The sequence below is a fragment of the Pseudomonas sp. LBUM1646 genome (assembly GCF_059716165.1).
The window spans coordinates 644,045-759,387 of sequence record NZ_CP166810.1; the positions used below are offsets into that span (position 1 = coordinate 644,045).

General features: G+C 60.0%; 89 protein-coding genes, 2 tRNA genes and 1 pseudogene (2 of these 92 running past the window's edge). 47 read left to right on the top strand and 45 right to left on the bottom strand.

Going from position 1 to position 115,343, the window contains the following annotated elements; genetic code table 11:
* The 3 genes from ACA071_RS02805 to ACA071_RS02815 form a co-directional block, all read left to right on the top strand.
* A protein-coding gene (locus ACA071_RS02805; RefSeq protein ID WP_497643037.1) for an ATP phosphoribosyltransferase regulatory subunit crosses the window boundary here: on the top strand, window positions 1-968 show its 3' portion. Its footprint begins 220 nt before the window's first position; the window shows 968 of its 1,188 coding nt (coding positions 221-1,188); the start codon falls outside the window, past its left edge; its stop codon occupies window positions 966-968.
* Window positions 969-1,022: 54 nt separating this feature from the next.
* On the top strand, window positions 1,023-2,315 hold the full coding sequence (locus ACA071_RS02810; RefSeq protein ID WP_010464193.1) for an adenylosuccinate synthase: 1,293 nt from the start codon (window positions 1,023-1,025) through the stop codon (window positions 2,313-2,315).
* A 149-nt stretch (window positions 2,316-2,464) separates the two neighbouring features.
* Window positions 2,465-4,399 carry a methyl-accepting chemotaxis protein gene (locus ACA071_RS02815; protein ID WP_497643038.1) on the top strand — a complete coding sequence of 645 codons (1,935 nt, stop codon included), beginning with the start codon at window positions 2,465-2,467 and terminating at the stop codon, window positions 4,397-4,399.
* An 88-nt stretch (window positions 4,400-4,487) separates the two neighbouring features.
* Here ACA071_RS02815 and ACA071_RS02820 read toward each other — a convergent pair whose 3' ends face one another.
* The 4 genes from ACA071_RS02820 to ACA071_RS02835 all read right to left on the bottom strand — a co-directional run bounded on the left by ACA071_RS02820 (window position 4,488) and on the right by ACA071_RS02835 (window position 7,744).
* Entirely contained in the window at window positions 4,488-6,053 is a 1,566-nt protein-coding gene (locus ACA071_RS02820; protein WP_497643039.1) for an ABC transporter permease, read from the bottom strand.
* A complete protein-coding gene (locus ACA071_RS02825; RefSeq protein ID WP_497643040.1) occupies window positions 6,053-7,063 on the bottom strand; it encodes an extracellular solute-binding protein in 1,011 nt (336 codons plus the stop codon). The genes ACA071_RS02820 and ACA071_RS02825 overlap by 1 nt, the downstream gene beginning before the upstream one ends.
* 341 nt (window positions 7,064-7,404) lie before the next feature.
* A tRNA-Leu gene (locus ACA071_RS02830) sits at window positions 7,405-7,491 on the bottom strand.
* A gap of 166 nt (window positions 7,492-7,657) precedes the next feature.
* Window positions 7,658-7,744: transfer RNA gene (locus tag ACA071_RS02835), tRNA-Leu, on the bottom strand.
* A 226-nt stretch (window positions 7,745-7,970) separates the two neighbouring features.
* On the opposite strand from ACA071_RS02835, the gene rnr reads away from it, so the two are divergent.
* The 7 genes from rnr (at window position 7,971) to dnaB (ending at window position 15,270) form a co-directional block, all read left to right on the top strand.
* Complete coding sequence (gene rnr / locus ACA071_RS02840; protein ID WP_497643041.1) at window positions 7,971-10,601, top strand: ribonuclease R; 2,631 nt, start codon at window positions 7,971-7,973, stop codon at window positions 10,599-10,601.
* Window positions 10,598-11,365, top strand: coding sequence for a 23S rRNA (guanosine(2251)-2'-O)-methyltransferase RlmB (gene rlmB / locus ACA071_RS02845; RefSeq protein ID WP_201200145.1), 768 nt, complete (start codon window positions 10,598-10,600; stop codon window positions 11,363-11,365). The genes rnr and rlmB overlap by 4 nt, the downstream gene beginning before the upstream one ends.
* Before the next feature lie 314 nt (window positions 11,366-11,679).
* Window positions 11,680-12,102, top strand: coding sequence for a 30S ribosomal protein S6 (gene rpsF / locus ACA071_RS02850; protein WP_003217491.1), 423 nt, complete (start codon window positions 11,680-11,682; stop codon window positions 12,100-12,102).
* A 28-nt stretch (window positions 12,103-12,130) separates the two neighbouring features.
* Entirely contained in the window at window positions 12,131-12,361 is a 231-nt protein-coding gene (gene rpsR / locus ACA071_RS02855; RefSeq protein ID WP_002551829.1) for a 30S ribosomal protein S18, read from the top strand.
* Window positions 12,362-12,395: 34 nt separating this feature from the next.
* Entirely contained in the window at window positions 12,396-13,289 is an 894-nt protein-coding gene (locus ACA071_RS02860; protein WP_497643042.1) for a hypothetical protein, read from the top strand.
* Window positions 13,290-13,308: 19 nt separating this feature from the next.
* The gene (gene rplI / locus ACA071_RS02865; RefSeq protein ID WP_054044100.1) at window positions 13,309-13,755 is read left to right on the top strand and encodes a 50S ribosomal protein L9; all 447 of its coding nucleotides are present in this window, start codon (window positions 13,309-13,311) and stop codon (window positions 13,753-13,755) included.
* 120 nt (window positions 13,756-13,875) lie between these two features.
* Complete coding sequence (dnaB, locus tag ACA071_RS02870) at window positions 13,876-15,270, top strand: replicative DNA helicase (protein WP_497643043.1); 1,395 nt, start codon at window positions 13,876-13,878, stop codon at window positions 15,268-15,270.
* A 29-nt stretch (window positions 15,271-15,299) separates the two neighbouring features.
* On the opposite strand, the gene ACA071_RS02875 is transcribed toward dnaB, so the two are convergent.
* Complete coding sequence (locus ACA071_RS02875; RefSeq protein ID WP_497643044.1) at window positions 15,300-19,172, bottom strand: dermonecrotic toxin domain-containing protein; 3,873 nt, start codon at window positions 19,170-19,172, stop codon at window positions 15,300-15,302.
* A 29-nt stretch (window positions 19,173-19,201) separates the two neighbouring features.
* On the opposite strand from ACA071_RS02875, the gene ACA071_RS02880 reads away from it, so the two are divergent.
* From ACA071_RS02880 to ACA071_RS02910, 7 genes are all read left to right on the top strand, one after another.
* The gene (locus ACA071_RS02880; protein WP_497643045.1) at window positions 19,202-19,348 is read left to right on the top strand and encodes a hypothetical protein; all 147 of its coding nucleotides are present in this window, start codon (window positions 19,202-19,204) and stop codon (window positions 19,346-19,348) included.
* A 253-nt stretch (window positions 19,349-19,601) separates the two neighbouring features.
* On the top strand, window positions 19,602-21,905 hold the full coding sequence (locus ACA071_RS02885) for a YgiQ family radical SAM protein (protein ID WP_497645261.1): 2,304 nt from the start codon (window positions 19,602-19,604) through the stop codon (window positions 21,903-21,905).
* Window positions 21,906-22,132: 227 nt separating this feature from the next.
* Window positions 22,133-22,651 carry a hypothetical protein gene (locus tag ACA071_RS02890; RefSeq protein ID WP_497643046.1) on the top strand — a complete coding sequence of 173 codons (519 nt, stop codon included), beginning with the start codon at window positions 22,133-22,135 and terminating at the stop codon, window positions 22,649-22,651.
* Between the two features lie 175 nt (window positions 22,652-22,826).
* Complete coding sequence (locus ACA071_RS02895) at window positions 22,827-26,102, top strand: transglutaminase family protein (protein ID WP_497643047.1); 3,276 nt, start codon at window positions 22,827-22,829, stop codon at window positions 26,100-26,102.
* Between the two features lie 88 nt (window positions 26,103-26,190).
* Window positions 26,191-28,677, top strand: coding sequence for a circularly permuted type 2 ATP-grasp protein (locus ACA071_RS02900; protein ID WP_497643048.1), 2,487 nt, complete (start codon window positions 26,191-26,193; stop codon window positions 28,675-28,677).
* Window positions 28,677-29,567 (top strand): transglutaminase family protein, encoded by an 891-nt coding sequence (locus tag ACA071_RS02905; protein WP_497643049.1) that lies wholly within the window; start codon window positions 28,677-28,679, stop codon window positions 29,565-29,567. Before ACA071_RS02900 ends, ACA071_RS02905 begins: the two co-directional genes overlap by 1 nt.
* Before the next feature lie 128 nt (window positions 29,568-29,695).
* Window positions 29,696-30,073, top strand: coding sequence for an NUDIX hydrolase (locus ACA071_RS02910; RefSeq protein ID WP_497643050.1), 378 nt, complete (start codon window positions 29,696-29,698; stop codon window positions 30,071-30,073).
* 73 nt (window positions 30,074-30,146) lie between these two features.
* On the opposite strand, the gene ACA071_RS02915 is transcribed toward ACA071_RS02910, so the two are convergent.
* Together ACA071_RS02915 and ACA071_RS02920 are read right to left on the bottom strand one after the other, a co-directional pair.
* Complete coding sequence (locus ACA071_RS02915) at window positions 30,147-30,338, bottom strand: hypothetical protein (protein WP_497643051.1); 192 nt, start codon at window positions 30,336-30,338, stop codon at window positions 30,147-30,149.
* Window positions 30,339-30,406: 68 nt separating this feature from the next.
* Window positions 30,407-30,994 carry a cytokinin riboside 5'-monophosphate phosphoribohydrolase gene (locus ACA071_RS02920; protein ID WP_497643052.1) on the bottom strand — a complete coding sequence of 196 codons (588 nt, stop codon included), beginning with the start codon at window positions 30,992-30,994 and terminating at the stop codon, window positions 30,407-30,409.
* 343 nt (window positions 30,995-31,337) lie between these two features.
* On the opposite strand from ACA071_RS02920, the gene azu reads away from it, so the two are divergent.
* Complete coding sequence (azu, locus tag ACA071_RS02925; protein ID WP_213940968.1) at window positions 31,338-31,784, top strand: azurin; 447 nt, start codon at window positions 31,338-31,340, stop codon at window positions 31,782-31,784.
* A gap of 201 nt (window positions 31,785-31,985) precedes the next feature.
* On the opposite strand, the gene nadE is transcribed toward azu, so the two are convergent.
* The 3 genes from nadE to ACA071_RS02940 all read right to left on the bottom strand — a co-directional run bounded on the left by nadE (window position 31,986) and on the right by ACA071_RS02940 (window position 35,188).
* Entirely contained in the window at window positions 31,986-32,813 is an 828-nt protein-coding gene (gene nadE, locus ACA071_RS02930) for an NAD(+) synthase (RefSeq protein WP_497643053.1), read from the bottom strand.
* 4 nt (window positions 32,814-32,817) lie between these two features.
* On the bottom strand, window positions 32,818-34,041 hold the full coding sequence (gene pncB, locus ACA071_RS02935) for a nicotinate phosphoribosyltransferase (protein ID WP_497643054.1): 1,224 nt from the start codon (window positions 34,039-34,041) through the stop codon (window positions 32,818-32,820).
* Between the two features lie 238 nt (window positions 34,042-34,279).
* Window positions 34,280-35,188, bottom strand: a complete 909-nt coding sequence (locus ACA071_RS02940; protein WP_497643055.1) for a LysR family transcriptional regulator — start codon at window positions 35,186-35,188, stop codon at window positions 34,280-34,282.
* A 185-nt stretch (window positions 35,189-35,373) separates the two neighbouring features.
* Here ACA071_RS02940 and amaB point away from each other — a divergent pair, with 185 nt between their 5' ends.
* The 9 genes from amaB (at window position 35,374) to ACA071_RS02985 (ending at window position 46,648) form a co-directional block, all read left to right on the top strand.
* Window positions 35,374-36,864: an L-piperidine-6-carboxylate dehydrogenase gene (gene amaB, locus ACA071_RS02945; protein WP_133839412.1), complete on the top strand. Its 1,491-nt coding sequence runs from the start codon at window positions 35,374-35,376 to the stop codon at window positions 36,862-36,864.
* Window positions 36,865-37,027: 163 nt separating this feature from the next.
* Window positions 37,028-38,311, top strand: a complete 1,284-nt coding sequence (gene amaA, locus ACA071_RS02950) for an L-pipecolate oxidase (protein ID WP_497643056.1) — start codon at window positions 37,028-37,030, stop codon at window positions 38,309-38,311.
* A 363-nt stretch (window positions 38,312-38,674) separates the two neighbouring features.
* Entirely contained in the window at window positions 38,675-39,808 is a 1,134-nt protein-coding gene (locus ACA071_RS02955) for an ABC transporter substrate-binding protein (RefSeq protein ID WP_497643057.1), read from the top strand.
* A gap of 170 nt (window positions 39,809-39,978) precedes the next feature.
* Window positions 39,979-40,893 (top strand): ABC transporter permease subunit, encoded by a 915-nt coding sequence (locus tag ACA071_RS02960; RefSeq protein WP_497643058.1) that lies wholly within the window; start codon window positions 39,979-39,981, stop codon window positions 40,891-40,893.
* A gap of 3 nt (window positions 40,894-40,896) precedes the next feature.
* On the top strand, window positions 40,897-42,180 hold the full coding sequence (livM, locus tag ACA071_RS02965) for a high-affinity branched-chain amino acid ABC transporter permease LivM (RefSeq protein WP_497643059.1): 1,284 nt from the start codon (window positions 40,897-40,899) through the stop codon (window positions 42,178-42,180).
* Window positions 42,177-43,052, top strand: coding sequence for an ATP-binding cassette domain-containing protein (locus tag ACA071_RS02970; RefSeq protein ID WP_133839408.1), 876 nt, complete (start codon window positions 42,177-42,179; stop codon window positions 43,050-43,052). Before livM ends, ACA071_RS02970 begins: the two co-directional genes overlap by 4 nt.
* Window positions 43,049-43,765, top strand: a complete 717-nt coding sequence (locus ACA071_RS02975; protein WP_017336283.1) for an ABC transporter ATP-binding protein — start codon at window positions 43,049-43,051, stop codon at window positions 43,763-43,765. Before ACA071_RS02970 ends, ACA071_RS02975 begins: the two co-directional genes overlap by 4 nt.
* A gap of 1,012 nt (window positions 43,766-44,777) precedes the next feature.
* Window positions 44,778-45,548, top strand: coding sequence for an SDR family oxidoreductase (locus ACA071_RS02980; RefSeq protein WP_497643060.1), 771 nt, complete (start codon window positions 44,778-44,780; stop codon window positions 45,546-45,548).
* A gap of 194 nt (window positions 45,549-45,742) precedes the next feature.
* Window positions 45,743-46,648 carry a cation diffusion facilitator family transporter gene (locus ACA071_RS02985; protein ID WP_497643061.1) on the top strand — a complete coding sequence of 302 codons (906 nt, stop codon included), beginning with the start codon at window positions 45,743-45,745 and terminating at the stop codon, window positions 46,646-46,648.
* A 112-nt stretch (window positions 46,649-46,760) separates the two neighbouring features.
* Here the strand turns inward: ACA071_RS02985 and ACA071_RS02990 are convergent, their stop codons facing one another.
* The 7 genes from ACA071_RS02990 to ACA071_RS03020 form a co-directional block, all read right to left on the bottom strand.
* Entirely contained in the window at window positions 46,761-47,894 is a 1,134-nt protein-coding gene (locus ACA071_RS02990; RefSeq protein WP_497643062.1) for an AGE family epimerase/isomerase, read from the bottom strand.
* A gap of 178 nt (window positions 47,895-48,072) precedes the next feature.
* Window positions 48,073-48,645 (bottom strand): HupE/UreJ family protein, encoded by a 573-nt coding sequence (locus tag ACA071_RS02995; protein WP_497643063.1) that lies wholly within the window; start codon window positions 48,643-48,645, stop codon window positions 48,073-48,075.
* A gap of 29 nt (window positions 48,646-48,674) precedes the next feature.
* Window positions 48,675-49,289, bottom strand: coding sequence for an urease accessory protein UreG (gene ureG, locus ACA071_RS03000; protein WP_213940980.1), 615 nt, complete (start codon window positions 49,287-49,289; stop codon window positions 48,675-48,677).
* Between the two features lie 38 nt (window positions 49,290-49,327).
* Window positions 49,328-50,002: an urease accessory protein UreF gene (locus ACA071_RS03005; RefSeq protein ID WP_497643064.1), complete on the bottom strand. Its 675-nt coding sequence runs from the start codon at window positions 50,000-50,002 to the stop codon at window positions 49,328-49,330.
* Window positions 49,999-50,499, bottom strand: a complete 501-nt coding sequence (gene ureE / locus ACA071_RS03010; protein ID WP_427633319.1) for an urease accessory protein UreE — start codon at window positions 50,497-50,499, stop codon at window positions 49,999-50,001. The genes ACA071_RS03005 and ureE overlap by 4 nt, the downstream gene beginning before the upstream one ends.
* Window positions 50,500-50,751: 252 nt before the next feature.
* Window positions 50,752-51,384: a TetR family transcriptional regulator gene (locus ACA071_RS03015; protein WP_497643065.1), complete on the bottom strand. Its 633-nt coding sequence runs from the start codon at window positions 51,382-51,384 to the stop codon at window positions 50,752-50,754.
* A gap of 158 nt (window positions 51,385-51,542) precedes the next feature.
* A complete protein-coding gene (locus ACA071_RS03020) occupies window positions 51,543-51,962 on the bottom strand; it encodes a hypothetical protein (RefSeq protein WP_497643066.1) in 420 nt (139 codons plus the stop codon).
* 387 nt (window positions 51,963-52,349) lie between these two features.
* Between ACA071_RS03020 and ACA071_RS03025 the strand changes: the two genes are divergently transcribed.
* On the top strand, window positions 52,350-54,425 hold the full coding sequence (locus ACA071_RS03025; protein ID WP_497643067.1) for an AsmA family protein: 2,076 nt from the start codon (window positions 52,350-52,352) through the stop codon (window positions 54,423-54,425).
* Between the two features lie 138 nt (window positions 54,426-54,563).
* Here the strand turns inward: ACA071_RS03025 and ACA071_RS03030 are convergent, their stop codons facing one another.
* Both ACA071_RS03030 and ACA071_RS03035 read right to left on the bottom strand, forming a co-directional pair.
* Window positions 54,564-55,094 carry a ferritin-like domain-containing protein gene (locus ACA071_RS03030; RefSeq protein WP_497643068.1) on the bottom strand — a complete coding sequence of 177 codons (531 nt, stop codon included), beginning with the start codon at window positions 55,092-55,094 and terminating at the stop codon, window positions 54,564-54,566.
* A 91-nt stretch (window positions 55,095-55,185) separates the two neighbouring features.
* A complete protein-coding gene (locus ACA071_RS03035) occupies window positions 55,186-56,127 on the bottom strand; it encodes a LysR substrate-binding domain-containing protein (protein WP_497643069.1) in 942 nt (313 codons plus the stop codon).
* A gap of 120 nt (window positions 56,128-56,247) precedes the next feature.
* Between ACA071_RS03035 and ACA071_RS03040 the strand changes: the two genes are divergently transcribed.
* The 3 genes from ACA071_RS03040 to ACA071_RS03050 all read left to right on the top strand — a co-directional run bounded on the left by ACA071_RS03040 (window position 56,248) and on the right by ACA071_RS03050 (window position 58,179).
* Entirely contained in the window at window positions 56,248-56,886 is a 639-nt protein-coding gene (locus ACA071_RS03040) for an FMN-dependent NADH-azoreductase (RefSeq protein WP_497643070.1), read from the top strand.
* A complete protein-coding gene (locus tag ACA071_RS03045) occupies window positions 56,887-57,192 on the top strand; it encodes a DMT family transporter (RefSeq protein ID WP_149660613.1) in 306 nt (101 codons plus the stop codon).
* Window positions 57,193-57,288: 96 nt separating this feature from the next.
* Window positions 57,289-58,179: an alpha/beta fold hydrolase gene (locus tag ACA071_RS03050; protein ID WP_497643071.1), complete on the top strand. Its 891-nt coding sequence runs from the start codon at window positions 57,289-57,291 to the stop codon at window positions 58,177-58,179.
* A gap of 90 nt (window positions 58,180-58,269) precedes the next feature.
* Here the strand turns inward: ACA071_RS03050 and ACA071_RS03055 are convergent, their stop codons facing one another.
* Window positions 58,270-59,157 (bottom strand): DMT family transporter, encoded by an 888-nt coding sequence (locus ACA071_RS03055; RefSeq protein WP_497643072.1) that lies wholly within the window; start codon window positions 59,155-59,157, stop codon window positions 58,270-58,272.
* Window positions 59,158-59,255: 98 nt separating this feature from the next.
* Between ACA071_RS03055 and ACA071_RS03060 the strand changes: the two genes are divergently transcribed.
* The 3 genes from ACA071_RS03060 to ACA071_RS03070 all read left to right on the top strand — a co-directional run bounded on the left by ACA071_RS03060 (window position 59,256) and on the right by ACA071_RS03070 (window position 61,673).
* The gene (locus ACA071_RS03060; RefSeq protein WP_497643073.1) at window positions 59,256-59,993 is read left to right on the top strand and encodes an AraC family transcriptional regulator; all 738 of its coding nucleotides are present in this window, start codon (window positions 59,256-59,258) and stop codon (window positions 59,991-59,993) included.
* Window positions 59,994-60,116: 123 nt separating this feature from the next.
* Window positions 60,117-60,422, top strand: coding sequence for a PsiF family protein (locus ACA071_RS03065; protein WP_427630885.1), 306 nt, complete (start codon window positions 60,117-60,119; stop codon window positions 60,420-60,422).
* A 237-nt stretch (window positions 60,423-60,659) separates the two neighbouring features.
* Complete coding sequence (locus ACA071_RS03070; protein ID WP_497643074.1) at window positions 60,660-61,673, top strand: AI-2E family transporter; 1,014 nt, start codon at window positions 60,660-60,662, stop codon at window positions 61,671-61,673.
* A gap of 134 nt (window positions 61,674-61,807) precedes the next feature.
* On the opposite strand, the gene ACA071_RS03075 is transcribed toward ACA071_RS03070, so the two are convergent.
* Window positions 61,808-63,082: an Hsp70 family protein gene (locus tag ACA071_RS03075; RefSeq protein ID WP_497643075.1), complete on the bottom strand. Its 1,275-nt coding sequence runs from the start codon at window positions 63,080-63,082 to the stop codon at window positions 61,808-61,810.
* Between the two features lie 297 nt (window positions 63,083-63,379).
* Here ACA071_RS03075 and ACA071_RS03080 point away from each other — a divergent pair, with 297 nt between their 5' ends.
* On the top strand, window positions 63,380-64,330 hold the full coding sequence (locus ACA071_RS03080; RefSeq protein ID WP_497643076.1) for a DnaJ C-terminal domain-containing protein: 951 nt from the start codon (window positions 63,380-63,382) through the stop codon (window positions 64,328-64,330).
* Between the two features lie 27 nt (window positions 64,331-64,357).
* A complete protein-coding gene (locus ACA071_RS03085; RefSeq protein WP_497643077.1) occupies window positions 64,358-64,663 on the top strand; it encodes a chaperone modulator CbpM in 306 nt (101 codons plus the stop codon).
* Between the two features lie 156 nt (window positions 64,664-64,819).
* Here ACA071_RS03085 and ACA071_RS03090 read toward each other — a convergent pair whose 3' ends face one another.
* Window positions 64,820-65,944 carry a sensor histidine kinase gene (locus ACA071_RS03090; RefSeq protein WP_497643078.1) on the bottom strand — a complete coding sequence of 375 codons (1,125 nt, stop codon included), beginning with the start codon at window positions 65,942-65,944 and terminating at the stop codon, window positions 64,820-64,822.
* 251 nt (window positions 65,945-66,195) lie between these two features.
* On the opposite strand from ACA071_RS03090, the gene ACA071_RS03095 reads away from it, so the two are divergent.
* Complete coding sequence (locus ACA071_RS03095; RefSeq protein WP_497643079.1) at window positions 66,196-71,517, top strand: NEL-type E3 ubiquitin ligase domain-containing protein; 5,322 nt, start codon at window positions 66,196-66,198, stop codon at window positions 71,515-71,517.
* 53 nt (window positions 71,518-71,570) lie between these two features.
* Here ACA071_RS03095 and ureC read toward each other — a convergent pair whose 3' ends face one another.
* From ureC to urtA, 11 genes are all read right to left on the bottom strand, one after another.
* Window positions 71,571-73,271: an urease subunit alpha gene (ureC, locus tag ACA071_RS03100; protein ID WP_497643080.1), complete on the bottom strand. Its 1,701-nt coding sequence runs from the start codon at window positions 73,269-73,271 to the stop codon at window positions 71,571-71,573.
* Between the two features lie 205 nt (window positions 73,272-73,476).
* Complete coding sequence (locus tag ACA071_RS03105; protein ID WP_497643081.1) at window positions 73,477-73,785, bottom strand: urease subunit beta; 309 nt, start codon at window positions 73,783-73,785, stop codon at window positions 73,477-73,479.
* The gene (locus tag ACA071_RS03110) at window positions 73,782-74,318 is read right to left on the bottom strand and encodes a GNAT family N-acetyltransferase (protein ID WP_123514007.1); all 537 of its coding nucleotides are present in this window, start codon (window positions 74,316-74,318) and stop codon (window positions 73,782-73,784) included. Before ACA071_RS03110 ends, ACA071_RS03105 begins: the two co-directional genes overlap by 4 nt.
* A gap of 6 nt (window positions 74,319-74,324) precedes the next feature.
* A complete protein-coding gene (locus ACA071_RS03115) occupies window positions 74,325-74,858 on the bottom strand; it encodes a GNAT family N-acetyltransferase (RefSeq protein WP_497643082.1) in 534 nt (177 codons plus the stop codon).
* A 9-nt stretch (window positions 74,859-74,867) separates the two neighbouring features.
* The gene (gene ureA, locus ACA071_RS03120) at window positions 74,868-75,170 is read right to left on the bottom strand and encodes an urease subunit gamma (RefSeq protein ID WP_033055605.1); all 303 of its coding nucleotides are present in this window, start codon (window positions 75,168-75,170) and stop codon (window positions 74,868-74,870) included.
* Between the two features lie 127 nt (window positions 75,171-75,297).
* On the bottom strand, window positions 75,298-76,137 hold the full coding sequence (locus tag ACA071_RS03125) for an urease accessory protein UreD (protein ID WP_497643083.1): 840 nt from the start codon (window positions 76,135-76,137) through the stop codon (window positions 75,298-75,300).
* Window positions 76,138-76,167: 30 nt separating this feature from the next.
* A complete protein-coding gene (gene urtE, locus ACA071_RS03130; RefSeq protein WP_169371835.1) occupies window positions 76,168-76,866 on the bottom strand; it encodes an urea ABC transporter ATP-binding subunit UrtE in 699 nt (232 codons plus the stop codon).
* A 132-nt stretch (window positions 76,867-76,998) separates the two neighbouring features.
* Window positions 76,999-77,868: an urea ABC transporter ATP-binding protein UrtD gene (gene urtD, locus ACA071_RS03135; protein WP_497643084.1), complete on the bottom strand. Its 870-nt coding sequence runs from the start codon at window positions 77,866-77,868 to the stop codon at window positions 76,999-77,001.
* Complete coding sequence (gene urtC / locus ACA071_RS03140) at window positions 77,865-78,944, bottom strand: urea ABC transporter permease subunit UrtC (protein ID WP_497643085.1); 1,080 nt, start codon at window positions 78,942-78,944, stop codon at window positions 77,865-77,867. The genes urtD and urtC overlap by 4 nt, the downstream gene beginning before the upstream one ends.
* Window positions 78,944-80,446 (bottom strand): urea ABC transporter permease subunit UrtB, encoded by a 1,503-nt coding sequence (gene urtB, locus ACA071_RS03145; RefSeq protein WP_497643086.1) that lies wholly within the window; start codon window positions 80,444-80,446, stop codon window positions 78,944-78,946. Before urtB ends, urtC begins: the two co-directional genes overlap by 1 nt.
* Window positions 80,447-80,589: 143 nt before the next feature.
* Complete coding sequence (gene urtA / locus ACA071_RS03150; protein WP_123402373.1) at window positions 80,590-81,855, bottom strand: urea ABC transporter substrate-binding protein; 1,266 nt, start codon at window positions 81,853-81,855, stop codon at window positions 80,590-80,592.
* A gap of 12 nt (window positions 81,856-81,867) precedes the next feature.
* Here urtA and ACA071_RS03155 point away from each other — a divergent pair, with 12 nt between their 5' ends.
* Together ACA071_RS03155 and ACA071_RS03160 are read left to right on the top strand one after the other, a co-directional pair.
* The gene (locus tag ACA071_RS03155) at window positions 81,868-82,080 is read left to right on the top strand and encodes a hypothetical protein (RefSeq protein ID WP_497643087.1); all 213 of its coding nucleotides are present in this window, start codon (window positions 81,868-81,870) and stop codon (window positions 82,078-82,080) included.
* 64 nt (window positions 82,081-82,144) lie between these two features.
* Entirely contained in the window at window positions 82,145-86,641 is a 4,497-nt protein-coding gene (locus ACA071_RS03160) for a hypothetical protein (protein WP_497643088.1), read from the top strand.
* A 41-nt stretch (window positions 86,642-86,682) separates the two neighbouring features.
* Here the strand turns inward: ACA071_RS03160 and ACA071_RS03165 are convergent, their stop codons facing one another.
* The 4 genes from ACA071_RS03165 to ACA071_RS03180 form a co-directional block, all read right to left on the bottom strand.
* Window positions 86,683-87,693, bottom strand: a complete 1,011-nt coding sequence (locus tag ACA071_RS03165) for a FecCD family ABC transporter permease (protein WP_497643089.1) — start codon at window positions 87,691-87,693, stop codon at window positions 86,683-86,685.
* On the bottom strand, window positions 87,690-88,637 hold the full coding sequence (locus tag ACA071_RS03170) for an ABC transporter substrate-binding protein (RefSeq protein WP_497643090.1): 948 nt from the start codon (window positions 88,635-88,637) through the stop codon (window positions 87,690-87,692). The genes ACA071_RS03165 and ACA071_RS03170 overlap by 4 nt, the downstream gene beginning before the upstream one ends.
* Entirely contained in the window at window positions 88,634-89,422 is a 789-nt protein-coding gene (locus ACA071_RS03175; protein WP_497643091.1) for an ABC transporter ATP-binding protein, read from the bottom strand. The genes ACA071_RS03170 and ACA071_RS03175 overlap by 4 nt, the downstream gene beginning before the upstream one ends.
* Window positions 89,423-89,547: 125 nt before the next feature.
* Entirely contained in the window at window positions 89,548-91,668 is a 2,121-nt protein-coding gene (locus tag ACA071_RS03180; RefSeq protein WP_497643092.1) for a TonB-dependent receptor, read from the bottom strand.
* Between the two features lie 299 nt (window positions 91,669-91,967).
* Between ACA071_RS03180 and ACA071_RS03185 the strand changes: the two genes are divergently transcribed.
* Window positions 91,968-92,297, top strand: coding sequence for a hypothetical protein (locus tag ACA071_RS03185; RefSeq protein ID WP_497643093.1), 330 nt, complete (start codon window positions 91,968-91,970; stop codon window positions 92,295-92,297).
* A 60-nt stretch (window positions 92,298-92,357) separates the two neighbouring features.
* Here ACA071_RS03185 and ACA071_RS03190 read toward each other — a convergent pair whose 3' ends face one another.
* From ACA071_RS03190 to cbiE, 8 genes are all read right to left on the bottom strand, one after another.
* Window positions 92,358-93,734: a PepSY-associated TM helix domain-containing protein gene (locus ACA071_RS03190; protein ID WP_497643094.1), complete on the bottom strand. Its 1,377-nt coding sequence runs from the start codon at window positions 93,732-93,734 to the stop codon at window positions 92,358-92,360.
* A 111-nt stretch (window positions 93,735-93,845) separates the two neighbouring features.
* Entirely contained in the window at window positions 93,846-95,963 is a 2,118-nt protein-coding gene (locus ACA071_RS03195) for a TonB-dependent copper receptor (protein WP_497643095.1), read from the bottom strand.
* A gap of 189 nt (window positions 95,964-96,152) precedes the next feature.
* Window positions 96,153-96,575 carry a DUF2946 domain-containing protein gene (locus ACA071_RS03200; protein WP_497643096.1) on the bottom strand — a complete coding sequence of 141 codons (423 nt, stop codon included), beginning with the start codon at window positions 96,573-96,575 and terminating at the stop codon, window positions 96,153-96,155.
* Window positions 96,576-96,595: 20 nt separating this feature from the next.
* Window positions 96,596-97,075: a copper chaperone PCu(A)C gene (locus ACA071_RS03205; protein WP_497643097.1), complete on the bottom strand. Its 480-nt coding sequence runs from the start codon at window positions 97,073-97,075 to the stop codon at window positions 96,596-96,598.
* 48 nt (window positions 97,076-97,123) lie between these two features.
* Complete coding sequence (locus tag ACA071_RS03210; RefSeq protein WP_497643098.1) at window positions 97,124-97,522, bottom strand: DUF2946 domain-containing protein; 399 nt, start codon at window positions 97,520-97,522, stop codon at window positions 97,124-97,126.
* Between the two features lie 298 nt (window positions 97,523-97,820).
* Window positions 97,821-98,555, bottom strand: coding sequence for a cobalt-precorrin-6A reductase (locus ACA071_RS03215; RefSeq protein WP_497643099.1), 735 nt, complete (start codon window positions 98,553-98,555; stop codon window positions 97,821-97,823).
* Window positions 98,552-99,649: a cobalt-precorrin-5B (C(1))-methyltransferase gene (locus ACA071_RS03220; RefSeq protein ID WP_497643100.1), complete on the bottom strand. Its 1,098-nt coding sequence runs from the start codon at window positions 99,647-99,649 to the stop codon at window positions 98,552-98,554. The genes ACA071_RS03215 and ACA071_RS03220 overlap by 4 nt, the downstream gene beginning before the upstream one ends.
* On the bottom strand, window positions 99,642-100,853 hold the full coding sequence (cbiE, locus tag ACA071_RS03225) for a precorrin-6y C5,15-methyltransferase (decarboxylating) subunit CbiE (RefSeq protein WP_497643101.1): 1,212 nt from the start codon (window positions 100,851-100,853) through the stop codon (window positions 99,642-99,644). Before cbiE ends, ACA071_RS03220 begins: the two co-directional genes overlap by 8 nt.
* Window positions 100,854-100,997: 144 nt before the next feature.
* Between cbiE and cobG the strand changes: the two genes are divergently transcribed.
* From cobG to ACA071_RS03260, 7 genes and pseudogenes are all read left to right on the top strand, one after another.
* Complete coding sequence (gene cobG / locus ACA071_RS03230) at window positions 100,998-102,299, top strand: precorrin-3B synthase (protein ID WP_497643102.1); 1,302 nt, start codon at window positions 100,998-101,000, stop codon at window positions 102,297-102,299.
* Window positions 102,292-102,918: a precorrin-8X methylmutase gene (locus tag ACA071_RS03235; RefSeq protein ID WP_497643103.1), complete on the top strand. Its 627-nt coding sequence runs from the start codon at window positions 102,292-102,294 to the stop codon at window positions 102,916-102,918. Before cobG ends, ACA071_RS03235 begins: the two co-directional genes overlap by 8 nt.
* Complete coding sequence (locus ACA071_RS03240; RefSeq protein WP_497645262.1) at window positions 102,918-103,649, top strand: precorrin-2 C(20)-methyltransferase; 732 nt, start codon at window positions 102,918-102,920, stop codon at window positions 103,647-103,649. Before ACA071_RS03235 ends, ACA071_RS03240 begins: the two co-directional genes overlap by 1 nt.
* Window positions 103,649-105,346 (top strand): precorrin-3B C(17)-methyltransferase, encoded by a 1,698-nt coding sequence (cobJ, locus tag ACA071_RS03245; protein ID WP_497643104.1) that lies wholly within the window; start codon window positions 103,649-103,651, stop codon window positions 105,344-105,346. The genes ACA071_RS03240 and cobJ overlap by 1 nt, the downstream gene beginning before the upstream one ends.
* A gap of 338 nt (window positions 105,347-105,684) precedes the next feature.
* Window positions 105,685-112,791, top strand: coding sequence for a TcdA/TcdB pore-forming domain-containing protein (locus tag ACA071_RS03250; RefSeq protein ID WP_497643105.1), 7,107 nt, complete (start codon window positions 105,685-105,687; stop codon window positions 112,789-112,791).
* Window positions 112,792-112,998: 207 nt separating this feature from the next.
* Window positions 112,999-114,357: pseudogene (locus ACA071_RS03255) on the top strand (TcdA/TcdB catalytic glycosyltransferase domain-containing protein); the annotation flags it as partial.
* A gap of 585 nt (window positions 114,358-114,942) precedes the next feature.
* Window positions 114,943-115,343, top strand: partial view of a TcdA/TcdB pore-forming domain-containing protein gene (locus tag ACA071_RS03260; RefSeq protein WP_497645263.1) — the start only. Its footprint extends 4,573 nt past the window's final position; the window shows 401 of its 4,974 coding nt (coding positions 1-401); it begins with the start codon at window positions 114,943-114,945; its stop codon lies off the right edge, out of view.

Genomic DNA, 115,343 nt, shown 5'->3' on the forward strand with positions numbered 1-115,343 from the left:
CGGGCCGGCAGATGGGTTTCCGTGCCGACATCACGCCGCAAGTGGCGCGCATCGATGCGCACACCCTGCGCCGCGAAGGTCCGAGCCGCCTGTGCTACGCCGGCAGCGTGCTGCATGCGCAGCCGCGGGCCTTGTCGTCGTCGCGTAGCCCGATCCAGTTGGGCGCCGAGTTGTACGGCGATGCCAGCCCGAGCAGCGACGTGGAAGTCATCAGCCTGATGCTGGCCATGCTGCAACTGGCCGATGTGCCGGACGTGCACATGGACCTCGGTCATGTCGGTATCTACCGCGGCCTGGCCCGTGCCGCCGGTTTGTCCGGTGAAACCGAGCAACAATTGTTCGACGCATTGCAACGCAAGGCCATCGACGAGGTCATTACCTTGACCGAAGGCCTGCCCGCCGATCTGTCGGGCATGCTGCGCGCGTTGGTCGACCTGTGTGGCGGACCTGAAGTGTTGAGCGCTGCCCGTGAGCGTCTGGCCAATGCGCCGGCGCCGGTATTGGCGGCGCTGGAAGACTTGCTGGCCATCGCCGATCGTCTGTCCACGCGTTTCCCGGAATTACCGCTTTACTTCGATCTGGGCGAGTTGCGCGGCTACCACTACCACACCGGTGTGGTATTCGCGGTGTTCGTACCGGGTGTTGGCCAGTCCATTGCCCAGGGCGGTCGTTACGACGACATCGGCGCCGACTTCGGTCGTGCCCGTCCGGCAACCGGCTTCTCCACCGATTTGAAAACCCTGGTGACCCTGGGGCGTGCTGAGATCGAGCTACCGTCTGGCGGTATCTGGATGCCTGACAGTACGGATGCGGCACTCTGGCAGCAGGTTTGCCAGTTGCGCAGTGAGGGTCAGCGTGTCGTTCAGGCTTTGCCTGGGCAACCATTGGCCGCCGCCCGTGAAGCGGACTGCGACCGGCAATTGATTCAGCAGAACGGGCTTTGGCAAGTATTGCCGCTGGCTTCTTGAGTTTTCCTGCCGGCGGCTGCCGGCACCAAGTTTGCGCGAATGAGGACAAGTGTTATGGGTAAGAATGTCGTAGTCCTGGGCACCCAATGGGGTGATGAGGGCAAAGGCAAGATCGTTGATCTGCTGACCGAACATGCTGCCGCCGTAGTGCGCTACCAAGGTGGCCACAACGCGGGTCACACCCTGGTGATCGACGGCGAGAAAACCGTCTTGCACCTGATCCCGTCGGGCGTGCTGCGCGAAGGCGTGCAGTGCCTGATCGGCAACGGCGTGGTGGTTGCACCGGACGCTCTGCTGCGCGAGATCATCAAGCTGGAAGAGAAAGGTGTGCCGGTGCGCGAGCGCCTGCGTATCAGCCCGTCCTGCCCGCTGATCCTGTCCTATCACGTCGCGCTGGACCAGGCGCGTGAAAAGGCCCGTGGCGAGCTGAAGATCGGTACGACCGGTCGCGGCATCGGCCCGGCTTACGAAGACAAAGTTGCCCGTCGCGGCTTGCGCATCGGTGACCTGTTCCATCGTGAGCGCTTCGCCGCCAAGCTGGGCGAGTTGCTGGATTACCACAACTTCGTCCTGGTCAATTACTACAAAGAGCCGGCCATCGACTTCCAGAAGACACTCGACGAGTGCATGGAATACGCCGAGCTGCTCAAGCCGATGATGCTCGACGTCACCGCTGAGCTGCACGAGCTGCGTCGCGCTGGCAAAGACATCATGTTCGAAGGCGCCCAAGGCTCCCTGCTGGACATCGACCACGGTACTTACCCGTACGTCACCAGCTCCAACACCACCGCGGGCGGCATCGCCACCGGTTCGGGTTTCGGTCCGATGTACCTGGATTACATCCTCGGCATCACCAAGGCCTACACCACTCGCGTCGGTTCGGGTCCATTCCCGACTGAGCTGTTCGACGACGTTGGTGCGTTCCTGGCCAAGCGTGGCCACGAGTTCGGCGCTACCACCGGCCGTGCCCGTCGTTGCGGCTGGTTCGATGCCGTCATCCTGCGTCGCGCTATCGACGTCAACAGCATTTCGGGCCTGTGCCTGACCAAGCTGGACGTGTTGGACGGCCTGGAAACCATCAACATCTGTGTTGGCTACAAGAACCAGGATGGTGCAGTGATCGACGCGCCGACTGACGCCGACAGCTACATCGGCCTGGAGCCAGTGTACGAAGAGATGCCAGGCTGGACCGAATCTACTGTCGGTGCCAAGACCCTGGAAGAGCTGCCGCAAGCCGCTCGCAACTACATCAAACGCGTTGAAGAGTTGGTCGGTGCGCCGATTGACATTATTTCGACGGGCCCGGACCGCAACGAAACCATCGTTTTGCGTCACCCGTTCGCTTAATAAGTCGTTGATGTAAAACACAAAGGCCCCTCATTTGGGGCCTTTGTCGTATCTGTCTACCGGACGGCACGACCTTTGCTGTGATGTTGATTAAAAGCATCGCTTCCAGTGCGCCATCAATTTAATGGCGCCAAGCAGAGGGATTTTAAGTGTCAGCCATTCTCTCACTGTTACAAAGCCGTCTTCTGCGGCCCGTGTTCGTTACCCTTGGTATCGCCCTTTTGGTGCAAGTGCTGGTAGCCGTCGCCCTGACCCGGAGCACGGTGACTGCACTGGAAGCTGATCTCGGCGTGCGCCTGGGCGCTGACAGTCAAAAACTCTCCGGTGAACTGGAGCAGGCGGGGCGTGAAGTCACGTCGAGCCTGGATAGCCTGTCCACCAACACCCGTCAGCGACTCACCGCCGGCCTCTCGTCACGTCTGAAAGACGAGCAGGCACAACTGCGTGGGACATTGGAAAAAGACCTGAAGGACTCCGCCAATGACATGGCGCAGCTTCTGGCCTCGGTCGCACCCCGCGCCATGTGGGACAGCGACGTTCCTACCCTGTCCGAATTCGCCCGCCGGGCCCAGCGCAATCCGAACGTCTTGTTCGTGATCTACGACGACGCCACCGGCCAACACCTGACGCGTTATCTAAACCGCGAGAACCCGATCAACAAAGCGCTGTTGGAAAAAGGCCAGGGCGAGCGCGCATTGGACAAAGTGCTGGATGCGGCGAAGAACGATCCATCGGTCTACTACCTCGAAGCCTCAATCAGCCCCAATGGTGTGGAAATCGGCAAGGTTTTGATGGGCGTCTCCACCGCTTCCGTGGAAGTCGATCTCGCTGCCCTCGACAAACGCTTCTCGGCGCTGATAGCGAGCAGTGATCAACTGGTTGGCGATAGCCTTAAAGGCGCGGCGGCGGACAGTGCAGCAGCGATGGGTGCGCGTCTGAAGTCGGCGCAGTCCACGGCTTCTGAAATGCAGGCCAACACCACCAGCACCGTGCAGGAAGCGGCGGGCACTTTGCGCTGGCGCATCGGCATGGGCCTGGCGCTGGTGGGTTTCGGCGTGTTGCTGCTGCTGGCCGTGGTACTGGGTCGTCGCGTGGTCAATCGCTTGAAGCTGCTAATTGCGGCCATGGATGATCTGGCGGCGGGCGAGGGTGATCTGACCAAGCGTGTGCAGATCAACAGCAAGGATGAAATCGGCGACATGGCTTCGGCGGTCAATCGCTTTGTGGATAAGTTGCAGCCGATCGTGCGCGAGGCGGGCGACGTGGCCCAGCGTACCGGCGTGGAAATCGGTGCTATGACCTTGCGCAATGCCGGCGCCGACGCGGCTGCGGGCATGCAACGTGATGAAGTGGCCGAGAGCCTGCGCGCGTTGTCGCAAATGGCCGATGAAGCACAGTCGGAAAGTCATGCGATGCAAGCGGCCTTGCAACAGGTTGTGGATATCCGTTCGGCCACCGATGAGAACACTCGGACCTCGGCGAAGGTCGGCAGCCTGATCGAGGCGTTGGCCGGCCAGGTCGATACCGGCGCGAAAGTTATCGAGCGCCTGGCGCAGCAAAGTGAACAGATTGAAGTGGTATTGACGGTGATTCACGGGATTGCCGAGCAAACCAACCTGCTGGCGCTGAACGCAGCCATCGAAGCGGCACGCGCTGGCGAGACTGGTCGCGGGTTTGCCGTCGTGGCGGATGAAGTGCGGGCGCTGGCGAGCAAGACGCAAAGTTCTACCGGCGATATCCAGGCGCATATCGTCGCCTTGCAGCAAGGCGCGCGTGAGGCGGTCGCGGCGATTGGTCAGGCCGGGCGTCAGGCCAGCGAAGGTTTGCTGGTATTGCGCGACAGTGCGCGGTTGCAGCAGTCGGTGCAGGCCTCGGTCGAGCAAGTGCATGCGGCGATCGGTCTGGCAACGCAGGCAGCGGCGCATCAGGCGCAAGGTGCACAAGCGGTGCGGGGGCGGGTTGAAACCATTCATGCGCAGGCTGAGAAAGCGGCTCGAGCGGTGGTGGAAACCACGGCCAGCGGCAAGGTGCTGGATGGGTTGGCGGCGCAGTTGAAGGCGAGCCTGGGGCAGTTCAGGGCTTAAGATCAAAAGATCGCAGCCTTCGGCAACTCCTACACGGGAATAAGCGTTTCCCTGTAGGCGCTGCCCAAGGCTGCGATCTTTTTGCTTTTCAGCGGCTCAAGTACATCCGCGTAGTCAGCAGATAAACCGGTAACCCCGACACTAATATCAACAACGCCGCATAAGGCGCCGCCGCCGCAAACTCCACGTTCGCGGTATGCGCCCACACCTCTGTCGCCAGTGTATTCAGCCCGGTCGGGCTCAGCAGCAGCGTCGCTGTCAGTTCCTTCATCGCATCCAGAAACACCAGCGCAAACGCCGCGCCCAATGCGGGGAAGATAATCGGTAGGGTCACCCGGCAAAACGCGCTGAACGACGACGCGCCCAGCGTGCGTGCCGCCTCTTCCAGTTGCGGTGCCGCTTTATTCAGTGCCGTGCGAATCGGTGCCTGAGCCAGCGGCAGAAACAGCAGCGCATAAGCGATCAGCAACAACGTCGAGGTCTGATACAGCATCGGCACATAGTGCAGGGCGAAATACACCAGGGTCAGCGCAATCACCAGGCCTGGGAGCGCGTGCAGCAGATACGGCAAGCGCTCGGCCCAGATTGCCAGTTGGCCTTTGTAACGCACTACCAGCAAGCCCACAGGCACCGCCAGTATCAGGCACAGCGCCGCGCCACCCAGCGATAGCGCGAGCGATGACAGCAATGCCTCGCTGATCGCCGCCACCGGGAATGCCGCTGACGAGCCCACCGCCAGCCAGTAAGCCAGCATCCCCAGCGGAATGCCGCTGCCGATGATCGCCAGCGCCAGGCAGTAAACCTGTCCGGCGGCGGCCCACGGCCCGAGACGAACTTGTTCTGCGCGCCGCGCCGCGCCTTGACCGGTGCGAACGTGTCGGCCTTTACCGCGCACTCGCAGCTCAAGCCACAGCAATACTAGACAAAGCGCCAGAAGCACTGCCGAGAGCATTGCCGCGTTGGCATTGCTGAATTCCAGTTCGAATTGCTGATAAATCGCCGTGGTGAAAGTTTGCAGGCCGATGATCGACAGCGCGCCGAACTCCACCAGCATGTGCAAGGCAATCAGCAGTGAGCCGGCCAGCAGCGACGGCCAGAGCAGTGGCAGGGTGATCCTGAAAAACACGCCCCAGCGATTCTGCCCCAGAGTGCGGGCGGACTCTTCCAGCGAGGGATCTAGATTGCGCAAGGTCGCCGCCACCGGCAGAAACACCAGCGGATACTTGGACAGGGTCATCACCAGAATCGCCCCGCCCAAACCCTCGAAGTGCGCACTGAGGGAGACCCAGGTAAAACTGCTGACGAACGCCGGCACGGCGAACGGCAAGCACAGGATCACGCCCCACAGACGCCGTCCCTTGAGATTGCTGCGCTCCAGCAGCCAGGCCAGCGACAGGCCGATCACACCGCAGGCCAGCGTCACACCGATCATCAGCGACAGGGTGTTGCGCAGCAGGCCGAACACATACGGCCGCCACAGCAAGTGCAGCGCCTCGGCCCAGCCCGCCTGCCAGGTCTTGAGTCCGACATACGCCAGCGGCAACAGGCTGAGCACCACCAGCAGCAACACCGGCAGCAGCAACCAGATTGACGGCCGCTTGCGCCGTGGCACGTAACCCCCGCGCGCGGCGGGGGCGGATAGCGATGCGCTCATCAGTTCAAGCCAACGTCACGTTCCAGGTCCAAGGCTTCTTCGGCATTGCCGAGATCGGCCGGGGTGACTTTCGGCGCTTCGAGTTCGCTGAACGGCTTGAGCCCGCGATCCGATTCCATGCCTTTGTGCAGCGGGTATTCGGCAGTGGTCTGGGTGATCACGCGCTGACCTTCTTCGCTGGCCATGTAGGCAAGGAATTGCTGGGCTTCTTTTGGATGTTTACTGGACTTCAGCACAGCTGCGCTGGACACCGTGATCAGCCCGCCGACGTCGCCGCCGGTGAAGTAATGCAGTTTCGAGTCGAGCAGGCCTTTTTCACGCTGCAGGGCGAACCAGTAGTAGTTGTTCACCAGCACAGTGGCGACTTCGCCGTTTTCCACGGCTTTTAGCGCAACCATGTTGTTGCTGTACACCTTGCCAAAGGCACGCAGGCCGGTCAGCCATTCTTCGGCAGCGTCCATGCCGTGGGTCTTGATGATCGCCACGGCCTGTTCCTGGAAGGCGCCGCTGGTCGGCACGAAACCGACCTTGCCTTGCCATTTCGGATCGGAAAATTCCATCACTGACTTGGGCAGGTCTTTTTCGTCGACCAGTTTCGGGTTGAAGGCGACCACGCGCACTCGTGCAGTGATACCGATCCAGGTGCCGTTGCCGGCGACGTAGTCTTTCGGCAGGACGGCGAGGGTGGCGGCGTCGGTCTGGGCCAGCAAGCCTTGTTCGCCGAGTTTGTTCAGCGGTGGCGATTCTTCGGTGTAGATCACGTCGGCGGGGGAGCGATCGCCTTCTTCGACGACTTGGCTGGCGAGCTGGTTGCTGCTGCCCTTGCGTACGTTGACGTGAATCCCGGTCTTGGCTTCGAAGGCTTTGGCAACAGCATCGCCGACTTCCTTGTGTTGGCCGTTATAGAGCGTCAGGGAAACCGGGTCGGCGGCTTGGGTGAGGGGGGTGGCGAGTGCCAGGCCGAGCAGGGTAAAGGTCAGGCTACGGCGCAGGGTATTTCGAAACATCATTCGCAGGGTTCCTCACTGTCGCATTGCAAAAACTTGCAACAATGATAAACGATATTGTTTCTCAAGTGCGCTTTGAGGGGTAGGAAGGGCCATGCTAGAGCGTCTGGCGCGGACACTTGTAGCCGCAGGCGAAGCCTGCGTTCGACCGCGCAGCAGTCGTAAAATCAGGCAGCGCGGTGTGTCAGGACGACCTTGCACTCAGGATTTACGACTGCTGCGCAGTCGAACGCAGGCTTCGCCAGCTGCTACAGGAGTAATGTGTTGATTTTTGAACGTCAGAAACGCAAAAACCCGCTTTCGCGGGTTTTTGTGAAATTCCAGATCGACTCTGAAATTTGAATTGGTGCCCAGAAGAAGACTCGAACTTCCACGACCTTGCGGTCACCAGCACCTGAAGCTGGCGTGTCTACCAATTTCACCATCTGGGCAGTATCAGCAACGTTGCCGCTGTTGATGTGGCGCACTATACGGAGCGCTTTTTAATCTGTAAACCCCTGATTTGGTTTTAATAAATCAGAAGCGCTGAATGCAAAAAACCCGCTTTCGCGGGTTTTTGTGCGAGCCTTGAAATTGATCTAATCTCAAGCTCGAAATTGGTGCCCAGAAGAAGACTCGAACTTCCACGACCTTGCGGTCACCAGCACCTGAAGCTGGCGTGTCTACCAATTTCACCATCTGGGCAGTATCGGCAACGCTAGTGCGTCGTCGATGGCGCGCACTATACGGAGCGTCTTTTTAACTGTAAACCCCTGTCATCAAAAAAACCTGGAATATTTCACCAGTGGCATTTAAATCAGCTTCGCGGTGTCGATAAAGGGCTTTAGATGGGCTGTCACAGCCTGAAATTTCCCGTTTCATTACGCCTATGCCAAACTAACCCGCATATAGACAAGGTGAAAACTCTCTAATGGCCGATTGGCAGTCCCTCGATCCCGAGGCCGCTCGTGAAGCGGAAAAATATGAAAACCCTATTCCTAGCCGCGAACTGATCCTTCAGCACCTTGCTGATCGAGGTTCGCCTGCTAACCGCGAGCAGCTGGTCGAGGAGTTTGGTCTGACCACAGAAGACCAGATCGAAGCCCTGCGTCGCCGCCTGCGCGCCATGGAGCGCGACGCTCAACTCATCTATACCCGTCGCGGCACCTACGCGCCTGTGGATAAGCTTGACCTGATCCTGGGCCGCATCAGCGGTCACCGTGACGGCTTCGGCTTCCTGGTTCCGGACGACGGCAGTGACGACCTGTTCATGAGCCCGGCGCAAATGCGCCTGGTGTTCGACGGCGACCGTGCGCTGGCCCGTGTTTCCGGCCTCGACCGTCGCGGTCGCCGCGAAGGCATGATCGTCGAAGTGGTATCCCGTGCTCACGAGACCATCGTCGGCCGCTACTTCGAAGAAGGCGGTATCGGTTTTGTTGTCGCGGATAACCCGAAGATCCAGCAGGAAGTGCTGGTCACTCCGGGCCGCAACGCCAACGCCCAGATCGGTCAATTCGTCGAAGTGAAGATCACTCACTGGCCGACGCCACGCTTCCAGCCGCAAGGCGACGTGGTTGAAGTCGTGGGTAACTACATGGCGCCGGGCATGGAAATCGACGTTGCCCTGCGCGCGTACGATATCCCGCACGTATGGCCTGAGGCTGTGCTCAAAGAAGCCGCCAAGCTCAAGCCGGAAGTCGAAGAGAAAGACAAAGAGAAGCGCATCGACCTGCGCCATCTGCCGTTCGTGACCATCGACGGTGAAGATGCACGCGACTTCGATGACGCGGTTTACTGCGAATCCAAGCCAGGCAAGCTGCGCCTGTTCTCCGGTGGCTGGAAGTTGTACGTGGCGATTGCCGACGTCTCCAGCTACGTGAAGATCGGTTCGGCGCTGGACAACGAATCCCAGGTTCGCGGCAACTCGGTGTACTTCCCCGAGCGCGTCGTGCCGATGCTGCCTGAGCAACTGTCCAACGGCCTGTGCTCGCTGAATCCGCACGTCGATCGTTTGGCCATGGTTTGCGAGATGACTATCTCCAAATCCGGCGAGATGACCGACTACTGCTTCTACGAAGCGGTGATCCACTCCCACGCTCGTCTGACCTACAACAAAGTCAGCGCGATGCTCGAAACGCCGAAACTCACCGAAGCACGTCAGCTTCGCGGCGAGTACACCGACGTTCTGCCACACCTCAAGCAGCTTTACGCACTGTACAAAGTGCTGCTGGGCGCTCGTCACGTGCGCGGCGCGATCGATTTCGAAACCCAGGAAACCCGGATCATCTTCGGCACTGAGCGCAAGATTGCTGAAATCCGTCCGACCGTGCGTAACGATGCGCACAAACTGATCGAGGAATGCATGCTGGCGGCCAACGTGGCCACTGCTGAATTCCTGAAGAAACACGAAATTCCTGCGCTGTATCGCGTGCACAACGGTCCGCCACCGGAGCGTCTGGAAAAACTGCGCGCCTTCCTTGGCGAGCTCGGCCTGTCCCTGCACAAAGGCAAGGACGGCCCGTCGCCGAAGGATTACCAGGCATTGCTGGCGAGCATCAAGGACCGTCCGGATTTCCATCTGATCCAGACCGTCATGCTGCGTTCGTTGAGCCAGGCGGTGTATAGCGCCGATAACCAAGGCCACTTCGGCCTGAATTACGAAGCCTATACCCACTTCACCTCGCCGATCCGCCGCTACCCGGACTTGCTCACGCACCGGGCGATCCGCAGCGTTATCCATTCCAAGCAAGACACGCCGCACGTTCGCCGTGCTGGTGCGATGACCATTCCGAAAGCGCGGATCTATCCGTACGACGAAGCGGCCCTGGAGCAACTCGGCGAGCAATGCTCGATGAGCGAGCGCCGTGCCGACGAAGCGACCCGCGACGTCGTGAACTGGCTCAAGTGCGAGTTCATGAAAGATCGCGTGGGCGAATCGTTCCCGGGTGTGATCACCGCCGTGACCGGATTCGGCCTGTTCGTCGAGCTGACCGATATCTACGTCGAAGGCCTGGTGCACGTCACCGCGCTGCCGGGCGATTACTACCACTTCGATCCTGTGCACCACCGCCTCGCCGGTGAGCGTACTGGTCGCAGCTTCCGCCTGGGCGACACCGTTGAAGTGCGCGTGATGCGCGTCGATCTCGACGAACGCAAGATCGACTTCGAGATGGCTGAAAAGACCATCAGCGCGCCGATCGGTCGCAAGAAACGCGGCACCGAAACCTCGGCGCCAGCGGCTAAAACCGCCGCTGCAGCAGAGCCGGCCCCGGCAAAAACCGGTCGTCGTCCTGCCAAGGAAAAAGCCCCCGAAGCCTATCGCCCAAGCGATGCGGCGGCGAAAAACGCCGAGCTGCGCAAAAGCCGTGAAATGAAGCAGGCGTTGCTGTCTGAAGCGAAGAGCGGCGGTAAAGCGGCGTCTGGGGGAAAGACCGGACGGTCGGCGCCTGACAAGGCTCCCGGCGGCAAGCCAGCCAGTAAACACCGTAAAGGTCCGCCAAAAGCGGGCTCGGCTCCAGCTGCCAAAAGCGGCGGGGCGCGTAAACCTAAGGCCAAGTCATGAGTCAGTTGGAAAAAATCTACGGCGTACACGCGGTAGAAGCATTGCTGCGTCACCACCCGAAACGCGTCAAGCAGATCTGGCTGGCTGAAGGTCGCAGCGAACCGCGTGTACAGGCGCTGATCGCGCTGGCGAATGAAAATCGCGTGCCCGTCGGCAACGCCGAGCGTCGTGAACTCGATGCCTGGGTTGATGGCGTGCACCAAGGCGTGGTGGCGGACGTGAGTCCGAGCCAGGTCTGGGGCGAGGCGATGCTCGACGAGTTGCTTGATCGCTCCGAAGGAGCACCGTTGCTGCTGGTGCTCGACGGCGTGACCGACCCGCACAACCTCGGCGCTTGCCTGCGTTCGGCCGATGCGGCCGGTGCGCTGGCGGTGATCGTGCCGAAGGACAAGTCAGCCACGCTGACCCCGACGGTGCGTAAAGTGGCCTGCGGCGCGGCGGAAGTGATTCCGTTGGTCGCCGTGACCAACTTGGCGCGCACCCTGGAAAAACTCAAGCAGCGCGGCTTGTGGGTCGTCGGTACGGCCGGCGAGGCTGAGCAGAGTCTGTATCAGCAAGACATGACCGGCCCGACCATCCTGATCATGGGCGCGGAAGGCAGCGGCATGCGTCGCCTGACCCGCGATCTGTGCGACTACCTGGTGCACTTGCCGATGACCGGCAGCGTTAGCAGCCTCAACGTTTCCGTGGCGACCGGCGTCTGCCTGTTCGAAGCCCAGCGCCAGCGTAGCGTCAAGGCTGCCGGAACTGGCAAAAAGTCTTAAGCCAGTTGTAATCCCTGTGGGAGCGAGCTTGCTCGCGATAGCGGAGTAACATTCAGCATCAATGTTGAATGTTATGCCCTCATCGCGAGCAAGCTCGCTCCCACAGTGGTTTGTGGTGTAGCAAAAAAGCGTGGCCGAACGAACTGTTCAAATAATCACCAATTGCCTTGCACCTCTTCTATCCCTTCTCTACAATTGCGCCCCTTGCTGTGACGGCAGGCACGCATGTGTCTATCGCAAGCAAGTCCATAAGTGTCATTCACTCCTTGTCTGACCGTTTTTGAACGGCAGGCTACAACCCGTAAGGAGCATTCATGCGTCATTACGAAATCATCTTTTTGGTCCACCCGGATCAAAGCGAGCAAGTCGGCGGCATGGTAGAGCGTTACACCAAGCTGATCGAAGAAGACGGCGGCAAAATCCACCGTCTGGAAGATTGGGGCCGTCGTCAACTGGCCTACGCAATCAACAATGTTCACAAGGCTCACTACGTGATGCTGAACGTTGAATGCACTGGCAAGGCCCTGGCCGAGCTGGAAGACAACTTCCGCTACAACGATGCAGTGATCCGTAACCTGGTCATCCGTCGCGAAGAAGCCGTTACCGGCCAATCCGAGATGCTCAAGGCTGAAGAAAACCGCAGTGAGCGCCGTGAGCGTCGCGACCGTCCTGAGCACGAAGGCGCTGAAAGCGCTGATAGTGATGACAGCGACAACAGCGATAACGCTGACGAGTAATCCACGGACCTTTTGAGGAGCCTATTACATGGCACGTTTCTTCCGTCGTCGTAAATTCTGCCGCTTCACCGCTGAAGACGTGAAAGAGATCGATTACAAAGATCTCAACACCCTGAAAGCATACGTATCCGAGACCGGCAAAATCGTTCCAAGCCGTATCACCGGTACCAAAGCTCGTTATCAGCGTCAGCTGGCCACCGCTATCAAGCGCGCCCGCTTCCTGGCCCTGCTGGCCTACACCGACAGCCACGGCCGCTGAGACCGGGCAGTCGACGTAGCAAAGGATTGAAAGCATGCGCGCCATAGCTGAGTTCATCATGCGCGGCCGTGTGCAGGCCACTCTTGTAGTGGCTGGATGCGCCACATTGCCGTTGTTGTATTGGTTGGGTGCTGCCGCAGGTTGCCTTGTGCTCCTGCGGCGCGGATTGAAGGACGCCCTGGGCGTTCTTGCTCTGGGACTGCTGCCGGCCTTGGCCTGGTGGCTTTACTCCGATGACCCTCGGGCACTTCTGGTGTTGCTGGGGTCTTGGAGCCTTGCGTTGGTTTTGCGCGCAAGCGAGTCCTGGAACCGCGTGCTGCTGGTCAGCATAGCGATGGGAGTGGTGTTTGCAGTGGTGCTGGGGACAGCTTTTGCTCCCCAAATCGAGATGCTGGCGCAGGCCTTGATAAAGGTCATGCCGTCGCTACTCGGTGATGTCTACCAGAAGTTGTCGGTAGACGAGCAAGCGCGTTTCGCGTCCCTGATTGCACCAGTCCTGACCGGCCTGATTGCGGCCTTGTTGCAAATCGTCAGTGTGCTGAGCCTGCTTGTCGGGCGCTACTGGCAGGCGTTGTTGTACAACCCGGGTGGTTTTGGTCGCGAGTTTCGCGCCATCCGATTCCCGCTGGGGCTGGCGATGTTACTGCTGGCGTTCATGCTGCTGGGGCCGAACTTCGGTTCTCAGTTAGCGATGTTGACGCCGTTGTGCAGTGTACCGCTGGTGTTCGCCGGACTGGCCCTGATTCACGGGCTGGTGGCGCAAAAGCGACTGGGCAGATTCTGGCTGGTGGGGTTGTACGTAACGCTGTTGCTGTTCATGCAACTGATCTATCCGTTGCTGGTGGTCTTGGCCATCGTCGACAGCCTGATTGATTTTCGCGGTCGTCTGGCGCCGAAAGACGCCGATAACGCGAACGGTGAAGGTTAAAAGTTAAGAGGATTTTCACATGCAACTGATCCTTCTGGAAAAAGTCACCAACCTGGGCAACCTGGGTGACAAAGTGAACGTTAAGGCTGGTTACGGTCGTAACTACCTGCTGCCTTACGGCAAAGCTACCGCTGCGACCGCTGCCAACGTGGCTGCGTTCGAAGAGCGTCGCGCTGAGCTGGAAAAAGCCGCAGCAGACCGTAAAACTTCGGCTGAAAACCGCGCCGCCCAACTGGCTGAGCTGGAAGTGACTATCACTGCCACCGCTGGTGACGAAGGCAAGCTGTTCGGTTCGATCGGTACTCACGACATCGCTGATGCACTGACCGCCTCTGGCGTTGAAGTGGCAAAAAGCGAAGTTCGTCTGCCGAACGGCACTATCCGCAACGTAGGCGAATTCGACGTAGCCGTGCACCTGCACGCCGAAGTTGAAGCCACCGTACGCGTTGTCGTGGTAGCAGCTTAAGCAGCACTTGATCGGCTGGCGGCTTGTCCGTCAGACGGTTAACATCGGGCACGATCCTGTTTACAGGTCGTGCCCTTTGTCTTTCTGCAGTTCCTGATTTTCACAACTATTCAAGTGGCCATGAACGATATCTCCGCTCCCGAGCAATATGATCTGCAAACCGCGTCCCTAAAGGTGCCGCCGCACTCCATCGAGGCCGAACAGGCTGTGCTCGGTGGTTTGATGCTGGACAACAACGCTTGGGAACGCGTGCTCGATCAAGTGTCGGATGGCGATTTCTATCGACATGACCACCGCCTGATCTTCCGTGCGATCGCCAAACTGGCGGACATGAACTCGCCAATCGACGTCGTGACCCTGGCCGAGCAATTGGACAAGGAAGGGCAAACTTCGCAAGTCGGCGGCCTCGGTTACCTCGGCGAACTGGCGAAAAACACGCCGTCCGTCGCCAACATCAAGGCCTATGCCCAGATCGTTCGTGCGCGAGCGACCTTGCGCCAACTGATCGGCATTGCCTCCGAAATTGCCGACAGCGCCTTCAACCCGGAAGGCCGCACCGCTGAAGAGATTCTCGACGAAGCCGAACGGCAGATCTTCCAGATCGCCGAGGCCCGGCCAAAAACCGGCGGCCCGGTGAGCGTGAATGACCTGCTGACCAAGGCCATCGATCGCATTGACACCCTGTTCAACACTGACAATGCCATTACCGGCCTGTCCACCGGTTACACCGACCTCGACGGGATGACCAGCGGCCTGCAGCCGTCCGACCTGATCATCGTCGCCGGCCGTCCTTCCATGGGTAAAACCACCTTTGCGATGAACCTGGTGGAAAACGCCGTGTTGCGCAGCGACAAGTGCGTTCTGGTTTACTCGCTGGAGATGCCAGGCGAATCGCTGATCATGCGTATGTTGTCGTCCCTCGGGCGGATCGACCAGACCAAGGTCCGTGCCGGTCGCCTGGATGACGACGATTGGCCGCGCCTGACCTCGGCGGTCAACTTGCTCAATGATCGCAAGCTGTTCATCGACGATACGGCCGGTATCAGCCCCTCGGAAATGCGTGCGCGGACCCGACGCCTGGTGCGCGAGCACGGCGATGTCGCCCTGATCATGATCGACTACCTGCAATTGATGCAGATTCCAGGTTCCGGCGGCGACAACCGGACCAACGAGATTTCCGAAATCTCCCGTTCCTTGAAAGCCCTGGCCAAGGAATTCAACTGCCCGGTGGTGGCGCTGTCCCAGCTCAACCGCTCCCTGGAACAACGCCCGAACAAACGCCCGATCAACTCCGACCTCCGGGAATCCGGAGCGATCGAGCAGGATGCCGACGTCATCATGTTCGTGTACCGGGATGAGGTTTATCACCCGGAAACCGAGCACAAAGGCATTGCCGAGATCATCATCGGTAAACAGCGGAACGGCCCGATCGGCACGTCGCGACTGGCGTTCATCGGTAAGTACACCCGCTTCGAGAACCTTGCGCCGGGCAGCTATAACTTCGACGACGATTAACCCTCTGGCGGCGTCGATGGATACTTGCTTCAGGGGAACAAGGCTTTGATCGCTTCCTCGGTATAGCCATAGTCCCAGCGTAGTTCGTTGTCGACGGCAATGTCGTCGATGGCAAAGAACCCATATAGCAGGTAGTTTTGCTTGCGTCCGTCCGACGTTTGAACCTCCACATCGAACGACACGGCTTCCACGTTGTAACCCGTTTTAGCCTGCCTGGCCGGTTTGCCCTGTTCATACTCGAAGACCGTGTTGATTCGAGACAGAACATTGTCGCCGGACAGGAGAACGCCATGGCGTTTGACGCTGAGGAAATGGCTTTTGGGTTCTACGTCAATGAGAAACGGGTCTTTTCTGACGGCGCCGACATAAGCCGGAATCAGCCCTCCGCCATACACGCCAAGAATCTCTCCTTTGGTCAGCGGCTTTTTGCAGGTCACCATGTCTTGCCCGATCAACGCCTTTTCTTCCGGCACCTTGCAGTCGGCGGCAGTGAACTTGCGGATCTCCAGTTTCTCTTCGTACAGGTTGGCGACGCCTTCGAAATTCTCCCATTGGATGTAAGGCTTGATGACTGCACCCTCATAGCGCCTGTCGCTGTGCCTGGATTTAGCTTGAGACTGGATTTTTTTGATGCGCAGCGGTTTCCCTTGCAGGTCCCTCAGGGGATAACGGCCGTTGTTGGCACGATCAAAACCGATCAGCCTGTTAAGGCCATGTTGGTAAGATTTGATGCCGGACATGCGATCACGCTCGACCGCAGTGAACGGCTCGGAAACGTTGTATTCCGTGGCGCTTAAATAGCTGCTGCTGGTTTCCTGCGGCACTGCAAGGTGTTTTGACGGTGTGTTACCGCCCGGTGTGCCGCCCGGCAGCCCACTGTCGGTATCGATTTCCCAGCCACCTCCGGTCTTTTGCCGCACGAAGGGTTTGTACGCGCGGTAGGGGCTGCGCGCATCGATCACTCGCCAGCCCGGCCTGGCGTTCTCGACCTGGTAGTACCGATTGTTTTCCAGAATGTAGTAGGTGAACAGGCCGCTTTTGGAGGGGCTTTGCTCATGAATTCCGTCAGGGCGCAGCGACAGGCCCTTCGGTGTTTCTGGTCGGGCGAAATTCACGTCAAGGGCAAAGCCCGGGTTCGTGGCTTCTGTTGGCGATGTCGCTGTGCCCCGGCGAATGGCCAAGGGTTGCCCAAGCAGGCGCTCAATGCCGTTGTGGATCGCGTTTTTTATGCGGACCGGCCAAGTTCCTTCATCGCTGGCCAAGGCGCGGCGTTCGGTGGCAGGCAGGGCCTTCTGGATCGAAGTATAGAGGTCGCTCCGGCCGTTTAGCAGGCTGCCCGCTGCATCGTAGGCCGTGTACTTCGTACCCGTCCGCACCAGGACGCGGCGATTGACCGCAGTGTCGCTACCGGCGCTGGCCAGCAATGTCCCGTTCAGGGTCGTGTCGTGCATTTCGATTCGCACCGAAGGTGACCAGCCCGGCAGTTGTTCAAGGCAGGCCAGGGCCAGTGGGTCGCTGCTCGGGGCGTCTACGCAATCGAGGTACAAGCCCTCGCATGTCCGGGCTACGGCTGTTTCTTCGAGATACTGGGCCGCTTCGTTGTGCATGAGTGACAACAGGCTTTTTTCGCGCAGTATCCTCGTGTGTTCCTGGGCGTCGACGCTAGTGGCTAACTGCTGCAGGTAGCTTTTCGGCAGGGAAGGAATCACTTGCTGAATGTGTTGTTGTAACGGCGTTTCCGGGCGTTCGGTGAAGGTGTATAGCTTGGAAAGCAGCTCACTTTTCCGGGCCGGGGCTTGCTCGGCAAGTCGCAGGGCCAGGCGTCTGGTATTGCTGAGCAAGGAGGGTTCGGCGTCTTTCAACAGCCCGTTGAACTCGTCAGGCGCCAACGTACTTAAAACAGTGTTCAGCAGCTCACCATTTCTGAGTCGGGTTTCGGTTATTTTGAGTTCCGGTAACGTTGCCTTCGCGAGCTCGCCATAGCTGAGGAGCGCTTTCCCTTGATCATCGACGACCTTGAGCATCCGAGTCTTTGGCCACTCGGGCAGTGTGGCGAGCAGGTGCATTTGGATGAGCGGTGAGTGCGGGGTTGGCGTCTTGCCTTCGGCGCGCTCCAGGTTGAAGTCTCTGAGTTCCTGCTCCAGGCCAAAGCGTTTGACCGTATCGATCAGAGAGGCGGGTGGCTGCTGAGCCTTCAGGTGGAGTTCGCGTAGCGCCGTTTTTCCCAACCCGCTGACCAGCAGAATCGACTCAACGGCTTCTTCACGAATGCTTGAGGCGACAGGCCCCAGTCGCTTGATCAGCTTCAGCCCATCCCAGGTTTGCGGGTCCTCGTGCATCAGGCGCCAGGCACCTGCGCCGTTGTGCTGCAAGTTTGGGGTGTGGGCCTCGGGATCCGAAGGATGTTGCAGTTGCCATGGGTCGCCGGAGGTGACGTTTTTAACCTCGTAGAAATGCTCGTCCAGTGCCAGCCAGGTTTTTTCGTTGTGCTCATATAGCCCTTGGGCGTTGGGGCGCAGGGTGGTGGGCAGGTCGGGTGCCTGACGATAAGCGCTCAGGTCGCTGTTCCATAATCGCAGACGACCATCGCGTAACTTGACGTTGACTAGCCCGGCCGTGAAACCCACGGTTTTCACCGCGCCGGCCGTGACGCCCGCCAGGATTGCGTTGTCGGCAACGTCCAGCAAATCGTTCAAGGCTTCATCACTGTCGCCGCGGCTCCAGGCGGCCAGGCCGTGATAGACCGTACCGATCAACTGGCCGGCAGTCATCACCAACAAAACCTCGCCCACCACGGGTAAAAAGGAGACAGCAAGCATTAGCAGCGTCAGCCCTGCCTCTTCGTAACGCTGGTGCCTCTTCATTCTGCTGGTGGCGTCGGCGTCCGCCGTGGAGACGACCAGGGCGCCCGCATCATTTTTGATCTTGGCGATACGTTGGTCGACGATGGCGTCGAAGACATCGCCAGCAATCCGGGCGCGAACCACCGGCTCGACGATGTAGGGCTTGCCTGGAGGGGAGGAGCCCGCCCCGTCGGCGCCTAGGGTGAACGTTTCCCCTTCGTGCCGAGAGGGCACGAAGCGTTGAAAGAATTTCAGATACGGCGGGGAAACCAGTTTCTCCGCCAGCTTCACCTTGAGGTCGTCGAATGAGGGGTATCGTTGGATAGGGCTGATCGGGTCTTCTGGAATGTAGAGCACTTGATAGCGGTCGAAACGTTTGTCGCCGATGACCAGAATGCCGGGCAACACCACCGCGTTGATTTTCAGGTGTGAGCAGCTCAAATCATCGTGCTGTCCTTTGCGAAGCAGTTCGAGCAACAGATTGTAGAGGTCTTGAGAGATCACCTTCTGCATCCGCGCCGTGTGAATGGCCACCTCAAAGGTGTTTTGTTCATGCGGCTTGAGCAGGGTTTCCGGGTGTTTTGCGGTGTCGTCCTTGGTGGCGGGTGGTTTGAGCACCTCGCTGATGTGTTGGCGATAGAGCTGGCCGATGTCCATGTCGCGACAGAGTTTGGCGAAGCGTTCCGGGCCGACGCTGCTCATGTTGCCGTTGGCGAGCCCGGACACGTAGAGTCCGGAGCCTGCTTCAAAACCATCGTCCAGGGATTCGGCTTCTTCGAAGTTCTGCAGGGCGGCTTCCAGAAGCGTATGTTCGGTGGTTTTCTGATGGGTTTTTATCAGCCCGAACAAATGGTGGTTTTTCCACTCGTGCACCAATGTAGATTTATCCGGGTCCAGCAACGCCAGATCACCTGTCAATTTTGCTTTCAGCAGGGGCCGCGCGAAGTCGAGCGGGCTTTTTAGCGCCTTGAAGAGTGCGGCGAGCTCATGCCTGGATTGATTGCTTGCCAGCAGACTGGTGCGAAAGGCACTGCGCAGCTCAGGTGAAGCCTGCTTCAACCAGAGGGGCAGTTGGTCCTTGATGAAGCGTGCGTGAGCGGGGGACGGTGTTGGTGTTGGTGTTGGTGTTGGTGTTGGTGTTGGTGTTGGTGTTGGTGTTGGTGTTGGTGTTGGTGTTGGTGTTGGTGTTGGTGTTGGTGTTGCTGTTGCTGTTGCGATGGGGGCCGGTTGAATAGGTGTCGAGTCTTTCAATGATTGCTCCGTGGCTCAATTGAGCGGGCCTGATGGTCGAAGCACCAGACTACCCACGGGATTTTTTTTCGAGGAATCACTATGTAGTGCCATGTGGTCGGCAAAAAATGCCGTGCAGGCCACTGGGTAAATCAGGTTGAAGGTAAAAGCCGACCATTGTCGTCGGAATTGGTTATTTTTTGTGCTATATTCCGCGCCCGCGAAATTCAATGAAAGCCAACGCCGGTTATCGACATGATGCAAGCAGCCAAGCCGTTATTTGACTATCCCAAGTACTGGGCCGAATGTTTCGGGCCAGCGCCATTCCTGCCCATGAGCAGGGAGGAGATGGATCAGCTCGGCTGGGATTCCTGCGACATCATCATCGTCACCGGTGATGCGTACGTTGACCATCCGTCGTTCGGCATGGCGATCATCGGCCGGCTGCTGGAGTCCCAGGGCTTCCGCGTCGGGATCATTGCCCAGCCGAACTGGCAGTCCAAAGACGACTTCATGAAGCTCGGCGAGCCGAATCTGTTCTTCGGTGTCGCGGCCGGCAACATGGACTCGATGATCAACCGCTACACCGCCGACAAGAAAATCCGTTCCGACGACGCCTACACCCCCGGTGGCTTGGCGGGCAAACGTCCGGATCGCGCGAGCCTGGTCTACAGCCAGCGCTGCAAGGAAGCCTACAAAAACGTGCCGATCGTCCTCGGTGGCATCGAAGCTTCCCTGCGCCGCATCGCCCACTACGATTACTGGCAGGACCGGGTGCGCAACTCGATCCTGATCGATGCCAGCGCCGACATCCTGCTGTACGGCAACGCCGAACGTGCGATTGTCGAAGTTGCCCAGCGTCTGTCCTACGGTCACAAGATCGAAGACATCACCGACGTGCGCGGCACCGCGTTCATCCGTCGTGATACGCCGAAAGACTGGTACGAAGTCGATTCCACGCGCATCGATCGTCCGGGTAAGGTCGACAAGATCATCAACCCGTACGTAAACACCCAGGACACCCAGGCCTGCGCCATCGAGCAGGAAAAGGGTCCGCTTGAAGATCCGGAAGAAGCCAAAGTCGTTCAGATTCTGGCCAGCCCGAAGATGACCCGCGACAAGACCGTGATTCGCCTGCCATCGGTTGAGAAAGTCCGTGGCGACGCCGTTCTTTATGCTCACGCCAACCGCGTGCTTCACCTGGAAACCAACCCGGGCAACGCCCGTGCGCTGGTGCAGAAGCACGGCGAAGTCGACGTCTGGTTCAACCCGCCGCCGATTCCGATGACCACCGAAGAAATGGACTACGTGTTCGGCATGCCTTACGCACGGATTCCGCACCCGGCATACGGCAAGGAAAAGATTCCTGCCTACGACATGATCCGCTTCTCGGTGAACATCATGCGTGGCTGCTTCGGCGGCTGCACTTTCTGCTCGATCACCGAGCACGAAGGCCGGATCATTCAGAACCGTTCCGAAGAGTCGATCATTCGCGAAATCGAAGAGATCCGCGACAAGGTCCCAGGCTTCACCGGCGTCATTTCCGACCTCGGTGGCCCGACCGCGAACATGTACCGCATCGCCTGCAAGAGCCCGGAAATCGAATCTGCGTGCCGCAAGCCATCGTGCGTGTTCCCAGGCATCTGCCCGAACCTGAACACCGACCACTCGTCGTTGATTCAGCTGTATCGCAGCGCTCGTGCCTTGCCGGGAGTGAAGAAGATCCTGATCGCTTCCGGCCTGCGCTACGACCTCGCGGTCGAGTCGCCGGAATACGTCAAAGAGCTGGTGACCCACCACGTCGGTGGTTACCTGAAGATCGCCCCGGAACACACCGAGGAAGGTCCGCTCAACCAGATGATGAAACCGGGCATCGGCAGCTATGACAAGTTCAAGCGCATGTTCGAGAAGTACTCCAAGGAAGCCGGGAAAGAGCAGTACCTGATTCCGTACTTCATTGCCGCTCACCCGGGCACCACCGACGAAGACATGATGAACCTGGCCCTGTGGCTCAAGGGCAACGGCTTCAGGGCCGACCAGGTGCAGGCGTTCTACCCGTCGCCGATGGCCACCGCCACCGCGATGTACCACTCGGGCAAGAACCCGCTGCGTAAGGTCACTTACAAGAGCGACGCGGTCACCATCGTCAAGAGCGAAGAGCAGCGTCGTCTGCACAAAGCGTTCTTGCGTTATCACGACCCGAAAGGCTGGCCGATGCTGCGTGAAGCGCTGACCCGCATGGGCCGTGCCGACCTGATCGGGCCGGGCAAAACCCAGTTGATCCCGTTGCATCAGCCGGCCACCGACAGCTACCAGAGCGCCCGTCGCAAGAACTCGACGCCGGCTGGCAGCCATAAAGTGGCGGGGGAGAAGACCACCAAGATCCTGACCCAGCACACCGGCCTGCCGCCGCGTGCCAGCGATGGTGGCAACCCGTGGGACAAGCGTGAACAGGCCAAGGCTGCGGCGTTCGCCCGCAACCAGCAGGCTGCGAAGGATCGCAAGGACGCGGCCAAAGGCAAGGGGCCAAAGCCTGCGCGTAAGCCGGTTGTACCGCGCTAAGCGCTGACCGCTGATAACAAAACGCCAACCTTCGGGTTGGCGTTTTGCTGATTGTTGCTGATCTACTGATCGTTCCCACGCTCTGCGTGGGAACGCCTCTAGGGACGCTCCGCGTCCAGTGACGCGGAGCGTCACGGGCTGCATTCCCACGCAGAGCGTGGGAACGATCAGACGCAGGAGCGTGGGAACGATCAGGTTGCAGCTTTTCAACTTCAAGGAAGAACACCGTGTCCCGCCGCAAGAAATCCCCCGCGCCACACACCGCCGCCGACAAACTCATGCAACTGAAGTTCGCCCACTGGCTGGCCTGGCAACCGTATGTGCGGCGCTACGGATGGATTCATGTGGCGGTCATGATGATGACGATTTTTGCCATGTCATTGACCGGCTCGGTGTTCGGAACGGCATTTTTTCCACATGACTACCCGATGATGGAGTACGTCCTCTTCGCCATGTTCGGCGGGTGTCTGGTGATGTGCCTGTGTTTCATCGCGCTGATTCGCGGTTACCCCAAGGCGGTCTGGGGGTTGTTCACGATGCTGGTGTGCTGTCTGTCGATCACGTTGCTGGTGATGGTCGAGGCGAATCATATGGGGTTTGTCTGGATAGCGGCTGTGCCGTCGCTGATCGGTCTGTACTTGATGAGCACGCGTCGTTACCAGCGTGGGATCAAGGTGCTGCAGGTGGGCGCTCGCATCCGTCAGCGGATCAAGCGGCTGGAAGCGAGCCTGAAGCACACCCTTTGAGGCTCACGCGGTAGCGGCTTGCTACATTTGCGTGCACCTGGCCCAAACCAAATTCCCGCATCGCCCGATTTTGGTGCTGTACTGCCCTTAGCAAATCTGTGAAAGCGCCAGCGCTGCTGGGTGGCATAAGTCTTGCGCGCTTTCAAATACGCTTAAGGCTCGCAGGAGGCACGCCGTGTCGATTCATGTCGCATTGCATCACGTCACGCATTACCGCTACGACCGCGCTGTCGAGCTCGGTCCGCAGATCGTTCGCCTGCGCCCGGCAGCCCACAGTCGCACGCGGATTTTGTCCTATGCGCTGAAAGTCTCGCCCGAGCAGCACTTCATCAACTGGCAACAGGACCCTCAGGGCAATTACCTGGCGCGGTTGGTGTTCCCGGAAAAAACCGATGAGCTGCGGATCGAAGTCGACCTGCTGGCAGAAATGGCGGTGTTCAATCCCTTCGATTTCTTCCTTGAGCCCTACGCGGAAAAGATCCCGTTCACCTATGCCGCCGACGAGCGCAAGGAGCTGGCGCCGTACCTGGAAACCTTGCCCCTGACGCCAAAGTTCAAGGCCTATCTGGACGGCATCGACCGCACGCCGCTGCCCAGCGTGGATTTCCTCGTCGCCCTCAACCAGCGCCTGAGTGAAGACATCGGCTACCTGATCCGCATGGAGCCCGGCGTCCAGACCCCCGAACACACCCTGGAACACGCCTCCGGTTCCTGCCGCGACTCGGCGTGGCTGCTGGTGCAATTGCTGCGCAACCTCGGGCTGGCGGCGCGTTTCGTCTCCGGTTACCTGATCCAGCTGACCGCCGACGTCAAAAGCCTCGATGGCCCTTCGGGCACAGAGGTGGACTTCACCGATTTGCACGCCTGGTGCGAGGTCTACTTGCCCGGTGCCGGCTGGATCGGCCTGGACGCGACCTCAGGGCTGTTTGCCGGTGAAGGACACATTCCGTTGGCGTGCAGTCCCGATCCGGGCTCTGCGGCACCGATCAGTGGCTTGGTAGAGCCGTGCGAGTGCGAATTCACCCACGAAATGTCCGTGGAGCGGATTTGGGAAGCACCACGGGTCACAAAGCCCTACACCGAAGACCAGTGGCTGGCGATCCAGGCGCTGGGCCGGCAAATCGATGCCGACCTGCTGGAAGGCGACGTACGCCTGACCATGGGCGGCGAGCCGACCTTCGTTTCCATCGATGACCCCGACGGCGCCGAGTGGAACACCGCGGCCCTCGGCCCGGACAAGCGTCGCCTGTCCGCCGAACTGTTCCAGCGCATGCGTAAGCATTACGCGCCCAAAGGCCTGGTGCATTTCGGCCAGGGCAAGTGGTATCCGGGCGAGCAATTGCCGCGTTGGTCGCTGAATTGCTATTGGCGTCGTGACGGCGTGCCGATCTGGCACAACAGCGCGCTGATCGCCGACGAGCAGGAAGACTACGGCGCCGATGGCGAACTGGCCGGGCGTTTTCTGGCGAGTGTTGCCGAGCGCTTGAAAATTCCGACACGCTTTGTGTTCCCGGCCTACGAAGATAATTTCTATTACCTCTGGCGCGAAGGCGCTTTGCCGCAGAACGTCAGCGCCGAAGACTCACGCCTGGAAGAACCGTTAGAGCGGGCGCGACTGCGCAAAGTCTTCAGCCAAGGGCTGGACAAGGTCATTGGCCAGGTCCTGCCGCTGGCGCGCACCGCCAAGGGTGATCAATGGCAGAGCGGTCGCTGGTACCTGCGCGATGAACACTGCCGGTTGGTGCCGGGGGATTCGCCGCTGGGTTATCGTTTGCCGCTGGGGTCGCAGCCTTGGGTGAAGGCGGCGGAGTATCCATTCATCTACCCTAACGATCCGAACCAGGAATTCCCGGCGCTTCCAGATACTCAGCAGTTGAACAGTCCAGGCACGCCGGCTGAAGCGGTTGAACGGGAAATTGAGGTCGACGAATCCGCCGACTGGCTGACCCGCACCGCATTCTGCGCCGAAGCGCGGGACGGCCGGTTGTACCTGTTCATGCCGCCGCTGGAGCGGGTCGAGGATTACCTGGAACTGGTCACTGCCATCGAGGCCACCGCTGAGGAATTGCATTGCCCGGTGTTGCTGGAAGGCTATGAACCGCCGAGCGATCCGCGCCTGAGTAACTTCCGCATCACCCCGGATCCGGGCGTGATCGAGGTTAACGTGCAGCCATCCGCCACTTGGGATGAGCTGGTTGAACGCACCGAATTTCTTTACGAAGAAGCGCGCCAGACTCGGCTGACCACCGAGAAATTCATGATTGACGGCCGCCACACTGGCACCGGTGGCGGCAACCATTTCGTACTGGGTGGCGCGACACCGGCTGACTCACCGTTCCTGCGCCGTCCGGACTTGCTGCGCAGCCTGATCAGTTACTGGCATAACCACCCGTCCTTGTCCTACCTGTTTTCCGGACTGTTCATCGGCCCGACGTCCCAGGCACCACGGGTGGACGAGGCGCGTAATGACTCGTTGTATGAGCTGGAAATCGCCTTCGCCCAGATGCCGAAACCGGGGGAGGAGTGCGCGCCGTGGCTGGTGGATCGACTGCTGCGCAACCTGCTGATCGACGTGACGGGCAACACCCACCGCGCCGAGTTTTGCATCGACAAACTCTATTCGCCGGATGGCGCCACCGGGCGACTCGGCTTGCTGGAGTTGCGAGCATTTGAAATGCCGCCCCATGCGCGCATGAGCCTGGCCCAGCAGTTGTTGCTGCGGGCGCTGGTGGCGCGGTTCTGGCGTGAACCTTATGCGCCGCCGAAACTGGCGCGCTGGGGTACCGAGTTGCACGATCGTTTCCTGTTACCGCACTTTATCGAGCAGGATTTCGCCGACGTCATCGTCGATCTGAATGCTGCCGGTTATCCGGTGCGGGCGGAGTGGTTTGCCGCGCATCTGGAGTTTCGTTTCCCCAAGGTCGGCGACTACGCTGTCAGTGGTATCGAGCTGGAAGTGCGTCAGGCCCTGGAGCCTTGGCATGTGCTGGGCGAGGAGGGCGCGGTCGGCGGCACGGTGCGTTATGTGGATTCGTCCCTGGAGCGTTTGCAGGTCAAAGTCACGGGACTGGCGCCGCAACGCTATCTGCTGACCTGCAACGGCATCCCGGTGCCGTTGCAACCGACCGGCCGGGTTGGCGAATTTGTCGCGGGCGTGCGGTTCCGCGCCTGGCAACCGTCCAACTGCCTGCAACCGACCATCCCGGTCCACGCGCCGCTGGTGTTCGACTTGCTCGACACCTGGATGGAACGCTCTCTGGGTGGCTGTCAGTACCATGTCGCCCATCCGGGTGGGCGCAACTATGACAGCTTGCCGGTGAACGCCAATGAAGCAGAGAGCCGGCGCATGGCGCGATTCTTCCGAATCGGACACACCCCTGGGAAACTTCCTATACCGAACGTGACGATTAACGACGAACTGCCGATGACACTCGATTTGCGACGTTTCTAAGCCCTACGCGACGCTCGGATTTTTCGTATATCCGAGCGTCATGAGCCTGCGTTAGTCTGACCGTTCTTTGCTGTCTGCCGAGCTTTCCATGCCTGACCTGCTTGACCGCTACCCGCTGACGGCGGGCACTTACCATGAACTGCTCGATGACAGCGGCGCGGTGCGCCCGCACTGGCGTCGGCTGTTCGACCAATTGCAACGCAGCACCCCGGCGCAACTGGTGCAGCGCCAGGCTTTGCTGACTCGGCAGATCCAGGAAAACGGCGTGACTTACAACGTCTATGCCGATCCCAAGGGTGCCGATCGTCCGTGGGAACTGGACCTGTTGCCCCATGTGATTGCTGCCGATGAGTGGCAGCAATTGTCCGCCGGGATTGCCCAGCGGGCGCGCTTGCTCAACGCGGTGCTGGCGGATCTTTATGGTCCGCAGCGTTTGATCGCTGAAGGCCTGCTGCCGGCCGAGCTGGTGTTCGGGCACAACAACTTCCTCTGGCCTTGCCAGGGGATAGCTCCGCCTGACGGGGCTTTTCTGCATCTATACGCCGTGGATCTGGCACGCACCCCTGACGGTCGTTGGTGGGTCACCGCTGACCGGACCCAGGCGCCGTCCGGTGCCGGCTATGCGTTGGAAAACCGTACCATCGTGTCCCGGGCCTTCCCCGAGTTGTACCGGGATTTGAAGGTGCAGCACCTGGCCGGGTTTTTCCGCACCTTGCAGGAAACGTTGGCCCGCCAGGCACCGTGTGACGATGAAGCGCCGCTGGTGGTGCTGTTGACGCCGGGACGATTCAACGAAAGCTATTTCGAACATTTGTACCTGGCGCGCCAGCTCGGTTATCCACTGGTGGAGGGCGGCGACCTGACGGTTCGCGACGCCACCGTCTACCTGAAAACCCTGAGCGGTCTGCGCCGGGTCCACGCGATCATGCGTCGGCTCGACGATGATTTCTGCGATCCGCTGGAGCTGCGTACCGACTCGGCCCTCGGTGTGCCTGGGTTGCTGGAAGCCGTGCGCCAAGGTCGGGTGCTGGTGGCGAATGCCTTGGGCAGCGGCGTACTGGAGTCGCCGGGCCTGCTGGGCTTCCTGCCAAGGATCAATCAATTCCTGTTTGGTGAAGAACTGATCCTGCCGTCCATCGCCACCTGGTGGTGCGGTGAAGCGCCGGTGCTCGCGCAAGCCCTGGAAAAATTGCCTGAATTGCTGATCAAACCAGCATTTCCGTCCCAGAGCTTTGCACCGGTGTTTGGCCGGGATTTGAGTGAAAAACAGCGTAAAGCGCTGGCGGAACGCATGCAGGCGCGTCCTTATGCTTATGTCGCGCAAGAACTGGCGCAACTGTCCCAGGCACCAATCTGGCAAGCCGAAGATGGCCATCTGCAACCTCGGGCCATCGGCATGCGTGTATATGCGGTGGCGAGTCGCGATGGCTATCGGGTGTTGCCCGGCGGCTTGACCCGGGTGGCGGCCGAGGCCGACGCCGAAGTGGTGTCGATGCAGCGCGGTGGCGCGAGCAAGGACACGTGGGTACTCGGCGAGCGAGCCCCCAGCGGTGAACAATGGAAAACCCAGCGCGCCATCGGCGTCCACGATCTGGTGCGGCGCGATCCGTATCTGCCGTCGCGGGTGGTCGAGAACCTTTTCTGGTTCGGGCGTTACTGTGAACGCTGCGATGACAGCGCGCGGCTGCTGCGGATCATGCTGGCGCGCTATGTCGATGGCGACGACCCGCAAGCGCTGGAAGCGGCGGTCGATCTCGGTGAGCGGCTGAACCTGTTGCCCGACGAAGGCGAGTTGCCGGAACGCTTGCTGGCGGCGTTGCTCGGTGATGACTGGCCGTTCAGCCTGCGTTCCAACCTGCAACGTTTGCAGTGGGCGGCCTCGCAAGTGCGCGGCAAGCTCTCGCGGGAAAACTGGCAGGCGCTGGTGGAGTTGCAGCGCGAAGCCATCGAGCTTGAGACCGAAGAACCGGATTTCGGCGAGTTGCTGGATTTCCTCAACCGCTTGGTGATGTCGTTGGCGGCGCTGTCCGGTTTTGCCCTGGACGACATGACCCGGGACGAAGGCTGGCGCTTCCTGATGATCGGCCGGCGGATCGAGCGACTGCAGTTTCTCAGCGGCAGCCTCGCGGCGTTTCTGCGTGGTGCTGGCGCCTTCGATCAAGCCGGGCTGGAATGGTTGCTGGAATTGGGCAACAGCAGCATCACCTACCGCTCGCGCTACCTGGCGGTTGCGCAGTTAATACCGGTGCTCGACCTGTTGCTCCTGGATGAACAGAACCCGCATGCGGTGCTGTTCCAGTTGAAACTGGTCACCCGGACCTTGAAGCGCTTGAACGACGATTTCGGTGCTCCGCGAGAGGCTGGGCTGCCGCAACTGGTGGAGCGTTTGATGCATTTCGATTTGGGTTGTCTGGAGAACTCGTTGTTTGGTGAGGCCAGCGTCCATGCGGCTATCGAGGGCTTGGCCGATCTGCTGCAAGAGATCGCCGATGCCAGTGGCCAGGTCTCGGATCGTTTGGCCTTGCGTCATTTCGCCCATGTCGATGATGTCAGCCAGCGCACGGTGTCCGTCTGATGAATGCCCGTTACCAGATTTTCCACGACACCCATTATCACTACGACAGCCCGGTGTCCCTGGCTCAGCAACTGGCGCACCTGTGGCCGCGCGCCTGTACCTGGCAGCGCTGCACCGCGCAGGCGTTGTTGATCAGCCCGGACCCGACGACCCGTCGGGACGAACTGGACGTATTCGGTAATCCGCTGACCCGCTTGGCGTTCGAGCGGCCTCACGATGAATTGCTGGTGAATGCCGAACTTACTGTCGAAGTACTGGCCCGGCCAATTCTGGATTTCACTCAATCGCCGGCCTGGGAAGAAACTCGCAATGCGTTGACCTACAGCAGCCAGCCGCTTTCACCGGAGCTGCTGGAAGCCTGTCGTTATCGTTTCGAATCGCCGTACGTGCATTTGAAGCGCAACTTTGTCGAGTTCTCGGAAAGCTGCTTTCCACCGGGCCGGCCGTTGTTACTGGGTGTCCAGGCGTTGATGGAGAAGATTTTCAGCGAGTTCACCTTCGACGCCGAGGCGACCCAGGTGGCTACGCCCTTGGTGGAAGTGCTGGAGCGTCGGCGCGGGGTCTGTCAGGACTTTGCGCACTTGATGCTCGCGTGTGTGCGCTCGCGCGGTTTGGCGGCGCGGTATATCAGCGGTTACCTGCTGACTCAGCCTCCACCGGGGCAACCACGGATGATCGGCGCCGATGCGTCCCATGCCTGGGTCTCGGTGTTTTGCCCGGTGCTGGGCTGGGTGGATTTTGACCCGACCAACAATGTGCAACCGGCGCTGGAACACATCACGCTGGCATGGGGCCGGGATTTTTCCGATGTGTCGCCGCTGCGTGGGGTGATTCTTGGCGGTGGCAACCATGACCCGGAGGTTCGGGTGACGGTGATGCCGCTGGACTAGGTAGATCGTTCCCACGCTCTGCGTGGGAATGCCTCACTGGACGCTCTGCGTCCGCTTTGGGACGCGGAGCGTCCCGGGCTGCATTCCCACGCAGAGCGTGGGAACGATCATATTGAAGGAGAATTCCGATGTTCCCGGTTTCAATCAAAGGCGTCCTGCAATCCCCCGAAGGCCTGGTCGTGCTGATGCTTAACGAGCGCGACGAATGGGAATTGCCCGGCGGGCGGATTGAACTCGGCGAGACAGCGCCAGACTGCCTGGCACGAGAAATTGCCGAGGAACTGGACGTTGCAGTGGAGGTGGGAGTACCGCTGGATTCGTATCTGTTCGAGGTGATCCCCGGCAAACACGTGTTCATCTCAACTTACCGCTGCCAGTTGCTGGGCGGTTTTGTGCCGAAAGTAAGTCATGAACACAAGGAGATCGGGCTGTTTGATCCGGCGCATTTGCCGGCCAACTTGCCCAAGGGCTATCGCGAATCGATTAACAAAGCGTTGGGCCTGTGAGGGTCAGCAGCAAGGCTGCTGACCCTGGACACAGATCCGGTGAGCCTGATCAGATCATCGGGCCCTGAGGGTCTCAGGCGTCGGGCGCCTGATCTTTCGGTGCTTCAATAGCATCTTCTGCCGCCACTTCACCTTCTGCATCCGGGTTCAGTGCTGCTGCTTCTTCTTCAGCTGTAGCTTTCTTGCGCTGAAGCTTTTCCTCTTTCTTCTGCTCCTTGGCCAAGTCTCTCTGACGTTTGGCGAAGGAATAATTAGGTTTAGCCATGGGCGATCCTCTGGGGTCGAAGGTGAGGTTGAGCGGCGCATATTCTGCCTTGTATCGGTGCCTAGCCGTTAGCTGGGTTTTTGCTCGGCCCATTTTGGCAGGATCGAGGGTTGCCAGGCGTCCAGAGCATCGATCAGGGTTTGCGGCGATTCGCTCACTTGCAGCATGTCACGGTGTGGTTCGCGAACGAAGCCTTCGCCGACGATATGATCAAGAAAAGCGGTCAATTGGCCATAGAAACCGTTTACTTCGAGCAAACCGAGCGGTTTGCCGTGGTAGCCGAGCTGGCCCCAGGTCCAGACTTCGAACAGTTCTTCCAGTGTGCCGAGGCCGCCGGGCAACGCGATAAACGCATCGCTGAGTTCAGCCATCCGCGCCTTGCGCGCATGCATGCCGTCGACCACTTCCAGACGCGTCAGGCCGCTGTGGCCGATTTCCTTATCTTTGAGGCTTTGCGGGATGATCCCGATCACTTCACCGCCCGCGGCCAGTGCGGCATCGGCGACGATTCCCATCAGCCCGACGGCGCCGCCGCCATAGACCAGGGTCAGCTTGCGCTCGGCCAGTGCTCGCCCCAAGGCGACAGCCGCTTCACGATAAGCCGGGTTGGTGCCAGTACTGGCACCGCAAAATACACAAACGGACGCGATAGACATGCCTTACTCCAGGGTCAGGATGGCCACAGAGTAAAGGCAGGCAAGCGTCGCTCCAAGGATTAAACCTCGCGTTTGGGTGTCTCGTAGGTACCGCTGGCGCCACAGGCATAGGCGGCGAGCAAACTGCACAAAAAGCTGTTGATGGACATGACAGGCGCTCCAGATAAGGGATGACGACCTGAGGATAGGGCCGGACCAGACGCCTGGCTGTTAGATTGTTTCGATGAGTGTCATAGCCCGAAAGTTGTATACAATTTTTGATTCAGGTCATAGGAACTTGCGAAGTTTTCAGGCAGTCTTCTGTCCATTCGCGTTTTCGTTAACCCTGCCTTGGAGATTCACCATGTTTGCCAAACTTGTTGCGGTATCCCTGCTGACGCTGGCCAGCAGCCAATTGATGGCTGCCGAGTGCAAGACCACCATCGACTCCACAGACCAAATGTCCTTCAACAGCAAGGCCATTGAAATCGACAAGAGCTGCAAAACCTTCACCGTCGAGCTGACCCACTCCGGCAGCCTGCCGAAAAACGTCATGGGCCATAACTGGGTGCTGAGCAAAGAGGCTGACATGCAGCCAATCGCCACCGCTGGCCTGGCCGCGGGCATCGACAAGAACTACCTGCCGGAAGGCGACGCACGCATCATCGCCCACACCAAAATCATTGGTGCCAAGGAGACCGACTCGGTGACTTTCGATGTGTCGAAACTCGACGCTGCCGAGAAGTACGGCTTCTTCTGCTCGTTCCCGGGCCACATCTCGATGATGAAAGGCACGGTTACCCTGAAGTAATCGAATTGCACGCATAAAAAAAGCGTCCACTTGGGACGCTTTTTTTGGCTGATTCATGAGTCAACGCAAATCCCTGTAGGAGCTGTCGAGTGAAACGAGGCTGCGATCTTTTGATTCTGTTTTTAAAAAGCAAGATCAAAAGATCGCAGCCTCGTTTCACTCGACAGCTCCTACAGTCCTACAAGCTCCTCCGGGAAGGACTCAAGGCGCAAACGGCATCATCCGCTTGTGATGTGTCTTCTTGTACGTATCACAAATGATCTTGAACGCTTCCTCCCGCACCGGCTCGCCGTGCAGGAACGCATCAATCTCGGTATACGTCACGCCATGAGACGCTTCGTCCGGTTTACCCGGCGACAGGTCTTCGAGATCGGCAGTCGGGATTTTCTCCACCAGCGATTCCGGCGCACCGAAGCTACGAGCAATCGCCCGGACCTGATTTTTCACCAGACCGCTCAACGGTGCCAGGTCGCAGGCGCCATCACCGAACTTGGTGAAGAAACCCATCACCGCTTCCGCTGCGTGGTCAGTACCGATCACCAGGCCATGGGCCGCGCCGGCGATGGTGTACTGGGCGACCATGCGCATCCGCGCCTTGGTGTTGCCCAACACGAAATCCACCGAAACGGCGTGCTTGCCTTCGAAGGCCGCGACTTCACTGGCCAGGGATTTGACCGCGGGGCCGATGTTTACGGTGTGGCGCTCGTCCGGGGCGATGAAGTCCACCGAGGCCTGGGCGTCGTGTTCATCGAACTGCGTTTCGTACGGCAGGCGCACGGCGATGAACTTGTAGGCGGCCTCGCCGGTACGCTCGCGTAATTCGCGCATGGCGCGCTGGGCCAGCAGGCCGGCCGTCAGGGAATCGACGCCGCCACTGATGCCCAGCACCAGGGTCTTGAGCCCGGAATTGAGCAGGCAATCCTGGATAAAGGTAATCCGCCGGGCGACTTCAGCCTCGAGGGCGGCCTGGTCGGCGAACGGCGGCTGGACCTTGAGCTGTTCAGCAATCTCACGCTGTTCGGCTTGCATGAATTCACTCCTTGCTGGAAATGCTGGATAGGGCAGGGACTTTGAAAACGTGTCGCAAATAGGCGACGAAATTCGGGTCTTTGCAGTGAGTCTTGCCAGGCTCGTCGGAGATCTTCGCCACCGGTTGGCCGTTGCAGGCGGTCATTTTAAGCACGATGCTCATCGGTTCAACACCCGGAATGTCACAGGTCAGGTTGGTGCCGATGCCGAAACTGACATTGATCCGACCGCGCAACGCACGGAATATTTCCAGGGACTTGGGCAGCGTCAGGCTGTCGGAGAACACCAGTGTCTTGCTCATCGGGTCGATGCCGAGCTTGTGGTAGTGGGCGATGGATTTTTCCGCCCAGAGCACCGGATCCCCGGAGTCGTGGCGCAAGCCGTCGAAGAGCTTGGCGAAATACAGGTCGAAATCACCGAGGAAGGCATCGGTGGTGATGCAGTCGGTCAGGGCGATCCCCAACAAACCGCGATATTCGCGGACCCAGCAATCGAGGGCGGCAATCTGGCTGTCGATCAACCGTGGGCCGAGTTGCTGATGGGCCATGATCCACTCATGGGCCATGGTGCCCAGGGGCTTCATATCCAGTTCGCGGGACAGGTGCACGTTGCTGGTGCCGACGAAACGTCCGGGGAAATCGTGCTTGAGCACGTTCACCACTTCTTCCTGCACCCGGTAGGAAAAACGCCGGCGTGTGCCGAAATCAGCGACCTGCAACTCCGACAATTCGTCGCTGCTGGCGTTGGCGGTCAGCCAGTCGAACTTGCGATAGAGCTGCTCACGTGCCTGCTCCAGCACGACCTCGCGGTAGCGATAGCGGTTACGCACTTCGCTGACAATCGCCAGCATCGGCACTTCGAACAGAATCACATGCAGCCACGGCCCGCGCAGACGGATGAACAGTTCACCGTTTTCGATGCCGGTATGGACATAACGCAGATTGAAGCGGAACAACCCGAGAAAGCGCAGGAAGTCCGGCTTCATGAAGCTAATGCGCTCCAGGAAACTCAACTGATCGGCACTCAGGCTCAACTCGGCCAGGCGCTCGATCTGGTAACGGATCTCCGCCAGGTACGGGCGCAAATCCTCACTGTTACGGCAACGAAACTCCCATTCGACTTCGACGTTAGGGTAGTTGTGCAGCACCGCCTGCATCATCGTCAGTTTGTAGAAGTCGGTGTCGAGCAGGTTCTGCACGATGCGATCGCCGAATACGCTCTCGCTCATAAGGGAATCTCCAGGCTGGCCGCGGCCCGTGGTCGCGACGTTTCAGCTGTTTCAATGAATGGGGGTAGTGGCGCATATCCGTGGCCGTGATTGCCAGCGATTTTTACTTTAGAGCGAATTGCTTTTGTAGGAGCTGTCGAGTGAAACGAGGCTGCGATCTTTTGATTTTGCTTTTTTAAAGGTCAAAGATCGCAGCCTCGTTTCACTCGACAGCTCCTACCAGCTCCTACAGGGGCGGCTATTCGATCAGCGTGGGATTGTCGATCTGCTCCAACATCCACTTCACAAAATCCCGCACCTTAGGCACTTCCGCCGAATGCTCCGGATACGCCAGGTAATACGCGTCGCTGCTGGGCATCGCATGTTTCCACGGAATAACCAGTTTTCCGTCGGCCAACTCCTCTTCCACCAGAAACCGCGGCAGCAAGGCCACGCCGCAGCCAACTTGTGCTGCGCGGATGCACATATAAAAGGTTTCGAAGCGCGGGCCGTGATAGCTGTGTTCGGTGTGGTAGCCCTGGCTGTCGAACCAGTCGTGCCAGGCTTGGGGCCGGGAGGCGTTTTGCAGCAGGACCAGGTCGGCGAGTTGCGTCGGGTCGGTGAATGGCGTGTCCGGCAGGCTGCCCGGTGCGCAGACCGGCACGAGTTCTTCGCCAAACAGCTTCAGGCTTTCGGTGCCGGGCCGCGAGCCTTGGCCGAAGTAGAACGCCAGGTCGCTGCGGCCCTGCAGCAGGTCGTCGGCTTCTTGTTCACTGCACAGATCGAGGTGAATCGACGGATGGCGCAGGCGCCAGCCTTTCAGGCGTGGCACCAGCCAGCGTGCGCCGAAGGTGGGCGGCGTGGAGACGCGCAAGACTTCGGTGTCACCGCCGTAGGAACGCAGGTAATGGGTCGACATCTCCACCTGGGTGAGGATTTTTCGCACTTCCACCAAGTACAAATCGCCAGCCGGGGTCATTTGCAGGCGTCGGCGCACCCGCCGGAACAGCAGGTGCTGCAGCAATTCTTCGAGTTGCGCGACCTGTTTGCTGACGGCGCTCTGGGTCAGGTTCAGCTCTTCGGCGGCCCGGGTGAAACTCAAATGCCGGGTCACGGCCTCGAAACACTGCAGGGCGGTGATCGACGGCAAGTAGCGTTTATTCAGCATGGGTGGTCCTTTTTCTTGTTGCTCTATGCTTTTCTTTTACCGGCTGATGCGAAGCATGAATAAACGGAATGATATCTCGCTTAATGGTCGTTTGTTGGCTCGTCTCAGTGGCGCTACAACTACAGGCCTGATCAGCCGTGATTTTCCGGCTGCACGATTTCTGTTTTCTGCTTGAGGAGTGACCCATGGTTGCCGCATTGCTTGATCGTCTTGGTGTGAACCCGGCCCTGTACCAGAACGGCAAAGTGCCGGTGCATTCGCCGATCGATGGCAGCCAGATTGCTGCCGTGAACTGGGAAGGCGCTGCCGAAGTCGAGCAACACATCAGTCGCGCAGATCATGCGTTCGAGTTGTGGCGCAAGGTCCCGGCACCGCGCCGTGGCGAACTGGTGCGCCAACTGGGCGACATCCTGCGTGAATATAAAGCTGATCTTGGTGAGCTGGTTTCCTGGGAAGCCGGCAAGATCACCCAGGAAGGCCTGGGCGAAGTTCAGGAAATGATCGACATCTGCGACTTCGCCGTCGGTCTGTCCCGCCAACTGTACGGTTTGACCATCGCTTCCGAGCGTCCTGGCCACCATATGCGCGAAACCTGGCACCCGCTGGGCGTTGTCGGCGTGATCAGCGCGTTCAACTTCCCGGTCGCCGTTTGGGCCTGGAACACCGCGCTGGCGCTGGTCTGCGGCAACCCGGTGATCTGGAAACCGTCGGAAAAAACCCCGCTGACCGCGCTGGCCTGCCAGGCGCTGTTCGACCGCGTCCTGAAGAACTTCAGCGACGCACCTCCGCACCTGAGCCAAGTGATCATCGGCGGCCGCGATGCCGGCGAAGCGCTGGTCGATGACCCGCGTGTTGCGCTGATCAGCGCTACCGGCAGCACCCGCATGGGCCGCGAAGTGGCGCCGAAAATCGCCGCACGCTTCGCCCGCAGCATTCTGGAACTGGGCGGCAACAACGCGATGATCCTCGGCCCAAGTGCCGACCTGGACATGGCCGTTCGCGCGATCCTGTTCAGCGCCGTCGGCACTGCCGGTCAGCGTTGTACCACTCTGCGTCGCTTGATTGCCCACGAATCGGTGAAAGAAGAAATCGTCACCCGCCTGAAGGCGGCGTACGCCAAGGTCCGTATCGGCAACCCGCTGGAAGGCAACCTGATCGGCCCGCTGATCGACAAAAACAGCTTCGAAAACATGCAGGAAGCGCTGGAACAAGCCTTGAGCGAAGGCGGCCGGGTGTTTGGCGGCAAGCGTCAGCTGGAAGATAAATTCCCCAATGCCTACTACGTTTCGCCGGCCATCGTTGAGATGCCGGAGCAAAGCGACGTGGTGTGCAGCGAAACCTTCGCGCCGATCCTCTACGTGGTCGGTTACACCGATTTCAACGAAGCGATGCGCCTGAACAACGCCGTGCCACAAGGCCTGTCTTCGTGCATCTTCACCACCGACGTGCGTGAAGCCGAGCAGTTTATGTCGGACGTGGGCAGCGACTGCGGCATCGCCAACGTCAACATCGGCCCGAGCGGCGCGGAAATCGGCGGGGCGTTTGGTGGCGAAAAGGAAACCGGCGGTGGTCGTGAGTCGGGCTCCGATGCATGGCGCGCCTACATGCGTCGCCAGACCAACACCGTGAACTATTCGCTGGAGTTGCCGTTGGCTCAGGGTATTACGTTCGACTGATGGGCTACGGAGCTTTTTGTTGATCGTTCCCACGCGCAGCAAAGGAATGCCTCAATGGACGCTCCGCGTCCGCTTTTGGGACGCAGAGCGTCCCGGGCTGCATTCCCACGCAGAGCGTGGGAACGATCAGGTGTGTGGTTAGGTTTCTGATTGGAGTCTGGCAATGCCGTTACGCGAAGAGTGTCTGTGGGAAAAACTGACGCCGCAACGACCTGATAACGCGGCGCTCAAGGGCGAAGTAACGGTCGATGTCTGTGTCATCGGCGCCGGTTTTACCGGGCTGTCGGCGGCGGTGCATTTGTTGGAAGCAGGTAAAAGCGTCTGCGTGCTGGAAGCGCATCGTGCCGGTCACGGCGGGTCCGGGCGCAACGTCGGGCTGGTCAACGCCGGGATGTGGATTCCGCCGGACGAGATCGAAGCCGGGTTTGGCGAAGCGGTGGGCAGTCAGCTCAATCGCATGCTTGGCGCGGCACCGTCCCTGGTGTTCAGCCTTGTGGATAAGTACAGCATCGATTGCCAGTTGCGCCGCGAAGGCACGTTGCACATGGCGCACAACGCCCGTGGCGAAGCCGATTTGCGCAGTCGTGAAGAACAATGGAAGCGCCGCGGGGCGCCGGTCGAGCTGTTGACCGGCCAGGCCTGCGAACAAGCGACCGGCACCAAAAAAATCGCCGCCGCGCTGCTTGATCGACGTGCAGGCACGATCAACCCGATGGCTTATACCACCGGGCTGGCCAAAGCGGCCATCAACCTCGGCGGTCAGCTGTTCGATCATTCGCCTGTTACTCGACTCGAACGTCAAGGCCAGCGCTGGTCGGTACAAACCGCCCAAGGTTCGGTACTTGCCGATCAGGTAGTGATCGCCTCCAACGCCTACACCGAAGGCGACTGGACAGAACTGCGGCGTAATTTCTTCCCCGGCTATTACTATCAAGTGGCTTCCGTGCCGCTGACCGAAGACGCTGCGCAACAGATTCTGCCCGGCGGCCAGGGTTCCTGGGATACCCGGCAAGTATTGAGCAGCATCCGTCGCGACAAGGACGGGCGCTTGTTGCTCGGCAGCCTCGGCAACGGCAATCAAAAACCGACCTGGTTCTTGAAAGCCTGGGCCGATCGCGTTCAGCAGCATTACTTTCCGTACCTCAAACCGGTTGAATGGGAATGCACCTGGACCGGTTGCATCGCCTTTACCCCTGATCACCTGATGCGCCTGTTCGAACCGGCGCCCGGAATAGTGGCAGTCACTGGTTACAACGGCCGGGGCGTCACCACTGGCACAGTCGTCGGCAAAGCCTTTGCCGACTATTTGTGTAACGGAAATCCTCAAGCGCTACCGATTCCGTTCGCACCGATGCAGCCCTTGGCGGGTGTCGGCTTGCGCAGCTGCCTATATGAGGCTGGTTTTTCGCTGTATCACGCAGGCCAGTGCTTGCGGATCGTCATTTGATTGTTGAATTTTGTTGCTGGAAGCGGCGCTTTTTCGCGCAGCGACTAGCCTGTAGTGGTGCGGGTTGTAGCAGTTGCGCACCACGAGTGTGCACTTCGGTGACGCAGGCTGTTACAGGCTGGTTGCACGTCGTTTGGCGCCGCGGTTGCAATGATGGCGCGTGCGGGTTGCGCCTTTTAAAATAAATGGTTTCACCTCCCGCGGTTTAGACGGTTGCACGCCCAATGAAAATGGGATCGAAACAGTCGAAATAACAATAAAGCAGCGACTTTTTTCAGAATAAAAAACCGATGGCACGGCCCTTGCTCTGAGCAATCAGAGAAGTCGCAGTGCCAACTAAAAAAAACCTTGGAGCACCACCTCATGTCCCAGACGTTTTACAAGAAAGGCTTTCTGGCCCTCGCAGTGGCAACTGCGTTGGGTGTTTCTGCGTTTGCACAGGCTGATGTGAAAATCGGTGTGGCAGGTCCAATGACTGGCGCCAACGCGGCATTTGGCGAGCAGTACATGAAGGGTGCACAGGCAGCAGCCGATGCCATCAACGCATCGGGCGGCGTCAACGGGGAAAAAATCGTACTGGTCAAGGGCGATGACGCCTGCGAACCGAAGCAGGCTGTGACGGTCGCCAAGGACCTGACCAACCAGAAAGTCGCTGGCGTCGTCGGCCACTTCTGCTCCTCGTCGACCATCCCGGCCTCCGAGATCTACGACGAAGCGGGCATCATCGCGATCACTCCAGGTTCCACCAACCCACAAGTCACCGAACGCGGCCTGAGCGCCATGTTCCGTATGTGCGGGCGTGACGACCAGCAAGGCATCGTGGCCGGCGACTACATCGTCGACGTGCTCAAAGGCAAAAAAGTTGCCGTGCTGCACGACAAAGACACCTACGGCCAAGGCCTGGCAGATGCCACCAAGGCTCAGTTGGTCAAGCGCGGCGTAACGCCAGTGCTGTACGAAGGCCTGACCCGCGGCGAGAAAGACTTCAGCGCCGTGGTCACCAAGATCCGCGCGGCCGGTGCCGACGTGGTCTACTTCGGTGGCCTGCACCCGGAAGCCGGTCCACTGGTTAAACAACTGCGTACCGAAGGCCTGAAAGACGTGAAATTCATGTCCGATGACGGCATCGTGACCGACGAACTGGTGACCACCGCTGGTGGCCCGCAATACGTCGACGGCGTGCTGATGACCTTCGGCGCCGACCCGCGCCTGCTGCCAGACAGTAAGACTGTGGTAGACGCTTTCCGCAAAGCCGGCACCGAGCCTGAAGGCTACACCCTGTACGCCTACGCTTCGGTCCAGACCCTGGCTGCTGCCTTCAACGGCTCCAAGTCCAACAGTGGCGAAAAAGCTGCCGAGTGGCTGAAGAAAAACACGGTCAAGACCGTTATGGGCGAGAAGACCTGGGACGCCAAGGGCGACCTGAAAGTCTCCGACTACGTGGTTTACCAGTGGGACAAGGACGGCAAATACCACCAGCTGGAAAAACAGAAGTGATATGAACGACTGATTGCCCGGCGCCTTGTGCGCCGGGCAATCTTAGAACATGTCCGTGCAGTACCTGTCTTTTCTCGTAGAGCTGCACACAACCGTGTTGCACTGGCGGCTGAACCCCGGTCCGTTGCAACCCGCTTCTGTGCAGTCTCTCAAGTGCGTGAGATTGCGTTATGGATGGTATTTTCCTGCAGCAACTGGTCAACGGCCTGACCCTCGGGTCGGTCTATGGCCTGATCGCCATCGGCTACACAATGGTCTATGGCATCATCGGCATGATCAACTTCGCCCACGGCGAGGTTTACATGATTTCCGCTTACCTCGCGGCAATCAGTCTGGCTCTGCTGGCTTACTTCGGTATTGAATCCTTCCCGCTGCTGATGCTCGGCACACTGGTCTTCACCATCATCGTCACGGCGGTGTATGGCTGGGTCATCGAGCGTGTCGCCTACAAACCGCTGCGTAACTCCACACGACTGGCACCGCTGATCAGCGCCATCGGTATTTCCCTGATCCTGCAAAACTATGCACAGATCGCCCAAGGTGCTCGGCAACAGGGTGTGCCAACACTCTTGACCGGTGCATGGCGCGTGGATGTCGGCACTGGCTTCGTCCAGCTGACCTACACCAAAATCTTCATTCTGGTCGCAGCGTTCGCCGGGATGGCCCTGCTGACCTATGTCATCAAGTACACCAAGCTCGGCCGCATGTGCCGCGCCACCCAGCAAGACCGCAAGATGGCCTCGATCCTGGGGATCAACACCGACCGCGTGATCTCCTACGTGTTCATCATCGGTGCAGCGATGGCGGCCCTCGCCGGCGTGCTGATCACCATGAACTACGGCACGTTCGACTTCTACGCAGGCTTCGTCATCGGCATCAAGGCGTTCACCGCCGCGGTACTCGGCGGGATCGGCTCGCTGCCTGGCGCGATGCTCGGCGGGATCATCCTCGGGATCTCCGAGTCGCTGTTCTCGGGTCTGGTGAATTCGGACTACAAAGACGTATTCAGCTTCTCGCTGCTCGTTCTCGTTCTGGTCTTTCGGCCCCAAGGCCTGCTCGGCCGTCCTCTTGTGTCGAAGGTGTAAGCGATGTCTTCAACCACTAAAAAAACCATTGATCTCAAAAGAAGCCTGGTTGACGCGATTCTTGCCGGCCTCGTTGCCCTGATTGTGTTCGGCCCGATTGTCGGCGTGGTCCTCGACGGCTACGGCTTCAACCTGCAACCGACCCGTGTGGCGTGGATTGTCGCCATCGTCATGGCTGGCCGCTTTGCCCTGAGCCTGTTCCTGCAAACCCCCAAGGGCCTGAAAATCCTCGAAGGTTTTGAAAGCACCGGTTCCGGGGTTCATGTACTGCCGCCCGATTACAAAACCCGTTTGCGCTGGATCGTCCCGCTGGTGATTGTTATCGCCGTGGTGTTTCCGTTCTTCTCCAACTCCTACCTGCTGGGCGTGGTCATCCTTGGGTTGATCTACGTGTTGCTGGGTCTGGGCTTGAACATCGTGGTCGGCCTGGCTGGCCTGCTCGACTTGGGTTACGTGGCGTTCTACGCCATCGGTGCCTACGGTTTGGCACTCGGTTATCAATACCTGGGGCTGGGTTTCTGGACGGTGCTGCCGCTGGCGGCGATCACGGCTGGCCTGGCCGGGTGCATCCTCGGTTTCCCGGTATTGCGTTTGCACGGTGACTACCTGGCGATCGTGACCCTGGGCTTCGGTGAAATCATCCGTTTGATCCTCAACAACTGGCTGTCCCTGACCGGTGGCCCGAATGGCATGGCGGCACCGCTGCCAACCTTCTTTGGCCTGGAGTTCGGCAAACGAGCGAAGGACGGCGGGGTGCCGTTCCATGAGTTCTTCGGCATCGCCTACAACCCGGACGTGAAGTATTACTTCATCTATGCGGTGTTGTTCCTGGTGGTACTGGCCGTGCTGTACATCAAGCACCGTCTGGTCAAAATGCCGGTCGGCCGCGCCTGGGAAGCCTTGCGTGAAGACGAAATCGCCTGCCGCTCGATGGGCCTGAACCACGTACTGGTCAAGCTCTCGGCGTTCACCATCGGTGCATCGACCGCCGGTTTGGCCGGGGTGTTCTTTGCTACCTATCAAGGCTTCGTCAACCCGACCTCGTTTACCTTCTTTGAATCGGCATTGATCCTCGCCATCGTCGTGCTCGGCGGCATGGGCTCGACCATCGGCGTGGTCATCGCAGCCTTCGTGCTGACCGTCGCCCCGGAACTGCTGCGTGGCTTCGCGGAATACCGCGTGCTGCTGTTCGGCATCCTGATGGTGTTGATGATGATCTGGCGACCGCGCGGCCTGATTCGGATCAGCCGTACCGGTGTGACCCCTCGTAAAGGAGTAGCGCCATGAGCGAAGTCGTACTCTCGGTCGAGAAGCTGATGATGCACTTCGGCGGCATCAAGGCGTTGAGCGATGTCAGCCTCAAGGTGCACCGCAACTCGATCTTCGCCCTGATCGGCCCCAACGGTGCCGGCAAGACCACCGTGTTCAACTGCCTGACCGGGTTCTACAAGGCCTCCGGCGGCAAGATCGAACTCAGTGTGCGGGGCGAGCAGACCAACGTTATCCAGTTGTTGGGCGAGTCCTTCAAACCGGTGGATTTCGTTTCGCCGAAATCCTTCCTCAGTCGGCTGTACTACAAGATGTTTGGCGGCACCCACTTGGTGAACCGTGCCGGTCTGGCGCGGACCTTCCAGAACATTCGCTTGTTCAAGGAAATGTCGGTGCTGGAAAACCTGCTGGTGGCCCAGCACATGTGGGTCAACCGCAACATGCTGGCCGGCATCCTCAACACCAAGGGTTACCGCAAGGCTGAGAGCGATGCGCTGGACCATGCGTTCTACTGGCTGGAAGTGGTGGACTTGGTGGACTGCGCCAACCGTCTGGCCGGCGAGCTGTCCTACGGGCAGCAACGCCGTCTGGAAATCGCCCGGGCCATGTGTACGCGGCCGCAGATCATCTGCCTCGACGAACCAGCCGCCGGCCTCAACCCTCAGGAAACCGAAGCGCTGAGCGCAATGATCCGGCTGCTGCGTGACGAGCACGATCTGACCGTGGTGCTGATCGAACACGACATGGGCATGGTCATGAGCATTTCCGACCACATTGTGGTGCTGGACCACGGCATCGTCATCGCCGAGGGCGGACCGGATGCCATTCGCAACGACCCGAAAGTGATTGCGGCCTACCTGGGCGCTGATGAAGAGGAAGTGGTGCTATGAGCCAACCCATCCTCGAATTGAAGGATCTGGATGTGTTCTACGGGCCGATTCAGGCCCTTAAGAAAGTCTCGCTGCACATCAATGAAGGTGAAACCGTCAGCCTGATCGGCTCCAACGGCGCCGGCAAGTCGACCCTGCTGATGTCGATCTTCGGCCAGCCACGGGCCGCTGACGGGCAGATCATCTATCAGGGTGTGGACATCACCCACAAATCGTCGCACTACATCGCGTCCCACGGCATCGCGCAATCGCCGGAAGGGCGGCGGGTGTTCCCTGACATGACAGTCGAGGAAAACCTGCTGATGGGCACCATCCCGATTGGCGACAAGTACGCCAAGGAAGACATGCAGCGCATGTTCGAGCTGTTTCCGCGGCTTGAAGAGCGGCGGACCCAGCGGGCCATGACCATGTCCGGCGGCGAGCAGCAGATGCTCGCTATCGCTCGCGCGCTGATGAGCCGGCCGAAACTGCTGCTGCTCGATGAGCCAAGCCTGGGGCTGGCGCCGATCGTGGTGAAACAGATCTTCGCGACCCTGCGAGAACTGGCGAAAACCGGTATGACGATCTTCCTGGTCGAGCAGAACGCCAACCACGCGCTCAAACTGTCGGACCGGGCGTATGTGATGGTCAACGGCGAGATTCGCATCACAGGCACCGGCAAGGAGCTGCTGGTGAACGAGGAGGTGCGTAACGCTTATCTCGGTGGGCACTAAGCCTACGAGCCCATAAAAAACGCCCTGACGAACTCCACGTCAGGGCGTTTTTTTATGCCTGCAAAAAATCCCGTAGAAGCTGCGTAGGAGCTGTCGAGTGAAACGAGGCTGCGATCTTTTGATCTTGCTTTTAAAACGCAAAATCAAAAGATCGCAGCCTTCGGCAGCTCCTACACAGGGCCAGTTCATGAGGCAAATGGAAATTGTGGAAAACAATATTCACAAGCTCTCAAACCGCGACATAAAGCCGCTGCAAATAGTTGTTTTGTCACGGTTTTGACTTGTCCCCGTTTACTGTGGAGCTGGCTGTGAATAACGTGGGAGTAGCTGGCTGAGAACCTTTAAAACCGTGGCTTGCAGGCTTGTGGTTGTTTTTTGATCAGACGTTTTTTCCGAACCATGAGCCGTCGTTGTCAACCTTTTTGTTGTGGGTCAAAAGCGCCGAATTCAAGGTGCGCCTGCCTGTGGATAAGTCTGTGGTTAAACTCTGGAAAGACTCGGCTGAGGGCCGTAGTTACTGGCTTGGCGCCATCGCCGTCTTGCACGGTCAATCGTGCAAAATGCCATGGGCTACACGGCGAGCCCCCAAGGGTCAAGCAAAAAACTTTCTGTTCTGCTCGCAAAGCCATATACACAGCGGCTTCCAGCTTTTGCACTTGCCCCCAAAGACTGTGGACCGGCCTGTGGATAACGTGCGTGCACATGGCTGCAAGCCACGGCGGACAAGGCGTCGCATCGGTTGATCATTTTTCATCCACATGCACGGTCTTTGTAGCAGCTGGCGAAGCCTGCGTTCGGCTGCGCAGCAGTCGTAATCCATACGACGCCACTTTCACTGTTTGCCCCCCGATGGGCGACTGCTGCGCAGCCGAACGCAGGCTTCGCCAGCTGCTACAAGGATCGGTTGTGTTCGGTTGGGGAGTGCTAGTTGCCGGTAAGCGCCGGGGCGGGCATGCTGGCTGCTGATTTTCTATTCCCATGGCTGTCGTTCAGCCGAAGCAAGGAGAACACGATGTCCAACACCCTGTTTATCACCGGCGCGACTTCCGGTTTTGGCGAAGCCTGTGCCCGTCGTTTTGCCGAGGCTGGCTGGAAACTGGTGCTGACGGGCCGTCGTGAAGAGCGCCTCAACGCCCTGTGCACCGAGTTGTCGAAGCAGACTGAGGTCCATGGCCTGGTGCTCGACGTGCGGGATCGCAAGGCCATGGAGGAGGCGATTGCCAACCTGCCGCCATCCTTCGCCAAGCTGCGCGGGCTGATCAACAACGCTGGCCTGGCCCTGGGCGTGGACCCGGCGCCCAAGTGTGACCTGGACGACTGGGACACCATGGTCGATACCAACATCAAAGGCCTGATGTACAGCACTCGCCTGTTGCTGCCGCGCCTGATCGCCCACGGCCGTGGCGCCGGTATCGTCAACCTCGGCTCCATCGCCGGCAACTACCCGTACCCGGGCAGCCACGTGTATGGCGCGAGCAAGGCGTTCGTCAAACAGTTCTCCCTGAACCTGCGCTGCGACCTGCAAGGCACTGGCGTGCGTGTCAGCAACATCGAGCCAGGCCTGTGCGAAAGCGAGTTTTCCCTGGTGCGATTTGCTGGGGATCAGGAGCGCTACAACGCCACCTACGCCGGTGCCGAGCCGATTCAGCCGCAGGACATCGCCGACACCATTTTCTGGGTGCTGAATGCGCCTGCGCACATCAACATCAATAGTCTGGAATTGATGCCGGTGAGCCAGACTTGGGCTGGATTTTCCATTGAACGCAATGGTGGCAAGGCGTAAGACCGGGCGAACGGCTGTTCGCGGGCAAGCCTCGCTCCTTCAAGTCATGCGTCGTTAGAAACGCGACCTGAATCCTGTAGGAGCGAGGCTTGCCCGCGAAGAGGCCAGAACAGCCAAAACAACGCATAAGGTAGACTCCTCCCCCAACAACCCCACCGCACCCCGCGGTTTCCAGGGTTTTCAGAGGAGGCTACGTGAGTAACCGAGGTGAGCAGTCGCTGCTCAAACAATCGACCATCCTGATGTTCGCCGTGGCGATCGCCGGGATCGTTACCGGTTTTGTTTCTGGTGCCCAATCCATCCTGTTCGATGGTTTTTTCTCGTTGATCGCGACCTTCATCAAGGTCCTGATGCTGATCACCGCCAAGTTGATCGCCAAAGAAAGCAATCACCGCTTCCAGTTCGGCTTCTGGCACCTGGAACCCATGGTATTGCTGATCGAAGGCAGCTTCCTGTTCCTGATCGCGATCTACGCCTTTCTCAACGGCGTGTTCGGCATCATCAATGGTGGCCGCGAGATCGAGCTGGGGCTGGTGATCATCTACGCGGCGGTGTTTACCGTCGTCGAGTTCGCCTATTTCTTCTACGTTCGCCATCGCAATCGAAAGCTCAAATCCACGTTGATCCAGTTCGACAACATCAGTTGGCTGGTGGACGCGATGCTCTCGGTGGGCCTGTTGGTGAGTTTTCTCACTGCGCTGTTGCTCAAGTCCCAGGGTTACGGCGAGTGGGCGGTGTATGTCGACCCGCTGATCCTGATTCTGCTGGCCCTGAGCATGCTGCCGCCGGCCTTTAAAATCCTGCGTCCGGCCCTGCGCGATGTATTGGGAATTGCACCCGATCAACTGGACGACAAAGTGCGTCAGGTGATGGACGCGGCCAAGGTCGAGCATGGTTTCGACGACTACATTTCCTACGTGCAGAAGCACGGGCGGGCGCGGTTTATCGAGATTCATGTGGTGTTGCCGGCGGATTATCCGCTGCAAGGCGTAGGGCAGCTGGATGTGTTGCGCGAGGAGATTTCCGCGAAGTTGGGTCAGGCGGATGCGGCGCGATGGTTGACCATCAGTTTTACCGGGGATCGGAAATGGATTGCGTAAATCTGTGATTTTATCTGTGGATGATTAATCGCCAAGATCGCAGCCTTCGGCAACTCCTACGCCGAGCGCATTCCCCTGTAGGAGCTGCCGCAGGCTGCGATCTTTTAAGGCGTCAACCGAGATATTCAACCAACCCACGATAACAAGTCGCCAAGTGATAAGGCGTAGTCGAAGGCATGTCCTTGCGACTGACTTCTCCCTCCTCATCACGACACTCATACCAACCCCCCACATGCAGAAACCGCTGCCGCAACGCCTGCAATTGGCGCAGCACCGCCGTCTCACTGTCCGGTCGCAAAGTCAGTGCCCGCAGGTATTCAGCCTGGGCCCAGATGCGTTGGGTCGAATCCTTGGAACGTCCCTCTGGTTCCAGATCAAGCATCGCCTTTACGGCGCCGGTCTGCTGATCAACGCCCAATTGCTCGGTGAAGGCAAAGGCGCGATCCAGCGAGGCATGCAGCTTCGATCCGCGCAGCAACGGCGAGGATTCGAGCAGGAAATACCATTCGAATTGATGCCCAGGCTCGAACCAGTTATCCACAGCCCCCAGCGGTTTTTCCATCAACACACCGGTCTGTGGGTCGATGAACTGCTTGTGCATGGCTGTGCATAACTTGAGTAGCGCGGCTTGGGCGCCAGCGTCTTCGTGCACGGACAAGGTAGCGAGGAAAGCTTCGGCCAGGTGCATCAGCGGGTTTTGCAGTGGCCCGGTGTCGAGCGATGACCAGTCGCGGTCCAGGCAAGCTTCGTACAGACCGTCGTCCGTGGCGAAGCGCTGGGCCACGACTTCCAGCGCGGCGTTGAGCACCGACTCCACCAGCGGCTCGCGAACCTTGTCCCAGTAATGGGCGCAGGCGAACAGGATGAAGGCATGGGTGTAGAGGTCTTTGCGTTGATCCAGCAGCGCACCTTGCGGGTCGATGCTGTAGAACCAGCCGCCGTGCTCGGCATCGTGGAAATGCTGCTGCAAGGAACGGAACAACGCCGCCGCGCGCTCTTCGGCAGCCGACACCTGGCCGATCAGGCTCGAAAACAGGTACAGCTGACGGGCGCAGGCCATGGCTCGATAGCGTTGCGCGGGCAGCGGTTGATGCTCGGCGTCCAGCGCTTCATACGGCAGCGCCATGTCGGCATTCCAGCCGGGGCCTTGCCAGAGCGGCACGATCACATCCAGAAAGTGCTGTTGCACCGAGGTGAACAGGGCGGTCAATTCAGGCTGGGAGGCAGAGCGGGAAACATGCGGCATTGGCTGGCGTCGTCACGGCAGGGGCGATTGCGCGACATGGTAGCAGAGTGAGCGGGTTGATCGTTCCCATGCTCCGCGTGGGAATGCCTCGACGGACGCTCCGCGTTCGGCTTTGGAGGGGACGCGGAGCGTCCCGGGCTGCATTCCCACGCAGAGCGTGGGAACGATCTCTGGGGGCTTAGCCCGCCAACAACCAGACTCCAGTCGCTGCGGAAGCTGCACCCGCGACGCGAATCAACGGCGCAGCCGCTTGAGGCAGCACTCGCACCACCGCATAACCCACCGCATGCAACGCCGCCGTCGCCGCGACAAAACCTGCGGCATAGGCCCAAGGACTCGACATGTCCGGCAATTCCAGCCCATGCGCCACGCCATGGAACAGCGCAAACAACGCCGTCGCACCGACGGCCACGGCCAACGGCGGACGCACCGCCAGTGCCACGGCCAGGCCCAGCGCCAGAACGGAAGCGGCAATCCCGCTTTCCAGTGCCGGCAGGTTCAGCCCTTCAAAACCCAACAAGCCGCCGATCAGCAGGGTGCCGACAAAGGCGCAGGGCAGCGCCCAGCGCGCCGCGCCTTTTTGCTGCGCGGCCCACAGTCCCACCGCGACCATTGCCAGCAAGTGATCGATGCCGCCAAGCGGGTGGCTGATGCCGGCGATCAAGCCGTTGTCGCCATGGCCCGGGTGGGCGAAGGCAATGGCCGGGGTCAGCAGCAGGGCGATGGCGCCGAGGATGCGTTTGAGTGTCATGGATAAGCTTCCTTGTTGATAAGTCGTGATCAGGCTGCGGTGAGCAGGCCTTGGCGTTCGATGAAAGCGATGATGGCTTCCAGGCCGAGGCCGGTCTTCTGATTGCTGAAGACGAATGGCTTGCCGTTGCGCATGCGTTTGGTGTCGCTGTCCATCAGCTCCAGCGAGGCGCCGACCAGCGGCGCGAGGTCGACCTTGTTGATCACCAGCAGATCGGATTTGCAGATCCCCGGCCCGCCCTTGCGCGGCAGCTTGTCGCCGGCCGAAACGTCGATCACATAGATGGTCAGGTCCGACAGTTCAGGGCTGAAGGTCGCCGAGAGGTTGTCGCCGCCGGACTCGACGATAATCAGGTCCAGCCCCGGAAAGCGCCGGTTCAACTGGTCCACGGCTTCGAGGTTGATCGAGGCGTCTTCGCGGATCGCCGTGTGCGGGCATCCGCCGGTTTCCACGCCGATAATGCGTTCCGGTGCCAAAGCTTCGTTTCGCACCAGAAAATCAGCATCTTCGCGGGTGTAGATGTCGTTGGTCACCACCGCCAGGTTGTAGCGATCGCGCAGGGCCAGGCACAGGGCCAGGGTCAGGGCGGTTTTACCGGAACCGACCGGGCCGCCGATGCCGACGCGCAGAGGTTGTGTGTTCATGCTGCTACTCCAAAATAACAGGCCCAAAATAACAGGCCCTAGGAACGAAACAGACGGCTGTACTGGCGCTCATGGGCCATGCACGCCAGGGACAGGCCGAAAGCGGCGCTGCCATAGTGTTCGGGGTTGATTTGGCTGGCGTTCTGCTGGGCTTCTTGCAGCAAGGGCAGCAATTGACTGGTCAGGCGCTGGGCCGCTTGCTGGCCCATGGGCAAGGTTTTCATCAACACCGCCAATTGGTTTTCCAGCCAGCTCCAGAGCCACGCGGCCAAGGCATCCTGCGGGCTGATTCCCCAAGCGCGAGCGGCCAAGGCCCAACCGAGGGCCAAGTGTGGTTCGGGACGTTGTTCGAGAAAGGCCCGGGCCGGCGCATCGAGTTCGGGCAAACCGTTGAGCAATTGCTGCAACGAATAACCCATCTGCCGGCTTTCCTGATGCAGTTCGCGGGTTTCCCGGCTGGCGCGATGCTCTTCACAGCGTTGCAGCAGCTCGGCCCAGTTTTCTTCAGCGGCGGCCACGCAATGAGCGAGCAGCAACGGCGCTTCGAAACGTGCGAGGTTCAGCAGCAATTGATCGCTGATCCAGCGTCGCGCGCTTTCGGCATCCGTCACCCGGCCGTTATCCACCGCCATTTCCAGGCCTTGGGAATAGCTGTAGCCGCCAATCGGCAATTGCGGACTGGCCAGGCGCAACAGCGCCCAGGCTGGGTTCATAGACGTACGCCGAACTGGTGCAGTTTCGGCGGATAGTTGAAATCTTCGTCGCCGTGTCGCGAGTGATGATGGCCGCCGCCATAGGCGCCGTGTTCCGGCTGGAACGGCGCTTCGATGTTGTCGACCTTGGCATCCAGCTGTTCGAGCATGGCCTTGAGCACGTAATCGTCGAGCAGGCGCAGCCAGCCGTCGCCGACTTGCAGGGCGACGTGGCGGTTGCCCAGGTGATAGGCGGCGCGAGTCAGTTCGAAGGCGTTGGCGCAGGTGACGTGCAACAGTTGTTCAGGACGGGCGCAGACGCGAACGATGCGCCCGTCTTCGGCCTGTAGGCATTCGCCGTCATACAACGGCGGCTGACCGCGCTCCAGAAATAACCCGACGTCTTCCTGTTCGGCACTGAAACAGCGCAAACGGCTTTTGCTCCGGGCTTCGAAGGTCAGGTGCAACTCGGCGGCCCAGACGGGTTGAGGGTCGATTCTGCGATGAATCACCAGCATCGGAAAGCTTCCAGCAAAGGACAATGCTCTGGTTAGAGCAAGGGGCTTGCCAATCGGGCGATACGTAGGAAAACCCCGTCGGAGAGTAGTAGTTGTTGCAGGATGTTGCAGCGTTTTGAGTCATGTTGGTGCGTGAAGGATTTTTCATGCACTGATTTGCGGCGCACAAAAAAAGATCGCAGTCTTCGGCAGCGCCTACGTTGGAATACGATCCCGTAGGAGCTGCCGAAGGCTGCGATCTTTTAAGAAGAGTCACTCGGTACTGCCGAGTCCCTGCCAATGCTTGAGGCCAATAAAGATAAAGCGCAGTTGCTGGGTAATCTTCGCCTGAGGCGTCAAATGCTCCGGCAACGCTGCAACCGGCGGATCGATGATGTCCGGCAACGTGGCGAACACACTTTTAACGATCAGATCCGCCATGACACTCAGCCCTGCAATGTCCAGGTGTTGGAGCTTCGGCATCAGGGACAAATCGGACGCCAGGTCGGAACTGATGTCTTCACGCAAACGGCCAATGGCCTGACGCACCGGCAGCGAACCACCGTACTGCTCGCGAGCCAGAAACAGGAATTGCGAGCGATTGGCGCTGACCACATCGAGAAAGATCCGCACCGAGGCATCGATGATGCCGCCCATGACGAATTCGTTGTGACGTACCAGGCGGATGGTTTCGCGGAAGGTCTGACCGACTTCGCTGACGAGCACCAGGCCCAGTTCGTCCATATCGGCAAAATGCCGGTAGAAACCGGTGGGCACGATCCCGGCGGTTTTCGCCACTTCGCGCAGGCTCAGGCTGCCGAATCCTCGGCCGCATTCCATCAAATGGCGGGCGGCGTCCATCAGGGCGTTGCGGGTCTGTTGTTTCTGTTCGGCGCGGGGCAGCATCGCAAGGGTGTTTTCTGGACAGGACAGCGGCGCACTCTAGCAAATCGGCTTTGCCGGCGTCGAACGGGGATCGGGATTCAAGCGAGGAACAAGCGTGCTGCTATAAAAGTTAAAAGCCCAATCCGGTGATTGGGCTTTTTTTCAGGGCCGCCATGGGCTTAGCTCACAGCGCTGTTGCGTTCGATAACGCGGTCACCACCACCTTCGGCAACGGCTTGACCTTGTGGGGTTCTGTCGTAGCCATCTTCAACCAAGCCTTTTTCTTCGAGGCGGTTGCGGCCGTTTTCAGCGATTTGGCCTTGTGGGGTTTTATCGTAACCGTCTTCGGCTACAGCCTGGCCTTGTGGAGTTCTGTCGTAGCCATCTTCAACCAGGCCTTTTTCTTCGAGGCGGTTGCGACCGTTCTCGGCAAGGGTCTGGCCTTGTGGCGTGCGATCCGAACCATCGGCTGCAACGGTTTGGCTGAATACCGAGTGGCTGTCTTTGACTTGTGGAGTGGCCTGATCAGCGGCTGGCAGAGCAAAAGCGGTGCTGGCTAGCATCGAGAGGGTCAGGCTAAGCAATAATTGGCGTTTCATGATGGGTTGCTCCTTGGGGGGGCGATAAAGTGGGTACGAGGGCAATGCTACTCTCGATAAGTCGATATAAAAGTTCATAAACGCAATGGTAATAATCAACAGAATTGATTGTTCTGCGCGGAGGCTCTAGATCGGGCGTTTCCGGGCGGTGGTTTTGCACCGAGGTGGGTATTTTCGACCCATTCGTGCCGCACAAAAGTGCGGGGCCGGTAACGCCAGTAGCGAGCGCACTGTGTTGTCGGCCGATTATTTGAGCGTTAAGGACACATTCAGTTAAACCTGCGAGCCGTTTTCCAGTCGTAGATTCCATGGCGGGCCGCTTCTGGCCCGCCGTTTCAAACGTGCGTCGCAGTCAGGGCGCTCAGTCGTATTCAGGAGCCCTGTGCAATGACGCGCACTTCAAAAATAATCACTTGGACCTTCGCCAGCCTGGTTGTCCTGCTGGCGGTACTGGTTCTGATCATCGTGTTCTTCGATTGGAACCGGATCAAACCACCCCTTAATGCCAAAGTCTCCGAAGAGCTGCACCGTCCGTTCGCCATTAATGGCAACCTGGCGGTGGTCTGGCAGCGCGAACCCGACGAGGGCGGCTGGCGGGCCTGGGTGCCGTGGCCGCATGTGGTGGCTGAGGACTTGAGCCTGGGCAATCCGGACTGGTCGAAGAAACCGCAGATGGTCACCCTCAAGCGCGTCGAGCTGCGGATTTCGCCGCTGGCCTTGTTGGCGCAGCGCGTGGTCATCCCGCGCATCGACCTCACCGAACCGAACGCCGACCTCCAGCGTCTGGCCGACGGTCGCGCCAACTGGACCTTCAAGTTCGACCCGAAAGACCCGAACGCCGAACCCTCGAACTGGGTGGTGGACATCGGCGCCATCGGCTTCGACAAGGGCCATGTGACCCTCGATGATCAGAGCCTGAAAACCCAGCTCGACCTGTTGATCGACCCGCTGGGCAAACCGATTCCATTCAGCGACATCGTTGGCGACAAAGCGGCGAAAACCGCGGTCGAGAAGGGCGGTGCGCCCCAGGACTATGCCTTCGCTATTAAAGTGAAAGGCCAATACCACGATCAGAAACTCGCCGGCGAAGGCAAGATCGGCGGCCTGCTGGCCTTGCAGGACGCGGCCAAGCCGTTCCCGCTGCAAGCCCAGGTCAAGATCGCCGACACCAGCGTCGAACTCGCCGGCACCCTGACAGACCCGCTGAACCTCGGTGCGTTGGACTTGCGCCTGAAACTGGCTGGTAGCAGCCTGGCCAACCTGTATCCACTGACCGGCGTCACTCTGCCGGACTCGCCGCCCTACGCCACCGACGGTCACTTGATCGCCAAGCTGCATGACGCGGCCGGTGCGCAATTCCGCTACGAAGGCTTCAACGGCAAGATCGGCGACAGTGATATTCACGGCGACCTGGCCTACGTCGCCAGTCAGCCACGGCCGAAACTCAGCGGTGCGCTGGTCTCCAATCAATTGCTGTTTGCCGACCTGGCGCCGTTGATTGGCGCCGACTCCAACGCCAAGCAAAAGGCGCGGGGCGGTGAAAGCAAGCAGCCGACGGACAAGGTGCTGCCGGTCGAGGAATTCAAGACCGAGCGCTGGCGCGATATGGACGCCGATGTCGAATTCACCGGCAAACGCATCGTCCACAGCGAGAAGTTGCCGTTCACCGACCTGTATACCCACCTGGTGCTGACTGACGGCGTGCTCAGCCTCGAACCCCTGCGTTTCGGCGTGGCCGGCGGCAAGCTCGATGCGCAGATTCGCCTCAATGGCCGCACCGAGCCGCTGGAAGGCCAGGCAAAACTCACCGCTCGCGGTTTCAAGCTCAAGCAGTTGTTCCCGACCTTTGAACCGATGAAAACCAGTTTCGGCGAGTTGAACGGCGACGCTGATATCGCCGGTCGCGGCAACTCGGTGGCCAAGCTGCTGGGCAGTGCCAACGGCAAGCTGAAAATGTTGATCAATGACGGCGCCATCAGTCGCGAGTTGATGGAGTTGGCCGGGCTTAATGTCGGCAACTATGTAGTCGGCAAGATCTTTGGCGACAAGGAAGTGAAGATCAATTGCGCGGCGGCTGACTTCGATATCAAGACTGGCCTGGCGACCACTCAGCTGTTTGTGTTCGATACCGAGAACGCGATTATCTATATCGATGGCACGGCGAACATGGCGACTGAGCAACTGGACTTGACCATCACCCCGGAATCCAAGGGCTGGCGCTTGATTTCCCTGCGTTCGCCGCTGTATGTGCAGGGCAAGTTCATCAAGCCAAGTGCGGGCGTGAAAGCGGTGCCGCTGTTGTTGCGCGGGGCGGGGATGGTGGCGCTGGGCGTGATTGCCGCGCCAGCGGCGGGGTTGCTGGCGTTGGTGGCGCCGAGTGGTGGCGAGCCGAACCAGTGTGCGCCGTTGCTTGAGCAGATGAAGGCGGGCAAGGCCCCCGTCACCGTTAAACCCACCAAGTAATGGTTGCGACTGAGATCGTTCCCACGCTCTGCGTGGGAATGCCTCAACGGACGCTCCGCGTTCAGCTCTTGATGGGACGCGGAGCGTCAAGGGCTGCATTCCCACGCAGAGCGTGGGAACGATCAGTCGGAGGAGGGGTTAGAGGTCTTTCAGAATGTCTGCCATATCATCCGCATGCTCTTCTTCCTGGGCCAGGATGTCTTCGAAGATGCGTCGGGTGGTCGGGTCTTTCTCGCCGATGTACTGAATGATCTCGCGGTAGCTGTCGATGGCGATTCGCTCGGCGACCAAGTCTTCGTAGACCATCTCCTTGAGGTCTTTACCGGCCACGTATTGAGCGTGGGAGTTTTTCGACAGCAGGTCGGGGTTGAACTCAGGCTCACCACCCAGTTGCACGATACGTTCGGCCAGGCGGTCAGCGTGTTCGGCTTCCTGGGTCGCGTGTTCAAGGAACTCGTCGGCGGCGACCTGGGCCTTGAGGCCGTTGGCCATGAAATAGTGGCGCTTGTAGCGCAACACGCAGACTAATTCAGTGGCCAGCGATTCGTTGAGCAGGCGCAGCACTACTTCCCGGTCGGCGCTGTAGCTTTCGGTCACGGCGCCGTTCTCGACATTTTTGCGGGCCCGTTCACGCAGGGTGGTTACATCAGACAAATGCATGTCGCTCATCTCGATCTCCTGGAGGCTAATCCGGTTTGCGTCACGCCTCTGGGGACGTGATCGCTACTTAAGATGTGAGTGATGAGCGATGCAGAAAGTTTTATGTAATTGAGCCAGCGGTCAGCATTTGTTGATCTGGATCACGCAAGGCATGCCCTGACAGCCGCGCCTCCTCACGCAACCATTCGAAAAACGCCCGCACCGGCGGATGCCGTTCGCGCCCCGGCACGCACAGTGCGCTGTAACCGGCGCCATCGACCTGAACCTCGCCCTTGTAAGCCACCAGCAACCCACTGGCGACGCTTTCGGACACCAGAATGTTGCTCGCCAGCACCAGCCCTTGCCCGGCAATCGCCGCTTGCAGGGCGTAATGTTCTTCGTCGTATTCACGCACCGCCGGTTTCCCGGCCAACCAGGTTTCACCCGACCGTGCGCACCAAGCCTCCCAGCCGTGGGCGTAAAGCTTCGAATTGTGCCAGCGCACGCTGATCAGCGTTGGCACTCGATTGGTCGCTAGCGCTACCTGCTCCGGCGAGCCATAAACGCCGAAGGATTCATCGAACAGGCACAGCCCATACAGGTTCGGATAGTCATCAAGGCTATAGCGCAGCACCAGATCGACGCTGGCGTCCTGATGCAAATCGATGACTTCGCAATGAGTATCGAGCCGCAGGCTGATGGTCGGATGCCGGGCATAAAAGCGTCCGAGTCGCGGCACCAGCCACAAGGCGGCGAAAGCGGCGGTGGTGGAGAGCGTCAGGCTCGCGCCGCTGCGTTGCGGGCGCAGGGTATCGACGCTTTGCGCCACTTCCAGCAAAGCGCCGTGGAGGCTTTGGAACAAACGTTCACCGCCGTCGGTGAGGCGCACCTGACGCGGCAATCGCTCGAACAGCGCAATGCCAAGCCAGCTCTCCAGCGAACGAATCTGATGGGAAATCGCCGTGGGCGTGACCGAGAGTTCTTCGGCGGCGGCCTTGAAACTCAGCAGGCGTGAGGCGGATTCGAAGGCGCGCAGGGCGGTTAGCGGCAGCGAGGCAAACATGGAAACTCCATGGATGAAATGGATTCATCCTGACTGACTTTTGCTCATTTGAGAGGAGCAGCTATGAGTCGCAAGCTACAAGCCACAAGTGGTTTGAGTGTAGTCCTTCAGGAGATTCAGATGAGCACAGTTCTTGCGATTCACGCCAGCCCCCGTGGCGAACGTTCCCACTCCCGGCGCTTGGCTGAGGTGTTTTTGTCGGCCTGGCAGGCTCGTCATCCACTGTCGCGGCTGACCCGCCGAGAAGTCGGTCGGGCATTGATTCCGCCGGTCAACGAAGCCTTTGTCGCAGCGGCGTTTTACCCCGAGCCCGATGCCCGGCCGTTGTCGATGCAGGCCGATCTGGCGTTCAGCGATGAACTGGTGGGCGAATTGCTCGGTCATGATTTGCTGGTGATTTCCACACCAATGCACAACTTCAGTGTGCCCAGTGGCCTTAAGGCCTGGATCGATCAGATTGTGCGGCTCGGATTGACCTTCAATCACACCCTGGACAATGGCCTGGCGCAGTACGAGCCGCTTGTGCGGGGCAAAAAAGCCCTGATCGTCACCAGCCGCGGCGGTTTTGGCTTCGGCCCGGGCGGTGAACTGGAAGCCATGAACCACGCCGATCCGTTGTTGCGCACTGCGTTGGGGTTTATCGGCATCACCGACATCACGGTGGTCGCCGCCGAGGGTGAAGAGTCCGCCGAGCGCACCTTCCAGATCTCCGTCGCCGAGGCCGAACAGCGTCTGTTGGCGCTGGCCAGGGAGTTCTAGATGGCCTGGGTGTTTTTACTGATCGCGGCTGGTTTCGAAGTGACCTTCGCCATGGGCATGAAGTACGCCGAAGGCTTCACCCGGCTCTGGCCGTCGCTGATTACGGTGGCGGCGGCGGTCGGCGGGATTTATTTCCTGACCCTGGCCATGCGCGAGTTGCCGGTGAGCATCGCCTACCCGATCTGGACCGCCATCGGTTCGCTGGGCACGGTGTTTCTCGGGTTCGCGTTGTTGGGCGAGAGCCTGACGGCGCTCAAACTGGTCTCGGTCGGGTTGATCGTGGCGGGGGTGGTGGGCTTGAAGTAACGCGGATGTCATAGACTGGTCATGTTCGCTGGCGATGCTTGGCTGATGTCTTGCATCCCGCCTTGCGTCACTCACCGATCACAAGGATGTCCGCCCATGTCGCAAGGTTCCGCCACGCGTTACCCGCTGGTGCTGGTCCCCGGAATGCTCGGGTTTATCCGTTTGCTGCTGTATCCGTACTGGTACGGGATCGTCTCGGTATTGCGCCGCGGTGGTGCGGTGGTGTTTGCGGTGAAGGTGTCGCCGCTTAACTCCACCGAAGTGCGCGGCGAGCAGTTGCTGGCGCGGATCGAGGAGATTCTGCGCGAAACCGGGGCCGAGAAGGTCAACCTGATCGGCCACAGCCAGGGCTCGCTGACCGCGCGTTATGCCGCCGCCAAACGCCCGGATCGGGTGGCCTCGGTCACGTCGGTGGCCGGGCCGAATCACGGTTCGGAATTGGCGGATTACCTGCACAAACACTATCCATCGGACAGCGCCAAGGGACGTCTGCTCGCCGTTTTGCTGCGCATGGTCGGCGGGTTGATGAGTCTGCTGGAGACCGGTTATCGCGGGCCGAAACTGCCGGTGGATATTCACGCCTCCCACGAATCCCTGACCACTGCAGGCGTGGCGCTGTTCAATCAGCGTTATCCGCAGGGCTTGCCTGAAACCTGGGGCGGGCACGGGCCGGAGGAGGTCAACGGCGTGCGTTATTACTCCTGGTCCGGGACCTTGCAGCCGGGCAAGACCGATCGCGGCGGCAATCTGTTCGACGGGACCAACCGTTTTTGCCGGTTATTCGCCAGCACTTTCGTGCGCGAAGCCGGGCATTGCGACGGGATGGTCGGGCGTTACAGCTCGCACCTGGGGACGGTGATCGGCGATGAATACCCGATGGACCACTTCGACATCGTCAATCAGTCGCTGGGGCTGGTGGGGAAGGGCGCGGAGCCGTTGCGGTTGTTTGTCGAGCATGCGGCGCGGTTGAAAGCGGCGGGTTTGTAAGATCAAGATCAAAAGATCGCAGCCTTCGGCAGCGCCTACATGGGGTGGCGTACACCTGTAGGCGCTGCCGAAGGCTGCGATCTTTTTCTATCAGGCGACGCGAATCTTACGGCCCAAAACGGTGGTCCAGCGCTCCGAAAGAATCACCCCACCCAAGGTCAACATCCCGCCGACCAAGTGATACATCGCCAACTGTTCGTGCAACACCACCGCTGCAATCAGCGCCGTAATCAACGGCAGCAGATTGAAAAACTGCGTGGTCCGGCTCGGCCCCAGGCGCACCACGGCTTGCATCCACGCCAAGGGCGCAATCATCGAGGCCAGCAGGCAGGCGTAGAGCACCAGCGGGATGTTCTGCAGGGTCGGGCCGATTTTCGGCGAGGCGACGAACAGCGGAAACAGCACCACCACCGCCACCAGCACCTGCAAATACAGCAACACCAGCGGCGGCAGGCGCAGCTGCCATTTTTTCAGCAGCGTGCTGTAGATCGCGTAGGCCAGGGTCGCGATCAGCATCATCGCATCGCCCAGGTTCACCCCGTGCTCCAGCAACGTGCTCAGGCTGCCGGACGACACCACCACCAAAACACCGGCAAAGGACAGCACCGCACCCGCCAGCGCACCGGCGGTCAGGCGTTGGCCGAGGCTGATAATTGCCATCGTCAGGGACATCAGCGGCATCAACGACAGGATGATGCCCATGTTGGTGGCGGTGGTCAGGCTTGCGGCGAAGTAGGCCAGGCTCTGATAAACCGCCATGCCAAGCACGCCGAGGATGAAGATCTTGCCCAGGTTCGGGCGGATCTTCGGCCAGTGGGCGATCACCGGTTTGAGCATGAACGGCGTGAACAAAATCCCGGCCAGCAGCCAGCGATAGAACCCGATCTCGGCGGGGAAGATCGCGCCGGCCGACATCTTGGTGATCACGGTATTGCCGGCCCAAATGAAAATGGCCAGCAGGGGAAACGCATATTGCATGGGAGAGAAACCAGAACATTGATGAGGGGCAATTATCCGCTTGTCTGGATGCAAGCCTATACTCCGATCCAGACAATCGGCCCTTGATGACGGACAGCATGAGCAGTAAACACATCGATCTGCTGGATTTCAGCGAACTGCCGGCCCCGGTGTACTTCCGCTACGCCGATTTCGACACCCACGAATACGCTTCGGCCCACCGCCACCCGTGGGGCACGCTGGAATATTCGGCCAATGGGGTGCTGCACATGGAAATCGGCAGCAGCCGCTTCATGTCACCGCCGCAGTACGCCGTGTGGGTGCCGCCGCAGACCGAGCACAGTTTCTACAGCAACCAGCCGATCAACTACCGCGCGGTGTGTCTGGCGCCGTCGCTGTGCCGTGATCTGCCGCAACAGGCGTGCACTTTGGCTATCAGCGACATCCTCAAGGCGATCCTCAAGGACTTTGCCACCCGCGACGTGAAGATTCCCGAGCAGGAAACCGACGTGCGCCTGGCCCAGGTTTTGGTGGATCAATTGCAACAGGCGCCCGAGCACGCCTGTTATTTGCCCTACGCCAGCAGTCCGGGGCTGCTCGGGATACTCGAAGCCTTGCAGGCTGAGCCTGGGGATAACCGGCCGTTAGCTGAATGGGCGGCGCAGATTCACGTCAGCGAACGCACCCTGGCCCGGCAGTTCGTTCGCGAATTGGGCATGAGTTTCGGCGAATGGCGCCTGCGCCTGCGGTTTTTGGCGGCAATTGAGGCGCTGGACAGTCAGCGCAGCATTCAGGACATCGCCTTCGACATGGGCTACAGCACCGGTTCGGCATTTATCGCCATGTTTCAGCGTTAGGCCGGTTGCACGCCGGAGCAATATCGTCGCAGCCATCTCGAGAGCAGGTGAAGGTGTTACAGGGTTTGTCTACACTTCAGGGCGAGGCCGCATCCATCGGTGCGGCAACAAGGAGAAAACTCCATGAAGATGTTGCGTGTCCCTTTGTTGATGATCGGTTTGCTGCTCTGCTCCCAGGGCTTCGCCGCCACGGCCCAACAGAACAAAATGACCACCTGCAATGCCGATGCTACGGCGAAAAGCCTCAAGGGCGATGAGCGCAAGACCTTCATGAGCACCTGCCTCAAAGCCGCCCCGGCCGCCAATGACGCGAAAGTGCTGACCCCGCAGCAGGAAAAAATGAAAACCTGCAACGCCACTGCTGCCACCCAGGCGCTCAAGGGCGATGCACGCAAAACCTTCATGAGCGATTGCCTGAAGAAAAAATAAGCTTTCGGACCGAGAAATGTGGGGGCTGTGATTGCCCCATCGCGAGCAAGCTCGCTCCCACATTTGTCTTGCGAACATCGATCCATTGTGGGAACGAGCTTGCTCGCGATGGGGCCCTTAAGCTCACAGAAAAAAGCCGTCAGTCCCCCGACCAAGGTCGACCTACACAATCCCTAGTGCTGACCCCGGATCGCTGGCAGACTGCCCATCCTTTTACGCCGTTCGTTTTGAGGCTGTATGCCAACGTTTTCTCAACGTCACGTCTTACTGTTCATCAGCTGGGTCATCATCTTCGGCGGGCTGCTGCTGGTGATCCCACTGCGCCTGCTGCCCAGCCTGCTGGCCGGGTTGTTGGTGTTCGAACTGGTCAACATGCTCACGCCGCAATTGCAGCGGCTGATCGAAGGTCGCCGCGCCCGCTGGCTGGCGGTCGCGTTGCTGGGCACTTTGGTCGTCAGTGTGCTGGCGTTGATCTTTGCCGGTGCGATCAGTTTTCTATTGCACGAAGCGGAAAACCCCGGGGCTTCCCTCGACAAATTCATGCACGTGGTCGATCGCGCCCGCGGGCAACTGCCGCCGTTCATCGATGTTTACCTGCCGGCCAGCGCTGCGGAATTCCGCGTGGCCATCGGCGAATGGATGAGCAAGCACCTCAGCGACTTGCAACTGGTGGGCAAGGACGCGGCACACATGTTCGTGACGCTGCTGATCGGCATGGTGCTGGGCGCGATCATCGCCTTGCAGCGTGTGCCGGACGTGACCAAACGCAAGCCTCTGGCCGCCGCGCTGTTCGATCGTTTGCACCTGCTGGTGCAGGCGTTTCGCAACATCGTGTTCGCGCAGATCAAGATTTCCCTGCTCAACACCTTCTTCACCGGGATTTTCCTGGCGGTGATCCTGCCGATGTTCGGCATCAAGCTGCCGCTGACCAAAACCCTGATCGTCCTGACCTTCCTGCTCGGCCTGCTGCCGGTGATCGGCAATCTGATGTCGAACACCCTGATCACCATCGTCGGCTTGTCGCTGTCGATCTGGGTCGCAGTGGCGGCGTTGGGTTATCTGATCTTTATCCACAAGCTCGAATACTTCCTCAACGCGCGCATCGTCGGCGGGCAGATCAGTGCCAAGTCGTGGGAGTTGCTGCTGGCAATGCTGGTGTTCGAGGCTGCGTTCGGCCTGCCGGGGGTGGTGGCGGGGCCGATTTATTACGCGTATTTGAAAAGCGAGTTGAAGCAGGTGGGGATGGTTTGATTCGCTGTTGATGCTCGTTCCCACGCTCTGCGTGGGAATGCCTCAAGGGACGGTCCGCGTTCCAGCTCTCGAATGGGACGCGGAGCGTCCCGGGCTGTATTCCCACGCGGAGCGTGGGAACGATCAGTGGGCTGTCAGTCCATCGCGCCGTAGCGCTTCATGGCTTCAATCGCCAACCCGCTGCCGATACTGCCAAAGATGTTCCCTTCTACATGCCGCGCGTTCGGCAGCATCGCCGAGACGCTGTTGCGCAGCGCCGGAATCCCGCTCGAACCACCGGTGAAAAACACCGTATCGACCTGATCAACCCGCACGTTGGCATCGTTCAACAGTTGCGTAACGCTGTTGCGCACGCGCTCCAGCAGGTTGTCGATGGCCGACTCGAACAGCGCCCGGGTCAGTTCGACGCTCAGGCCCGGTTCGATGCGGTCCAGCGGCACGTGACGGGTGTCGGCGTGGGTCAGCTGGATCTTGGTTTCTTCCACTTCCATGGCCAGCCAGTGGCCGGCGCGCTGGTCGATCAGCTTGAACAGGCGATCAATACCGCCGGTGTCTTCGATGTCGTAGCGCATGCTGCCCAGGGCCAGAGTCGACTTCTGCGAGTACACCGAGTTGATGGTGTGCCAGGTCGCCAGGTTCATGTGGTGACTGGTGGGCATGTAGGCGCCGCTCTTCATGCGGCTGCCGTAGCCGAACAGCGGCATCAGGCCTTGCAGGCTCAACTGCTTGTCGAAGTCGGTCCCGCCGATGTGCACGCCGCCGGTGGCGAGGATGTCATCGTGACGGTTGTCGTGCATGCGGCGCTCAGGCGACAGGCGCACCAGCGAGAAGTCGGACGTACCACCGCCGATGTCGACGATCAGTACCAGCTCTTCTTTTTCGATGGTCGACTCGTAGTCGAATGCCGCCGCAATCGGTTCGTACTGGAACGACACGTCCTTGAAGCCAATGGCCCGGGCCACGTCCACCAAGGTGTTTTCCGCTTCCTGGTCGGCCAGTTCATCGTCGTCGACGAAGAACACCGGACGACCCAGCACCACTTCATCAAACTCCCGACCGGCAGCCGCTTCAGCGCGTTTCTTCAACTGGCCGATGAACAAGCCGAGCAGGTCCTTGAACGGCATCGCCGTGCCCAGAACGCTGGTGTCGTGCTTGATCAGCTTGGAACCCAGCAGGCTCTTGAGCGAGCGCATCAGCCGGCCTTCGTAGCCTTCCAGGTACTCGTGCAGCGCCAGCCGGCCGTACACCGGGCGGCGTTCTTCGATGTTGAAGAAGACCACCGAGGGCAGGGTGATCTTGTCGTCCTCCAGCGCGATCAGCGTTTCCATGCCGGGGCGTAGCCAGCCGACGGTGGAGTTGGACGTGCCGAAGTCGATACCACAGGCACGGGCTGGGGATGCGTTTTTCATGTCTTTCGAGTTCCGGTTAAAAAACGGCCGCGCAGTGTATGCCAGTGCGGCGAAGATTCGAAGGCCGACTATCCGCTAAATCACCGCTAATAGCGCCTTGATAAGCTGGCCCGATGCCCCAAACTTGTCTGCATTGGCCCTGGCAGCCACAGGACGGTCGCAAGAACCGCCCGCCGCTGCCGATAAACTTCTGATGCGCTAGCCGGTCACAAACTTGAGATCGGTCAACCTGGCGGCTGTTAATACGCGCATGCTGCCGGTGACGGCGCGATTTTGATAACGGATGGTGATCCTTAGATGGACTTCAAAGACTATTACAAGATTCTCGGTGTGGAACCGACCGCGGACGATAAGACGATTAAAGCCGCCTATCGCAAGCTGGCCCGCAAATACCACCCCGACGTCAGCAAGGAAAAGGACGCCGAGGCCAAGTTCAAGGACGCTTCGGAAGCCTATGAAGCGCTGAAAAGTGCCGACAAGCGCGCCGAATACGACGACTTGCGCAAATACGGCCAGCACGGCCAGCCGTTCCAGGGCCCGCCAGGCTGGCAGGGTCGTGGTGGCGGCGGTGGTTTCGGTGGTGGTCAGGACACGGGCGATTTCTCGGACTTCTTCAGTTCGATCTTCGGCAACCGTGGCCCTGGTTTTGGTGGTGGAGAGTCGCGTCGCAGTGCCGGACGTCGAGGGCAAGACGTGGAAATGGAACTTGGGATTTTTCTGGAAGAAACCCTCTCGAACGAATCGAAGAAGGTCACCTTCCAGGTGCCGCAGTACAACGCGGCCGGCCAGCATGTCAGTAACACCCCTAAAAGCCTGAACGTGAAGATCCCGGCCGGTGTGGCCGATGGCGAGCGTATTCGCCTCAAGGGCCAGGGCGCTCCGGGCACCGGTGGCGGCGCCAATGGCGACCTGTTCCTGATCATCCGTTTTGCCCCGCACCCAAAATTCGATGTGGAAGGCGAGAACCTGATCATCACCTTGCCGCTGGCTCCGTGGGAGTTGGCGTTGGGCACTGAAGTGGCCGTGCCGACCCTGACCGGCAAGATCAACCTCAAGGTCCCGGCCGGCAGCCAGAACGGCCAGCGCATGCGCGCCAAGGGCCACGGTTTGCTGAACAAGAAGGGCGAACGCGGCTTCCTGTTCGTGCAGCTCAAGGCGGTCATGCCCAAGGTTTCGGACGATGAAACCAAGGCGTTGTGGCAGGAGCTGGCGAAGAAAGCCGCTTTCGACCCGCGGGAAAATTTTTGATCCGCTAGAACCCTGGAGCTACTGACTATGAGCAGTCCCCTGATCGTTCAACTGGACATGGCAGAATTCTGTGAGGCGACCGACCTGTCGGACGTCTACGTGATCGAAATCGTCGAACACGGCATCCTCGAACCTCAGGGCTCAGCGCCCAAGGATTGGCTTTTCAACGATTACGAATTGGCGCTGGCCAAGCGCGCCGTCAAGCTGCGGCGCGACCTGGAACTGGAATGGGAAGGTGTCGCTCTGGCGCTGGACCTGCTTGAGGAAGTGCAGCAATTGCGGGCCGAGAACCGCATGCTCAAGCAGCGACTTGGGCGGTTGGTCGTCGAATAGCACCGAAATAACGGCTGTAAACGGCCCTGTAGGAGCTGCCGCAGGCTGCGATCTTTTGATCTTGATTTCCATTGGCCCCGTAAGGCGCCAAACATCAAAGGCAGGATCAAAAGATCGCAGCCTGCGGCAGCTCCTGCAGGGATTGTTGCGACAGCTTCAAACCTTGCGCGGCAACACCACGGTAAACAACGTCCCATCCACCTCATTGGAACTGACCTCGATCGTTCCCTGATGGGCATCCACCACTTCCTTGACGATAAACAAGCCCAGGCCAAGGCTGGTCGACGGTTGCCCGAGTTGTTCGTCGGCGCTGCGTACCAGTGGGTCGAATATCGTGCTGATCGCGTCTTCCGGAATCGGCACGCCATGGTTATGCACCGTCAGGCGCACCGTGTCGGGTTCGCCGCTGAGGGTAACGGTGACATCACGTTTGTTCGAACCATGCTGCAACGCGTTACCGATCAGGTTCTGCAACAGCTGAGCGACTCGCCCGCCGTCCCAGACGCCTTGGGTGTCACCACTGACGCTAAGTGTTGGATCGCACTCGGGGTTGCCGGCACAGGCCTGGGCAATCGCCTCATGCGCCGCCTCGGCCATGTCCATTGGAACCGGTTCGATCGGCAGTCTTTTGCCCAGCCGACTGCGCACCAGTTCCAGCAGATCGCTGACCATCACCGCCATGTGCCGGGTGCCACGCTTGATGTGGTGCACACAGGTCAGGGCGTCAGCTTCGAGCGGTGCCTTTCGCAGCAACAACTCGGTGGACATGCTCACCGCCTGCAACGGCGCCCGCAGGTCATGGCCGAGGATCGCCAGAAACATGTCCCGCGAATGGTTGACCTGCTCGGCATAGGCGGCGGTGGACTCGGCCAGGGCTTCATCGATGGCTTCGTTGAAGCGGACCATGTCCTGGAAATACGCCAGGTCCGGGGTTTTCAGGCTGTTGACCCACAGGCGGATGACACAAGCACGCAAGTGCCGGAACTCGGAGGTCATCTGCACCAGATCAAACCCCACGTTGTGCCGCAGCTCGCCATGGCTGGCAGCGGCCCGATCCAGGCTGGGGGTTTTCTCCGGCCCGTTGCCCTTGGCCTTGGCGGCCTGTTCATGGGCGGTCTGGGCGGTGGCCATGTCCCGCGCGGCGGCCAGCAGAATGGCGCTGGCGTGATCGCGCAAGGTGGTGCGATCCAGGTTGTCGTCGGGCGTGATCGCACGGGCGAACTGCTCCCATTCATCGACGATACGATCAACCTCTATCACGATGAATTCGCTTAAGCGCATGGACGGTGTTCCCGAGCAGAAATGGGCGGTAATGGAGCTGCATATTAGCGCCTTCACGTCCGGGTAAACACCGCTGAATTTGAGGGGTCAAGGTGAACTGTCGAGTGGGTGGTATTTATATATATTCTTTGATTTTAATAGTTGAAGTGTTTTTGAAGTTTCAGGCGGGCTAGTCGCAGTTTTTTGAATTTTTGTTTCCGTCGGGTGTTGGCTAGTCTGATCAGTCAAAAATAATCATGGAAGATGGTGGCATGACTGATGTGCAAGAAGTTGAAGGACATGAAGCGTCATCTGTCTCCGGCATTAAAAAGTCGGGTATTCATTTTGAACGCATCAAACAGGCAATATTGAAGTCGAAAGAAATGGCTCCAGCCGCCGGGCTGCTGGCTTTTCAGGGGGCGATGGGTGCCTTTCCGGACTGGTACTTGAAGGCCCGAAAGATTGATCGCGATGAATTGAAAGATCTGTTTGGTCGGCGATGGTTGCTTCAAGGAAAATCTGACGCACTCATTAATAAACTGCAGCAGGATATTCGGCTCTTCGCCGAGCCATTGTTGTTAAACGCCTTGAAAGACCAGTTTAAAGTTGAACTCGATGTTCGTGTGGCGGAACTTCGCTTGTACGTGCCCGATCATCTTGTCTTTGGCATAAGCACCGGCGCGAATGATTTCAAACAACTGACATTGCTTGACGCCGCCCTGCATAACTTCGAGGCCCGCGAGGCCGAGGCGGGCGCGTTCAGTGAGGGGTCCGGCGTGTTTACCCGGGATGCCGAGGGCGCACCTCTGCGCCATATCCTGACCGTCGAGCAATTTGTCGCGCTGTGCCGTTCTCTGGATATCGGGGCGCAGTACCAAACTCATCTCAAGGAGATTCTGACGCCGACCCAGGCCACGGCCCGAGTTGCGCTGCAACAACACTTGGTGACCAGCGACAAGGCAGCCTTCAAACTCGCGGCGTTGGCAGCATTACTCAAGGGGGATATTACTTCGCACGGGTTCAGCAAGATGCTGGAGGTTCACGACGGTGCGCCGAACCGTGAGCTATATGGTGCGCCGATGCACTGTCATCGTTTGTCATTGATGGGTTTCAGGCTCACCGGGATCATGCTGTTCAGCGCAGTGGGCGATCCGAAGCTGCTCAAAAAGACCATTGATTCGCTGACACCGCCGCTGCTGAAGTCCTGGCTCGACTGGTCCCAGCGATTGCCATTTCTGCCTCATCAGGACTATGAGCGGTTTCAACTGCTCAAGGCGTTTTTCGCCAACGGTCCCAAAGGACTGTCTGAGGAATTGCTACGCAAGGAAGATATTTATCAACAGAGCCGCCTGAACGGAAAGCTGATCGCCTACATCCCGGACGACCCTGAGCATCCGGTCAAGGAGTACGACTCTTTCAGCGACTTCATGAAAACCCTGATCGGGCAGTTGCTCAGTCCTGACTATCAGCGATTTTTCAGCCGGTTTGTCGCACAGCGCGACAAGGGTGTGTTTTTCAGCCGGGTCAACGAGCGCCTCAAGACCTTCACCTGGAAGCAGCGTGAACCCCTGGACATGGGGCCGTGGTGGCGAGAGACCGCCGTCGAAAACCCGAATCCGGAACCGATCACCAACCTCGTTACCGGCAATCTGTGGAGTGCGCTGTTCACCGCGCGACGGGATAAAGCGCTGGCAGATGCCCGCCGCATCGCCGTACCCACCGGCGACGAAGACGCGCGGAGTCGCTGGAAGCGTCTGAGCAGTTACCTCGACATCGGTTGGAACGTGTTCAACTTCGCCGCAATGCTGGTGCCAGGCCTGGGCGAAGCGATGCTCGGGATCATGGTTGCCCAACTGCTTGAAGAGCTGGCCGAAGGCCTCGAAGACTGGAGCAAGGGCGATCGTGAAGAAGCCTCGACGCATCTCACCTCAGTGCTGATCAACGGTGCTCAACTGGCGATGATGGGCGCCGGGCATATCTTGCCGTCGGGAATGCCTGCACCGATAAAAGCTTCGCCGTTTGTCGACAAACTCAGGGCCGTCGAACTGCCTGATGGCAAGGCCAGTCTGTGGAAGCCCGATCTTTCGCCGTATGAACGCCAACTGGCATTGCCCCCGGCATCTCGCCCCGATGAGTTGGGGTTGTACCAGCACGAAGGCCAGACGGTGTTGCCGCTGGATAACAAACACTACGGATTGAAAGAAGACCCGAACACCGGACGGCACCGCATCGAACATCCGACGCGCCCCAACGCCTACCAGCCGGAACTGGCGCATAACGGCGCGGGAGCCTGGAGTACCGAGCTGGAAGATCCGCTGCAATGGGACGCCACCAACGTCTGGCAACGTCTGGGGCATTTCATGGACGCGTTACCGGCGTCCACGCAGGCGCACATTCGTACCGTCAGTGGCATCGATGACAATGTGTTGCGCAGGTTGCATGTCGAGCACGAACGTCCGCCGACCCTGCTCACCGATACGGTCAAACGCTTCAAGACTTATGCCGAGGCCGAGGACCTCGGTCGACAGATTCTGGATAACCGTGTTTCCGAGTCGCTGGAAGGTTTTTTGCCGACCTTTATGACTGAGTTACCGGGGTGGCCTGAATCCAGGGCAGTAGCGCTTTTTGATGACAAGTCTTACTCAGGCTCCTCGATTAAATACGGCAACGCCGATGCTAAGCCTGGGCAGACGATCAGGATCACCCGCACCCAACTGCGCAACGCAGAATTGGCCGGGCGAGTGCTGGACGCTCTGGATGACAGCGAGATTCTCGCCATGTTGGGCAAGCGAGTGTCCTCTGACCGGGCAGAGCGCCTGGAGACGTTACGCATTCGCCTGGCGATGCATGCCGGGCGACAGACCCGCCGGCTTTTCGACTCGCTGTCCAAGGCCGCGGACGTGACCGCCGATCCGCGGCAGTTGCTGCTTCTACGTGATTACCCGCAACTGTCGGGTAACGTCGCGCAGGACCTGCTGAAACTAGCTACGCCGGAAGACCTGCGTTTTATCGAGCAAAAAAACCGTCTGCCGCTGCGGCTCAAACAGCAGGCACGAGATGCCATGGCCCAGTTGCGTGTGGCCCGTGCCTACGAAGGCCTGTACCTGAAAGCATTGGAAAGCACCGACACCGAACGCCTGGCATTGCACAGCATTGCCGCGCTGCCAGGCTGGTCGGCTGCGCTGCGCATCGAAGTCCGCGAGTTGTCCTTCAGCGGCTCGCTGCGCGACAGCGTTGGACTGCCAGATGCGCCAAACCGCAAAGTCCTGGTGGTCAACGGGGAGGGGTTGTATGAAGCCCGGGATGCACTCGATCAACACCTGCACGGCGCTGACAATCTGTATGGCGCGGTGCTGCACGCCTTGCCGGATGCAGAGCGCGAGGCGCTGGGGTACGAGATCAACCAGGGGGCGCAGCTTAAAGCGACGGTAGTCAAGCAACCGCTGTCTCATGACAGGCTGGAATCGATCCTGGCGCCAACACCCGCTAGAAAACCGGCTTACGATCCACAGAGGATGCGCTTGAAGGGCGGGATGCAGGGTTATCCACAACGGGTGGAGAGCGCCATCAGACGCAATCGGCTCAAGGCGCGGGTGAGCAGGCTCTACCCCACGCTGATCGAATCCGGTGTCGAGCAACTGCTCGATTCCTATGTGCAGATCGGCGGTTCGGCGGAGGTCTGCTTGAGCCACCTCGAACGGGAGTTTGAGACCTTCAATGGTAATTTCCGCCGCTGGGTCGCGTCACCCACCGAACAATGGCGGTTATTGCCCGAAGGCGCGCAGGAAGTCCTTGAACGCGACCAGATCTATCAGGCCCTGAAGGAATGCTGGCAGCGCACCGGCCCCGCTCATTACGACGGTGCCGGTAATTATCTGGGGCAAAGCCTGAGCCTCAGGGGCATTTCATTGCCACGTCACCTGCGGACCATGCCGCTTCTGGAGGCCAACTTCGACCACGTGACCCAGTTGATTTTGCGTGACACGGGGCTGACCAATGCCGAGGAATTTATCCTGAAACCGTTTCGTCGGTTGCGCTTGCTGAATCTGGAAGCAAACCGCCTGACGCGCTTGCCTACAGGGATCGGAAAACTGCATCAGCTATTCGAGCTGTCCGTCACGCGCAACCAGATAGTCTTGACCGCAGACGACGTCGGCCGGCTCAGAAAACTGACCCGCCTGCAAACGTTGGGTATGGGATCGAATCCGTTGGGGCGGTTGCCCGATATCAGCCGTATGCCTTTTCTGCACACGCTGGTCCTGGCTGACACCGGTGCCACCACCTGGCCGCCGGGGCTTTTTGAGCAGCGGCGTTATCGGCATTTCTACCTGGAGTTGCACCTGAACAAGCTGACTCAGATCCCGGTGGTCGAGCCCGGTTCAGCGTCTGCCGAGTTGATCGCCCGGTCGGTGATCAGTCGTGGGCCTGACTGGATCTCGGCGGCGGATCTGGAGACGGTCAAAGGCTACATTCGCTCCATGGGCATGGACCCTGACCGTCCGTTTCCGCCTCGGGGCGTACGCGACAGCCTCGACTGGGAGCAAGGCATGACCCGTCAGGAATGGGCCAGGAAGCAGCCCACCTGGAACGCCGTCGAGGACGCGTTTCACTCACTGCGCTTTTTCGAGGAATTGAAGAAGCTGACCGGTTCGGCGGACTACACCTCCAACCTGGAATACCGCGCCAACCTGACCGCCAAGGTCTGGCGAATGCTCGACGCCATGGCCGAGAACTCGGCACTGCGCGAGCGGCTGTTTGCGATGGCGACCTTGCCGACCGCCTGTGTGGATGGTGGTACGGCGCTGTTCAACTCAATGGGCGTCGCGGTGCTGATTCACGAAGCCTACACGCTGGCCAACGACGGCTTGATCGAAGCTGAATTGGTGCAGTTGGCTCGGGGCAAGTCGCGGCTGGACGAGTTACGGGCCATTGCCAGTCATTCGATCAATGAGCGGGTGCAGGCGGGAGAGGCCTTCAGACAGGTGGGGGCTGACGGCGAAGTCACGGGTACGATTGATGAGGTCGAGGTGCATCTGGCGTACATGACCGACCTCGCCATACGTCTGGAGTTGCCCTGGCAGGCCCGCGGCATGCAGTTTCGGCGCATGGCCGGGGTGACTCGCGCGATGATCGACGACGCTTATCAGCGCATCCAGGCCTTGGAAAAAGGCGAATTGCTGGTGGACTGGATTCTTGTGCAGGACTTCTGGAAAACCTGGCTGGAGCAAGTGAACGCCGGCGCGTTCGATGGCCTCAAGCGTAAGATCGAGGCGATCACCGAGTTGTGGACGGCCCTCGATGAACGAGCACACCTAACAGACCTGACCGGTCCGCAGGCCATCAGCCTGGAGCAGCAACTCAAGGCGCTCGCCACGGAACTGGGCAAGCCCGCCGAAGACATCGCCCCTGGTCGTGTCATGAGTGAGAGCGAATACAGCGCTGACCTGGCTAACGTCGACAGTGAACAGCAAGCGCTGTTCAAGCGCCTGACTCAAGAGGCGATTGACCGGGCCAAACTGCAGCGGGTCGAGATAGCGTTTACGGTTGAACCCGCAGCCGTTCCTGATGAGCCGGACCTCAATACACGGCTTTAAACCGTCGACCCGCGGCGAGGCATTGCGCCTTGCCGCGGGTTTTGAGCATCACTTCAGAACAGGAAATACCGTTGGGCCATTGGCAGGGTTTCTGCCGGCTCGCACCACAGCAATACGCCGTCGGCCTTGACCTGGTAAGTCTGCGGGTCGACGTCAATGTTCGGCAGATAGTCGTTGTGGATCAGGTCGGTTTTCTGCACTTCACGACAGCCCTTCACCACGGCGATTTTCTTCTTCAAGCCCAAGGCTTCGGGCAACCCTGCATCCTGCGCGGCCTGGCTGATAAAGGTCAGGCTGGTGGCATGCAGCGAGCCGCCGTAACTGGCGAACATCGGGCGGTAGTGCACCGGTTGTGGTGTCGGAATCGAGGCATTGGCGTCGCCCATCAGGCTCGCCGCAATGGCGCCGCCCTTGAGGATCAGCGTCGGCTTGACCCCGAAAAACGCCGGACGCCACAGCACCAGGTCGGCCCATTTACCCACTTCGATCGAGCCCACTTCATGGCTGATGCCGTGGGTGATTGCCGGGTTGATGGTGTACTTGGCGATGTAGCGTTTGGCGCGGAAGTTGTCGTTGCCTTCCCCGTCCTGGGGCAGCGGGCCGCGCTGCTTTTTCATCTTGTCGGCGGTCTGCCAGGTGCGGGTGATGACTTCGCCGACGCGGCCCATGGCCTGACTGTCGGAGCTGATCATCGAGAATGCACCGAGGTCATGCAGGATGTCTTCGGCGGCAATCGTTTCGCGGCGGATGCGGCTTTCGGCGAAGGCCACGTCTTCGGCAATGCTCGGGTCCAGGTGATGGCAGACCATCAGCATGTCCAGGTGTTCGTCGATGGTGTTACGGGTGAACGGCCGGGTCGGGTTGGTTGAACTCGGCAGCACATTCTTGAAGCCGCAGGCCTTGATGATGTCCGGGGCATGACCGCCACCCGCGCCTTCGGTGTGGTAGGTGTGGATGGTGCGGCCCTTAAAGGCGGCGAGGGTGGTTTCAACGAAGCCGGATTCGTTAAGGGTGTCGGTGTGGATCGCCACCTGCACGTCGTACTGGTCGGCCACGCTCAGACAGTTGTCGATACTCGCCGGGGTGGTGCCCCAGTCTTCGTGCAGCTTCAGGCCGATGGCGCCGGCCTTGACCTGCTCGATCAACGGCTCCGGCAGGCTGGCGTTGCCCTTGCCGGTGAGGCCGATGTTCATCGGGAACGCATCGGCAGCCTGGAGCATGCGCGCCAGGTGCCATGGCCCGGAGGTGCAGGTCGTGGCGTTGGTGCCGGTGGCCGGGCCGGTGCCGCCGCCGATCATGGTGGTGACGCCGCTCATCAGCGCTTCTTCGATCTGCTGCGGGCAAATGAAGTGGATGTGCGTGTCGATGCCGCCGGCGGTGAGGATCATGCCTTCACCGGCGATGACTTCGGTGCTGGCGCCGATGGCGATGGTCACGTCCGGTTGCACGTCCGGGTTGCCGGCCTTGCCGATGCCGGCGATACGCCCGTCCTTGAGGCCGACGTCGGCTTTGACGATGCCCCAGTGGTCAATGATCAGGGCGTTGGTGATCACCGTGTCGACCACTTCGGCCGCCAGTAATTGGCTTTGGCCCTGGCCGTCGCGAATGACTTTGCCGCCGCCGAATTTCACTTCTTCGCCGTAGGTGGTGAAGTCTTTTTCGACTTCGATCCACAGTTCGGTGTCGGCCAGGCGCACCTTGTCACCGACGGTGGGGCCGAACATGTCGGCGTAGGCCTGTTTAGAAATTTTCATGTGCTTGCCTTGGGATTCAATTGTTTTTGAGACCGCTCGCGTAGCTCGCTATCGCAGCCTCGCTGCGCTCGACAGCTCCTACAGGCAGCGTACGACCGCGACATTTCGGGCGCCGCAGGGCGTTCACACACTTTTCCGGTTGCCCGCACCCTGTAGGAGCTGTCGAGTGAAACGAGGCTGCAATCTTTCGAAAGCACCGCAGATATCAATCGAGGTCACCCATGATCTTGCCGGCAAATCCGAACACCCGTCGATGCCCGGCCAAATCGACCAGCTCGACCTCGCGGCTCTGGCCCGGTTCGAAACGCACGGCGGTGCCGGCCGGGATGTTCAGGCGCATGCCACGGCTGGCGGCGCGGTCAAAGGTCAGGGCGTCGTTGGTTTCGAAAAAGTGGTAATGCGAGCCGACCTGGATCGGCCGGTCGCCGCTGTTGGCCACTTTCAGGCTGACGGTGCGGCGGCCAACGTTGAGTTCGATGTCGCCGGGCTGGATCTGGTATTCACCGGGAATCATCCATTCACTCCTTGCAGAATCTTGTAGTAGAGGGCGGTTGGCCGATAGTTGCCGGCCGGGTCGCAGGCGTAGTCGGGGATTTGACCGGCGCGGGTGTAGCCCAGCGCCTTGTAGAAGTCTTCGGCGGGGGAGCCGGCCTCGGTGTCGAGGTAAAGCATGCCGCGCTTGTGCTGGCGGGCGGCGAGTTCCAGGGCGCTCATCAATTGCTGTCCGAGGCCGCGACGACGGGCGTGCTCGCGCACCAGCAACTTCTGCACTTCGGCGCGGTTCAGGCCATTGGCTTTCTGGCACAGGGTCAGTTGCACGCTGGCTTGCACCTGTTCGTCCTTGACCACCACCCACAGCAGCACATTGCCCTGGTTCAGGTTGGCCTGGACATCATCGAAATAAGCCCGGGCCTGCGTTGCATCAAGGTCGGCCATGAAACCGACGCTGGCGCCATAACCCACGGCGTCCAGCAGCAAATCGATCAAACCCTGGCGATAGTGCGCAAAGCTTTCAACATTCACGCGGCGCAGTTGGGCGGCGTTCATCAGGTATCACTCCTTGTGAGCCCCGGGCGGCATGGCGCCCGGGTCGAGGGTCAGTTGCATGAAGGTCAGGTCCAGCCAGCGGCCGAACTTGGTGCCCACTTGCGGCATTTGGCCGGTGACGACAAAACCGGCGCGATCGTGCAGTCGAATCGACGCACCGTTGCCGCTTTCGATAGCGGCGACCATCACGTGTTTGTCGCGGCCCTTGGCGCGTTCGATCAGCTCGGCCATCAATTGCGGGCCGAGGCCGTTGCCGCGCTGGTCACTGCGCACGTAGACCGAGTGTTCGACGGTGTGGCGAAACCCGTCGAACGGCCGCCAGTCACCGAATGAAGCGTAGCCCAGCACGGTGTTATCACCGTCGACGATCACCAGGATCGGATAACCCTGGGATTGCCGGGCGCTGAACCAGGCCTGGCGGTTGCCCAGGTCCACGGCCTGTTCGTTCCAGATCGCGGTGGTGTTGAGCACGGCGTCGTTGTAGATGTCGCGGATCGCCGGCAGGTCGGCGTGCAGCGCATCGCGGATTTGGTAAGTCATGGCGCGGCCTCAGGCGATCGGTTGGTGGACGGTGACCAGTTTGGTGCCGTCGGGGAACGTCGCTTCGACCTGGATCTCCGGGATCATTTCCGGAATGCCTTCCATCACTTGTTCGCGGCTCAGCAGGGTGGTGCCGAAGTGCATCAGCTCAGCGACGGTGCGACCGTCACGGGCGCCTTCGAGCAGTGCTGCGGAGATGTAAGCCATGGCTTCCGGGTAATTGAGTTTCACGCCGCGAGCCAAACGCCGCTCGGCGACGAGGCCGGCGGTGAAGATCAACAGCTTGTCTTTTTCGCGTGGGGTCAGGTCCATCGTTGGAATCCATATCGGCAGATAAAAGGTCACTACAACCTGTAGGAGCGAGGCTTGCCCGCGAAGGGGACCTTGAGGCCGCCAAAAGCTTTGCGGGCAAGCCATGCTCCTACAGGGGGATTGGTGTTCAGGTGCTCCATATTCGCGGGGGGACGGCTTCGCGACCGAGCAGCGCGGGCCGCAGCAGGCGCCACAAATCGATCAGCCAACCGCGTGCCAACAACGCTTCACTGGCCAGGCATCGCGCCACCAACAACCCCGGCAACTGGGTCAAATCCCCGCGCACGTCATTGGGCAGCGAGCGACAGGTTTCCAGCAGTTCACTGTCGATCACCCCGGTCACCAGCAACGTCGCAAACACCGGCTGACCATCCAGCCCAATCGGCGAGTCGAGCAAGCCATCACCCCCGACAATGCGCTGGCGTTCGTGCCAGAGCAACTGGCCGTCGCGGCGGATATCCAGCTTTGCCTGAAAATGCCCTCGGTCAAAACGCTCGCCACTGGCCGGGCGACCCAGCGCCACCACGTCCCAGTAGAACAACCGGGCATCGCCTTCCAGGTCGATCGAGGTGCTGAGTTCAGCCTGGGCGGCGCTGAAGATGATCGTCTCCTGGGGCAGCCATTCCAGTGTCGCACCGGCCGCCACTTTCAAGTCCAGCTGCTGATAAGCGGGACCGGCGGCGCGATACCACTTGGCGGCGCCGGGGCTGGTGATCTGCGCCCAGGCATCGCTGCCGACGCTGGCCGAAATGTCCAGTCGATCACCACCCGCAATCCCACCCGGCGGGTGCACGATGATGTGCTGGCACACCTCGGGGCCTTCGGCGTACAGGTGCTTTTGCACCCGCAGCGGGCCTTTGTGTCGGCGCTGGACCGGGCGCGTGCTGTCGCCGAAACGGGCGTAGCCCAGCTCCAGCTCGGCGTGCCAGCTCGGGGTAAACAGGACAGTGGGAAGAGGTAAATTCATAGTTTTTAATTATCGTTAGGACGCTACAGACTAGATCGTAACCAATCCACGCACACCTTCGGCTTCCATATTTTCGCCGCGACCCTGTTGCACGATCTCGCCCCGGGACATCACCAGGTATTGATCGGCCAGTTCAGCGGCGAAATCGTAAAACTGCTCCACCAGCAAAATCGCCATGTCGCCCCGGGCCGCGAGCTTCTTGATCACCGCGCCGATTTCCTTGATCACCGATGGCTGGATGCCTTCGGTGGGCTCGTCGAGGATCAGCAGGCGTGGGCGGCTGGCCAATGCGCGACCGATGGCCAGTTGTTGTTGCTGACCACCGGACAAGTCACCGCCGCGACGCTGTTTCATCTGCAGCAGCACCGGGAACAGCTCGTAGATGAATGCCGGGACTTCCTTGGCCTCGCTGCCGGGGAACCGCGACAGACCCATCAGCAGGTTTTCTTCCACGGTCAGCCGGCCGAAAATTTCCCGGCCCTGGGGCACGTAGGCGATCCCGGCATGCACTCGCTGGTGCGGCTTGAACGTGGTGATTGGCTTGCCTTCCCAGTTCACCGCGCCTTCTTTGGAAGGCAACAGGCCCATCAGGCATTTGAGCAAGGTGGTTTTGCCCACGCCGTTGCGCCCGAGCAGGCACGTGACTTCGCCGACCTTCACCTCAAACGAGAGGCCGCGCAGGATGTGGCTACCGCCGTAGTACTGGTGCAGCTTGTCGACTTGCAGCATTCAAAATTCTCCCTCAGTGATCGTTCCCACGCTCTGCGTGGGAATGCATCCCGTGACGCTCCGCGTCACATAACGGCGGACGCAGAGCGTCCATGGCGGCATTCCCACGGGTCGCGTGGGGACGATCAAATCTCAGCGACCGAGGTAGACCTCGATCACTCGCTCGTTTTCCTGCACCTGCTCCAACGACCCTTCCGCCAGCACGCTGCCCTGGTGCAACACGGTGACGTGGTCGGCAATCGAGCCGACGAAGCCCATGTCGTGTTCCACCACCATCAGCGAATGCTTGCCGGCCAGGCTTTTGAACAGCTCGGCGGTGAATTCGGTTTCGGCGTCGGTCATGCCCGCTACCGGTTCATCGAGCAGCAGCAATTGCGGGTCTTGCATCAACAGCATGCCGATCTCCAGAAACTGCTTCTGCCCGTGGGACAACAAACCCGCCGGGCGATTGACCGAGGTGGTCAGGCGAATGGTTTCCAGCACTTCAGCGATGCGGTCACGCTGTTCGCCGCTTAGTCGCGCCCGCAGGCTGGCCCACACCGACTTGTCGGTTTTCTGCGCCAGTTCCAGGTTTTCGAACACGCTTAGCGCTTCAAACACCGTTGGCTTTTGAAACTTGCGGCCGATGCCGGCCTGGGCGATTTGCACTTCGCTCATCAACGTCAGGTCCATGGTTTCACCGAACCAGGCCTTGCCGTGACTCGGGCGGGTCTTGCCGGTGATCACGTCCATCAGCGTGGTCTTGCCCGCGCCGTTGGGGCCGATGATGCAGCGCAGTTCGCCGACGCCGATGTACAGGTTCAGAGTGTTCAACGCCTTGAAGCCATCGAAGCTGACGCTGATGTCTTCCAGGGTCAGAATCGTGCCGTGGCGGGTGTCCAGGCCGGGGCCGGCGCTTTGGCCGAGGCCGATGGCGTCGCGGCTGCTGCCCGCGTCCTTGTTCGGTTCCACAGGGAAAAAGGCCGGTTCGAGCATGAATTCCGCCGTCGCTGTGACTCTCATTGTTCACCTCTCTTTTTCAGCAGCCCAATCACGCCCTTAGGCAGGTAAAGGGTCACGACGATGAACAGCGCACCGAGAAAGAACAGCCAGTACTCCGGGAACGCCACGGTGAACCAGCTCTTCATCCCATTGACCACGCCAGCGCCGAGCAGCGGCCCGATCAGCGTGCCGCGACCGCCCAGCGCCACCCAAACCGCGGCTTCGATGGAGTTGGTCGGCGACATTTCACTCGGGTTGATGATCCCGACTTGCGGCACGTACAACGCACCGGCCAGACCACAGAGCACCGCGCTCAACACCCACACGAACAGCTTGAAACCACGTGGATCGTAGCCGCAGAACATCAGGCGATTTTCGGCATCGCGTAGCGCAGTCAACACCCGCCCGAACTTGCTCTGCGCCAGGCGCCAACCGATAAACAGGCTCGCCACCAGCAACACCACCGTGGCGAAAAACAACACCGCGCGCGTCCCTGGTTCAGTAATGCCAAACCCGAGAATGGTGCGGAAGTTGGTAAAGCCGTTGTTGCCGCCAAACCCGGTTTCGTTGCGGAAGAACAACAGCATCCCGGCGAAGGTCAGGGCCTGGGTCATGATCGAGAAATACACGCCCTTGATCCGTGAGCGGAAGGCGAAGAAGCCGAACACCAAGGCCAACAACCCCGGCGCCAACACCACCAGGCACATCGACCAGAGGAAGCTGCTGGTGCCGGTCCAGTACCACGGCAACTCGGTCCACGACAGGAACGTCATGAACGCCGGCAGGGCGTCACCCGAGGCCTGACGCATCAGGTACATGCCCATCGCGTAGCCGCCGAGGGCAAAGAACAGACCGTGACCGAGGGACAGTAAACCGGCGTATCCCCAGACCAGATCCAGCGCCAGAGCAACGATGGCGTAGCAAAGGATCTTGCCCACCAGCGTCAGCGTGTAGGCCGAGACGTGGAAAACGCTGACGGGCGATAACAGCGACATCAACGGCAACGCCAGCAGCAAAACAAGGATCACAGCGCCGACGGCGATGGTGACTTTCGGGCCGGCCTTTTGTGTTGCGGTAACGAGCAGGGGCTGGTTCATCAGTCGATCACCCGTCCTTTCAGTGCGAAGAGGCCTTGCGGACGTTTCTGGATAAACAGAATGATCAGCGCGAGGATCAGAATCTTGCCGAGTACGGCACCGATTTGCGGTTCGAGAATCTTGTTGGCAATACCGAGGCCGAACGCGGCGAGCACGCTACCGGCCAACTGCCCGACTCCGCCGAGCACCACCACCAGGAACGAATCGATGATGTAGCTCTGACCGAGGTCCGGGCCGACGTTGCCGATCTGGCTCAGCGCCACGCCACCGAGGCCGGCAATGCCTGAGCCGAGGCCGAAGGCGAGCATGTCCACGCGTCCGGTGGGCACGCCGCAGCAGGCGGCCATGTTGCGATTCTGAGTGACGGCGCGCACGTTCAGGCCCAGGCGCGTCTTGTTCAGCAACAGCCAGGTCAGCACCACCACAAACAGCGCGAAGGCGATGATCACGATGCGGTTGTACGGCAGCACGAGGTTGGGCAGCACTTGAATCCCGCCCGAGAGCCAGGCCGGGTTGGCCACTTCAACGTTCTGTGCGCCGAACAGCAAACGCACCAGTTGAATCAGCATCAGGCTGATGCCCCAGGTGGCGAGCAGGGTTTCCAGCGGGCGGCCATAAAGGTGACGAATCACCGTGCGCTCCAGCGCCATGCCGATGGCGGCGGTGACGAAAAACGCCACCGGCAACGCGATCAGCGGGTAGAACTCGATGGCTTGCGGGGCGAAGCGCTGGAACATCAGTTGCACCACGTAAGTCGAGTAGGCACCGAGCATCAGCATCTCGCCGTGAGCCATGTTGATCACGCCGAGCAGGCCGAAAGTAATCGCCAGACCGAGTGCCGCGAGCAGCAGAATCGATCCGAGGGACATGCCGCTGAACGCCTGACCGAGCAACTCGCCGATCAGCAGTTTGCGTTTGACTTGAGCGAGGCTGGTTTCGGCGGCGGTACGTACCCCCGCGTCGGCTTCGATGCCGGGTTCGAGCAACCCTTCGAGGCGCGTGCGGGCCAGTGGATCGCCGGTTTCACCGAGCAAGCGTACAGCGGCGAGGCGCACGGCCGGGTCGGTGTCCACCAGTTGCAGGTTGGCCAGGGCCAGGCTCAGGGCGGCGTGAACGCTTTCATCTTTTTCGCCAGCCAGTTGCTGGTCGAGGAATTTCAGCTGCGCCGGTTTGGCGCTTTTCTGCAATTGCTGCGCGGCGGCCAGACGGATTTTGGCGTCGGCGGCGAGCAATTGGTGGCTGGCCAGGGCGGTGTCGATCAGACCCCGCAGACGATTGTTCAGGCGCAGGGTTTTCGGTTGGCCATCGACGGTCAACTCGCCTTGTTGCAGGGCGTTGATCAGTTCGACACGGGCTGGATCGGGCTGCGCGGCCCAGGTTTCCAGGAGTTTTGCCTGTTGCACGGGATTGGCCGCGACGAAGTCTTCGGCGTCGCCGGCGTGGGCGGCCATCGGCAGTAGCAGCGCGAGGGCGAGGATGAAGCGGTAGAGGGCGGTGGGCATGTCATTGGCCTTGCGTATTGATCGTTCCCACGCGACCCGTGGGAATGCCTCACCGGACGCTCCGCGTCCGCTTTTGGGACGCAGAGCGTCCCTGGCTGCATTCCCACGCAGAGCGTGGGAACGATCAGGCTGTGCGGGGTGGCTTAGTTGCTCTTCACCGCATAATCCGGCTTCTTGTCGTTACCCGCGATAAACGGGCTCCACGGCTCGGCGCGGATCGGGCCTTCGGTCTGCCACACCACGTTGAACTGACCATCGGCCTGAATCTCGCCGATCATCACTGGCTTGTGCAGGTGGTGGTTGGTCTTGTCCATGGTCAGCGTGTAGCCGGACGGCGCGGCAAAGGTCTGGCCGGCCAGGGCTTCGCGGACTTTATCGACGTCGGTGGACTTGGCTTTCTCAGCCGCTTGCGCCCACATGTGGATGCCGACGTAAGTGGCTTCCATCGGGTCGTTGGTCACCGCTTTGTCAGCGCCTGGCAGGTTGTGTTTCTTGGCGTAGGCTTTCCAGTCGGCGACGAACTTCTTGTTCTGCGGGTTCTCCACCGATTCGAAGTAGTTCCACGCCGCGAGGTTGCCCACCAGCGGTTTGGTGTCGATGCCGCGCAGTTCTTCTTCGCCGACCGAGAACGCCACGACTGGTACGTCGGTGGCTTTCAGGCCCTGGTTGGCCAGCTCTTTATAGAACGGCACGTTGGAGTCGCCATTGACCGTGGAGATAACCGCGGTCTTGCCACCAGCCGAGAATTTTTTGATGTTGGCGACGATGGTCTGGTAATCGGCGTGACCGAACGGGGTGTAGACCTCTTCGATGTCCTTGTCTGCCACGCCTTTGGAGTGCAAGAACGAACGCAGGATTTTATTGGTAGTACGCGGGTAGACGTAGTCAGTGCCGAGCAAGAAGTAGCGCTTGGCGCTGCCGCCTTCTTCGCTCATCAGGTATTCCACTGCCGGAATTGCCTGCTGGTTCGGCGCCGCGCCGGTGTAGAACACGTTCGGCGACATCTCTTCGCCTTCGTATTGCACCGGGTAGAACAGCAAGCCGTTGAGCTCTTCGAACACTGGCAACACCGATTTACGCGACACCGAGGTCCAGCAACCGAACACCACCGCGACCTTGTCCTGGGTCAGCAACTGACGGCCTTTTTCGGCGAACAGCGGCCAGTTCGAGGCCGGGTCGACCACCACCGGTTCCAGCATCTTGCCGTTGACGCCGCCCTTGGCGTTGATCTCGTCGATGGTCATCAACGCCATGTCTTTGAGGGAGGTTTCGGAGATCGCCATGGTGCCGGACAACGAATGCAGGATACCGACCTTAATCGTTTCGGCGGCCTGGACCGTCCAGGTCATGCCCATCGCGGCAATGCTTGCCGTGAGTGTGAAAGCCTTGATCAAGCTGCGACGCTTCATTGTGCGATCTCCATGAACATTAGTATTTTTTTGATTGGCAGAGGCGGACTACTGAAGGCTGTTTTGCAAGGGCTGTGCCCGGTCGGCTTTTGGCAAGGAAATGTCGTGTTAGAGCGGTTGCGTGAGGATGGCGACGCACCAGGAAGGAACGCTGAGGATGCGCTGGTGCGGCGGGGCGCGCCAGATTGGGGCGCGATCGATGTGGGCGCGGTGACGATGCGATAAATATGTACCGCACGGTCTGCTCACGGATGTTGATCATGGAGGCTCTTTTTCAGGTGAGCAGCGCATGGACAGCACTTCTACCCCAACCCCTTCTTTCCCCGCCCTGGGGCCAATTTTCATCAGCGTCGACGACGCGGCGTACTGGGTTCATCGACAGATCGGCAGTCGCCGTGACCGGGCCTATGGTGGCGTCATCGTGCAGCGTGGCGATGGCAAGTTCCGGCCCACGCTGCCCGTGGCCGGGCGCATGGGCCAGTTCGATTTCGATGGGGTTCTGGTTCCCGGCACAACGCCTGAAGGCTACAGCGGCGTGGCCTATTACGTGTCCCACAGCGCGGAGCACGCCGAGGTGCAACGTTTGCATCCGGGCTGGACCGCCGAGCAGGTCAAGTTGTACCTCGGTTTCTTTTCCCGAGGGCATTTGTTGAGTCCTCTGCAGGACCCCGGTGCCTATGGCCAGCGGCATTATTTGTCCGGCCCGGACGGTTCGTTGATCAAATATGAATCCATCGAGCCGGCCGAGGAGAAGAAACTCTTCGCGCCCGGTTTCAAGCCCTTCGGCCCATTCAGTGACGTCGAGCATCTGATCCAGCAGGTGGCGAAGGTCGGCACCTTGAGTGTGTTGGTCGCCAATGCCCAATGGGGCGGTAAACGCGGCGAAGTCCCGATCAACTGGACCTTGGGCACGGCGGTCACGCTCTGGCCACTGCCAGAGGCGCAACCTTTTTTTGCACCCGTGTCTGACCAAGTAGACAGCGCCATCGCAGAGGCCGGCCAGGGGATAAATCCGCCGACCGGCAGTGTTTACCTGGGGTTTGTGTTGCGCTCCGCCGACAGCTCGGAGTGCATCGCCACCTATCCGTTCGAGTCGCGCTCGCCGGACGTTGCGCTGGTGAACACGTTCCCGATGACGGCGAATCGCAAACTCGAACCCCTGTTCGACTTCACCCTCGACGGGGTTTATTTCCTGTCTCGGCCAGACAGCGCCCGGAGCGCCCATGAGCCGTGGTTGTATGAACGTTTTTTTGCCCCGCAGGACCTGGCTGCCGGTATCCGCTTTTCGAAGCGCGACGGGCGTCGCCAGGAGTACGACGAATACCTGAAGGTGTACGCCTTGACGCAGGACGACGCGGTGTTGCAATACCAGCCTTCCATGCACATCCGCGAAGTCCCGCTGGAGGACAGTGCGGCGCTCAATGAGCAACTGAAGGCCGGTACGCTCTTGCCGGGGGATTACGTCCGGCAAGTCGCGGCTGCGGGAGTGTTGTCGGTGCTCAAGGGCAGTGCGCTGTGGGACGTCATCGGGCGCGTGGGTCCGGACTGGTTGCCCTATGCCGGATCGCGGCGGATCAGCCCGACCTTTGTCACGGCCGACGATGCGGCCCGTTACGCCCATGAGCATATCGGCAGTCAGCGTGATCAGGGCTATGTCGGCCTGATCCTGCAGGATGCCGATAAGCGTTTTGTCGCCACCCGGCCGGTTGTCTCCACAAGGCCCAGGTTCACTCTGGACCGGTTGTGCCCGCGGGAGGCCAACGGGACGCCGATCATTCTGGCCGAGGGTTACTCGCTACACGGGATGTACGCCTCGCGCTGGCGGGCAGATGCCAGAAGCGTGAACCGTACCGAGCAAAAGGAGCGGCAGATCGCGGAGCAAATGTTCACCGACGAAGACATTCGCACCGTGCTGGATGCGCGTAAGCAGGTGGCGGCGTTTTATCTGTGTGGCTCGGCGGACAGCCTGTTGGTGTATCGCCCGGATGAACGACAGTTGACGGCCATTGAACAGTTGCAGGCTCGGGTCGCGGTGCTGGCTGATGGCAACACCCTTGTCGGCCGTGAACTGGCCGCCAATACGCTGGAACCGAGCGCGCTGGTGACGGCACTGGCCGGTACCGGTGAGTTGCGTGTGGTGGTGGGTAACGACGTGTGGGGGCCGCGAGGCAGTGTTTTCGATGACAGCCCATCCATTACCGCGCCGGTGCTGGGCGCGATTTTCACGACCGTCGAACAAGCGGTGCTGGCTGCCCGCGACCACGGCCGGCTCGATTACCGCGCGGCGGCCTCGGGGCTGGGGTTTGTTCTCAAGCATAAGCAACGCGAAGATTTCGTGGCCACCGAAACCGCGTCGGCCGGGCGCCTGGATGAGCTCAACCGGGCGAGCGATTTCGGTGCCCCCGTGCTGATCGATGAGTACCGCACCCATTGTGTCTATTACGCGGCGCAGTGGATCGCCAAAGGCTTGTCGACCGCCGACGCCTGGTTTGCCCGACACTTCATGCCCCTCACCGATCTGGTGGCCGCAATCTACGATGACAAGGCGACGCAACGCCTCAGCCATCACCAGGACTTGAACCTCTACATCGCGACGCTGGACGGGGCATTGCTGCGTTATCGGTATTCGACTTCCTCCACCCGGTTCGATCAAAAAGGTGCGCAGGAACTGCTGTCGTTGCTGGCCAACGACACGCCACCGTTCGCCAGGATCATTCAACTGATTGCCGGGGCCGGGACACTGGAGGTCTTGCACGCCAGTGAGTTGTGGGACGAGCCAGGCGTTGTCGGTGCGAGCTGGAAACCGTATGCGCTGATTCAGCGTCGCACCTTGAGCCCGGCGTTCCTCTGGCAGGATGACGCCGCACGCTATGCACTGGCGCAGTTGGGCCGGCGACGGGACAGGATCTACGGTGGTCTGGTATTGCGCCGAGCCGATGGCTTGTTTGTCGCCACATTGCCGGTGGCGGTGGACGTCGAGGATTTTCCGGTCAGCTGGATTCGACTGAATGAACTGGCGGACAAAGGCTTGTTTCTGGCCGGGAGTACGGTGGTCGCCCGTTATCATTCCCGGATGGCGGTGGAGCCGATCTTCGCGCTGTCGGCTCAGGAACGCGACGTCTACCTCAACATGTTTTCCACTGATTTCCTGTCCGCGATTCTGCCAAGCCCCGGGCTGTCGCCATCACAGTCGCCCGGCAAGGAATACCTGCTGGGGCTCGACGGCAGCCTGATCAGCTATACCTTGCGGGGCAATGCCGCCGAGAAACAATTGGCCCAGGCGTTGGCATCGCCCAGCCAACTGCAGCGCCAGCAAAACCCGACCGAACTGCAGTTGCGCAGCGGCGCACTGGCCCCGAGCGAGTTCGTTAACCAAGTGGCCAGGGCGGGGCGTTTGCAAGTGGTTCAGGGCAGCCGCTTGTGGGGCGAGCCGAAACGGGTGGCCGGGTGGGTTGCCTATCCGGCGGCGATCACGACGGTGCTCCAGAGATTTGCCGTGTCCGATCCGGCGTTAAGCCCGGTTTTCACCCAGATGGACGATGCCATGCGCCATGTCCATCGAACGGCGGGCGCGCGGGATAGCCTGCGCTTCGGGTTTGTCCTCAAGTCGCTGAGCGCCGAGCGTTATGTCACCACCCTGCCTGTCGCCGGAGGGCAGGGCAGCCTCACGGTCGAGCGGGTTTTCGCCCAAGGACTGCTGCCGCTGGGCTACAGGGTTGTGGGCCTCTATCTGTGTCTGCCGACCGGTCCATGGCAACAGTCCGATGACTTGAGCCGCAGCTTTGTCTCGCCGCAGGAGCTGGCGCGCGGGCTTGATGCCGTCAGGGTGACCACGGCTAAGGGCGACACGTACCTCAAGCTTTATCTGACCTGTGCCGACGACGCCCTGTTGCGATACGAGCCGCTGAGCTCGGCTACCGAATGGGCCAGTTTTCCTGCGACGAGTGCCTATGGGGAAAAGCTGAAATCCGGTCAGGAACCGTTGCTTGAATACCTGCGCAAGGTGCTCAAGAGCGGTGAGCTGCGGGTGGTGGTGCGCAGTGCTTTCTGGTCGCCGTTCAGGGTGGACGCCAAAGGAGTGAAAACCGGTATCGGACTGGTGCGGTGGCCGCGGGATAACCGCTTTGCCCTCGGGCCGATATTCGCCCACGCCGATGATGCGGCCCGCTCGATGCAGCAACAGGTCGGAGCGTATGTGGGCCAGCAGTATCTGGGTGGTGTTCTGCACCATCAGGCCTCGGCGTCGTTTGTGCCCATCGAACCGCTGGAAGATGGTCCTGACAGTGACGCCGCCTCCCGGCTGTTTTACTCGGGGCCTGGCGGGCCGATTGCCCCGGTGTCCGGGCCGGGTTCGCAACCGTTGCCGTTGCCAGTGTTTCCTCAGGACTACAAGGTGGTGGGGGTTCATCAGTTTTATAAAGCGGTGGAAGTGATGGTGGCGGCGCCGAGCGCTTTCGATCGGCAACTGATGGACAATCTGGCGCTGGCCGACCTGAAGTTCAGCACCGAGGTCTTGCAGAGAAGCGGGGTGCCGGGCTCCAGTTGCTACCTGACCTGTCGCGGTGGCGCCTTGCTCAAGTTCACACCGAACTACACGGCGAGCGAGAAAGCGCTCCTCGATGAGGGTTTGAAGCTTGAGGCTGCCGGGTTTCTTCGCAGGCTGCTGGGCGTCAGCAAGTTGCAGGTGTTGGCGGTTGATGGGTTTTGGAAGCGTCCAGGGTTGGTGAGTGCGGGCTGGGTGCAGTCCGGGCAAGCGCCGGTGAAACCTGGTCATGATGAGCTTTGATCACTGACCTGTACGGCGCCGAGCCTCGCTCCCACAGGGGCTTAGCGGCGGCGCATCAGGCCGATGAAAAACAAGCCACCGATGGCGGCGGTGGCGACGCCGATGGGCAAGTCTTCCGGGGCGATCAAGGTTCGAGCGGCCACATCAACCCAGACCAGAAACACACTGCCGAGCAACACGCACACCGGCAGCAACCGACGATGTTCGGCACCCACCATGCGCCGGGCGATGTGCGGCACCATCAGCCCGACAAAGCCGATGGAGCCGCTGATCGACACCAGTACACCGGTCATCAGCGAGGCGATCAAAAACACCCGCAACCGCACGGTACGAGCGTTGAGCCCGAGGGTCACGGCAGTCTGCTCGCCGGCCATCAACGCGTTCAACGGTCGGGCCATCCCCAGCAGCAGAACCAACCCGAGCAACACGCTGGCAGCGGGTACCGCCAGCAATTCCCAACGTGCCAATCCGAGCCCGCCGAGCATCCAGAACATCACCGCCGAACTCGCGCGGTGATCGCCGAGAAACAGCAGCAAATTGGCAATCGCCATCATCACAAACGACACCGCCACGCCGCACAGCAGCAACCGATCGCTGTCCAGTCGACCGTTGCGGTTGGCGATCATCAGCACGATCAGCATGCTCGCCAATGCACCGATAAACGCCGCAATCGGCAGCGTCAGCAGACCGACGATTTCACCGACATGCAGCACCACAATGACCGCGCCGAGGGTGGCGCCGGAGGTCACGCCAAGCAAGTGCGGGTCCGCGAGCGGATTGCGCGTCACCGCTTGCAGCACTGCGCCGATCAACGCCAGCCCGGCACCGACCAGCGCACCGAGCAACATGCGTGGCACGCGGATCAGCCAGACGATGTGTTCCTGTCCGGCGGCCCAGTCGGGCACGCCGACACCCAACAGCTTGTGCAGCAAAATCCGCCACACCACATCCACCGGCACCCGCGCCGGGCCAACGCCCAACGACACCACGCACGACACCAGCAACAGTGCGCCGAGAGCGGTCAGCAGCAAGGCATAGCGACGATCGATCATTCGCCGTGGAAACCTTTGGCCAGGGTTTCAACCGCCAACACGTTGTCGATCCCCGGCGTGGCTTGTACGTAAGGGATGACGATAAAGCGCTGGTTCTTGATCGCGTCCACCGATTGCAGGGCTTTGTTGTTGAGCAGGAATTGCTCTTTCTGTTCGGCGGTGACTTCGCCGTAGTCGACGATCACGATGACTTGGGGATTACGCTCCACCACATTTTCCCAGTTAACCCGGGTCCAACTGGCCTCGACGTCATCGAGAATATTGCGCCCGCCGGCCGCATCGATCAGCGCTTGCGGCATGCCGAGGCGCCCGGAGGTCATGGCCCGGTCTTCGCCGCTGTCGTAGAGGAACACGCGGGGTTTGTCCGCCGGCAGATCCTTGCGCACCGCAGCGACTTGCGCCTGCATCTCGGCGATCAAGGCGTTGGCGCGATCTTGCACGTCGAAGATTTTGCCGAGATTGCGCAAGTCGTTGTAGGTGTCTTCCAGCGTGGCGGCCGGGCGCTTCATGACGAAGGCGCAGGACTCGGTCAGCTCGTAGACGTTGATGCCCAACGGTTGCAGCGTCTGCGGCGTCAGGTCACCACCGACGCGCATGCCGTAGTCCCAACCGGCGAAGAAGAAATCGACGTTGGCGTTGAGCAGCGTTTCTACTGACGGGTACTTGGCCGCCAGCTCCGGCAGGCCGTCGAGTAGCGACTGCATGTCCGGGGTGACCGATTTCCAGCCGCTGACACCGCTGTAGCCAGCCATCTGCGGTTTGAGGCCGAGGGCGAGCATCATTTGGGTCATGTTGATGTCATGACTGACTGCGTGTTTCGGAGCTTGCTTGAACGTCACTTCGCGGTTGCAGCTCTGGACGGTCAGCGGGTATTTCGTCGCCTCGGCAAAGGCGTGGGCACTGCCCAGCAACAGAGCGAGGCACAGCAGGGAACGCACAGTCATGGTTGGGTTATCCAGGTGATTCGTGGGTAGCCGTGGAGGGGGTGGTCGTCGATCAACGCTTGGACGCCGAACACGTCGTGCAGCAGCGCGGCGGTCAGGACTTCTTTTGGCGTGCCGCTGGCGACGATGCGGCCGTGGTTGATCACGTACAACCGATCGCAAAAAGCGGCAGCCAGATTGAGGTCGTGGATGCTCGCCAGTGTGCCGATGTTCAGGCGTTTGACCAGTTGCAGCAATTCGAGCTGATAGCGCGGATCGAGGTGATTGGTCGGCTCGTCGAGGATCAGCAATTGCGGTTGCTGGGCCAGGGCGCGCGCAAGGATCACCCGCTGCTTTTCACCACCGGAAAGGGTGGCGAAGGCGTGGTCTTCGAAGCCTTTCAGGCCGACGGACTCCAAGGCTTGAGTGGCGAGGTTTCGGTCTTCGAGGGTGTCGCCATCGAACAGGCCTTTGTGCGGCGTACGGCCCATGGCGACCACTTCTTCGACAGTGAGTCCGAAGGCGTCCGGGAATTCTTGCAGGACCACGGCGATGCGTTGTGCGCACCAACGTGAGGATTGCTTCCAGACGTTGTGGTGATCGAGTTTCACTTCGCCGCTGTCGGGTTTGCTGAAGCGATAGGCGCAGCGCAGCAGGCTGGTTTTGCCGCTGCCGTTGGGGCCGATCAACCCGACAAACTCACCGGCGGCCACGTGCAGCGAGGCGTCACGCAGTTGGAACTGGTGATGACAGTGGCCGTGGCCCAGGGGTGTCCAGGCGAGGTGTGTGAGGTTCAGCGAGGTCATGCAAATTCCATAAGTGATCGTTCCCACGCTCCGCGTGGGAGCGCCTCAATGGACGCTCTGCGTCCGCTTTTTTGGACGCGGAGCGTCCCGGGCTGCATTCCCACGCAGAGCGTGGGAACGATCAATCAAAAGGTGTAATCAGCGGTGACGAAGAATGACCTTGGTTCCCCAAGAATCCACTGCTGTCCCTCATTGTATTGGCTTTGCGCATACTGCCGGTCAAACAGATTATTCACCTGCAACCCCAACGTCGTATTACGCAACGCCTTCCATGACAACGTGGCATCGACCACGGTGTAGCTCGGCAGCTCATTCTGGTTGGCCATGTCCGCATAGCGCGCATCGACATACCGCACACCCGCCTCGGCCTTCAGGTCATCGTTGATCGCCTTGCTCAGCCACAGATTCGCCGTGCGCCGTGGCACGTCTACCGGGCGATTGCCGTTGCGCGACACGGGCACGCCACTGACCACTTCTTCGAAGTCATCGTATTTGGCTTTGACGATGGCGGCGTTGGCTTGCAATTGCCAGGCATGTGGCAGTTGCAGATCAAGACTGGCTTCCAGGCCGTTGGACGATTGCTGGCCGACCTGTTGCTTGAGCGTCGGGTTGCTCGGATCGTCGGTCAGCAGCTTCTTTTTGACGATGCGATAGGCCGCCAGAGTGAACTCGCCGCGCTGGTCCCAGAACATCTGCTTCATACCGATTTCGGCTTGTTTGGCGGTGGCCAAATCGTATTGCTGTTGGCTCGGGCTCAGGGAAATCAAGCCGCCGACGCCGTCAGTACTGGTGGCGTACTGGCCGTAAAAGGAAGTATCCGGGGTCAAGGAAAACACCAGACCGGCCTTCCAGTTGTTGCCGGTCAGGGTTTTGTCGCTCTGACTGTCCTTGACCAGATCGGTGCGGTCGACGTGCACGTAATCGCGGCGCGCCCCGGTCACCAGGGACCAGCGTTCACTCAGTTGCGTGCGGTTCTCGGCGAAGGCTGACATCTGCTTCGTGGTCGACTGGAACTGACTGCGGTACGGATCGGCGCTTTCAAAGCGACCCGGTTGCGGGTGATACAGATCCACCGGTTGGCCATTCGGCAGCACGTCATTGAACGGCGAATTGCTCTCGAGCTGGAAGCGGATGCGGTTGTAATCGATGCCGGTGACGGTCTGGCTGTCGAGGCCAAACAGGGTGTGTTTGAACGTGAGCGTCTGACGATCACCGACCTGTTCCTGGGTGTGGCCGATGCCGTAATAACCGCTGCGGCTGAGCTGCCGGGTGTCGTGGTCGAAGTTGTAGTTCTCGGCGTTCTGCCAGCGGCGCTGGGCCTTGAGGTAATACAGTTCGTTGCTTGAACTGACGCTGTCGGAGATCTGCCAGTCGCTGGTCAGCCGCGTCCATTGATCGTTGTAGTGCTGCTTGTCGTTGCTGACGTTGTAGTTCTTGTCCCGCAGGCTTTCTTTGAAGCGGCCATCGATCAGCGGCGTGCCGAAGTCGTTCATCGGCTGTTGATCGCCGTAGTCGTGGGCGAGGGTGAACGCCAGATCGTCGGTCGCCTGCCAACGCAGGGCGACGCTGATGAAGTCGCTGGCGGAATCGCCACGATCGACCCAGCCATTGCTGCGCAGGCGATTGAGGTTCAGGCGATAGCTCAAGGTATCGGTCAGCGAGCCGCCGCTGTCGAAGGCTTGCTGCTGACTGTCGTAGGAACCGTAGCCGACGCGCAGGTGGTTTTCGATCTCGCCCTCGAAGGGTTTTTTCGGGATCACGTTGACCACCGCACCGGTCGCGCCTTCGCCGTACAACACCGACGCCGGGCCACGCAGCACATCGACGCGTTCCACCGACCAGGTGTCCACCGGAAAAGTCCCGGTACCCATGCCGGTGTACAGGCGGTTGCCGTCATACAACTGCATCACCGAACTCTGCCCGGTAAAACCCCGCGCCGACAACGACGTGCCGCCATCCCCCGGCGTGCCGGTGCGGCTGATGCCCGTGCTGCGCGACACCGCGTCCTGCACGCTGCGATCACCGCGCGCGCGAATCTGTTCGCCCGTCAGGCTTTCGACACTGGCCGGGGTTTCCATGGCCGTGAGGTTCAGGCGCGAACCGGCGGTGGTCGGCGTGTTCAGGCTAACGGTTTCATCGTCAACCGCCGGCGCGGTGATGCTGCCGGTGGGCAATGTCAGCGCTTGCGCCTGGGCGTTGTTGTTCAGGGCGAGCAGGCAAAGGCTGGACAAGAGGTACTTGTTCATCGGGGCGGTGAATCACTTCTGCAAAGAAAACCCGCAACAATCCTGTTGCGGGCGGGGCGGCACATTCGCGTTATACAGTAACACTAAAAATGGCCGCGAGATAAGCGCGCGAAGTCTACAGATCCCTCTAACGCGCGCATCTCGGCTGATTCATGATGAAGGTGAGGCAGATTCAGTTTCACCACACTAGTGTGCTTTTAATCGCCAAATTTTATAGCGCACTGTCAATATTGACAGTAGATGTGCCTCTGTCCCGGCGATAGGTTGGGCATGAGTAACGTCTGCTAGGAGTGTCACAAATGAAAACGTCAAAAAAGTGTTTCATTGCGATTACGTTATCTTTCCTGATGTATGGCCAAGGTTGCCTGGCGGAGGATTCTGATCCGGTGCTGCGCTGCCAATCCAACTGGTTTGCAAGTTCCGCCTACAAAACGTGTCAGACCCCGGTGATGATGAATAATGGTTCAACGCTTTACGAAATCGTCAACGCCAATAGCCCTGGCTGCCTAATTAAAGTTGGATGTCTTAATCAGGCTCAACGCCAGGTCTCCACAGAATTTCAAGGTGCTCCAGATCAAGTCACCACACTCAATAACTGCAATGGGACGCTCAGACCCGGCGGCTGTTGATGCAACCTGAAAGTCGCTCGGGGCGCGGCTCAGGGGTGTTCAACTGAACCGTAGACCTGATCAAGCGGACGGTGTGGATTGTGTCGCACTAGTCCAGCGGGACAGCAACACGCGATCCAGCACCCAGACCACAATCAGCGAGGCCCCCACCAACGGAAATAGCACCGCCAGCGCGAGCATGATCGCCACCCCGGTTTTCCATTTCGGCAGGTCGTGGCGTAGCGGCGGAACACCGAACTTGCCTTGTGGGCGACGCTTCCACCAGATCACCACGCCGCTGACGGCACTGAGCAGAATCATCAGGCAGATCAGCAGCACGATGATCTGATTGAACGCACCAAACATCTTGCCTTCATGCAGCATTACGCCGATTTCCGTGGCGCGGGCGACGGCGCCGTATTGCTCGTAGCGCACGTCGGCGAGGACGTCGCCGGTGTACTGATCGACGTGCAGGGTGGCGTCGTTGCGCGGGTCGTCGGCGAACACCGCGATGGTGAACACGCCGGTCGCGGTGGTCGGCAAGGTGATGCTGTAACCCGGTTCGACCTTGCGTTGCACTGCGATGTTCTGCACGTCTTGCAAGCTGATGGTCGGTGCGGCAGGACCGGCCGGTGCGGCGCCGTGGGCCATGTGTTCGGCGTGGTCGCCGGACATCGGCATCGGCGTGTTTTCCATCGCCCAAGGCACGGTCTGGCGGGTGGCGCTGTTGAGACTGCGGGCCTCGACGTCGGACTTCGGCACGTTGTCCCACATCGCCGCCGGGAAGGTGTTCCAGACCTCGGCGTACTGCTTGCCCCAGAAACCGGTCCAGGTCATGCCGCTGAGCAGCATCACCAGCAAAAATGCCGCGCCCCAGAACCCGGTGACCGCATGCAAATCACGCCACAAAACGCGGCCGCGACTGGTCAATCTTGGCCATAGAACGCCGGCATACTGACCCCGCGGCCACCACAGGAAGACACCGGACACCACCAGCACCACGCCCCAACCAGCGGCAAGTTCCACCAGCCGATCTCCGACGGTGCCGATCATCAACTCACCATGAATCGCCCGGGCGAGGGCTTGCAGGTTCTTCTTGGCGTCTTGTTCGCCGAGGATGTCGCCGTGGTACGGGTCTATGAAGACATTCAGCTCCTGAGCGCCGTTGATGACGACAAACTGCGCGCTGCGTTCGGCGTTGACCGGTGGCAGGTATTGTTTGATCTGGCCTTGTGGATACGCCTGTTTCACCCGCTTGAGCAGGTCGTCGGCGGAGGCCGAGTGATTCCCTGCGGGGACGTTCATCAGGCTGCCGTACATCAATGGGTCGAGTTGCGGTTTGAACAGGTAAATGAGGCCGGTCAGGGCCAGCATCACCATGAACGGTGCGACGAATAACCCGGCATAGAAATGCCAACGCCAGGCCAGGTTGTAGAAGTTGGGTTTGGGCTGTTTCATCACGTGTGCTCCGCTTTGGCGATATTTGTTGTCTGTTAAAGATCGCAGCCTCGTTTCACTCGACAGCTCCTACAGGGCAGCCGAAGGCTGCGATCTTTTGACTTTTTGTTGTTAGAAACTCATATCCACCTTGGTCCAGAGCGTGCGCCCCGGTTCGTTGATGGCTTGCGGGTCATTGGCCGGATAACCAAAACCGGCATTCCCCGCCAGGTTCAAATGCTCGGCATAAGCCTTGCCGAACAGGTTGTCGACGCCCGTGCTGACCTTCCAGTTCTTGTTGATGCGATACGCGCCGTTAAGCGAGAACACGCCGAAACCCGAGCTCTTGTCGAAGTCCTTGCCGACCACGTTGCCCTTGTTCTGGTCGATGCGGTTCTGTGCCGCCACCACCCGCCACAAGGCCCCGGCGCTCCAGTTGTCTTCGCTGTAGGTCAGGCCGAAACGTGCGTCCAGCGGCGGCATTTGCGGCAGTGCCTTGCCATCGCTGCTGTTCTTGCCCCAGGCGTAGGCCAGGGTCGCGTCGGCTTTCCAGTTGCTGGTCAGCTTGTAGGCCGCACCCAATTCGCCGCCCATGATTCGTGCGTCGATGTTCTGTGCCTGTGAGGTGGTGCCCATCATGGTCGGCGTGTAGTTGAACAGGATGTAATCGCGCACCTGACCGACGTAGCCCGAGGCCCAGGCTTCGAGGTCTTCGGTCTTGTATTGCAGGCCGAAGTCGAGCTGGGTGGTTTTCTCAGGCTTGATCGAATCGAAGGCATTCACCGAACCGGCCGGACCGGATTTCGGTGAAAACAGCTCCCAGTAATCCGGGAAACGCTGGCTGTGACCGAGACCGGCGTACAGCGTGGTCGGGCTGTCCGCCAGGTCATGCTCATAGCGGACGAAGCCGCTGGGCAGGGTGTCGGCGCGGGTTTTGTCGGCGGTCGGGTTCGGCATGCTCATCATCCCGGAACCGGTGCTCTGTCGATAATCCTTGGCCGAAGCGCGGTCCACTCGCGCACCGGTAATCAGCCGATCACGGTCGGCGGCGTACCAGGTCAATTCGCTGAACACACCGTAGTTATGGAAGTCGGCGTCCTTGGTGTAGGGCAGGGCCTTGTAGGTGTCGATGCCCATGCTGCTGCGCTGGCGATGTTCGTTGGTCTGCGCGTCGAGGCCGCCGATCAGTTGCACGTCGGCCCAGAGCCAAGTGGCCTTGATCCGTGCGCCGAGGGTGCGGCGGTCGACGTTGGAGGCCATCGGCCCCGACATCATCCCGGTGCCCGACGGCGTGCGCAGGGTGTAGTTGTCCATCACATGATCGGCGTAGTTGTAGTAGACCTGCGCTTCGATCTTATCCAGCACGTCGCCGATGTTGGACTTCTCGAAACGCAGCCCAAGGCTTTCGCGTTTGAACTGCGAACCGTCCATGCCACGTCCGGCGTAACGCGCTTCGCCGTCGCCCTTGCCGGCGGTCAGCTCCAGCAGGGTGTCGGCGTCCGGGGTCCAGCCGACCGCGACATCACCGTTCCACTTGTCGTATCGCGACGCCACGGTGTCGTTATTGCCGTCCTTGTAGTCGTCGGAGTGCGCGGTGTTGCCGATCACTCGCACGTAACCCAAAGAGCCGCCCGCCGCGGCATCCACCACTTTGTCGAAGCGACCGTTGGAGCCGGCCAGCACGCTGGCGTTCACCCGGGTGCCGAGTTCGCCGAAGTGTTCTGGCTCTCGGTCGAAGAGGATGGTCCCGGCCGAAGCGCCCGGTCCCCAAAGGACGGTTTGCGGGCCCTTGATCACGGTGAGTTTGTCGTAGGTTTCCGGCGAGATATACGAGGTCGGCGCGTCCATCCGGCCGGGGCAGGCGCCGAGCATCATGCTGCCGTTGGTGAGGATGTTTAGCCGCGAACCGAACATGCCGCGTAACACCGGATCGCCGTTGGTGCCACCGTTGCGCACCAGCGCGAAGCCGGGAATGGTCTTCAGGTAATCGCCACCGTCGCTGGCCGGCACCGGTTGGCGCGGGTCCTTGGGGTTGGTGACGATGGTCAGCGGCGAACTTGGTGCGATGGCGGTGATCACCGTCGGGCTCAGTTCTTCGGTGTGGCCGGCGTGTTCATCGGCCAGCACCATCGGGGTCAGCAACACGCCGCAAAGGACTGCGGTGGCGTGCCTGAAACGAAGACGGGATTCGTTCAGGGCAAAAGATGTTTGGGTGCAGCTCAAGCGTGTGTCAGCAGAAAACCTGGACATGACAATTTCCATCGAACAGTCGTAAACGACACGGTCGGCAGCCTGCGCAATCCCTGTGGGAGCGAACCTGCTCGCGAAAGCGGCATGTCAGACGACATTAATGTTGACTGACACTCCCTCATCGCGAGCAAGCTCGCTCCCACAGGGTGCTTTGGCTGTCTTCAGACCGTGTGAGATCGGGGTAAGTGTTTACGCGACGATGGGTGGCGCGCGGGTTCGGGCGCCGGGGAAGAACGGTTGCCGGGAATGACCCCAGCGAGGGGAGGGTGTGGTGAAGGTGTTGGTGGGCGGTGTGTCGAACGCGACGAAGGACTGGCCGCCGGTGAGCGCCGGGCAGTTGAACAGCAGGCTGCAATAGCCGCATTTTTCCCAGAGTGCGTGGTGTTCGGCGGCGGGCGGGCAGTGTTCTGCGGCTTGTTCGCCGTGGTCGTCCATGCTCATGTCCATCGACATGCTCATGGACATTGAGGCGCGTTGATCCATCGGCATCGACTGAGAAATCAGTGGACCGATAAAGATCATCATCATGGCGAACAGGCTGATCCAGCTGCCGCGGGTCAGGCTTAACGACTGACGGCGGGGCTTGGATGACCTGGCGCTAAGGGCGCGCATGGCGTTTTCTGCTCAGGCGACTACTGGGTGTGGGCGTGCATCTGCATGTCTTGCGGCGGCTTCTTCTGCACCGAGACTTCGACTGTCACGTTGCCGGACTTCTCGAAGTGCATCGTCAACGGGAAACTTTTTCCATCGCTCAGCAGGCTGCGATCTTTCAGGTTCAGCAGCATCACGTGATAGGCCATCGGTGCAAACGTGACGTTGCCACCAGCAGGGATTTCGACGCTCGGCACTTGCTGCATTTTCATCAAATCGTTCTGCATGACGTGCTCATGCAACTGCGCTTCGCCAGAAATCGGCGAGTCGACGCTCAGCAGTCGGTCAGCAGTCTTGCCGTTGTTGTGAATCACGAAGTAAGCCGCCACGGTCGGTGCGTTCGGTGGCAACTCCTGCGACCACGGCTGGGCGATTTCCAGCTCGCCGGCCTTGAATTCATGGGCATTGGCAAAACAGGCAGGCAGCAGCAACGCGGCCAGAACGATAAGTTTGTTCAACATGGCAGTTCTCCAGAACGATTCAAAACGCAGGTCAATTGCGAGAACGAATCACCCCAGAGGGGAAGCGCGGGGATTGAGGCTCGGCCATTGCTGGCGCGGTGTAGGCGTGTCGAGAGCGGCGGCGGGTAGGCTTCGATTGGCCTCGATCCGCGCGAAATACAGCTGCGGCACATGCCCCGGCAACGCCACCAATGGCGCAGAACCCGAGCAGCACCAGCAATGCTGCATGTTGGAATGATCGTCGTTCTGCGGGGCTTTCTGGTCGAACGTGCCCAAGGAAATCGCCACCATCTTCGTCCCGCTGGACGTACAGAAACTGCCCCACAGCAACTGTTCGGCGGGTGATTTCGCCGACTGCGCCATCGCTCCGGTCATCGGCATGGCGAGCATATTGAACAGCACTGCAAAGCAGGCGATCCAGGCAAATGCGAGCCGTTGTCGGGACATGGGACAAATCCGGTGGGTGGGCGATCAGGCGCGGCTATTTAGCCTGATCAGGGCCGATAAGTAAAAAAGCGGCGTGCGGTGTGGTGTCGCATCAGGCTGCCTTCATAAGCTTCATGATAGTCGTCAATTTCAGTTTGCCAGTGCCATACAACTCAGGCCTCCCACTTTTTTGTAGCAGCTGGCGAAGCCTGCGTTCGGCTGCGCAGCAGTCGTCAATCCGGACACCTCGGATCATCTGAAACACCGCACTGGCTGATTTTACGACTGCTGCGCAGCCGAACGCAGGCTTCGCCAGCTGCTACAGGTGTGTGGTGGTTTCCGCTTTCAGGGCTGTCAGCACGTCCGCTACCGACCCAAACTCCCGATCAACCCCCACCAACACTGGCCGCTTCAACACCAACACTGGCACGCCACGTTCCCGCGCCACTTCCAGTTTCGGCTCGGTGGCGGTGCTGCCGCTGTTTTTGCTGATCAGCACGTCGATCTGCCGACGTTCGAACAGCTCGCGTTCATCCTCGATCACAAACGGCCCACGGGCGCCGATGACTTCGCAGCGTTCGTTGCCGGGGTAAACGTCGAGTGCGCGTAAGGTCCAGAATTGCTCCGGCGGGATTTCGTGCAGGTGTTGCAACGGCTCGCGGCCGAGAGTGAACAGTGGCCGGCGGAAGGGTTTCAGCGCTTCGATCAATTGCGCCCAGTCACTGACTTCGCGCCAATCGTCCCCAGCCTGTGGTTGCCAGGCCGGACGCCGCAGCGCCCAGCACGGGATGCCGCACAACTTAGCGGCGGTGGCGGTGTTCTGACTGATTTGCGCGGCGTAGGGGTGGGTGGCGTCCAGCAGCAGTTCAATGCCTTCATCGCGAATGAATTGCGCCAGGCCTTCGGCCCCGCCGTAACCACCGACGCGAACCTGACAGGTCAAGTCCGTTGGCACGCGACCGACCCCAGCCAGGCTATAAATGTGTTCCGGTCCCAGCTTCCTGGCGATGGCTAAGGCCTCCGTGACCCCCCCGAGCAACAACACTCGCTTCATTGAAAAGCTCCTGCATGGCCGACAATCCCGCCCTGGCGATCAATGGCAAACACCTCGACCTGAACCTGCGCCGGCACCACGCTGCGGGCAAATTCCAGCGCATGCCGACACACTTCATCACCGAGGGCGACCCCGGCAGCACTGGCCATGGCCAGCGCTTGCTGACTGGTATTCGCCTCGCGGATCGATTGCTGCAATGCCTCATCAGCACCCATCGCGGCAGCCCATTCGGCCAGTTGCGGCAGGTCGATACTCGAATGCCGACTGTGCAAATCCATATGCCCGGCCGCCAGTTTGCTGATCTTGCCGAAGCCGCCGCAAATACTGAGCTTATCCACAGGCACTTTGCGCAGATGCTTGAGTACCGCGCCGACGAAGTCGCCCATTTCGATCAGGGCGATTTCCGGCAGGTCGTAGACCCGGCGCATGGTGTCTTCGCTGGCGTTGCCGGTGCAGGCGGCGATGTGCAGGTAGCCGTTGGTTTTTGCAACGTCGATGCCCTGGTGGATCGAGGCGATGTAGGCCGCGCAGGAAAACGGCCGGACGATGCCGCTGGTGCCAAGGATCGACAACCCGCCAAGAATTCCCAGGCGCGGGTTCATGGTTTTCAGTGCCAGGGCTTCACCGCCCTCGACGTTGACCGTGATCTCGAAACCGCCGCTGTAGCCCAACTCCTCGGCCAGCAATGACAGGTGCTCGGTGATCATCTTGCGTGGCACCGGGTTGATCGCCGGCTCGCCGACGCTTAGCACCAGACCGGGCCGCGTCACGGTGCCGACGCCTTGGCCGGCAATAAAGCGAATCCCCGGCTCGGCGCCCAGGCGCACGTGGGAATAGAGCAATGCCCCATGCGTCACGTCCGGGTCATCACCGGCGTCCTTGATGGTTCCGGCTTCGGCGCCATTGTCGTTCAAGCGGCAAAATTCCAGGCGCATCCGTACCTGTTTGCCCTTGGGCAGGACGATCTCCACCGCGTCAGCAGTCGCGCCGCTGAGCAACAGCCGCGCGGCGGCGAGGCTGGTGGCCGTGGCGCAGCTGCCGGTGGTCAGGCCACTGCGCAGGGGCGCGGGTTGTTCGGCGGTTTCGTCACGCATCGAGTGGTTTCGTTACATCGAGCAGGGTGATAGGCAGTGCCTGACGCCAGGTATCGAACTCGCCCAATGGCTGGGCCTGAGCGATATGGATGCGCGTGAGTTCGCCGCCCTGTTGTTCGCGCCAGGCCATCAGGGTCATTTCGCTTTGCAGGGTCACGGCGTTGGCAATCAGTCGGCCGCCGGGCTTGAGTTGGGCCCAGCAGGTGTCGAGCACGCCGGCACGGGTCACGCCTCCGCCGATGAAAATCGCATCTGGGCGTTCGAGCCCGGCCAGTGCTTGCGGCGCGCTGCCGCGAATCAGTTGCAGGCCCGGGACGCCCAAGGCATCGCGGTTGTATTCGATCAACAGCTGCCGACCGTCATCAGCTTCGATGGCCAGCGCCCGGCAGCTCGGGTGAGCGCGCATCCATTCGATGCCGATCGAGCCGCTGCCGGCGCCGACGTCCCACAGCAATTCGCCGGGTGTCGGCGCAAGGCGGGCGAGGGTGATGGCGCGCACGTCGCGTTTGGTCAGTTGGCCGTCATGTTTGAAGGCTGAATCCGGCAGACCGGCCAGGCGTGAAAGCCGCGCGGTGCCGGGTTCGGCGATGCATTCGATGGCGATCAGATTCAGGTCGGCGATGGTGGGGTCGGTCCAGTCGCTGGCAACCCCGTCGATGCGCCGCTCGGCGTCACCGCCCAAATGTTCCAGAACGGTCACCCTACTCGGTCCGAAACCGCGCTCCCGCAGTAACGCCGCAATGGCTGCCGGGCTCTGCCCGTCATTGCTCAACACCAGCAACCGCACACCACTGAACAATTGCCCGTTGAGCGCGGCGACCGGGCGAGCCACCACCGAAAGCGTCACCACGTCCTGCAACGGCCAGCCCATACGCGCCGCTGCGAGGGAACAAGAGGACGGTGCCGGCAGGATCAGCATCTGCTCGGCGGGCACTTGCCGTGCGAGGCTGGCGCCGACGCCAAAGAACATCGGGTCGCCACTGGCCAGCACACACACCGGCTCGCCATGATGCTCAAGCACCGGAGCCAGGGAAAACGGACTCGGCCACAACTGCCGCTCGCCACGAATGCACACCGGCAGCAAATCCAGTTGGCGCTGGCCACCCATGATCCGCGAAGCACCCAGCAGAGCCCGTCGGGCGTTCTTGCCCAGGCCCTTGAAGCCGTCTTCACCGATTCCTACTACTGTCAGCCAGGGCTGCATCTGCCGTCCTCAAAAAAAGTCCTCAAACGGACTGTTCCGACGGGCAGGCTTTTCATGCCGTCGAACAAAGCAGGCATAATACCGCGCCTTCGCCCGTGAAGCGCCTATCCCACATTGCCGGTCGCCCCCTTGAACGAACGCCCGATGTCCACCGCCTTACGCCCCTCGGCCTGTCCGGGGTTGCTGCGTATCGTCCAGGCGCTGGATGGCGGTATCTGTCGGATCAAGTTGAATGGCGGTTCGATCAGTGCCGATCAGGCTGAAGCCGTCGCCAGCGCGGCCGAACGTTTCGCTGGCGGCGTGATCGAGGCGACCAATCGGGCCAACCTGCAGATCCGCGGGATTGGCAGCGAACACACGGCATTGATCGACAGCTTGCTGGCCGCCGGATTGGGCCCGCGTACGGCGGCGGGCGACGATGTGCGCAATCTGATGCTCAGCCCGAGCGCCGGGATTGATCGGCAAATGCTGCTCGATACGCGCCCGTTGGCCGAGCAGATCCTCGGCAGCCTGCAAAGTCATGAACGTTTCCATGAGTTGAGCGCCAAGTTTGCCGTGCAACTCGATGGCGGTGAAGGTCTGGCGATGCTCGAGCATCATCATGACCTGTGGTTGAGCGCCGTTGAACAGGATGGCGAGCGCTTGCTGGCGTTCGGCCTGGCCGGATGCCCGACGGAGAATCCGATCGGTGCGGTGCAGCTGGATCACGGCCACGCACTGGTGATCGCGGTGCTTGAGTTGTTCCTCGACCTGGCCCGCCCCGAGCAAACGCGCATGCGTCATCTGCTGGCCGAATACCAGGTGACCGGGTTTGTCGCGCAACTGGCCGAGCGTGTGCCGCTATTGCCCGTCACCAGCGCGCCGCGTGCTTCGACCGTTCTGCCTATCGGTGCTCATCCACAGCGTGAGCCCGAGCAAGTTTATGTGGGCGCGGTACCGCCATTGGGCCGGCTCGATCCTGCGATGCTTCGGGGCGCAGCAAAACTCGCCCGCGAATTCGGCGACGGCAGCCTGCGTTTAACCCCATGGCAAAGCCTGCTGCTGCCCAATATCCACGAAGGCGACGCCGCTGAAGTTATCCACAGCCTGGAAAACCTGGGCCTGCGCTGTTCGGCAGACGATGCCTTGGCCCATGTGATCGCTTGCACCGGTTCCGCCGGTTGCGGCAAAGGCCTGTCCGACACCAAGAACGATGCACGGCAATTGGCGGCACTGCTGCAACGTCACGGCCAAATCCTGGATGTGCACCTATCCGGCTGCCCACGTTCCTGCGCCGCCGCGCACATTGCGTCAGTCACCTTGCTGGCGGTTTCTCCCGGTCACTACGACCTCTATTTTCGCGATGCAGCACTGCCGGGTTTCGGCGCGCTGCACGCACGCAACCTTACTATTGAAGCGGTCGCGACCTTGCTCGACGCCCGCTCACGGAGCCCCCTTGATGCTTGATTACATCCGCGACGGTCAGGAGATCTATCGCAACTCCTTCGCGATCATTCGCGCCGAGGCCAACCTCTCGCGCATCCCGGCCGACCTGGAAAAACTCGCGGTGCGGGTGATCCACGCTTGCGGCATGGTCGAGGCTATCGACGGTCTGCAATTCTCCGAAGGCGCCGGCAAGGCCGGGCGCGATGCCTTGGCCGCTGGTGCGCCGATCCTGTGCGACGCGCGAATGGTCAGCGAAGGCGTGACCCGCGCACGCCTGCCCGCCAACAATCAGGTGATCTGCACCCTGCGCGACGACAGCGTGCCCGAGCTTGCCCGTGAACTGGGCAACACCCGCTCCGCCGCCGCGCTGGAACTGTGGCGTCCGTACCTGGAAGGCAGCGTCGTTGTAATCGGCAATGCGCCGACCGCGCTGTTCTACCTGCTGGAGATGATCGACGCCGGCGCCCCGAAACCGGCGCTGATCCTCGGCTTCCCGGTAGGTTTCGTCGGTGCTGCCGAATCCAAGGCGATGCTCGCGGCGGACAGTCGCGGTGTGCCGTTCGTTATCATGCGAGGCCGATTGGGCGGTAGCGCCATGGCCGCCGCTGCCGTCAATGCCCTCGCCACGGAGATCGAATGATGCAGCCACCTGGACGCTTGATCGGCCTGGGCGTCGGCCCCGGTGATCCGGAACTGATTACCGTCAAAGCCCTGCGCTTGCTGCGCGAATCGCCGGTGGTGGCGTACTTCGTCGCCAAGGGCAAGAAGGGCAACGCGTTCGGCATCATCGAAGCGCATCTACAAGAAGCGCAAAACCTGCTGCCGCTGGTGTACCCGGTGACCACTGAAGCGTTGCCGGCGCCGCTGTCCTACGAGCAAGTAATCAGCGATTTTTACGACACTGCTGCCGAGCAACTTGCGGAACACTTGGATGCAGGCCGCGATGTGGCGGTGATCTGCGAAGGCGATCCGTTCTTCTACGGTTCCTACATGTACCTGCACGATCGCCTGGCCGAGCGCTACGTCGCCGAAGTGGTGCCGGGTGTCTGCTCGATGCTTGGCGGCGCTTCGGTGCTGGGTTCGCCGCTGGTGTATCGCAATCAGAGCCTGTCGGTGTTGTCCGGCGTGTTGCCTCACGAAGAATTGAAGCGGCGCCTGGCTGATGCCGATGCAGCGGTGATCATGAAACTGGGGCGCAACTTTCCCAAGGTGCGTCAGGTGCTGGAAGAACTCGGCATGGCCGGGCGTGCGCTGTACGTCGAGCGCGCAACCATGGCCAATCAGAAAATCGTTCCGCTGGATGAAGTCGAGCCGATGTCGTCACCGTACTTCTCGTTGATCATCGTGCCCGGCGAACGGTGGCAAGGTTGATGGGCCGTCCTGCTCCGGCCATTGTCATTCTGGGCAATGGCAGCCTCGCCACGGCGCGCCGGATTCAGCAGCGCTACCCGGAAGCACTGATCCACGGCCTGGCCGAGCGGGTTGAAGGCGCCGACCGCAGGTATAACGAGTTCGGCACGACCCTGCGCGAGCTCTATCTGCAAGACACGCCAATCATCGCCCTGTGTGCGGCCGGCATTGTCATCCGCACCCTGGCGCCGTTGCTGCTGGAAAAAGGCGCCGAGCCGCCAGTGCTGGCCGTGGCCGAAGACGGCAGCGCCGTGGTGCCGTTGCTCGGCGGTCTGGGTGGCGTGAATGTGTTGGCGCGGGAGATCGCGGCAGCGCTGGATGTTGCCGCAGCTATCACCACCAGCGGTGAACTACGTTTTGGCACCTGCCTGCTCAACCCGCCCAGCGGTTATGCCCTTGGCGATCTGGAGCTGGGCAAGCGTTTCGTTTCGGATTTGCTGGCGGGCGAGTCCGTACGCATCGAAGGCCCGGCGCCGTGGCTGGCGGAAGCGCAATTGCCGGAGGATCAGCAGGCGCGATTGGCGATCCATGTCGGTCATGCCGAGCGGCAGCCGAGTGCCAATGAACTGCTGATTTATCCGCGCAACGTGGTGGTGGCGGTGACGACGGGGACGGCTGAGGCCATTCGCACGGCGTTGCATGAGGCGAATATTGCCCTGCAATCGCTGGCCTGTTTGTTGGCAGGTGAAAGCGATATGGCCAACGGCGCATTGCGCGAGGCCGCACTGGCGCTGGGCGTACCGCTGCGTTTCAGCGCTCGGTTCGGGACTGTGCTTGAGCAGGCGCGGGACGCTGTGCCGGCGCTGCTGACGTCTATCGAAATCAACGCATCGATGGCCATTGTGGTCGCCACCGAGCCCGTCGATCCGCTGCTGATTGGCCGTCCTCGCGGGCGTCTGGCGGTGATCGGCCTCGGCCCCGGCGCCGCTGAACTGATGGTGCCCGCGGTCAAGGCCGAACTGGCCCGCGCCAATGATGTACTGGGCTATGAAACTTACGTGCGCATGGCCGGCCCGTTCCGCGCCGATCAAGTGATGCACTGCACCGACAACCGTGAAGAGATGCTGCGTGCCCGCCACGCTTTCGAACTCGCGGCCCAGGGGCGTTCGGTGGTCGTGGTGTCGTCCGGTGATCCGGGCGTATTCGCCATGGCCGCTGCAGTGCTCGAAGCCCTGCACGAATCGAGTGATGCGAACTGGCACAACGTCGATCTGGAAATCCTTCCCGGCGTTTCCGCATCGTTGGCTACGGCCGCTCAGGCCGGCGCGCCGTTGGGGCATGACTTCTGCGTGATGTCGCTCTCGGACAACCTCAAACCGTGGTCGATTATCGAGAAACGTCTGGACCTGGCCTCACAAGCTGACCTGGCCCTGGCTTTCTACAACCCGATTTCCCGCGCTCGCCCGTGGCAATTGGGCCGTGCCTTGGAGATCGTTGCACAGCATCGCACCGCCGAAACACCGGTGGTGCTCGGGCGTGACATCGGTCGCCCAGGTCAGACTTTACGCGTCACCACGCTGGGGCAATTGACCCCGGATCAGGTCGACATGCGCACCATGGTGCTGATCGGCTCCTCCACCACCTGCGTATTCCCCCGCGCTGAGGGTGGCGAGTGGGTTTATACCCCGCGCTGGTATGGCGACAAACCCGCTAGTTGAATGAAACGCCTCTTCGGGGGCGTTATTCCCTTTCTATTTCGGAATATCCGGTATTGATTGTTCAATGCCGGGTTGTCTTTTGTTGCGCCTGTTTAAGTTTCAAGTTGTGTTGACATTAATTGAATATCTTTGCGGTTTGAAAAAGCGCTGGTGAATCGTTAGTTTGGGTTCGCGATAGTTCTTGTGTTCGACAGTAAGCGTCTGAATAAAAGTGTGGGCTAACCATAAATATCACTGCCTGATATTCGCGTTATAAAACGTTTATTGCCGAAATTTTTTTGCCGTGTCTTCGGCGGCCCTTGATTAATATATTTTTGTAAAAACATGGATGTTTGAATATGAGTCAGCAGGACGTTGTTAGCGATAGCGAATATGTCGGGTTCTCCGATCTTTTAAAACGTTCCGAGCTGGAGCAGGTACTGCTGCGTTATAAAGACTCTGACCAGTACGATGCCATTCTCCGGTATTACGAAGGCTGCATTGATGCGCAGGATGACCTGAGCCTGCAGTCGCCGCTGGCCTTGCTGGAAGAGGCGCTGGGTTCACTGGCCCAACCCATTCGTCGACGCCGGGACACGGAAGAACTGCCACTCCCCGGTACCGAGGCGACGGGTATGGTTGCGCTTCATGAAAAGATCAAGGACTACGGCGCCCGTGTCAGTCATGGGGCTGCATTGTTGAAAAGTGCCATACCGCAGGTACCGAAGAAACTGCATTTTGTCTGGCTGGGCGGTGGCGTCGGGGAGATCCAGCGCGATTACATCAATGTCTGGAAGCAGGTCATGACCAAGGATGGCCATAAACTGTTTATGTGGTATGACAGCGATGCCCTGTTGGCTTATGAGACGAATAGAATCATTGTCCAGGCGGCCAAGGCCGATGCCATGGCGGGCGGAGGCGCGGAACTTGCCAATCCCGTCGATCTTGGCCACGTTTACATAGAACACTTGATACCGCTGAAGGAACAACTCTATACCCATCTTCTCAGGGCTCAGGCGCGAGGTGAGAGTGCGGATGAGGCACGTATTAATCTGTTGGTTCGCGGCTATGGGCTAGACGAAACAGCGCTCAGGGCGTTACGTGAGAAACATGTTCGCAGTATGACGGCCCTGGTGAGCACCGGTTTGGTGTTATGCGATTTGCAACGGCTGGAAGCCCCACTTCGCGTGGAGGACATCTATCAGCGGGAAATAAACTTGCGAGGTAACTTTGCCGGCGCTTCCGATGTGGTACGTGCAGAAGTACTGTCTGCCGAAGGCGGTTCGTATTCGGACGTGGATAATCTTCCGCCGCTCACGGAAAAGTTGGGCAGTGTGGACATCAGTGCGTTTAGTGAAGATGCGCGGCTGGGCGTTTTGCAATTATTACTGGATCACAATCCGGAATGGATGCCGGGTCGTCAAAACGCAGCGGGTCGGTATAAAAAGTATTTCGATTCCATTCCACAAGATCAACGTGCTGCGCTGGAAGCTTTCGCCAAAAGCCGACCGGTGTTGAATGATGTGTTTCATGTCCCGGAAAAGCTTCAAGTCCGGCTGGAGGGTTTACGCGCCGTATCAGTGAGGGATACGGTCAACAATTCATTTTTGATGGCGCATTCCGGCTCGGCAATGCTCAACGCGGTTATCGATCGCTTCCTGCTCAATTACGAAGTGGTGAAAACAACGGCACGCAAGGCTGTGGAGCAAAACATCAGCCATTCCGATATGCAGGCAATGGACAAGCTTGCAATGGCAACGGTGGCTGAATACTTCGGGACGTTGAACGAACTGCCCGCGGAAGACGAGATTGCCCTTAGGTGGATGGCCAAGGGAGCTGCCGAGTACTACAACGACGGCATTTACCCCGATAGCCAACTCACCGTCCATTTGACCGGACCTGACGCGATGCTTGCAGGCATCGGCGATTATGAGAAAAGTAATCTGACGCCAAGGACGGCCGGGGAGTTGCGCCAACTCGTTGCTATCAGAGGTAACGGTACGGTCAATCGGCAAACCGAGGAGGAGCAGGACCATTCCTGGAAGGAGCAGGCTCCTTCGGAAGCCCAGTGGCTGATCGACGAGAAAAACCACTGGCGGGAGGGCCGGTTTCAAGCGCGCTACAAAGGTGACTTCACTCAACTGTTAAAACGCCAAACGATTGAGTTCGAATCAGGTTGGCCGCTGATCGAAGGTCGGCATGTGTTGTCGACCACAATCCTCCAGCGTCTGTTGGATCACCTCGGCGAGCCCTTCCTGAAGGCGATGAGTGAGGGCCGCAATGACAGCGTGACGTTCGACAAATTGTTGCCGCTCAGTTTCGACGATCGCCAGGCCATCATCGCCCAGGACCTCCGGGCGTTCGCGCCTGCCGTGGACAGTGACGCCACGACGCAAAGTCTTTCCATCATTGAAGTGCTTGCGCGCCTGGCCGCGCGTACGTTGCGAGTAGAGCAATTGAGCGCCGCCCAACGCTTGCTGCTCGGCCAATTACTGGGGCTCAAGTCGCTGGACAATCGCAGCTTCGATGCGGTGGCTGGCGAGCTCGGTAACCTGGCCACAAAGGTCAGCCATCAAGGCCTCGCGGGTCGTTATGCGCTGATAGAGGAGCAGTTGTTCAAGCACCGTGCGGCTGACTTCATCGGGGGGCTGAATAGCCCGGCCGAAGGCCCGTTGGCTCGCAACGAAACGGCGCTGGCGCTGAAAAAAACCGCCATGGAAAAAACCTTGAGCCTGCGCCAGTGGGGACAGCAGGTAGCCCGGATCCAGCATGTGGCAAAAGCCGAGTTCCGTGATCGCCTGCTTGAGCGATCCGGTGAGCTGCTGGGCAGTTTCAGCGAGGGGGCTGCCAGGTTCGTTCCACAGGACCTGTTGTTCGATGGCTTTGGCGACACCGTCGGCCGTCGGTGTTACCCCTTGGTACTGGCGATGTCCGCCGCCATTACCCAGGGCGAAGCGGCGGTCAATACGTTGCGCGAACGGTTCTATGTGAGCGTGCTTGCGCCTGAAGACAGTGACTCGCGAACCTTCGTGCATGCCATCGAAGCGCTGCACGGTGTGCAAGAGAGCGAGATCGGCGTTCCCCTTGCGCGTTCAAGCCTGCGGCAAGTGGTGGATTTGCTCGAAGCCAGGACCACCACCAGTACCCTGATGCTCAACTCCGACAACCACGCCATGCTGGTGGCCAAGACCTGGGTCGGGGAGCGCAGTACCTATCACTTCTACGATCCGAACCTGGGGATTTTCGAGTTTGAGCAGCCGGAGGGTATGCATAGCGATCTGCGCAAGTTTTTCGAGCAAAAGGGCATGGCCGATTATTACGGTGCTTTTGGCTCGGCCACTCGACCGACCTTCGATCTGGTCGAGCTGCAAGGCGGGCGTGTCGCGCAACTGGCGTTGTCCTCGGGCGTGAAAGTCGCGGATGTGCTGTTGCCTGGTGAGCTGAAAGGCGCCGGTGCTTCGGGCGGGCGACAACGCTTGGCCAGTGCTCGCGGTCATTCGCTGGTGGACAATTCGAGGTTGGGCAAAAGCCTGATGGAGCTTGACCACCATTGGTGGGCGCAGCAAATCAAAGAGGCCACCGGGGCGCTTCTGGTAAAGAACTCATTGGCCGGCGAATTTTCTCCCTTGTTTGAAACACTGGAAATCACCTCCACGGGTGATTATCAGATCAGTCTGATCAAGCCCGAGAAAGCCGGGGTAGCTGAGCAACTGATACGCGTCAGCACCCTCGATCAGCGTTTTTTACGCATCAAGGAACACCTGACCGAGCTGTTCGGTAAGTTGACCGTCCGACGGGTCAATGAACTCGAGCCATTTAGTGCTGGCGCTGTCCACACGCTTAATGCCGGTTTCGCCGTACAAGCCTTGATGAACGCCTTGCGCAGCCAGGAAGGCGACGCGAGAAACCTGTCGCTGGCGGTTCGATTGCATGCCTATGTGAATTACGCGCAGTTGCTCCATGGGATGGTGGTCGACTTCGTGGGCGTTGTGAACCTGGTGCGACAAGGCCTGGCGCAGGAGCGATTGATGGCGCAAACCAGTTCCACCGTGGCGGGCGAAGCGCTGGGGCATGTGGCCACCGAAGGCGTGGCCACCTTGCTGGGGATGGCCAACGTCGGGTTCGATATCTATCAGTTGGATAAGGCGGAGGATGATGTGCAGGTTGCCCGGTTTGGCACCCAGCTAGCTTTTGATGGGGCCAGCACCGTGCTGGGCGCCGCTGCGCTGGGCGCGGGCCTGGCCTCGGCCAGCGCGGTGGCGACGGTTCTGGGCGGTCTCTCCGTGATTGTCGGGGGGCTGGCCGTGGGTATCGCGGCACTGGCCGAGGGCTTTGCCTTGATTGCGCAAAGGGCCAAGCAGGTCGGGCTGTTCTTTGACGAGCTGGATCAGGCTTATCGGGGGGACGCCTTCAGCTGGGACGAGTACAGGAAGGAGTGGCGGCCTCATCCCAAGTTGGTGATCACCCGTCTGGATTTACGCGAAGGTTGCGTGGTGTACGACAGCCAGCGGCTATTCCCATTGCGCGATCACCTCGGAGTGCCGGATTTCGATGTGGATTACGAACGGGCGATTAACATCCGTCAGGGCCTCGGATTACCCGGTTCCTCCGGATTCCTTCCAGCAGACGCCAAGGTCATCGTACTGCCGTGCACGCCTCAAACGTTTTATGGGTACGACTATCAGTTGCTGCCATACGCTACCTGGCGTCATGACAAAGGGTTCGATATCGCCCGTCGCCTGGAGAAAAAGAACTCGAATGGTGACTGGCAATTCCTGTTTACGTTTTATTCGTTTCCTGGCGATTACGTCGTCAAATCGATCAACCCGGCCTACCGGCCAGGTACGGTAACGGTCATCCAGGTCAAACTGGATGACGCACCACGCCTGCTGGTGGTGCAGCAGTTGCCTGGCAGCTGGCACGGCAAGATTGCGTATGAGATCGAGGGGGGTGAAGCGCCTTGTACGCTGCTGCTCAACCCGGGGGTGAACCTGGAGCTCAAGGCATTGGGCATGCGAACCATGCAATGGGTATTGCTGGCAACCTGGGCGACGGAAAGTGACGTGCAGTTCGTGCGCGGCGAGGGTTTGAAAATCGGTGCGGTCAGCATCAAGTACAGCGGCACGGCGGGTGTTGACGTCATGCTGCAGCTCAATGGTAACAATCGGTATCGGGTCGACCACCACCTGCAAAAATTGATTGGCCTGGAGCAGGACGCAGTGCCAGGTCTGGACGCTCAGGCATTGCGCGGGCATTTCATGACGCTGGCCCGTGAGCACCGACTTGAGTTGCCGTACACGCCGGTTCACCAGTTCCTGATTCCGTTCGAAGCCCCGGCGCAACCTCGTCACTGCACCGCTTACTACGATTCGGCAGAAGATCGTTTCCTCTACATCCGCGATGACGATGTGATCGTGCCCGAGGATCCGCAGTTGGGCGCCGTGGTCGATGGCGCTGCGTATTTCTTTCATCCACAGAGTGCCGAGGTGTTGAAAGTCGATACGGTGACCGGCCTGATCAGCCATCGCTATCGCCTGATGCTTAAGGTCGGAGACTCCACCGTCACCCAATGCGAAGCTGTTCCCGGTGGTGGGGTCAGGGTTGTCCAGCACATCACCGAGTCCAGCCAGACCGATGTGCTGGTGTATCTGATCACTGATGAGGGTGTGTTCCTCAGCTCGCTGACACGCCAACTGGATACATCCCTTGAGCAGGTTCTGGGCGAGGGCCCGACGCTGACCGATTGGAGACAGGTCTTTGGCATTTACATCGACTGGCCGAAAGTGGTCTCGCAGGAACGATTCGAGACGTCCGTGTGGCAGTTGGCGTCGTTTGTTTCCATCCATTGGAAACCTGAAGACAACTTTAACGATATGACCTGGGTACGCAGCAGCGATCGCCTGATTATCCGGCCGATGCCAAGTCGTCACCATGCCCGGGGATGGCCGGATTCGGAAGCGGATCTGAACCAACTGAGCCTGCTTGCGCCGGGGGGCAACGAGGGGGAGCTGTTTGTCATTTACACGGGCAAAAGTGATCGTCTGTGCGTGCGCCGACGCTCACTGGTGAAAGGGCAGTTACAGCTGTCGGTCGAATGGCAGACGCTTGAGGGGCTGACGAATGTCATTGCCATGCAGGAAGGCTGTGTTGCGCTGACCAAGGATGGCCTGTTCTTTAACTTCACTGAGCAGGGTCCATTGCAACTGGGGGGGATGACGCAGATCTGGTTCAACGACCGGCCGCAATGGTGGACGCAGTTGCCTGCGCTGGTTGCCGGCGATCCTGGCGCCAGCCTGACCCTGTTGGGGCTGGATAATTTTAGCGGCGAGGCCCGTTTGTGTGCCTGGTACATCGATGGCCGCCTGCTATTGGCGGACGTGGGGCACCGTACGGAAATACGCTTGCTGGGGATCACCCCGGATAACGCAGCAGCCTGGTTGTATGACGTTTCCAGTGGGGTGGTCTATCGCCAGGTTTTTATCGATCCTGGGCGGTTGGAGGCGGCCTTTGGTTCGGGTGCTCGCTTGTTGCAGGTTGATGCACTGCCTGATCACCAGCCGCAATGGAATCCATGGTCCTTCGCCGGGATCAAGCGTGACGGCGCCGGCTTGCGCGCCACGACTGAAGACGGAATAGAGATGGCGCTGAATCATCAGGAGCCGGCATTGATTACCGGTGTTGATCGTCAATGGGTGCGTACGCATGCCGACGCGTTGAGCGATAACCTCAAGGCGTTGGTGGATAGCTACCATCACTGCGCGTCATTGCTGACCGTTGCGCAGCCTGACCGCAAGCAATGGTATGTGAGCGAGACAGGACGGTTGATCGAGACCGCGCCGGGATTAATTAACGAGCCGTTCAGCGTGCTGGGCACTCAACGACAAACCAATGTCCTGCTGCATGAAGAGACCGACGCACTGCTGCACACCTATCCACGTGCCGGCACGGCTGGGCCACTGAATTATGTGCGACGCGAAGGTGACGTACTGACAGTCGAACCCCGGGCGAACCTCGATGACCTCGAGCCGTTGCTGCCTGACGACGTGCGTACCCTGGTGTTGCGCCTCGGGCCGGGTGATGTCACCTGTCGTCTCTCGCAGGCAGCCTGGCTGAGGCTGGACTCGGTCATCGTCGACTGCCGGCCATCCTTGAGCGAGCGGCCGGTGGTTCCTGGCAAGTTGATCTGGGCGCTGGAGAAAGTGGACAAGTTGGTCGCCACCCTTGTGGATGAGCACTTGGTGATTCTCGACCCCGACACGAGCCACAGCCTGATCTTTCGTCAGGTGTTGGCAAATGATGTTGCGTTGCGCGGTGATGTGTATTTGGCGGTGGCCGGTTCGCCGTCCGTTGCGGTCTCGAAACTGGTTAGCGCCCTGGTCGCCAGACCGAGTGCCATGAACGGGGCATTACTCAACGCGTTGCTGGCAACAACCGGGCCAGCAGAAACAACACCCACTCTCGTCTGAGCCTTTCACACCTTGCTTGCACTCACCTGTATTTAACGGGTGAGTGGCTGTGGGTATTTCATATGGATATGAACGTTGAATAACGAAACATTTAAACAAAGTAATGCCTTCGCTTTATCGGTTGAACGCACTGACGTCGATTTGGCGTTGAAAGGCATTCAAGAGGCGGGGAAAACCGAGATCGCTCTGCGTTACTACGAGGGCGCCATGCAGGCATCCAGCCCGACGGAGCAGTTGACGGTGATCAGTTTGCTGAAGCAAGTCCTGGACTCCCTGCCGCCACAGCATTCGTCTGCCGCCCTACAAAAAGTTCGAGGCCAACTGGAGGATTACCACCTTCGTTTGAGCCGAACAGTCGACCTGATCAGCGCGCCAAAACCGGTTCCGAAAAAGTTGCACTTTGCCTGGGTTGGCGGCGGTATCGGCGCCATACAGGGCGACTATATGAGTGTCTGGAAACAGATGCTGGTGCCAGACGGCTACAGCATCAATCTCTGGTATGACGGTGATGCCCTGCTGGCCCACGAAACCAATCGGATTATCGTGGAAACGGCCAAGGCATCGGGCTCCATGGCGGCGCCAGGGGGCGGCAAAGATACTGCAAGTTTGCTGGGCAATCGTTACGTAGAAAGAGCCCGGGTACTGCGAGAACAGATGTTCGATCATGTCCAGGCGACCCTCAAGGTCGGCGGGAGTGCCGATCAGGCTCGCACCGACCTTTTGGTACGCGCTTATGGCCAGGATGAAAGCGTGCTCAAGGCACTCAAGACGCGCAACCTTCAATCGCTGGAGCGGTTGCAGAACCAAGGTATTCAACTCAGGGAAATACGCAGCCAGCTCGCTGATCAGCCATTGTTCGATATTTATGAACGGGAAATTTCCTTTCGGGCAAACCTGGCTGCGGCGTCCGATATCACGTGATTACAGGTTGTGAATATCGAAGCAGGGACCTACCTCGATGCCGATTTGCTGCCGTCACTGCACCCCACCTTAGGTACTGTCGACCTCACCGGTTTCCAGGCTGAACAGCGCATGGGTGTGATGCAAATCCTGCTGGATCACAACCCACAGATCCTTCCGTCCCGAGGTCGGCAGTATGCCGATTTTCGCGGCCAGGTTCCGGAGCAGCATCGCGATGCGCTGGTTGCCTTTGCTAAAACAGTGTCCTCATTGAGTGACATTTTTGCGCCGTTCGGTGACGTGAGCGTTTCGAGTGACGGCCTGCGAGTGGGGAACAAAAACAACCCTGGCTGGGGGGCGAATCGGCACGACCAGCCCTTCAACGGCCTGTCCAATGCCATGTTCAGCGCACATGCCGGCTCTTTGCAGTTGAAGGTACTGATGGAAAAGATCCGTCAGAACTATGTGTTTCTGGATCGGATAACAGCGCTGGCGCGTCAGGAAAATATCGTGTTCGAGGATCGCAAGGCGTTCCCTGATCTGATCATTCGGGAGTTGGAAACACAGTACGGTCCGATCTCCGAATGGAAAGAGAACCTGCAAAGCCTCGACAGGTTCAGCCAGGCCATCACGGACTACCATGCCGATGGCATTCGCTTCGGCGTGCAGTCTGCAATTGTCATGACGGGCCCCACCGCGGTATCGAGCGGGTTGAGCGAGTTTGTCAATGAACATGCGATTCCCCAGCTGGCTCAAATGCTCAGCGATCAGGTCAATCTGTTCGACGGCTTTAACCTCGCCACCGAAGAAGAAACCCATCACAGCTGGAAAGACAATGCCAAGACAGAGTCTGCCTGGTTCGAACTTGAAACCCAAAAGGGCCGCGACGGTGCCTACAAGGATCATTACAAAGGCAACATGAGCGAATTGCTCAAAGGCCAGACCCTGACGTTTGATAAAGGCTGGCCCGTTATCGAAGGCCGGGCGGTGTTGAGCACCGCTATTTTACAAAGCCTGGCTGACCGTTTGGGCACGCCCTTCATTCGGGCGATGAATGAGCGACTCAGTGGTGATTTGACCTTCGACAAACCCTGGGCCGTGAGCTTCGCCGAGCGTCAGCAAATCCTCGCGCAAGGCTCCAGCGATCTGCCAGCTTCCATTGGTTTTGAACCGATCGGCAACCTGAACGAGATGTTCAGCCGTATCGCCCACGGCACGCTGCCGCTCGACCAATTGAGCCCGGTGCACCGGATGTTACTGGGCGGTCTGTTCGGGGCCGAGACCCTCGATCGCGCGGGCTTCGAAGGCACCTGGCAGAAAACCCGCGATTTGGCAAAGATCACTGCCGACCGCGGACTCTCCCAGCGCTACATCGCGATCGAACAAGCCTTGCTCGGACAGAAAAACCCGCTCTTCGCCGCCGGTTTTGCCGCCGGTGAAGCGGCTTTTACGCCCTCGACGCAAAACGCCCAGGCCCTTAAGGCGCTGACGCTTAGCGAACCGCTGACGTTGCGTCAGTGGGGCGAGCAGGTTGCGCGCATCAAGTTGCAGGCCGACCACGAACTGCGCAGCAACATCTTCAACCGCAGTGCCACGGTGCTGGAACACTTCATCGCGGCGGGGGCCTCCACTGCCAAGCTCATGCCGCAAGG

Bases quoted from the DNA above. Each gene is read 5' to 3' on its own strand.
- ACA071_RS02810 (WP_010464193.1), top strand. From the start codon at position 1,023: ATGGGTAAGAATGTCGTAGTCCTGGGCACCCAATGGGGTGATGAGGGC.
- ACA071_RS02820 (WP_497643039.1), bottom strand. From the start codon at position 6,053: ATGAGCGCATCGCTATCCGCCCCCGCCGCGCGCGGGGGTTACGTGCCA.
- ACA071_RS02825 (WP_497643040.1), bottom strand. From the start codon at position 7,063: ATGATGTTTCGAAATACCCTGCGCCGTAGCCTGACCTTTACCCTGCTC.
- rnr (WP_497643041.1), top strand. From the start codon at position 7,971: ATGGCCGATTGGCAGTCCCTCGATCCCGAGGCCGCTCGTGAAGCGGAA.
- rlmB (WP_201200145.1), top strand. From the start codon at position 10,598: ATGAGTCAGTTGGAAAAAATCTACGGCGTACACGCGGTAGAAGCATTG.
- rpsF (WP_003217491.1), top strand. From the start codon at position 11,680: ATGCGTCATTACGAAATCATCTTTTTGGTCCACCCGGATCAAAGCGAG.
- rpsR (WP_002551829.1), top strand. From the start codon at position 12,131: ATGGCACGTTTCTTCCGTCGTCGTAAATTCTGCCGCTTCACCGCTGAA.
- ACA071_RS02860 (WP_497643042.1), top strand. From the start codon at position 12,396: ATGCGCGCCATAGCTGAGTTCATCATGCGCGGCCGTGTGCAGGCCACT.
- rplI (WP_054044100.1), top strand. From the start codon at position 13,309: ATGCAACTGATCCTTCTGGAAAAAGTCACCAACCTGGGCAACCTGGGT.
- dnaB (WP_497643043.1), top strand. From the start codon at position 13,876: ATGAACGATATCTCCGCTCCCGAGCAATATGATCTGCAAACCGCGTCC.
- ACA071_RS02885 (WP_497645261.1), top strand. From the start codon at position 19,602: ATGCAAGCAGCCAAGCCGTTATTTGACTATCCCAAGTACTGGGCCGAA.
- ACA071_RS02900 (WP_497643048.1), top strand. From the start codon at position 26,191: ATGCCTGACCTGCTTGACCGCTACCCGCTGACGGCGGGCACTTACCAT.
- ACA071_RS02905 (WP_497643049.1), top strand. From the start codon at position 28,677: ATGAATGCCCGTTACCAGATTTTCCACGACACCCATTATCACTACGAC.
- ACA071_RS02910 (WP_497643050.1), top strand. From the start codon at position 29,696: ATGTTCCCGGTTTCAATCAAAGGCGTCCTGCAATCCCCCGAAGGCCTG.
- ACA071_RS02915 (WP_497643051.1), bottom strand. From the start codon at position 30,338: ATGGCTAAACCTAATTATTCCTTCGCCAAACGTCAGAGAGACTTGGCC.
- ACA071_RS02920 (WP_497643052.1), bottom strand. From the start codon at position 30,994: ATGTCTATCGCGTCCGTTTGTGTATTTTGCGGTGCCAGTACTGGCACC.
- azu (WP_213940968.1), top strand. From the start codon at position 31,338: ATGTTTGCCAAACTTGTTGCGGTATCCCTGCTGACGCTGGCCAGCAGC.
- nadE (WP_497643053.1), bottom strand. From the start codon at position 32,813: ATGCAAGCCGAACAGCGTGAGATTGCTGAACAGCTCAAGGTCCAGCCG.
- pncB (WP_497643054.1), bottom strand. From the start codon at position 34,041: ATGAGCGAGAGCGTATTCGGCGATCGCATCGTGCAGAACCTGCTCGAC.
- ACA071_RS02940 (WP_497643055.1), bottom strand. From the start codon at position 35,188: ATGCTGAATAAACGCTACTTGCCGTCGATCACCGCCCTGCAGTGTTTC.
- amaB (WP_133839412.1), top strand. From the start codon at position 35,374: ATGGTTGCCGCATTGCTTGATCGTCTTGGTGTGAACCCGGCCCTGTAC.
- amaA (WP_497643056.1), top strand. From the start codon at position 37,028: ATGCCGTTACGCGAAGAGTGTCTGTGGGAAAAACTGACGCCGCAACGA.
- ACA071_RS02955 (WP_497643057.1), top strand. From the start codon at position 38,675: ATGTCCCAGACGTTTTACAAGAAAGGCTTTCTGGCCCTCGCAGTGGCA.
- ACA071_RS02960 (WP_497643058.1), top strand. From the start codon at position 39,979: ATGGATGGTATTTTCCTGCAGCAACTGGTCAACGGCCTGACCCTCGGG.
- livM (WP_497643059.1), top strand. From the start codon at position 40,897: ATGTCTTCAACCACTAAAAAAACCATTGATCTCAAAAGAAGCCTGGTT.
- ACA071_RS02970 (WP_133839408.1), top strand. From the start codon at position 42,177: ATGAGCGAAGTCGTACTCTCGGTCGAGAAGCTGATGATGCACTTCGGC.
- ACA071_RS02975 (WP_017336283.1), top strand. From the start codon at position 43,049: ATGAGCCAACCCATCCTCGAATTGAAGGATCTGGATGTGTTCTACGGG.
- ACA071_RS02980 (WP_497643060.1), top strand. From the start codon at position 44,778: ATGTCCAACACCCTGTTTATCACCGGCGCGACTTCCGGTTTTGGCGAA.
- ACA071_RS02990 (WP_497643062.1), bottom strand. From the start codon at position 47,894: ATGCCGCATGTTTCCCGCTCTGCCTCCCAGCCTGAATTGACCGCCCTG.
- ACA071_RS02995 (WP_497643063.1), bottom strand. From the start codon at position 48,645: ATGACACTCAAACGCATCCTCGGCGCCATCGCCCTGCTGCTGACCCCG.
- ureG (WP_213940980.1), bottom strand. From the start codon at position 49,289: ATGAACACACAACCTCTGCGCGTCGGCATCGGCGGCCCGGTCGGTTCC.
- ACA071_RS03005 (WP_497643064.1), bottom strand. From the start codon at position 50,002: ATGAACCCAGCCTGGGCGCTGTTGCGCCTGGCCAGTCCGCAATTGCCG.
- ureE (WP_427633319.1), bottom strand. From the start codon at position 50,499: ATGCTGGTGATTCATCGCAGAATCGACCCTCAACCCGTCTGGGCCGCC.
- ACA071_RS03015 (WP_497643065.1), bottom strand. From the start codon at position 51,384: ATGCTGCCCCGCGCCGAACAGAAACAACAGACCCGCAACGCCCTGATG.
- ACA071_RS03020 (WP_497643066.1), bottom strand. From the start codon at position 51,962: ATGAAACGCCAATTATTGCTTAGCCTGACCCTCTCGATGCTAGCCAGC.
- ACA071_RS03025 (WP_497643067.1), top strand. From the start codon at position 52,350: ATGACGCGCACTTCAAAAATAATCACTTGGACCTTCGCCAGCCTGGTT.
- ACA071_RS03030 (WP_497643068.1), bottom strand. From the start codon at position 55,094: ATGAGCGACATGCATTTGTCTGATGTAACCACCCTGCGTGAACGGGCC.
- ACA071_RS03035 (WP_497643069.1), bottom strand. From the start codon at position 56,127: ATGTTTGCCTCGCTGCCGCTAACCGCCCTGCGCGCCTTCGAATCCGCC.
- ACA071_RS03040 (WP_497643070.1), top strand. From the start codon at position 56,248: ATGAGCACAGTTCTTGCGATTCACGCCAGCCCCCGTGGCGAACGTTCC.
- ACA071_RS03045 (WP_149660613.1), top strand. From the start codon at position 56,887: ATGGCCTGGGTGTTTTTACTGATCGCGGCTGGTTTCGAAGTGACCTTC.
- ACA071_RS03050 (WP_497643071.1), top strand. From the start codon at position 57,289: ATGTCGCAAGGTTCCGCCACGCGTTACCCGCTGGTGCTGGTCCCCGGA.
- ACA071_RS03055 (WP_497643072.1), bottom strand. From the start codon at position 59,157: ATGCAATATGCGTTTCCCCTGCTGGCCATTTTCATTTGGGCCGGCAAT.
- ACA071_RS03060 (WP_497643073.1), top strand. From the start codon at position 59,256: ATGAGCAGTAAACACATCGATCTGCTGGATTTCAGCGAACTGCCGGCC.
- ACA071_RS03065 (WP_427630885.1), top strand. From the start codon at position 60,117: ATGAAGATGTTGCGTGTCCCTTTGTTGATGATCGGTTTGCTGCTCTGC.
- ACA071_RS03070 (WP_497643074.1), top strand. From the start codon at position 60,660: ATGCCAACGTTTTCTCAACGTCACGTCTTACTGTTCATCAGCTGGGTC.
- ACA071_RS03075 (WP_497643075.1), bottom strand. From the start codon at position 63,082: ATGAAAAACGCATCCCCAGCCCGTGCCTGTGGTATCGACTTCGGCACG.
- ACA071_RS03080 (WP_497643076.1), top strand. From the start codon at position 63,380: ATGGACTTCAAAGACTATTACAAGATTCTCGGTGTGGAACCGACCGCG.
- ACA071_RS03085 (WP_497643077.1), top strand. From the start codon at position 64,358: ATGAGCAGTCCCCTGATCGTTCAACTGGACATGGCAGAATTCTGTGAG.
- ACA071_RS03090 (WP_497643078.1), bottom strand. From the start codon at position 65,944: ATGCGCTTAAGCGAATTCATCGTGATAGAGGTTGATCGTATCGTCGAT.
- ACA071_RS03095 (WP_497643079.1), top strand. From the start codon at position 66,196: ATGACTGATGTGCAAGAAGTTGAAGGACATGAAGCGTCATCTGTCTCC.
- ureC (WP_497643080.1), bottom strand. From the start codon at position 73,271: ATGAAAATTTCTAAACAGGCCTACGCCGACATGTTCGGCCCCACCGTC.
- ACA071_RS03105 (WP_497643081.1), bottom strand. From the start codon at position 73,785: ATGATTCCCGGTGAATACCAGATCCAGCCCGGCGACATCGAACTCAAC.
- ACA071_RS03110 (WP_123514007.1), bottom strand. From the start codon at position 74,318: ATGAACGCCGCCCAACTGCGCCGCGTGAATGTTGAAAGCTTTGCGCAC.
- ACA071_RS03115 (WP_497643082.1), bottom strand. From the start codon at position 74,858: ATGACTTACCAAATCCGCGATGCGCTGCACGCCGACCTGCCGGCGATC.
- ureA (WP_033055605.1), bottom strand. From the start codon at position 75,170: ATGGACCTGACCCCACGCGAAAAAGACAAGCTGTTGATCTTCACCGCC.
- ACA071_RS03125 (WP_497643083.1), bottom strand. From the start codon at position 76,137: ATGAATTTACCTCTTCCCACTGTCCTGTTTACCCCGAGCTGGCACGCC.
- urtE (WP_169371835.1), bottom strand. From the start codon at position 76,866: ATGCTGCAAGTCGACAAGCTGCACCAGTACTACGGCGGTAGCCACATC.
- urtD (WP_497643084.1), bottom strand. From the start codon at position 77,868: ATGAGAGTCACAGCGACGGCGGAATTCATGCTCGAACCGGCCTTTTTC.
- urtC (WP_497643085.1), bottom strand. From the start codon at position 78,944: ATGAACCAGCCCCTGCTCGTTACCGCAACACAAAAGGCCGGCCCGAAA.
- urtB (WP_497643086.1), bottom strand. From the start codon at position 80,446: ATGCCCACCGCCCTCTACCGCTTCATCCTCGCCCTCGCGCTGCTACTG.
- urtA (WP_123402373.1), bottom strand. From the start codon at position 81,855: ATGAAGCGTCGCAGCTTGATCAAGGCTTTCACACTCACGGCAAGCATT.
- ACA071_RS03155 (WP_497643087.1), top strand. From the start codon at position 81,868: ATGAACATTAGTATTTTTTTGATTGGCAGAGGCGGACTACTGAAGGCT.
- ACA071_RS03160 (WP_497643088.1), top strand. From the start codon at position 82,145: ATGGACAGCACTTCTACCCCAACCCCTTCTTTCCCCGCCCTGGGGCCA.
- ACA071_RS03165 (WP_497643089.1), bottom strand. From the start codon at position 87,693: ATGATCGATCGTCGCTATGCCTTGCTGCTGACCGCTCTCGGCGCACTG.
- ACA071_RS03170 (WP_497643090.1), bottom strand. From the start codon at position 88,637: ATGACTGTGCGTTCCCTGCTGTGCCTCGCTCTGTTGCTGGGCAGTGCC.
- ACA071_RS03175 (WP_497643091.1), bottom strand. From the start codon at position 89,422: ATGACCTCGCTGAACCTCACACACCTCGCCTGGACACCCCTGGGCCAC.
- ACA071_RS03180 (WP_497643092.1), bottom strand. From the start codon at position 91,668: ATGAACAAGTACCTCTTGTCCAGCCTTTGCCTGCTCGCCCTGAACAAC.
- ACA071_RS03185 (WP_497643093.1), top strand. From the start codon at position 91,968: ATGAAAACGTCAAAAAAGTGTTTCATTGCGATTACGTTATCTTTCCTG.
- ACA071_RS03190 (WP_497643094.1), bottom strand. From the start codon at position 93,734: ATGAAACAGCCCAAACCCAACTTCTACAACCTGGCCTGGCGTTGGCAT.
- ACA071_RS03195 (WP_497643095.1), bottom strand. From the start codon at position 95,963: ATGTCCAGGTTTTCTGCTGACACACGCTTGAGCTGCACCCAAACATCT.
- ACA071_RS03200 (WP_497643096.1), bottom strand. From the start codon at position 96,575: ATGCGCGCCCTTAGCGCCAGGTCATCCAAGCCCCGCCGTCAGTCGTTA.
- ACA071_RS03205 (WP_497643097.1), bottom strand. From the start codon at position 97,075: ATGTTGAACAAACTTATCGTTCTGGCCGCGTTGCTGCTGCCTGCCTGT.
- ACA071_RS03210 (WP_497643098.1), bottom strand. From the start codon at position 97,522: ATGTCCCGACAACGGCTCGCATTTGCCTGGATCGCCTGCTTTGCAGTG.
- ACA071_RS03215 (WP_497643099.1), bottom strand. From the start codon at position 98,555: ATGAAGCGAGTGTTGTTGCTCGGGGGGGTCACGGAGGCCTTAGCCATC.
- ACA071_RS03220 (WP_497643100.1), bottom strand. From the start codon at position 99,649: ATGCGTGACGAAACCGCCGAACAACCCGCGCCCCTGCGCAGTGGCCTG.
- cbiE (WP_497643101.1), bottom strand. From the start codon at position 100,853: ATGCAGCCCTGGCTGACAGTAGTAGGAATCGGTGAAGACGGCTTCAAG.
- cobG (WP_497643102.1), top strand. From the start codon at position 100,998: ATGTCCACCGCCTTACGCCCCTCGGCCTGTCCGGGGTTGCTGCGTATC.
- ACA071_RS03235 (WP_497643103.1), top strand. From the start codon at position 102,292: ATGCTTGATTACATCCGCGACGGTCAGGAGATCTATCGCAACTCCTTC.
- ACA071_RS03240 (WP_497645262.1), top strand. From the start codon at position 102,918: ATGCAGCCACCTGGACGCTTGATCGGCCTGGGCGTCGGCCCCGGTGAT.
- cobJ (WP_497643104.1), top strand. From the start codon at position 103,649: ATGGGCCGTCCTGCTCCGGCCATTGTCATTCTGGGCAATGGCAGCCTC.
- ACA071_RS03250 (WP_497643105.1), top strand. From the start codon at position 105,685: ATGAGTCAGCAGGACGTTGTTAGCGATAGCGAATATGTCGGGTTCTCC.